Consider the following 113,311-nt stretch of genomic DNA (forward strand, 5'->3'; position numbering starts at 1 on the left):
GAGTTATCGTCGGAAGTGGTGTATGCGGCGTAGGGAGGAGGCAGGAGAAGGCGGTGGCGATTGAAGGAGAATGTTGCTTCTCACGGTAACACTTCCTCAATCGAACTCCACCACCATGGCGAAACATACGCAGGAAACGAGCACCAGTCAAACAGCAGAAACGCAATTTGAGGGCGGCGTGCCCGGCCTGGACGATCTGATCCAGCAAGGGGCGCGGCGAATCATCCAGCAGGCAATCGAGGCGGAACTGGCGGCGATGCTTGAGCAGTATTCGAATGTGAAGACGATGGACGGCCGGCGCGCGGTCGTGCGCAACGGCTACCTGCCAGAGCGCGAGATCGTCACGGCGGTGGGCCCGGTACCGGTGAAGGTTCCGAAGGTTCGCGACCGCTCGGGCTCGGGCATCAAGTTCAATTCATCGGTCGTGCCGCCTTATGTGCGCAAGTCACCGCGCGTGTCGTCGTCGCTGCCGTGGCTTTACCTGCGTGGGGTGTCGACCGGCGACATGGGCGACGCCCTGTCGGAGTTACTGGGCGAACAGGCCAAAGGGCTGTCAGCGAGCGTTGTGAGCCGCCTGAAGGCCGCCTGGGCAGACGAGTTTGAGCAATGGAACAAGCGGGACCTGTCGAGCTCACGCTGGGTCTACTGGTGGGCCGATGGCATCCACACGCAGGCGCGAACGGAGGATTCCGACGGTCAATGCCTGCTGGTGATCATCGGCGTGAAGCCGGACGGCGAGAAGGAGCGCGTTGCGCTCTGCGACGGTTACCGCGAGTCGAAACAATCGTGGATTGAACTGCTGCTCGATCTGAAAGCGCGCGGCCTGCAGGCGCCGCCACTGCTCGCGGTTGGTGACGGCGCGATGGGACTATGGGCGGCACTGGACGAGGTGTTCCCGCAGACGCGACATCAGCGCTGCTGGTTCCATAAGGTCGGAAATATCCTCAACGCGATGCCCAAGTCGCAGCACGGCAAGGCCAAGGCAGCGCTCGCAGAGATCTGGAATGCCGCGACGCGCGCCGATGCGATTGTTGCGTTCAATCAGTTCGTCGACGTGTACGCGGCCAAGTACCCGAAGGCGGTCGAGAAGCTCACGAAGGATCGAGACGCACTGCTGGCGTTCTACGACGTTCCTGCGGAGCACTGGCAGCATGTGCGGACCACGAATCCGATCGAATCGACGTTTGCGACGGTACGCCATCGCACGAGCCGCACGCGCAACTGTCTGTCGCGCTCGACCTTCCTCGCGATGGCGTTCAAGCTGATTGAAGCGGCCGAGCAGACCTGGAGGAGGATTCGTGGTGCCGAGAAAATTGATCAGCTTCTGAAGGGCGTCCCCTTCAAAGACGGAACCCCGGTGATCGACAGCACACCGGCTCCTCAAGCGCTGGCCGCCTGATCATGCCGCCCCGCCCGCGTACACCAGTATTGACGATTGCTCCAACGCCTGGCCTATTGCCCATATGAAGCCTGTCAGTTCGCGTGCGACTGCAGTACATGCCTGTACCTTGAGTTTGCCTTTACCCTCCATTAATCGATAACGCGCACACAGGCGTTTTTGTGCCTTCCAGGCAATATCCTGGACCGCTTCGCTGGTTCGCTCTGCACGGCGTTGCAGATGCGCGGTTTTCCTGGCTGGATGGCGATACGTCCAGGATGCCTCGACCAATACCCGGCGCACGTGAGCGTTGCCGGTTTTGGTGATTGCGCCACGCGATCTGGTGGCGCCGCTGGAGTGCTCGCTGGGCACCAGACCCAGATAGGCCATCAATTGCGGGGCACTGTCGAAGCGCCTCAGATCACCAATCTCGGCGACCACCGTCATCGCAGTCAGCAGGTTGACGCCACGCAGCGCCATCAGGCCTTCGATCACTGGCCAGAACACTGATTCGTTTGCCACGCGCTCAAGTTGCGTGTCCAGCCCATCGATACGCTTGCTGAGCGCCTTGACGGTGTCAACATACTCCTGAAACACAATCTGCTGGACTGGTTGTCCGAATTTCTGTTGCTCCAGCCACCGATAATGCGCCTGGGTCCAGTTGCTCTTGCCGCTGTAGCACTTGCCGTATCGAAGCAGAAAGGCAGACAGGCGTTGCTTGGCCTGACGCTGCAGGTGCTTCATGTCCTCGCGCGCTCGGGTTAGGTCGCGCAACCCTTCCTGCGCATCGTCGGGAACCCAAACAGCTGTGAGCTCTCCGGCCCGGTGCAGGCGCGCCAACATCAGACTATCGCGGCGGTCAGTCTTGACCCGTTCGCCTGCTTTCCGTGGAATCAGGGACGGTGCGACAACCTGGCAATCCCAGCCGAGCTCGCTGAGCTGCCGGTAAATCCCGTATCCACACGGCCCTGCCTCATAGCAGAACGAAAGATGCGCGTCTCCCTTTCTCAACTGCCGAACCAGCTTTTCGATCGTCTCCGGCGTATTCGCAATCTCGCCAACGTAACGAACTTCCCCTCCGTTCGCATCGGCCACAGAAACCGCAATCGTTGCCTTGTGCACATCCAACCCAACGAACTTGCTAAACCGCTTCACGACCTGCTCTCCTCAATTGCGGCTCTGAGCCTTTGGTTTTTTTGGAGCCTCAAGCTTAACCCGCGTCGCTTGAGGTGCAGCAGGTCCAATACATTATGTCTAGCCGCACTGCGACCCTCCAGCCGTCCTCACCTCACGCCGCCCACCTCGCGCGCGAATTCGAGCTGCGCCTCGCGCAGCTGAGCCGCGCAGGGCCCGTAGATCCATCCCGGCCCGTTATCGGTGCTGTACATGCCCCGGCACATTCCCTTCAGACGAATCGTCGTCGTCCCGTCGTCCGCTGTCTCGCGCGCCGCCCAGAAGTACGCCACGCCGAACTCGTGCGGCATGCGCGTTTCGATCGACTCGCTCGTGATGCGCTCGATCGGCGTCGGCGAATGCTGCTGGACGAACGCCCGCGCCCGGTTCCATGCCTGCGCGCAGTCGCCGGGCGTCGTGCATTCGATCAACGCCTGCTCGCGCGCCGCCTCCAGCTCGGTTTCCGTGTGACGGAAGGCGTCATGGCTCGCATCGCTCGCGCAAGCCACGAGCATCGCCGTGGCCAGGACCAGGACCAGGACCCGGAGCCCATTCGATTCATCAGACATCGCAGCGACTCCTACCGGAAGACCGGCCCGCGACAGCGAGCCGCACGCCCCAATGTATGAATCGTCCGGCCCGCCCCGATTGATCTGGCTCAAGCCCAAGCGCCGGCGCGGCAATGCCCAACCATCTGATACAGGTCAATTGCGCAGCGGCAAAGCGCGCTCCAATCCGTATCAGGCGCGCCGTGGGGCGCATGGCGAGGAGAGCATGATGAAGCTGACCTTTCTGGGTGCGGCGCAGACGGTCACCGGTTCGCGCTATCTGCTAGAGGCGCAAGGCAAGCGGGTGCTGATCGACTGCGGCTTGTTCCAGGGCACGAAGAACCTGCGCTTGCGCAACTGGGCGCCGCTGCCCTTTCCCGCCGATTCGCTCGACGCCGTCATCCTCACGCACGCGCACATCGATCACTGCGGCTATCTGCCGGTGCTTGCCCGTAACGGCTATCGCGGCCCCGTCTATTGCACGCCGGGCACGGCCGACCTGTGCGAAGTGATGCTGCGTGACAGCGCCCGGCTGCAGGAAGAGGACGCCGCGTTCGCTAACCGGCACGGCTATTCGAAGCACCATCCGGCGCTGCCGCTCTATACGCTCGAAGACGCCGAAGCGGCCGTGCGGCTCATCGGGCCGCGCGAGTTCGACGCGCCGGTGTCGCTCGGCGAGCACCTGAGCTTCCGGCTGTTGCCGGCCGGCCACATTCTCGGCGCCGCGACCGTCGTGCTGTGCAGCGGGCATACGGTGATCGCCTTCTCGGGCGATCTCGGGCGCCCCGAAGACCCCATCATGCGCGCGCCCGCCCCGCCGGCCCATGCCGACTACCTCGTGGTCGAATCGACCTACGGAGACCGGCTGCACGCCGCCCTCAATCCGGAGGACGAGTTGGCCGAGGTGTTCGCGCGCACGTTCGCGCGCGGCGGCATCGTGGTGATGCCCTGCTTCGCCGTGGGGCGCGCGCAGGAAGTGCTCTACCACATCGCACATCTGAAGGAGGCGGGGCGCATGGCCAATGTCCCGGTCTACCTCGACAGCCCAATGGCGATCAGCGTCACCGACCTCTACCGCCGCCATATGCGCGAGCACCGGCTGACGGTCTCGCAGTTGCACGCCCTCGACCACGCGGCGTTCATGACGCGGACCGTCGACGACTCGAAAGCCATCGCTTCGCGCAACGGGCCGATGGTCATCATCGCCGGCAGCGGCATGGCCACGGGCGGACGCGTGCTCCATCACCTGAGCCTCTATGCACCCGACCCGCGCAACACGATCGCGCTCGTCGGCTACCAGGCGCCGGGCACGCGCGGCGCGGCGCTGGAAGCGCACGCACCGGCCATCAAGCTGCATGGCGACTATGTGCGCGTGTGCGCCGAGGTCGCATCGATCTCCTCACTCTCCGCGCATTCGGACTATCGGGAGACGCTGCGCTGGCTGGCTGGCATGACCTGCGCACCCGTGCGCACGTTCATGACACACGGCGAACCCGCCGCGGCCGACGCGCTGCGCCGGCGCATCGAAGAAACGCTGCACTGGGACTGCAGCGTGCCGGAACAGGGTCAGTCGGTCGAACTGCCTGAGGAGCCGGTCCGCGCCGCCCCATGCCCGCCCTGCGAGGGCGCCGGTGCACAGACATCCTCTGCGTGAGCCGGCCTGCCGGACAGCCGCCCCGGCGGGATGCGCCGGGGCGCTCACACAGCGCGAAAGATTTTCAAGACGGGCGTACGCGCCGAACATAAAATTGGGGCAAGCAGCCCGCGCGACGTCCGGCGCCGGGTTCCCTCCAATGCAGTCGCTACTTCACATGCGAATGGCTTACGCATCCGTTGCGCAGAAACGTTCCGTGCTGGGCCGTTGCCATGAGCACTGGCGCTAATCCACCGGGCAACGCCGCGCGCGGCACGGCGCGCCGGCGCCTCTTGCGCCTCTCCCGCATCGGCCAGCCGGCCATGGCGGCCACGCTCGCGTTCGTCATCGCTTTCGCACTCGCGGGCGTCGTCGCGGCATTCGTCGCGCTGCAATGGCAAACCGCCGCCGAGCAGCGCTTCGCACGCCGCGCGGCGGCGCTGCGCGAGACCGTCGAACAGGCGCTCATCGCCGACGAAGCGCTACTGCGCGGCGCGCGCGGGTGGCTCGCACAAGCGGGCGCCGCCGATCCCGAAGGCTGGCAGCACTATGTCTCGGGGATCGATCTGGAGAACTCGCGCGCCGCAGTCGTCGGCCTCGGCTATTTCGCGCTGCCTTCCGGCGTGCAAAACGCAACGCCCGCGCAACCCGGCACCGCCACGCTTTGGGCCGGACTCACCGCTATGCCCAATACCGCGCCCCGCAGCGCGTTCGGCCAGAGCGCGGCCAGCGAAGCGGCGCGCCGCTACGCCGTGCAAACCGGCAACGCGGGCCTCGCCGCCGAACCGGCCGCGGACAACGCGCCGCCGCAACTGATGCTCTATCTGCCGGCTTATGTGCCACAAACGGTGCCACAAGCAGTGCCATCGGCGGCAGCGGCGCCGGCTGCAAGCCCCGCGCAACGCCCGTTCTCCGGATTCGCCGTCGCTTCGCTCGACCCACAGCGACTTTTCGAGCCGATACTCGCCGCCCAGCCGGATCTCGCGCTTGACGTGCATGCCGGGCAGCCCGCTGTCGAGCTTTACCGCAGCGCCCCCACCGAAGCCGCCGAAGTCACGCCCGGCACACGCTTCGAGCACATCGACAACCTCGCGTTTGGCGGCGCGACCCTCACGCTCGACGCGAGCACGGACGGCAGCCCGCTGCTCACGGGCGCGGCCACCTGCGCGGCAGCCATTCTTCTAGCCGGCGCCGTCATTGCCAGCCTCTGCGCCGTTCTCGCGTATCGGCTCGCGCGCGCACAGGCCGCTTGCGCCCTCGCGCCTGAGCCGGCCGAGGGCGGCGCCGACCTGAACGAAGCGCGCATGATGGGCATCATCCGTTCGTCGATGGAGGCCATCATCACCGTCGACGAAACCCAGCGCATCGTCATCTTCAACCCGGCCGCCGAGTTCGTATTCGGCCTCTCCGCCATGGAAGCGATCGGCTCGCCACTCTCGCGCTTCATTCCCGCGCGCTTTCGCGCGGCTCACGAGCGGCACGTCGAACAGTTCGGCGCCACCGGCGTCACCGAGCGCCAGATGGGCCACCAGCAGCGCGTGCTGTTCGGCCTGCGCGCCAACGGCGAGGAGTTTCCGATCGAGGCGTCGATCTCCCAGATCCGCGACACCTCCGGCAAGCTCTACACGGTCATGCTGCGCGACATCACCGAGCGGCTGCGCGCGGAGAACTCCCTCAAGCGCTCGCGCGAAGAGCTGCGCGAACTCTCGGCCAACTTGCAGAACGTGCGCGAGGCCGAAAAGACGCGCATCGCGCGCGAGCTCCACGACGATCTGGGCCAGCAGCTCACGGCGCTCAAAATCGACGTCTCCGCGCTGGAGAACCGGCTTCGCGGCGCCATCGACAGTGACAGCGCCGAGCGGCTTGCGGGCATGCGCAAGCTGATCGACTCGACCGTCAAGGCGGTGCGGCGCATCGCGGCCGACCTGCGCCCCGTCATGCTCGACGACCTCGGACTCGTACCCGCGATCGAATGGCTCGCGAACGATTTCACGAACCGCTACGGCATCGCGGTCCAGCGGCACATCCACACCGGCAACGCGGCATTTTCGAGCCCCGCGGCCACTGCGCTCTTTCGCATCGTCCAGGAAGCGCTCACCAACGTCGCGCGCCATGCCGAAGCGAGCGTCGTGGTGCTCACGCTCGAAGTGGACGGGCAGCATTGCACGCTGCGCATCGTCGACAACGGCCACGGTGCGCTCGCCAATCCCGGCAACTCGCCCGAGCGCACTCGCCACGACAAGTCGTTCGGATTGCTTGGCATCCGCGAGCGCGTGCATATGTTCAACGGCACAGTCGAGATCGATACGGCGCCCGGGGAGGGTTTCGCCATTGCCATCACCTTCGAGCTCGACGCCCTCCAATCCGAAGAGACCGCTTCATGATCAAGGTGATCCTCGCCGACGACCACACGCTCGTGCGCGATGGTCTGCGCCGTATCCTGCAGGACGCGCACGATTTCGAAATCGTGGGAGAAGGCTGCGACAGCGCCACCACGCTCGCGCTCGTGCGCGAGCGCGATGCCCGCGTACTGGTGCTCGATCTTTCCATGCCGGGGCGCAGCGGCGTGGATCTCATCAAGCAGATCAAGGATGAGAAGCCCGCGCTGCGCATCCTCGTGCTGACCATGCATGCCGAGCAGCAATACGCGGTGCGCGCGTTCAAGGCCGGCGCCTCGGGCTATCTCACCAAGGAGAGCGCCAGCGCCGAGCTGGTGAACGCCGTGACGAAGGTGGCCACGGGCGGTGTCTACGTAAGCATGGCGATGGCCGAGCGCTTTGCGCAGAGCCTGAACGAGCCCGCCGACACCCTGCCGCACCAGCGGCTTTCCGACCGCGAATTCGAGGTGTTCCGGCGCCTCGCCGCGGGGGAGACCATTACCGAAATCGCCAAGGCGCTCTGCGTGAGCGCCAAGACGGTGAGCACCTACAAGGTCCGCATCCTCGAAAAGATGGAGATGCCGCACGAGGCCGCACTCGTGCGTTATGCCCTGCGCCACAAGCTGCTCGACGACCCGGACGAACCCTGAGCCGCCCTGGCAGCGGCGCGTCGTCGCACGACTGTAGGAATTGCCCTACACGTCTTCCGTCGCGCGTACGCCAGTTTCCATCGCCACCGATTTATTTTCGAGATGGCGCCGCCGATACTGGCTACATGGAAACCCATCTGACCACTCCGAAGCTGCACGTCTTCCTCGTCGACGATGCGACACCAGTACGCCGCAAAATCGCCGAGGCATTCTCAGCCATACCGGATGTGGTCGTGGTTGGGGAGGCCGAGGATACGGCCACTGCCCTGACGGAAATTGCAACGAGCGGAGCGGACGTCGCCGTGATCGATCTGCGGCTGACCGCGAGCAGCGGCATCGAACTCATTGCCCAACTCTCGCGCGAGCAACCCGAGGTCGTCACGGTCGTGCTGACGAACCACACCGCCGCGCCGTTCAGGACGGCCTGCCAACGCGCCGGCGCCGGATTTTTCTTCGACAAGACATCCGAATTCGACGCCGCCTGCCACGCCATCGAAGCGCTTGTGAAAGCGCGCGCGAATGCCGCGCGCTGAACTGGAGACAGCCATGTATGCCGAGCCTGCCTGCGATTCCTCCCTGCCTGCGCCCGCCACGCTGCATTGGCCGGTGGTGCCGCTGCGCCCCGTGGAGCAAATGGCCGCGCCCCGCCGCGCCGCATCGCGCTGCTCCACCTGTTCGCTGCGCGCAGTCTGTATGCCGTCGGACCTCACCAGCGCCGAGCTTCAGCAACTCGACACCGTCGTCCTCACGACCCGCCACGTGCGCCGTGGCGAGGCCCTCTTTCGCGCGCACGATGCGTTCCAGAGCTTGTACGCCGTGCGCACCGGGTCGTTCAAAACGCTCGTCATGCACCGCGACGGCCGCGAGCAGGTGACGGGCTTCCAGATCCCGGGCGAGCCGCTCGGACTCGACGGCGTCTGCACAGGCATGCACAACTGCGAAGCGATCGCCCTGGAGGACAGCACGGTCTGCATCATCCCGTTCGGCCAGTTCGAATCGCTATGCCGTGAGAGCCGCCGCATGCAGCGCCATCTCTACCAGTTGATGAGCGGCGAGATCGTGCGCGAATCGAGCCTCATGATGCTGCTGGGCACGATGAGCGCGGAGCAGCGGCTCGCCTCCTTCCTGCTCGACCTCGCAGCGCGCTTTCGCACGCGCGGCTACTCCGGCGCGCAATTCAATCTGAAGATGAGCCGTGAGGAGATTGGCTGCTTTCTCGGCATGAAGCTTGAAACGGTGAGCCGGATGTTCTCCCGGTTCCACCGCGATGGGCTGGTCCAGCCGAGCGGCAAGCAGATCCGCATCGTCGATGCCGAGGGTCTCGCACGCGTGTAACCGGGGACCAACCCGACAAGTCTTCGCAACGGTGTAGGCACAGCGCGCCTCTTTGGTCCGGGCCCGTGTTTTCCGCGGCGCTCCTCGTATAGAGGGCGCCGCTTTTCTGTTTGGCCACCTCCCTCAGGAACATCCCGCGCCGCCCTTTATCGATTGACTCAAGTCAACCGCATGGCGCCAGGCGATGAGAGCATGGGCCAAGGCAGCCGCCCTTCGCGGCCTGTGCGCCGCTCAAGGAGACCACTCATGGCCTGCAAACGCATTCCCCTCGCGCACGGCCGGCTGCATTCACTGCGCCGCCTGCGGGCAAGCGTCGTCTTCGTACGCACGGTCGCGGTTCTGGCTGTCTCCCTGCAGGCCGCCGGCGCGTTCGCCGAGTTGCCGGAACCCACCGATCTGGTCGATCAGCAGCATTGCATGTTCTGCCATACGTCGGACGCGCCGTTTCTCGCGCCGTCGTTCCACCAGATCGCCGAACACTACCGCGATACCCCCAACGCGAGCACGATGCTCGAAGACAAGCTCAGGCACGGCGGCAAGGCGCACTGGGGCGACATGGCGATGCCGCTGCCCGAAGACCGCGGCGGGCCGCTTTCGGCCGGGGACGCGCGCACGCTCGTCCGGTGGGTGCTGAGCCAGTAGATTCGCGATATAGCCAACGGAGCGTCATCATGCGCATTACCCTTCATCTCGACACTTTCGACCGGCTCGCGCCCGGTGCCTATGGCATCGTCTGGATCGACAAGGAGAGCGGCAAATGGTCCCGCGAGGGCCATGCTGGCCTGACGTTGCCGCGATGGGGCCGCTACCGCAGCGTGCAAGGCTGCACGTGGCTCATCGCAGGGGTTGACGGGGCCGAACTCTGCTCCCTCGCAGGACTCGATCTCGCGGGCCTTGACGGCCCCTTCGAGGGCGAGCATGGCCGGGTGCAATGGCATGGCTGCGCCCCGGAAGCGGCCACTGGGGACTGGCACGTGCAGTGCGTCGACGAAACCGCCTGCGATCCCGAGGACGCTTTTTTCGCGGACGAAGCTTGATACTCACAAGACAGGATCAGGATCGCCTGATCCTGATCCTGTCAATGATCTCGCCGCGTACGGCCGTCTTCTGAAAAGGTGATCGTTGCGTCCGCCACCTTCAACTCGCGCTCGGCGGCGTCGAATGCCTCGCGCATCGCGGCGATCGGATCCTCACCGGTGCAATGGAGAATCGGCTTGAGCCCGTCCGACGCCGAGAGGAGGTCGAGGCGCACATCGTAAGCCTGACGCTGCCCCGCAGCGTGCAGTGACTCGATCGCAAGATGGCAGGACTTCAGCAGCCCGCTGAACCGTTCGAGACGCAACAACTGGACGCCGGCCTCCGCCTCGATGGCGGCGGACCCCGCAAAGCCCATATAGACAATCTGCATTCCCAGTCCCATCGCCTCGGCCTCCCTGCCTCGTCTATCTCTTTGCCAGCGCGCACCGACGCGACCGTGGCCAGCCCTACACCTCGAATGCGTGCCGGTTTTTCAGATCGATCCACAACATGCCTTCGCGCAGCCCATCCAGCACGGCAGCGGCCTCGGTGTCGAAGGTCCGATGATGAGCAAACGCATGACCGAACGGCTGTTCCGGCTCGCCCTGCATGATGCTGATCTGGCAAGCAAAGCCGCCTTGTGGCGCGGGCGCCGTAGTCGCTTCGACGATCCACGTGCCGGCGTTGACTGTACCCCTGAGTGTCATGATGCTGATCTCCATCTCGCGCGTCATGGTGCAAGCCATGGCGCAGGCAAAAAGTGCGCGTCATCGGCCATAAATGCGGAACACGCCGCTGTGCAGGACGACCGGCGCGCCACGCGTCGCTTCGATCAGCGTGGCCGTGGCCTCTTCGATGGCGCAGCGATGCCCCCCGAACGCCATGAGGAGATCCGTCTCGCTGATCGAGTGCGCGCCGAAATGATCTTCGAGCGCTTCGGCAGTAATGCCACATTCGATCTGCGTACCATCCACCATGGCGGGGAACACCAAAGTGAAGGACTCCGAGTCGAACTGGGGTGCTATCCGAGGGAACGAAATTTTCATGACCTGAACCTCCTCCCCCGCGCCAGCACAGAACGATGTACTTGGCGATTGAATTCAGGATAAGGTGCCGCGGGTGGTGTCCGTTGACACACGTCAATTCAATGACGACTGCCCGCAGCTGCAAAGACCGGGTGCCGCGAAATCTGCGGCACGAGCAGCAACGGCAGCACGGTAGGTTGCGCGACATCGGCGGCGACGCTGCCGTAGCGCCACCGCCCACCCTCGTGGCCGCCGCGCGTTGCCAGCACCAGCAGGTCGGCACGCCATTGCAGCGCCGCCTCGACGATCGCATGTGAGGCCGCGTCGCCATCGTGCTGCGCTTCGAGGACAACCGCGTCGAAGTCTTCCGGATGCCGCTCGGCCGCCGGGTCGCATGCCAGATAGCCCACCCGGAGCGCTGTGTCCGGCGCCGCGATGCGCGCGGCTTCCCGGATCGCAAGGGCGGACGCGGCGTTCCCGTCGCTCGCGACGAAAATACGCCGCGGCGGCACCCGGCATCTGCGCGCGAAGGGCGTGGGCAGCACCAGCACGGGGCGCTGCGTCGATCCGGCAAGCGCGACCGGGCTGGACGGCGCGCCGATCGTCAGTTCCGCCTGCGAGGCGCACACGGCACGAGTCAGTCTCCGTGCCTGCCCCTCTCCCGCGTCTGTGTCGAGGATCTCCGTATCCGCTTCGAAGCCGCGTCGCACGAGCGTTTCGCGAGCGGCATCGACCGTGGCGGCCAGAACTAGCCTTCTCGTGAAGGCATGCGCGGCCTGAAACCCGGCGTCACCGCTGCAAGGCGCGACTGCAAGACCCACGATGTGAATGTGCGCGTGCCGCTGCGCCCAACCCGCCACGCAGTCGAGCAGCGAAGCGACATGCTCGCGTCCGCTCAGCATGACGACAATGCGCGAGAACGGCGCGACGACTGGCGCATCCAGGGATTTTTTTACCCAACGCTTCATGGTTCACTCCCCCGCGCCACCGCGAGCGCATGATGTGCTTTAGCGATAGCCGTCACGCGCAATGAAAAAAGCGCAGAGTGCTGTCTCTGCGCCGTACCGGCGCACGCCGTGCGGTCCTGCACGGGACGATGCGCCTGCCTCCCCTTCCCGTCTTCAGACTGTCATTCGATCTGCAGGCGCTTTTGCTCCGCCGGCGCCTTCTTCGGCAACGTCAGCGCAAGCACGCCGTCCTGATACTGGGCGCTTGCCTTGCTCTCGTCGATATCGCTCGCGAGCGAGAATGAACGCGCGAACGCGCCGCTATAGCGCTCGCGGCGAATCACGCGCTCGCCTTCCTTCAGCTCGGTGTTGCGCTCGACCTTCGCGTGAATCGACACCACATTGCCGTCGATCTTCACGTCGATGTCCTTCTTGTCCAGACCCGGGAGCTCCGCCTTGACCGTATAGGCCTGGTCGCTCTCGGTCACGTCGAGCTTCATGGCCGCGAGATCGGTGTCCTCCGTGGCAAGCAGGCTGCGCATCGGGCGAAACAGCCCCTGGAACAGATCGGAGACTGGCTCCATCGAAAACGGGTCGTAACGTGTCAGATTGCTCATCGTCTTTCCTCCTTTGAGCTTTGGCGAACCACGCAGCCCACTCATGGGCCGCGCCGGCGCATGGGCCTTCGCCCCTACGTTGCACGCCGCGCCCTGCTGCGTGCGCCGTATTCAATCTAAGAGCGCACCGCCTTTTCCGATTGATCTGCCTCAACGTGCCTGCGTGGCCACACACGTGGACGCCCGTGAGCGGCCCCAACGGACGCTTGATTTAAATCAAGGGTGAAGCGACGCCCGTTCCTAGACTCGAATCACTTCGTGGCCCGCCGGTCGGGCAGCGATCGTTCTTCTCATCTCGCCGGAGCCCTACCATGACCTGCAAGACCTTGACGGTCCATCTGGATACGAGCGCGCGCGCCAACGCGCGGCTAGCGCTCGCCTTGAAACTCGCGCGGACCTGGGGCGCGCATCTGGACGGCCTGTTCGCCACCTTCGAGCCAAGCCCGCGTGAGTTCTACGTCATGGCAGGCACGGCCGACTACTACGACGCGCACCGCAAGCTGCGTGCGGAACAGCGTGGGGCGATCGAGCGGCTGTTCCATGCGGAGCTTGCTCGCGCACAGGTCGAAGGCGCCTGGTTCGCGGGAGAAGGCAGCCCGATCGCCGCCGTCACGCAGCGCAGCCGGACCTCCGACCTGACGATCGTCGGGCAGACCGATCTGGACAACGCGGAGGCTTATGTTGCCGATCATTTCGCCGAGTCAGTCGTGATGGGAGCGGGGGGACCGGTGCTCGTGATGCCGTACACCGGCTACTTCGAAACCGTTGGCGAGCGCGTGCTCATTGGGTGGAACGGCAGCCGCGAAGCGGCACGCGCGGTTCACGACGCGATTGCCTTCATCACGCGCGCAGCGCACGTCACCATCGCGGCCACCTCGAGCACGTTCAAGTCCGGTGCGTCCCAGACGTCGTGCACGGATCTGGCGGCCATGCTAGCCCGTCACGGCGCGACCACCGTCGACATCGCGCGCTTCGACCGGGGCGCCCCTGACACCACGGGCGATGCCTTGCTCAGCTACGCCGCCGACGGCGGTTTCGACCTGCTCGTGATGGGCGCCTATGGTCACGCGCGGCTGCAGGAGCTCGTGCTTGGCGGCGCCACACGCTCGGTCCTGCTCACGATGACGCTGCCGGTGCTCATGTCGCATTGAGCGGCTTTGCATACGCGCTTGCAGTGGCTTTGCACGGTCGGCGCAGCGACTCCATCCCCGTCCCACATCGAGCCCGGAGGCCCACCATGTTTTCCCGTATTCTCGTCGCACTCGACGGCAGCCAGACCGCTTCTGGCGCGCTCGATACCGCGCTGCGGCTCGCGCACGACACGGGCGCGGAGCTGCAGCCGCTCTACGTGATCGACATGCCTGTGCTCGCCTATGACGTGCCGGGCTTCGATCCGTCGATCGTCCGCGATGCGTATGTCGAAGAGGGCAAAATCGTCTGCACCGATGCCCAAGCCCGGATGACGCGGCAAGGCGTGAAAGGCGCGCCGCGCACCGTCGAAGTCGCACTGGGCGTCGAGGACGTCGCGCAGTGCATCGAGCGCGCCGCCGCCGACTGGCACGCGGAGCTCATCGTCATGGGCACGCATGGGCGCCGGGGCGTGCGGCGGTTGATGCTCGGCAGCGTCGCGGAGCGCGTGCTGCGCAGTGCGTGCCGCCCTGTGCTCCTCGTGCCGGCACGGGCGGCGGTGTCGGCCCCAAAGACGCCCGACGATCACCCTTCGAGCATTCCTGCATGACTCACATCGGCGAGTGAACCCAAGGTGTTTGGGTCCTGTTCGTCAGGACCCGTCTCGCGCGCTGTGCTTCTGCGCTTCCCCGTTTGGCCACGCCCCCAATTCGAAATCAGCCTTTCACCCCATCTGTGTCAGGCATTTCTGACACGCGCCGCACACATCGGACGTCAATCTCAGCCCGCGCTGATTGTTGCCACCCTGCCCAAAACCAATACTTAAGGCGTGACGAGAGCGGAAGCAGAGGAGCGAGTCATGAGCCAGCACGAAGGATCCGGATGCGCAGACGTCGTGTTCATGCACGATTTGCCCATCGGTGCTCATCTCGCCACCCGGCGCCCCGGGTATATGCATCATGGCATCTATATCGGGAACGGCCGCGTCATTCACTACGCCGGTCTTTCAGGCCGCTTTGGCCCTGGCCCGGTCGAAACCGTCTCGATCGAACTTTTCTCGGCGGGTGTCGGTTTCCAGGTCGTCCAGCACCCCCACGCGCAATACACGGGCCTCGAGGTCGTGCGCCGCGCGGTCTCGCGTCTCGGCGAACAAAACTACAAGCTGCTTACCAATAATTGCGAACATCTCTGCCTGTGGTGCGTGCTCGGGCAAGGACGAAGCAACCAGGTCGATGCATGCATGCGCAATCCCGCACGCGCCGTGCGCGTCCTGTTCACGTTGTGCGTCTGCAAGCTGCTCCGCGGCTGGATGCTCGAGTCGTACAGCAAGACCGTCGAAATGCGTCTGCCGGCGCTGACCGCCTGATTCGATTTGTTTCGGCCGACTCGATGCATCACGGCCGCCATTTACGCATGACAATAGCCGTTCGAGATTACATGCCGCAGGCTGGCTGCGCCCGGCCGCTTACATGGGCGTGAAATACGTGGGATAGCCGAGATGGTCTTCGATGTCCTTCACGCCCGCGACGCGTTCGGCGCACACGCATATCGCCTTGCGCTCCTCCTCGGAGCCCACCGTGCCCCAAAGGTGCACGACGCCGTCCTTCACGACGACGTTCTCCGCCGCCATCGCCCAGCGATGTCCCTCGAGCGCGTGCACCACCGCCTGGCGTATGGCCTCGTCCGAAGCGAGCGCGTCCGGGCCGACCTGCGCCGCGCGCGCGAGCGCGCCGACCAGGTTCGAGCGGCTGACGATGCCGAGCACTTTTCCATCGGCAACAACGGGCACGCGCTTGATGTGGTGCCGCTCGAGCAAGTCAGCGACTTCGGCCAGCGGCGTGGCGGGCAACACCGAAATTACATTTTCCGTCATGATGTCGCTGACCTTGACGGCATGCTCCTTGAGGTACTCCGCCGCGAGCTTGCGGGTCGAATATAAAAACTCCGCGAGCCACGAACGCTGCGGCTTGCCGGTCCCCGTCTCCACGCGGTGCAGCAGATCGCCTTCGCTCACGAGACCGATGATCTTGCCGGCCTCGTCGACGACCGGCAGCCCACTGATGTGATGCTTCGCCATCAGTTCAGCCGCTTCAAAAACGGTCGCCGTGGCGACGACGGACACGACGTCCGTGGTCATGATGTCCGATGCTTGCATGAGCGTTCTCCTCCATGTAGGCCAGCACTTCGACACCACCCAATGTAGCCTTCGAAGGCTGCCCTCATTTGACGCTGATCAATTGAGGGGAGGACCCGGTGCATTTGCCCCTGGTGCGGGTCCCAATCTGATGGGCGCTCATGGCACTTCATGATGCGACAATTAACCACATGCTCAATTCGGCATTGCGGCTGATCAGGGGCTAGACACGCGTCTTACACTATGCGCTTGACGCTCGCCGCCCGGAACACCGCCGTGCCAATCCACTATCTCCGCAGCTTCACTTCGATCGAACGCACCGAGCGAGCCAACCTCCGGCTCGGGCGCGCCCTGACGCTCATTGCCGGAGCCGCCAATGCAGGGGGCTTCCTGGCGGTCGGTCAATATACGTCGCACATGTCGGGCATCGTCTCGTCATTCGCCGATCACGTCGCGCTGGGCGAATCCGGTCTCGCGCTTGGCGCGGTCAGTTCGGTCCTTGCCTTTGCCAGCGGCGCCGCGACTTCGGCCATCCTGATCAACTGGGGACGCCGCCGCTCGGCGCACAGCGTCTACGCATTGCCTCTGTTGCTCGAAGCGGCCCTGCTCCTGTGCTTTGCCTCGCTCGGCGGGAATCTCGCGCACCATCACGTGTTGGCCGTGCCCGTGACGGTGGCGCTGCTTTGCTACGTCATGGGCGTGCAAAACGCCATGATCACGAAGATTTCGCGAGCCGAGATACGCACGACGCACATGACCGGCATCGTGACCGATCTGGGCATCGAGCTCGGCAAGGCGCTGTACTGGAACCGGGGCGTGCCGGCCGATGCCACGCGGCACGTCGCAGCGGACATGCAGCGGGTTCGCGTGCTGGCTTCGTTGCTCGGGATGTTCCTGCTAGGCGGAACGCTGGGCGCGATGGCATTCCGCCATTTTGGCTTTGCCTCGGCGGTGGCTTTGTCGATGCTGCTCGTCATGCTTGCCGGCGTCCCGCTCACGGACGACCTGCGTGGCCGCCCCGGGCGCGACCTCGTTTGACTACGCGAGCCGGCCGGGCCCGCATTGTCTGGACAAGCTTGGCCAGCCAGGTCTTGGTCCGCTGCCGCGGGACGCTTTCGGAAATCCGGCCCCGGATCTTTGAAAAAGGCACGCTGCGGCCTCCACCCCCCCTGCCAATTCCCTCAGTACCGCCCCGGGGCCGATCCGGATTGCGTGTGCATCGACAAGGCGATAGCGTTGCCCAGTATTGCTGCCCGGTGCTCGACTCATGTGCGCTCGGCGGCCCCTATCAGCAAGGAGATGACGAGCATGACCGAGAATGGCTGGATCGTCGCGAACGGTGCGTCGCCGGCCCGCACATTCAACTTCGATCTCACCACCGCTCCCGGGCGGCCTCGCACCGGCGTACAGGCCTGGTTCGAGATACTCCACGACAATTACTTCCCGCTCGACGTGAAGGTTGGCCGCGACTTTCGCTCTGGCCTGCTCACGCGCGTCGATATCGGCAACATACGCGCGTGCACGCTGAAGACCGATGCAATGCTGACCGAGCGCCGCGCGTCGCGTGCCATGCCGGACGGGCGCGACTTCTACGTCGTGGAAATACCGCGGGAAGCGCCAGTGCGGGTTGCACAGCGCGGCCGCGAAGGCGTCGTGCGTCCGGGTGGCTTTACTGTCGTCAACGGCGCCGAGGCCTACACGTTCGAGACTGCACAGCGCAATGAAGTGCGCACGCTGCGCATCCCGTGCCGCTCGCTGCGCGCACGCCTGCCAAGCCTCGACGACTGGGTCGCGAAAACATGCGAGCCGAGCCAGCCACTCGTGGCGCTCTTTCTCGATTTCGCGGCCTCGTATGGCCAGCATGGTCCTGGGCTTCTGTCGGCGCACCATGACCGCGTGGAGCAGCATCTGCTCGACTTGCTGGTGATGGCGCTCCTTGGCGCCGACGACACCACCAGCGAAACTTCCGTGCGCAGCGCACACCGGCAGCGGGCCTTGCGGGTCATCGAACAGCACTTCTGCGATCCGGCGCTCGAACCGTCCGGCGTCGCGCGCGCGACCGGCGTATCCGAGCGCTATCTGCAGAAGATATTCTCGGAGCGGCGGGAGACTGTCTCGGCGACGATCCGTGAGCGACGCATTCTCGAAGCAAAACGTCTTCTCGCGCGCCGCGCACAACTGCGCCTGAGCGTCACGCAGATCGCGTATGCGGTGGGCTTCTCCGATCCCGCCTGGTTCAGCCGCGTGTTCCGCCAGGCCACGGGTGTCTCGCCCGCCCAGTACGAAGGCGACGCTTCGCAAGCTTCGGCGTAAGCGGCACTGCGCGGCCCGCATTCTCCTGACAAAAGCCTTGGTGGGATCGGACGTCGTTTGCCCACCATCAGGCCGCCCCAGTCCAATCTTTTGGGCGCCACTGTGCAAGTGAGCGCCTTTTCCGCTTTGTAGAGTGCCAATCAACGGGTTCCGTACTGCTGGATTGCGTGCGGCCCCGCGGCACCCTGGAAAAAGAGGAGAGATGCCGTGTATACGACCATGCCCGATACGTCCCGCTCGCTCGTGCAGCGCGTCGTCGATCACTTTCGCACGCTGATCGAAGACGGCAAGCTCCACTCCGGCATGAAGATTCCGTCGATCCGCAGCTTCGCGGAATCGCATGGCGTCAGCGTATCGACCGTGGTCGATGCCTATGACCGGCTCGTCGCTGATGGCCTGCTGGTGCCACGCCAGAATGCCGGATTTTACGTGCGCAGTTTTCAGCACGGCGTACGGCGCCATCACGACGCGCACGGCGACGAAACCACGGGTTTCGACTCGCTTTGGATGCTCAACCGCATCTGGCAAAACCATCATGTCGAAATCAATCCGGGCTGCGGCTGGATTCCACCGCGCTGGCTGGACGACGAAGGCCTGCGCCGTGCAATGCGCAACATGTCCATCCATACGAACGGGACGATGGCCAGCTACGGCATGCCCAAGGGATATCTACCACTGCGCTGGAAAATCTCCGACTGGCTCAACCAGCAAGAGGTCTTCTGCCCGCCGGAGCAGTTGCTGATGACCAGCGGCGCCGCGCACGCGCTCGGCCTCCTGATCCAGTTGCTCATCAAGCCGGGCGACACTGTCTTTGTCGATACGCCCGGTTACAGCCTGCTGTTCCTGCACCTGAAGCGGCTTGGCGCGAATATCGTCGGTGTGCCATGGACGCCGCTTGGCCCGGACATCGCGGCCCTCGAACAGTTGCTGCGCGAGCACAAGCCGCGCGCCTGGTTCACGAACCCGCGCCTGCACAACCCAACGGGCGCGTCGTGCTCGACTGCGACCGCGCACCGGATGCTCCAGCTTGCCACGCGCCACGACTTCCTGATCGTCGAGGACGATGTGTGCGCCGATCTCGACAGTGCGGCACGCCGCCCTCTTGCAAGCATGGACCAACTCGAGCGCGTGATCTATCTCGGCAGCTTTTCGAAAACGGTCTCTCCGGCCATGCGCGTCGGCTATATCGCCGCCCATCCGGACCTCATCGAGGACCTCACGCAGTTCAAGATGATCACAGGCCTCACGAGCTCGGAGATCGCCGAGCGCTTCGTCTATCAACTGCTGACCGACGGCCGCCATCGCAAGCATCTCAAGGGGCTGCGCGATAACCTCTCGCGTGCGCAGGACGAGACGCGGCGCAAGCTCGTTCAGGCCGGCATGGTGTTGTTCAACGACGCGCACGATGGGCTTTTTGTCTGGGCGCGCCATCCGTCCCATGAAGATTCGCGCGACCTCTCGAACCGCGCGCTCGACAAGGACATCTATCTCGCGCCCGGCCACCTGTTCGCGCACGACGAGGCGGCTACGCCCTGGCTGCGATTCAATGTCGGCTATTGCGAGCACGATGGACTGTTCGAGTTCCTCGCGCTCGCGTAGCGTAGCGTGGCGCAAGCGTGCAAAAACCGCCAGCGCCATCTTCGTGCCTCGCCTGCGCCTGTTAGAACTGGTGCGTCACGCCGAGCCGCGCCGCGACCTGCCGGCTCGTGCTCGATGGGTTGAAGCCGGCGATCTGCGCCACAGCCGCCGCGCCCGACGCGTTCTGGAACGCCCCCATCGCATAGACCGAAGTCCGCTTGGAGAGCGCGTATTGCGCGATCAGATTGACCTGCTGATACTTCGGCGTGGTGTCGCTCGCGTGCGCGTGCCCGATCGTATACGTGAAACCCGCCCCAAGGAGCAACGCGCTCGTAACCGAGTACGTGCCCGAGATTTCGTAATTCTGGAACGTCATGTCGCCGCCGCCGAGCGCCGAGCGAAACGCGGTATCGGAGAAGTCCGCCGATACCTTGAGCGAGCCCAACGTGTACGATGCGCCCGCCGCGAGCACACTCTGGCTGCGGGCGCGCGCAAGCGCGTCGCCGTATATCGCGTTGGTGAAGCCGCCGCCCGACGTGTAGCCCGCGACTGCGGTCACCGGATCGTCGACATGCAGATAGCCGACACCCGCGCCAAACGCGCCGCCCGCGTAGGCGATTGCGGCACTCCAGGTCGAATCGGTCGAAAAAGCGCCCGCGTGGCCACCGGGCGAATAATGGCCCTCGAACGTGATGCCCGCCATCGTCGGGCTCGCATACTTGATCGCGTTGGGCACCGAGAAGCCATTGTCGAGGTTGTCCATGTCGTTCGGGTGTGCGAAGTACCAGCCGCCGTATTGCCCATTCAGCGTGAACGATTCCAGCAGATCGACATTCGCATCCCATTGCCGCCCGAGTGTCAGCGTACCGTATTGAACGGACTGGATGCCAACGTAGGCGTTGCGTGAAAACGCAAGCCCGCCCCCCGCCTGACCGTTGGCGGCGTCAAAGCCGCTTTCGAGCCGGTAGATCGCGCTCAAGCCCGCGCCCAGATCCTCGGTGCCCTTCAGGCCCCAGCGGCTGCCAAGCGGCACGCCGCTCTGTATCTGCACGAGCCGCCCGCCGCTGCCCGCCACGGCCTGACCGTTGTTCGCGCTCACCACATTGTTCGCATAGTCGATGCCGAGATCGACCACGCCGTACAGCGTGACCGAACTCTGCGCGTGCGCACCGCCTGCCAGCAGAACCAGCGGCAGCCCCACACTCAGGTATTTTTTCATTGTCTCTTCCATGTTGATTTGATGTTGAATCGGTGTTCATGGCGCGAGGCCATTGCACCTGCAATCGCCCCGCGTGAACCCTTAGAGCGCCACATCGCGCACGAATGCCCCCTTGCCCGCGAGCGACAGGGCCGCGCGATAGACGAACGCCGCGCTCACAGCCGCAGCAGGGGCGGAGAACGTCGCGACAGTGCCGCCGAATTCGAGCAGCGCGATGCCGATCGCCGTTGCTGCGAGCCAGGCCACGAGCCCGCACAAATTGAGCGCGACCACGCGCTCGCGGCGATATTCGATTTGACCGCCAAAAATCTCGTCATAATGCGGCGACACGATATGCGTGAGCGCGATCGCCACCCACGCAACGACGAAGATCCCCTGATACGAGAGCGCCTGCAGGATGAAGCTGAAGACGTTCGTGAGCATGAGCGCGTAGACGAGAGCGCCGGCCACGATCGACCAGACGAATTTCGGCAAATCCAGACCGATCGCACTTTGAAAGAACGCGTGCATGTTCGTCGACGCAAGGTAGAAGTTCGCCGTATTGATGCGCGTCTGCGTAACCCAGACGAACAACAGCCCACCGAAACCCATCAGCTTGAGCAATGCCATCACGACCGACACCTCGCTTAACGCGCCCTGAGTCGCGAGCGTGCCCGCGAGAAAGATGCCCGCCACGCCGTTGCAGAGGAAAGTGAACGTGTAGAAGAGCCAACCGAAGTTGAGGTTCGCGTGATAGCCGGCATCCTGCTTCCTGCCAAAGCGCGCGTAGTCCCACGTGTACATCATGAGAATCCATACGCCCATGAACGCAGTGAAGCAGTTCCACCAGCCATGCGCCGGCGCGCCTCCTGCCGGGCCGAGATGCAACCAGGCACTGTGCTCGCCGCTCGCGGCAAACGCGGCGATCAGCGCGGCAACGAGGCCTATCAGGTAGAACGGCAGCAACACGCCGTTGAACTTGTCGAGCCAGCGCTGCACGCTGCCGAACACGAGCAGCACGCTATAGGTCACGACGATTAGATAGGCCAGATGCAACGAGACGGCCGGAAAGTAAGCGTTGATCGCGATGGCGATCACCGAGCCTTCGAACAGCGCATAGTAAATCGCCGTTGCGAAGAAGATCAGTGTCGCAAGCGGCGCGCCGAAGCTGCCGAACACGACGCGCGAAAAGAGCGCGACCGACAATCCGCTCGAGATCGCGAACCGCACGATCACCCGGTTGATCACGCTGTAGACAGCGACCGACAGCGCGAGCCCGATCAGCGCATTGACGGTACCGAAATGAATCGCGAGCGTGGCGGACACCACGAGCCAGAACATCGCGCTGCAAATTGCCCACCACGCCATCGTCAACGAGCTTCTCGACATGCGCGCATCGTCCGGAACCGGGCTTGCGGCATAGCTGCCATCGTGCTTGTCCGCATTGGCTTTCAGCTCCATAAGTCCTCCGAAATAAATTGAATAAAATGGGCAAGCGCATACACCCACTTGCCCCATCGTCTGGCGAGCCGCGCGACACACGGCCCGCCAGGCCGTTGCGCATCAGACCGCGTCTGAAGCGTCCGTCAGGACATAGACGCCCGTAGCGTCAAGGCACGCACTCCACTGCGGCGGCAACACAATCGAGGTCGTCACCTCCTCGATGACCGCGGGTCCGGCGATCACGTCGCCCGCACCCAGCAACGTGCCGTCGTAGACCGGCGCATGCACGGTTTCGATGTCCTGCCCGCACCCGAAGATCATGCTGCGCCGCGCCTTGATGGCGAGGTCCACGTCACCCGATCCGGTTTCGATGGTTTGCACTGGCGGCTGGTCGAGCACGCCATACACCGTGCTTTCGATGTTCACGATCTCCACCTGGCTTTCCGGCTCCGCGTACGTGAAGAGCTGCTTGTGCCGATCGTCGAACAACTCGCGGATGCGGCCGATGGTCTCATCGCTCACCTCCATGGCGCCGATGTTCACCGAGCACTCGTGCACCTGCCCGCAATAGCGCATGTCGAGCTGGCGCTCGACCTGAATGCGCTCGCGCGGGAAGCCCTCGCTTTCGAGCGCGGCGAGCGCGTCGGCCTCGAGCCGCTCGAACTGCCGCTGCACACGCTCGAACGAAGTGTGCGGCTCGATGCGCATCGGGCACGCCGCCATGTAGTTGTATTTGACGTCGGAAAGCAGTTGCCCGAACGCGCACAGACCCGAGGCCAGCTTGGGGACCAGCACCGTCTTGACGCCGATCTCGCGCGCGAGGCCCGCGATGTGCAGCGAGGTTGCGCCACCAGCGGCGATCAGGACGAAGTCGCGCGGGTCATAGCCGCGCTCGATCGACACCCGCCGGATACCGTTGATCATGTTCACGTTGACGATGTTGTAGATGCCGTATGCCGCCTTGCCAACGCCGATCCCGAGCGGCTTGGCGATCTGCGTTTCGATTGCGGCATGCGAAGCGTTGCCGTCGATCGTCACGCGGCCGCCGAGCAGCGACTCCGGATTCAGATAGCCGAGCACGACGTTCGCGTCGGTTACCGTCGGCTCCACGCCGCCGCGCATGTAGCACGCCGGTCCAGGCACGGCGCCCGCGCTCTGCGGGCCAACCTTCAGCAGCCCCATCGCGTCGATCCACGCAATCGAGCCACCGCCCGCGCCAAGCGTCTCGACTTGAATCATTGGCGTGCCGATGCGGTAGCGCAGAAAATCGATGTCCTTGCTCACGTTCGTCGCGCCGTCCTTCGTCAGCGTGATATCGAACGACGTGCCGCCCATGTCGACAGTGATGAGATTGCGGTAACCAAATGGCCTGGCGACGAACAGCGCCGCGCGCGGCGCGGACGCCGGCCCCGAGTTGATCGCATTGACGGCGCGCGCGGCCATCGCGGCCGGCGACGCCATGCCGCCGTTCGATTGATAGAAGCGCACCGGCGACTGAACGCCGTTATCAAGGTAGAACCGTTCGATACGGCTTACGTAACGCGACAGCACGGGTCCAAGATAGGCGTTCACTACGGTCGTGGAGGTGCGCGTGTACTCACGCATCTGCGGAAACACTTCAAGCCCTGCCGACACGTAGACATCAGGCAACATCTCGCGCACGATCTGTGCGGCGCGCCGCTCGTGAGCACCATTGGCCACCGACCATAAGAACGAGATCGCGACGGCTTCCACGCCTTCGCGGCGGAACAGTTCGCACGCGGCGCGCACGTCGTCCTCGTTCAGCGGCGTGTGCACGGTGCCGTCCGCGAGGACGCGCTCGCGGATCGGTCTGCGCAAGTAGCGCTCGACGAGCATCTTCGCGGCCGGATAGCAGGCGTCGTAGCGGTGGCCCTCCTCCTTGTGCCCAAGGCGGATTTCGAGCGAGTCCTCATGACCGGCCGTGCAGATAAGCCCGGTTTTCACACCCTTGTGCTGGATCAGCGCGTTCAGCGCGACCGTCGTGCCGTTGACGCACAGGTCCAGATTCGAAAGGATTTGCCCGACCGGCTGGCCAAGCGCCTGCGCAATCTGTCCGAGGCCGTCCGCAATGGCGCGGGTGCCGTCCTCGGGCGTCGACGTGGCCTTGAACAGGCGCATCTGACCTGCGCCGTCCGCGAGAACGAAATCCGTAAATGTGCCGCCTGCATCAACGCCCAGGCGATATTGCTTGCTGTTCATGTCATCTCCTTCGTCTTGCGGTTAGCGGCTGCTGGCGCGCAGCACATCGGTGGCCGCGCGGTCCACGCGCAGACTCTCTTCGTCGATCACCACCCTGTACTCGGCGCGCGCCGCGCCAATCGAAACAATCCCGTTGCGCACGTCTGTCGCGACCTGCTCGGGATCGCGCAGCAGCGGCGAGCCCCAGCCGCCGCCACCGGGGTTGTACGTGGCGAGGCAATAACCGTCGCGCACCGTCATCACCGCGTTTTCCTGATGCGATTCGATCACCTTGCCGTGGCGCTTCAGATCGACCCGGCCGAGCTTGGTCTGCGGCAAGGCGCTCGATGCACCGTTGGCGCCGATCGCCGGCAGCTTGCGCCCTTCCCCGAAGCTCACAACCGTCATCTCATGGCCGATCGGCTCGACCTCCCAGACCGTGCCGCTGCCGCCGCGATATTGGCCCGCCCCGGCACTGTCCGTGACCAGCCCGTAACGATGGATCAGGATGGGATACGAGTATTCGAGCGTCTCGATGTCGCCGGAATAAAGCGCGCCGAAACAGGACTGCGGACCGCACGCGTGCCAGCCGTCCATGTAGCCGGTCGCGCCCGCCCCCGACACGAGTGACGCCAACACCATCGTGACGTATTCCTCATCATTTCTTTGATCGTGTCCCGCAATGTTCACCCCACTGGAATGCCCCCAGGAGCCCACAGCGCGTTCGGGCTGCGCCTTTTCCAGCGCAAGGCGCACCGCGTCGGCGAGCGTTTCCATTGGCGTCGTCGTGCAGTTCACGTGCGGCGCGGGCTCGCGTGCGTTGCACAACGTCCCCTTGGGTCCAAGATCGACGCTCACACAGCGGTAGAGCCCCTCGTTGTACGGCGGATCGAGCTGGGCGAACATCATCAGGCCAAGGTAGACGCCCGAGATCGAATTGCCTTCGTAGGAGTTGATGAAATAGGGAATTTGCGGCGGGCTCTCGATGCGGATTCTGCACGTATCCGCGGCGATGTCCACGGTCGCCTTGATCACGATCTCGCCGAAGCCGTGGCCGGAATCCTCGAGAGTCGCGCTCGCCTCATAGGTGCCGTCCGGGACCGCACGAATAATCTGGCGCATATGGCGATCGGCCATGTCCATCAACTCGTCGATACAGGAACGCACCGTCTCGACACCGTATTTGTCGAGCAGCGCGATCAGGTTGCGCGCGCCAACGTTGACCGCGCCAAGCTGTGCCTTCAGATCGCCCTCCTGGTCGCGGCGCGAGCGCATGTTGCTCAGCATGAAATTGACCATGTCGTAGCGCTCGACGCCGCGATCCCACAGCTTGACGGGCGGAATGCGCAGTCCCTCTGCGTAGATCTCCTTCGCGTCCGGGTTGTAGCCCGCTGGCACCGGACCGCCGATGTCGGTCACGTGGCCCTTGCACACCGTCCAGAACACCAGCTCGCCTTTGTAGAACACCGGCTTGTACATGCAGCAATCGACGATGTGGCTGCCTTTGTAGACCGGGTCGTTGTGGTAAATGATGTCGCCATCGTGCAGGTCGTCACCGAAGAAGCGTGCGACCTCCTTCATGGCTGGAATCAGCCCGCCGAGGTGAATCGGAATATCCTGGCCTTGCAGGACCATCTCCGGGCGTTCGTTGAAGATCGCATTGCTGTAATCGTGTGCGACGTTGAACACACTCGAGCGCGCGGTCTTCTCCAGCGTCATGGTCATCTCGCGCTGAGTGGTCTCGAGCACGCCGCGCACGACGGCAAGCGTAATCGGATCGACATCTCGTGCCATTACTGTCTCCATCTGATAAGTGTTTATCCGGGCTACCGATGAGGCGCCCGATCCGTGACGGATGAGAACGAGAGTAGGCAGGCAAAATTGGCCGGACAATGCACAGCGGGCCGCGTGCGCACGCGTGTTGTGCTGCCGCTGCGGGCCATACACGCGGACTGTGCTGCGGGGGAACCCAGTACACGCAGCAAGCCCGTTCAGCCATAGTGGTGCCCGCACGCGCCGAGCCGGCGCGCTACCGCGTCACGGCGCCGGCACGCGCTGCGCGATGTGCCGGCCAATGGCGATCGACGCTGTCGCGGCGGGCGACGGCGCATTGCAGACGTGCAGCGCGCGCGGCGTCTGAACCAGACGAAAGTCGTCGACGAGGCCGCCATCGGCCTGCAATGCCTGCGCGCGCACGCCCGCCGCAGCCGGCACGAGATCATCGCCCCCCGATTTCCGGGATCAGCCGTTGCAGGCTGCGCACGAACGCCCGTTTGCTGAACGAGCGATACATCTCGCGCGCGCCCTCGCGCCAATGCTTGGTGCACAGCCGCCAGAAGCCCGGAAAGGCGATCACCTCGGACAGATCGCGCACGTTGACGTCGCGCTTTGTGTATCCCTCGCGCGCGAACGCGAGCACTGCATTCGGACCGGCCTCCACCCCGCCACCGAGCATCCGCGTGTAGTGCACGCCAAGGAACGGAAACGCGGGATTGGGCACCGGATAGACGAGGTGCCTGACCAGATGCTGCCGCTCGGGTTTGAGCACGTAATACTCGCCGCGGAACGGCACGATCCGCACTTCGGGGTCGACGCCGGCCAGGCGCGCGACACGATCGCTGTGCAGGCCCGCACAGTTGACGAGGTAGCGGGCGAAGTACGTATCGCACGGCGTCTTGACCACTACGCCATCACGCTCGCTCCGGATACCGGTGACAGGCGTCTCGAGCCGAAGCGCCGCACCATGCGCCGCAAGCTGCTCAGCGAAGCTCTCGCAGACGCTCGCGTAATCGACAATCCCTGCGTCCGGCACACGCAGTGCGCCCAAGCCGCGCACGTGTGGCTCGATTTTGCGCAGCGCCTGCGGGCCGATCGCCTCGACGTCCAGGCCATTCTCCCGGCCGCGCGCTACGAGCGCCTCCATGAGCGGCACTTCCTCGGGCTGCGTGGCAACGATCACCTTGCCGCACAACTCGTGTGCGATGCCGCGACGCTCGCAGTAATCGATCAGCGCGCGACGCCCTTCGTGCACGAACCTCGCCTTGAGGCTCCCTGGCCGATAGTAAATGCCGGAGTGAATCACGCCGCTGTTGTGGCCGGTCTGGTGGCGCGCCCATGCCGCTTCTTTTTCGAGCAGCAGAATCGAGGCGTCCGGGAACCGCGCGGCCAGCGCAACGCCCGTTGCCAGCCCGGCGATTCCGCCGCCTGCGATCGCGAAGTCGTATGTCTCGCTCATCGCCGCCCTCCCTCACTGCGAAGAAAAGCGGCCGCGCTGGCGCATCAGTTCCCGCTGCAACTGCGCATCGCGCTCGAACGGCGCGCGGCCGTGTAACCAGAACTGATTGTTCAGCACGATCAGATCCCCCATCGGCAGCGGCAGGGCCGCGGTGCCCGCCGATGCCTCCATCGAATCGGATAGCGCCTGCAGCCACGCGGCGTGCTCGATGCTTTCAGGACATACGAATTGGTCGATATAGCAGATGCACTCGCGGTCGTTGACCTTGAAGAATGTTGGCCGAGCGACGCACTGCGCGACGTTCTTGCTCGCGGGCGAGCGGTAGGTGAACGGATACGCGCCGAGCGGATGCTCGCTGAAACGCTTGAGGTCCGCCCAGTCATCGAGATGCAGCAACCTCGACTCGCCACCGCGTGCGTGGTGCTCGGAGAACTTCATCATCAGCAGCCAATCCGTTGCTTCGTCGACGAACGTGCCGTCGGTATGCAGCGTGAAGAGACGATAGGCCTGGCGCAGGTACGAATCGCTGGCATCGGTGGACTTGACCACGAAGCGTGCATAGAAGGTGCCTGACATCGCATCGTGATTCGCCGGCCCGATGAGGTGGCCGATGGCTGTGCCAAACTTCACGTAGTCCTCAGGATCTGATGTCACGCCCTGAACGCCGATCGTGAAGCCACCGTTGTCGCGCTCATGCAGGATTGCGCGCAGCGTCTGCCTGAAACCGGCGCCCAGACGCTCGTCCAGCGCCTTTGCGAGCACGAAGCGCGCGGTCGGCACATATTCCAGATGCTGGCTGCTCATCTGCCGGTGCGATTCGAAGAAGTCGGCAAGCACGTGCTCGTCGAGCTCGATGTGATAAAGCCGCTGGTGGTGCGCGTGAGCCCGGACGCGAAAGCCGGCATCACCGGCAACATGGCTGGACGCAGGACGCGTGAAAAGCTGCTCTCGTTGCATGGTCTGTCCTTGAGGGAGGGTGCTGGATGAGAGCAGGCGAGATGGCGCCCGTGACGGTGTCCCTGCCGGCCCGCGCCGAACGGCGCGTCGCGACAGCTCGCAGCGGATGGCAATCGGAGAACCTGTGCTGTCGGTGCAGGCGCCAGCCTGCGCGGAGCAAGGTGTAGAGGCGGCGCCGGCCCCCTCACGCGTAGACGCACGCATGCGAGACGATCCGGCGCGGCACAGGCATAAGCCTGGCTAACAGCATTACATCCCTGAGGGCGAAACACTCCCCGGACGCGACTCGGGCGCTTCGGACAGGCTGCGTTCGTACTGGAGGTGCAAGTCCTTGAGCGCAGCAACGAGCGCGAGCCCAGCGCGGCCAATGTAGCATCGCTGGACACGCTCGGCGACCGGCGCTGCGCCGTCGCGCAGGCTGTGGCCGCGCAACAGGTCGCGAATGAAGGTACGCCCGTGCTCCGTAACCAGCGTGCAAGACGCGTCGAGGATGACCGCATATTTCGCGTCGATCTCAACGGTCACGCTCAGCGACTCGAACAAGTGCTGCGCCGCCATGCCCTGGGGCAGCCGCGCATGACCCGCCACGAAGCGTGTCTCGGGCCTGCTCATGATCGGGCATGCCGCGTCGCAGCGGCAAGGCTGAGTGATTGATCGGGCTGCATCGTTCGCTCCTGTTCGATATCTGGAATCAAGTTTAAGAATCGCGATATCGCGCGACAATGTACAACCTGCAGCGAGCGGTTCGGATACTGTTCTGCTTCTGTGGGCAGTACACGCAGCGTTCGGGCGTCGGGGGAGCGCACGCCGGAAGTAGACGTTGCCACTCAATTCGACGTGGTCGTTGAAGTCGTTTCGGTACTTTTCATCTTTCGGAACAGGTCAGACTAAAGCTGTTCCGCGATGCAACAGTGCGAATCTAGAGCTGCGGTTGTCCGAGTTCAAGAAGTCTCGCCATCGCATGCAACCTGTGCCAGCGAATCCAGTGTTACGACCCCGAGGGCCGCTATTCAGACAAATGAAGACACTGGCAGGAACGTGAGCTTGTGAGTGAAATCTGCGCCGTGAACGTCAAATCGCGCTGCGCACAGTATGTACTTAATGATTGCAATTATTGACGCAAATCAATAGGGAATCGTTTCGGCGCGCCACCATGCGCCATGGCACCCTGAAGCACGACGCTGCAATCAGGCGCCATCCCGGCTTACCGTTTGGCCTGTGAGGGTTCGGCACCTCGACCGGATTCGCAGGAGGAGGAGACAATGCTCGACGATCCCGATCGCGGCGATATCGCGCCGGCTTCGATAGAAGCGTGCTGGCTTACGCCATCGATCCAGAAGTCACACGAGCGCTCGCAAACCTACGGGCTGAGCACATCGATGCGCCCGGATTATGACGTCCTTTCTGCGGCCGATCTTGCATTGAAACGCGAACAGAGCCGCATCCTGTGTGTCCACGCGGCACCCGTCATGGAGACGCTTCGCGAGCAGATCACCAACACGCAAAGCATGATCGTCTTGACCGACGCCGAGGGCCTCATCCTGCATTCGATCGGCGACGACGGCTTTCTCAAGCGCGCCGAGAAAGTCGCGCTGCGCCCGGGCGCAAACTGGGCTGAGGCGCGTCAGGGCACCAATGCGATCGGTACCGCTATTGCGGAGTGCCGTCCCACGGTCGTTCACGGCGATCAGCACTATCTCGCCGCAAACCGGTTCCTCACTTGCTCCAGTGTGCCGATATTCAACCCGTACGGCGAGTTGAGCGGCGTACTCGACGTTACCGGCGATCGTCACAGCTACCACCAGCACACCATGGCGCTGGCGAAAATGTCGGTTCAGCTTATCGAGAACCATTTTTTTTCGACGACTTTTCGAACCACCTTGCAGATCGCCTTCCATGAACGTCCGGAGTTTCTCGGCACGTTGATGGAAGGCATTGCGGCGTTCACCTCCGACGGACGTTTCCTGTCGGCAAACCGCAGCGCGCAAATCCAGCTCGGCCTCACACTGGCGGGGCTGCGCGCGCATACGCTCTCGTCGCTGTTCGGACTCTCCGGCTCAGATTTGATCGATAAAGCGCGTACGAGCCAAGGACTGCTTCTCTCGCTCTCGCTGCGAAATGGACAGTGCGTTAGCGCCAATGTCGCGTTCAGGCAACCGGCACTGGCGAACGGCGATGGTTGCGTCGCCGAGCCGGGGATGCCATCGGCGATCCTCCGGCCAGCGACCAAAATACGCGAGGGTCAGTCGCGCCTGTGCCATCTCGAGACGGGTGATCTGCAAATCTCCGCTGTCGTCGCCAAAGTCCGCAAAATCATCGGCAAAGACATCCCGCTTCTCGTGACCGGAGAAACGGGTACCGGCAAGGAGCTACTCGCACAGGCCATACACAACGACTCGCCGCGCCACGCCGAACCGTTCGTTGCGGTCAATTGTGCGTCGATACCGGAGAGCCTCATCGAGTCCGAACTGTTCGGCTATGAAGAAGGCGCATTTACCGGCGCAAAACGCAAAGGCGCGGTTGGCAGGATTTTGCAGGCCAATGGCGGTACGCTCTTTCTCGATGAGATCGGCGACATGCCTTACCCGCTCCAGGTGCGTCTGCTGCGCGTGCTGCAGGAGAGGATCGTGAATCCACTCGGGTCGGCGAAGTCGATCCCCGTCGACATCGCGATCATTTGCGCCACCCATCGGGACCTGCGCGAAATGATTGCACAGGGGCGCTTCCGCGAAGACCTTTACTACCGCCTTAACGGATTGGCGGTGAAACTGCCACCACTGCGCGACAGAACTGACCTTGCGCATGTGATCGAAAGCATGCTGAGAGTGGAGTCGCTGAACCGCACAAGCGGCCGCCCGTTGAGCGTCTCGCAGGAAGTCGTGGCCCTCTTCGAGCGATGTCGTTGGCCCGGCAACTTTCGCCAGCTCGGCAATCTCATGCGCACCGCTGCGGCAATGGTCGATGAAGACGGGGAAATTCGGGTCGAGCATCTGCCGGATGACTTTCTGGAGGACGTTCAAGCCGGGGTAGCCAGGGCCGCCAGCTCTGATCTGACGCCGCCACCTGGCGCACGCCTGCAGGAGGTTGCAGCCCTCGCGATCTCGGCCGCCGTGGCCCAGCACGGCGGCAATGTGTCGGCCGCAGCGCGGGCGCTGGGTGTTTCTCGTAACACGATCTATCGAAAGAGGCTGTCAGCGCCGGATGCCGGCAGCGACGATTGATGTCCTGACTCAGCTGGTGCAGCAACCTCCTCCGCACCTGCTACGGCCCAGCGATCTGGCCGAGTTCTGCCTGGTCACCTGATATCGCAACGCCACACTCCTTAAACGCCATCAATAACGCTGGTGCCGTCTTTGCGCGCCGCCAGTGACCGCTCGTCAAACAGATTTTCTTGCGTGAGCGGCGAGTTCAAGATTTCTTCAAAATTAGGTTCAGCAATCGATCTATTATGATAAGTTTTCATATATCAAGTATCTGAATTAATTGTCAGGATTTGCTCGTCTCGATTGCCACCTCGCCACAGTCATTCTGCATACCTAATTTAATAAATAAGCCGATAGAAATTTTGAACACAGACGGCTATCGTCCTTTTACTTTAAGCAATGAGACAGGCGAGATTCCAGTTGTCGCTGGCTGTTTTTTTGGCGCCTTGCGGGATATTTTTCGGCGAATTTCCCCCGACCTTATACAGGCAAACGTCAGGCGGAAGCGGCCATCCTTATAGGGACGGAGGAACAATAAAAAGCCAGCAGAAAACATGGGGGATGAATAGAATCAACTCACGACACGGGGAGAGCGCAATGCCCAAAGTTCGCGTGCAGCAGTTTCATGAGACGGATGACGAGTTCCACGAACTCGGTGGTCTTCAAGTCATTGATCTGACCGAAGTGGAGCTAACCGCGCTCCAGGACCACGACGGGGAAATCACATGGCTCGAAGGCCGAAGGGGATACTTTGGGCTCGCAGACGAGGAGCACGTGAAGAAGTGAGAGCCGCGCTGCAAGTCCATGCATGCGTACCGTCCCAGGGCAAGGTTACGAGAGCTCGCCCATACCGACACGGCAAAGTCGAGGTCGTGAGTAATTCATGACGCGCGATTGTGCACGCTTTTGTATAGGACACGCACGACCCGGTCAGCGCGTTCCCGGTGGCCAGGTGCGTGTACTGTGCATCAGAAGCTTCGCTCCAGATTGCTTCGGTGGTCCAGCTGCGCCATCGAGGCGACCGCAAGGGCGAGCAAGCTTCATAGCCCTGTAGCGCGCCGCCGGCGTCGTCGAGCGCGTCGTGCAGGGGCGAGAGACGTGCTGTCTATAATGGCAAACTCACGATGCCAACGATTGCATGGAGCACTACTTTATGAGTCAAGCCCGCGGGCGATATGCGGGATCCCGGGACAGCGGCCAACGCCAACCTCGCCACGAAAAGCAATCTCCGCCCAACCGGCAGAGACAACCGTATGTGAAGGCGCCTCCCCGAGACTCCACCCAGACTGCCTCCATTTTCAAAACACGATCGTTTCAGTTTCTGGTCGATGCGGTAGGCGCGGAGAATATCGCGATAGCCCTTGAATCCAGCATGACGCGCGTGGCCGAACTCCTGAACGGCGAGCGGTTCACGCCCGAGACCGCCTTTCATATGGAAACCACGCTTGGGTTACCGCATGGCTTTTTTGACCAGCCCAATCCTGGGCTCTCGGCCGAGACCATCGCGCGTCTGAAGTCACCGCTCGACCTCATTCAATCGGACGACGGAGCAGACGACGTGTCTGAAGCACTGGAGCCAGCTTCTGCCCTGGACGTCGGCCAGCAACCCCTTTTTGAAAATAGTTTGTCCGAGGAAGCGCACATGTCGAAGAAAGCAACTGCCCGATCGCCCAGGGCCGTCAAGAATCGTCGAGGCGAAACGGGCGAACAGACTCAGCCTCATGCACCGCCAAAAGCTTCGCCATCGAAGGACAAGGCGTCGCCTGAAACGACCCAACAGCAACCGCTGGCACTGAACGATGGCGCGGAGGTAGAAAGCATCCGGCGCGCCAACCTTCACGTTCTCACGAGTCGCAACGGATCGAAAGCAAGACTGGGTGTGGTCATGGCGATGAGTGGATCCAACATGGCCCATCGGCTACATGGCAAGAAGCGCATGGACAGTGTCGAAGCCAACCGGTTCACGGAGCGACTTGGTTTGCCAGCTGGCTGGCTGGACACCCCGCGCTCCGAGGCCGAGATTCCAGAGTCGGTCTCGCCTATGCTCGCCCCTGCTCCGCGTGGTCGCGTTTCGGCTCAACAACACGAGCCGCTTGCGCCCGTAACAAACGATGGCGTGCCAGGGAAGTCCGCCGATGCGAAGGCGCACAAGGGACGCGGGCGGACCCGCGCCCTGGGCGATTCGGAAAGCCCCTCACCTGTGTCGGCGGATGTCGCGGAAGAGCAAGACACGATCGTCGTCAGCCCGCAAGTTCATGTAAGTGATCTTCCCGAAGAGCTTGCCGGTCACTCACCTGAAGAAAGTCATGGCAAGACCCCGCCAGCCATACCGGCACCCCTTGAGACGTTCCCCGCCTGCGCAATACCGCCGCGAAACCCGGTAGCTTTCCCCTTCGCTTCCGTGACCAGCCTGGACAACCTTCACGGTATTGAACCGATAGCAGAAGCCTTGCTCAAGACGCTGGCAGGGAAAGCACGCACCGGTCGCCTGGACGAGTTGAAAGCGCTGGAGCTTTTGCAGCAAGCGGTCCTGTTGTGAGTCAGTGGTAGCGTGCCAGGCCCCCTCGCGCGACGAGGCATCAAGCGCATCGAGGTAGCCCGGGGCTCAAGCAGCACGGCCGGTCATGGTTGTCACTCCTTGTTGATGTTTGTCGCTGGATGATTGTCGGCCCCGGTTGTTCTATTTGTCGCTGGCTGTGCGACGACGGCAGCTTTCGACGTCCATCTCGAAGATCGTCGAGTGCTACACGAGCCGGTCGATGGCGGCGAATGGATTTCGCAGCTCGATACCTGGCCCACGCGTACCTCTGCCAACACTTCGCCTACGTCCTTACGGACGCACACGCATGACTCGAGGCCGTTGTGGCTGGCTAGACCTTCAACGTATGACTCTTTCATTCACAACAGCTTGCCGGTTTTGACCGGCGCACGGAGGCGTTCATTTCATTCAATTCGATGCCAGCCAGAAGGATCCGGGCCCAGCGAAAAGTCTTGAATCCCAGCATGGGCCGCTTCCATCGCTTGATCGTCCGATGGTCCGGGTCGGGTAGCGAAAGAGCTGACGCGACCGGAAAGCGCCCGGTGCCGAAGTTCGACTGCAGGTGTCCAATGAAAGCACCGAGCGAGTACGCCGCGCCATATATCAGCGCCAGCAGCACGTGCGCAGCCGATACGACATAACAGCCCGGAAAAATCCGCTTGCTCACAGGTGCCTCCCTTCAATCAACCGATGCCAGAACCGGTGCGGCGCAGACCGGGCGCTCCGGCGTTTAGAACCGGTGCACGATACCGAGTTGCACCCCACGCGCGTCGGCGCCAGGATACGCGAGCGGCAAGCCCGGGTTGGCCGCGCCGGCAAGCGTGTAGCTCGCCTCGTTGCGGTTGCGCAGGAAAGAGAGCGCGCCGTAGAAGTTGGTCCGCTTCGACAGGTCGTACTCGTACATCAGGCCCACCTGGTCGGCGTTGTTGCCCTGCGAGGTCTTGTCGTGGGCGTAGGCATAGCCGACGGACAGGCTGTTGGCCGTGTTGAACTGATACTTCACGGAAAGCCCGTAGACGTCCGTATGGATATCGAGGTCGGTCCACTTGACGCCCGAGTAGCCGCCATAGAGTGTCGCCTTCCCGATCGTGTACGACGCACCGGCCATGATCGTGCGGTCGGTCGTCATGGCGGTCGCATTCTTGAGCCATTGCCCCGCCACGAAGGCGGCGAATGGTCCGTGCTCCCAGGTGAGGTCGACCTGCTGGCTTGAACCCGCCGAGCGAAGCCCCCCGGCGTCGCCGAAGCCCAGATAGATCCCGCCCTGGAAGCCGGCGACTTCGGGACTCATGTACGAGATCGTGTTGCTCGTGCGAAATGCGAAGACCGTCAGGTTGTCCATGCCGGATGCCTGCGTGACCCCGCCGAATGCGTCCTGCCCGCTCTGGTCGTAGAACAGCGGCGAATTCTGGCGGCCCGCTCTCACCTGCCCCCACGCGCCCGAGATGCCGACCCAGGCCTGGCGGTTGAACATCGAGCCCGGGTTGTCGACGCTGCCGTCGGTCGGGTTGAAGCCGTTTTCGAGGTCGAAGACGATCTTCTGGCCGCCGCCGATGTCCTCCGAACCCTTCACCCCGAAGCGACTCGCCCATTGCCCGTTCGAGCCCAGTGCGGCCGTGTAGCCGTTACCCGTGTTCACGTACTGTGCGAACTCGTCGATCAAGCCATACAGCGTCACCCCGTCCTGCGCGAAGGCGCCGTGCGATGCCAGTGCCAGCATGGTCGCACAGCCTGCCTTCAGCCCCGCGGCACGACGTGACGATTCCATGAACTTTTCGATGCGATTCATATATTCGCAGTCCTATTTAACTTTATAGTAAAAAATCGCTTTACTGGTTTTGAATTTCCATCAAAGGAAAAGCCGAACGTCAAGCACCAGAGCTAGAACCGGTGCTCGACGTTCGGTCAACCGGATCGGGCGGGCAAGGCCTGGTGGAGGGGCCTGCCCGATCGGCATGCCGGCGACAGTCAGCGCGCCTGTTTGGGCAGCTCCTGCACGTCGGCCGGGAGAATGAGGCGTTCGGGAATGGTGCGTGCCGAGGCGCGGGCGCAGACGTAATAGAGCACAGCGGGCACCACGAGGCCGAGAATCCACGAGATGTCCGTTCCGCCCAGGTCGTCGACAAGCGGACCGGTATAGAAGCTCGTCGAAATGAAGGGCATCTGGACGACCACGCCGACCACGTACACCGTAATCGCCATGACGTTCCAGCGGCCGTAGCGTCCGCTCGGGTCCGTGAGTGCCGGGACGTCGTAGCGCGATTTCGTGAAGCAGTAGTAGTCGACGAGGTTAATCGCACTCCACGGAGTAAAGAACGCGAGCAGGAAAAGAATGAACGCCGTGAACTCCTTCAGGAACGAATGACGCCCGATCAGCGCGAGCGCGGTCGAAGCGGCCACCATCGCGAGGATGTAGAGCAGGCGATGGCGCGTGGACATGGCGCGTTGGCCGCGAAAGCCGCTCACGATCGTCGCCATCGACATGAAGCTGCCGTAGGCGTTAAGCGTCGTCACCGTCACCTTGCCGAACGCAATGCTGAAGTACAGCAGCGCGGCAATCGCGCCGGACGACCCAAGGCCGACGATGAACGACACCTCGTGATGCGCGAACTGCGATCCCGCCAGTGCCGCGGCGAACACGCCGAACACCATCGATGCCTGCGCGCCGATCACCGAGCCGAGACCCACGGCGAAGAACGTGCCGACCGACGATGTGGAGCGCGGCAGGTAACGCGAGTAGTCGGCCACGTAGGGGCCGAAGGCGATCTGCCACGAGGCCGACAGCGACATCGAGAGCAGGAAGCTCGCGATCGAGAAGTGCCGGTTGGCGAGCAGCGTGCCCACGTCGTGGTGCGCAAAGAGCGTCGAGAACATGAACGCGAACGCAGCAACGCCGATTACGCTCGCAATGCGCCCGATGAAGTGGATGGTGCGATAGCCGAGGATTGTCAGGATCACGATGACGACTGCAAAGATCGAAATACCGGCCGCGTCGTCCACATTGAGCAGCTGTGCAACGGCCTGACCGGCCAGCACGGAGCCGCTGGCCGAGAAGCCGACATACATCAGGCAGACCAGTACGATGGGAATCATCGCGCCATAGACGCCGATTTGCACGCGGCTCGAGATCATCTGCGGCAGTCCAAGCTGCGGTCCCTGCGCGCCATGCAGCGCCATCACCGCCCCGCCGACCATCTGGCCGATCAACAGTGCGATCAGCGACCAGAAGACATCGCCGCCCAGTACGACGGCGAGCGCGCCCGTGACAATCGCCGTGATCTGCAAATTTGCTGACAACCAAAGCGTGAACTGGCTCGCCAGGCTGCCATGACGCTCTGAGTCAGGAATAAAATCAATCGACCGGGACTCGATCAACGCGCCGCCGGCACCACTCTCTCTATCGCTCACCACAGAACTAGCTCCAGAATTTTTCACGGATGACACTCCGATCAAGGACAAACGGACGTCACGAGGTACTTCGCTACCCGTCCAGCCTGCCACCTGGCGCGTAGCGAATTAAAACGGACACCGGCCGCTCCACCGAAACGAGTCGTGAGGCAGGCCACATATTCGTTGTCTTGTATAGACAACTATGGCGATATCGGGAATTACCCCGCAAGGCCTTGTGTAAGGTTGAAGTGGGTGATCAATGCCATGTTTGAGCGCCCACTCACATGATATGTATATATTTAAATACTCATCAGAATGATCACTCACCAAAGTTGAATGGACAACTTTACGGGCTTCGCACTTCGCGTCACGGCTCACCGGAGGCGGGACATTCTCATCTTGTTTGTCGCGCGTCTCTCATCCAGATTGTCGCGCCACACGTGGCGCCGAACTCTGCATCCTGATGCAGAAACGGGGGACAAGGCGGCCGCCGAACGGTTTTTCATCCGCGTGCTTCGTTCATGCCCGCTGCCACGCAAGATCGTCACCGATCAGCTTCACGCGCCTAACGCGGTCTTAACGGAGGTGCTAAGCAAGAGCATCGGGGCACGACCAGCCATCCCACGCTTAGCACTTAACAAGGCGTCAAGTGGCCTGGAAGCGGACAGGGGAGACAGTCCATCGCCGCCCGCACGATTTCCCGGAAAGCCGCGCCAGGTAACGCTATTCGGACCGGTCAGGCCACACCTGAACATCTCCGGAAAGATGATCTTGGCAAATTTTGCCAAAGCCTGATAGACTGGTTCGCATGAGCACGATGAACATTTCCCTCCCCGATTCGCTGAAGGAATACGTCGACGAGCAGGTCGGCGAGTGCGGCTACGGCACGAGCAGCGAATACGTCCGCGAACTTATCCGTAAGGATCAGGATCGCAAGCGCCTGCGCGCAATGATCCTGCAGGGAGCGACTTCGGGCCTCGCGGATCCGGCCGATCCCGACTACTTCGAATCACTGCGCGCCCGCGTGCGTACTTCGCGCAAATGACGGCCAAGCCCGTCATCCCGACCCGGCTGGCCAAGCAGGATGTAGAAGACGAGCTGACCCACTACCTCGTGGACGAGGGCTCGGAACAGGCAGCGCTCGGGTTCATTGCAGAGCTCGAGCAGGCATACGCTCATCTCGCCAAACACCCCAACATCGGCTCTCCCCGTTACGCGTACGAGCTGGACATACCGGGCCTGCGCTCATGGTCTCTCGATCGCTACCCGCATCTGATCTTCTACATTGAGCGCAAGGATCACGTCGAGGTCTGGCGCGTGCTCAACGGCAAGCGTGATATTCCGGCGTGGCTGTTGAGCGATGACAGTGAGTTCCACTGACACCATCTGCACGGCACAAAGCCCGCGAGCCATCCGGCATCGCGGGCTTCATCATTTTCAGACCATGACGAAAGCAACACCGTTTGACGCAGCACGCTCCCTGACCGACGAAGAGGCCATCCTGCGCTACCTCGCACAGTCGTTCGAAGCGGGCGACCCAGCGTCGTGCCAGCAAGCGCTCGGCAATGTTGCGCGGGCATTGGGGGTGAAGGACATCGTGCGCAGCGCAGGGATGACGCGCAAGGCCTTCGAGCGGACATTAACCGACAAGCATGTCGGCTTCGATACCATCGCGCGCATCGTCGGCGCGATGGGTTACAAGTTGACCGTTCAGCGAACCACGCAGCCGAAAGCGTCGGACATCTGGCAGATTGCAGGCGCACGCTACACCAGGAAAGCGGGTAAGCTGCGCGTCGAATTCGCGCTCGGGGTGAGGTATCACATCCCGATCACCCGGTTTCCACAATTCGCAGCGCTTGATCGCCAGCCGACCGCGCGCGACCTGAAAGCGGTCAAAGTATCGCCCAAGGGGCGCAGCGTGCAATTCCCACGGCTCGGTGTAAAGGTCCGCATCGCAGACGTCCGACAAGCAATCAGCGGCGGGAGCATTTGATGGGCCGCGAATATCGTTCGCGGAGACCGGGGCTTCACAAAAGAGTAAAGCCGCCCGACCATTGTCAGATCGTGAGCTCGCCCAAATTGATTAGTTATCCAATTTTATCTGCAAGATCAGGCTGCCATCGAAGGACCGACGTAGCGAAGGCATTTTCATGCGTCACCGCAGGTGCCCATGGCGATTGCAGACCTTGATAACTATGTTGACCCTGCGGCCCCAGGTGCCCCGAAAACTGTTGCTTGGTGGGCCTAGAACAGACCGTTAGTCGCAAATATGGCCCAGACTGTCTTAGACCTGAATTTAACGTATAACGCATTGTCGCATTTTCGACCGCAAAATAGAGCAATCGCTCGCTTATCAGGCAACCATATTTATAATATAAATCAATAGGTTGCATCGTTTATTAATGTAATTCCTCAGGATTAGCCTAAAATCTAGGCGTGCGTGAGGCACCCCGACCCGCGCACACGCTCAAAGCCCGCGCCCCCTGTGCGGGCGTTTTTTCGTCGGCCCGGACAATCGCCAGGCGCGATGGGGTCCCAGCGGTCACGCCTGTCCTGGGCGTTCGCGCGTGCACCCGCCCTGTCACGTTAGTAAGCACTCACCGGGGCGGCGCATTCCACGCATGCCCCCGGGGCCGCCAGTGCGCCGCGGCATACGCCCAGATTGGGGCAAACGGACAGGCGGCCACACCTAAATCGGGGAGTTCCCGTGCGGACCCCGGATGACGTTGAACCTGCAGGTCATACAAGCGACCGGAGAGACGGCAAGGTGCACAGCTATGGTTCTTCAGGGGCCTTGCTGCGCCGTGACCAGGCCGGCGTGCAACAGGTCGCGCATCGCTCGCTCGGCCCACCGCACGGCCCGGCACGCGTGCCGGGCGAGGAAGGACAGCGTGAGGCTCATGAAGCCGCCGTCGCGCTGCGGGATGCCGATACGCTGGCTCGCCAGGTCGAGGTAGCTGAGCATCGCGCGCAGCAGCTGGACGCATGCCATGCGCCGCTCGCGGCGTTGCTGGCGATGACTGCCGTTCACCACGTTGAGCGTCGGCAGATACCGGCCGGGCTCGTCCAGGTACACCTCGAGGCGATCCTGCATTTCCAGCAGGATACGCGGGCGGTCCTCGCGACGAGCAGTGCGATTGGGCGCCTCGTGCATTGCGCCCGCGCGTGACTGTCCCTGCCCGGCATCGGGCGGCTGCGTGGCGCAGGCGGCGGAAACAGGCTGTGGCCGATCGTGCATCAATGGTTCGGCTTGCCGTCGTCGGAGAGTTTCGGCCAGTCCTGTGCCGGGCGACCGGGTTGCGGCTGTGGCCGTGGATCGGCGGACGGGCTGGCACCGGGCGTGCCGAGCACGTCCTGCACCTGCTGGTTGACGCGCGCGTGGCGATACTGATCCATCGCCCGGTTCAGGCGCTCGTCGCTGAACTGCACGCGCAGCCCGGCATCCACCACCACCCTCGCGACCGCCAACTGGTGCGCGTCGTCGCCGGTCAGTTCGAGCGTGCGGCCGAACTTGGCCTGCGCGAGGCGAAGCCCGGTCTCGATGGCGGCCCGGTCAACCTGCAGCACCTGCACGCTCGTGCCGCGATCGCGAACGACGTCGCGGCCATCGTGGCGGTAGGTGACGTGGCCACGCTCGTTGACCGACCACGACAGGCCGGGCGAGCGGAAAATGATCGCGTTGTACTCGTCGTGCCCATGCGGGCGCGGCGTGTTCGGCCGGATCACGTTGAACGCGCCGTCGCCGGCGTCGTCCTCGAGCGCAACGGCCAGCCGCTCCGGTCCCGCGGTGCGGCGCAGCTCCTCGAGCGCCCGGTCATCCCCCTGTTCGGCCCGCGTGCGCAGCCAGCCGGAAAAGCTCGGGCCGCCCGCGGATCCGAATCCGGCCTTGAGTGCCGCCCGCTCGCGCGCGATGGACTCGCGCAGCGCGTCCTCACGGCCAAGGCGATCGGCACGGGCGAGCGACGTCGCCGCACGCCGCCCGGCCGGCTTCAGACCCACGTCCTGCCTGATCGCCGCCCGTCTCGTTTCGAACGCGGCGCGGATCTCACCGCGGCGCTGCTGTTCGCTCGCGCGCTGTGCAAGCCACGCGTCGATGCGGGCCACGACATGCGCTTCGCGCGCGACCGAATACTCACGCCAGAGTGCGGCGCGCGGCAGCTCGCGCGGGGCCGGGACCGGCTCTCCGGCCTGCTGTCGCTGCCAGACCTCGCGCAGCAGCGGAGCCGCTTCCCGCCACGACAGATTCAGTTCCTTCGTGAGGAAGTCCGACACGTTGAGGTTGCGCGAGCCTGCGCGGATGCGATCGGCGCCATCGCGGCCGGTGACAACCTGGTATTTCGCTGGCCTCACCCCGTGCGTGTGGGACATCTCGGCCAGCAGACGGCGGGCGTCGAGACCCTGGCGGACCTCTTTAAATTCGGCATACTGATTAACTGACTCGTCGCGCTGTCGAATCTCGCGCGCCAGTTGCGACAGCACGTTGTCGGACACTCGTCCGGTGTGGCGCGGCGTAGCAAACGCGGCGTCGCCAGCGCGCGAGCGGCGCGACCGGTACGGTGGCGGGTCGTCTGTGAGCCCGGGCGGTGGCAGGTTGAATGGCCGGCCAGCCTCGAAATCGAACGGCACATCGATCGCGTCAAGCCGGTCCGCAAACGGATCGTGTCGCAGACCGGCAAACCAGCCAGGCGGCGACATACCGGCCGGTGCGTCTGTCGCCGGCGAGCGCATCGGCGGCAGCCTGTTGAATGGATCGATGAGTGGATCGCCGAACGCGTAGTGCGCTTCAAGCGCACGGTGGTACGCATCCAGGTGGCCGGGAGGCGGTGCAAATGCAGGGGCAATTGCGGGGCCGCCTATTCGTTGCGCTGCAGGCTCTCCATGGCGATCTGCAGTCCATCGCAGGCGATCCGCGGATACGGCGCCGTCTGGCTCCAGCTGGTGAAGCGCATCACCCGGCAATAGCACTGCAGATCGATGTCCGACGCCGTCCAAAGGGCGGCCGGACAGGTCTCGCAAAGCGTCGAAGGGTTCGGGTGACGGGTACGCCCCACCTGCGACAAGGTCAAACTCGGCATCGAGCCCGCCGTATCCATCGTCGACGTGTCCCGCGGCGTCGAGGTCGGTTTCGCGCGCGCCGGGTCCGTCGACGGCATAGGACGGCTGGGCGCCGAATTCAAATGCGCGTCCGGATCGTTGAAGATGTCCGTCGAGGCCTGGGAGGGAGTCGTCTGCTCGGTCATGATATGCCTTCAGATGTTGCGCGTAAAAACCGCGTTCAAGATCCGCGAGCATCCGCTCGCGGTCGTGGGGAGAGGATTCCTGGTAGCGCTGGTACTGACGGCTGCCGCTGTTGAGATACTTCACCTCGCGCGCGCGCCTCGCGTACCACTCGTTGAGTACGGCGGTGATGTGCCCCGGCGTGCGTCGCGGCGCAACACCCGCTTCGTAACGGTCGACGGCATCGGCCGAGAGCGCCTGCAGCTTTTCGGCGGTCGGCAGTGCGATGAATTCAGGCGTGAACACGTATTCCTTGAGGTTCACGCCCTTGCCGGCGCCGGCGGGCTTCACGTTCGGATAGGCATTGTCGCGGCCGGCGTTGCGCATGCGTACGGCGCCTTTCTCCTGCAGAAGCGCCATGAAGTCGGCGTGGTTCTCGATCTGGCGATCGAGCACCGCGTCGAGGATCTGTTCCTTGAGCTCGCGGCTGCTCGCGCGGAACAGGTCACCGCGGTAGCGGCTGATCATTTCCGACGCATCGGTGAGCAGCGTGCGCCGGTTGTCCTTCGGGCTCGCAAGCCCGTATTGCGCGTTCACGTGCTCCTGGAATGCGTCGATGAAGCTCAGGTTTGAACGCACGTAACCGAGCGGTTCAAGGTGCTTTTCGGCCAGCAGGTTCCAGCGCGGAATGACGATATGGATATGCGGCTTGCGCTCGACCAGTTCACCGCTCGACTGGTCCACATAGCTCTTGATGCGGGGCAGGTGAGCTTCCGCATAGAAGCTGTATTCGTCCGGGCGGCATGCGTGCAGCGCGAACGCTTCGAAGTCGCGCACGATCTGGAACAGCGTCTGGCGATCGACGTGATCCTCCTTGAAGGAGAGCGTGATCGACAGGTAACGCTCGACACCTGGCGAGGCATTGATCGACTGGATCACCGCGTTGGTCAGGTCGAGATCGCCGGCGAGCACCACGCGCTCGTCGAGGTCGTCGCGATCGATGTCGCGGTCGACCTTGCGGCCTTCCTCCAGATACTGCTTCACGCCGTCGTGGCGGCCGGACACCCTAATCAACACGATGGAGATGCGCCTTCAGCAGTTGGGTGATCAACTCCAGCTCGTCGACCAGCGCGACGAAGGTGGATTCGGACAGCCTGCCGGACACGCGCGCGCTGTTCGCCACGTGCGCCAGCTGGTTGAGGTTGTTGCCGGTCCTGTTGATCACGTACATGATCCGCTGCCGCTCGACCGTCGCCGGCGGCCGCGCGACGATCTGCGTGCGGTTCGTGAGGATGCAGTCGCGCAGGAACTCCGACGGGCTCATGCCCGAACGCTCGACCTTCTCATTGAAGATCCGCCACTGCTCGTCCGTCAGGCGCGTGCTGACCGGCTTGCCGAGTGCCGGGTGCGCTTTCCTGCGACCGCGGCGTTTCGGTCCGGTCACGACATGGAGATCGTCAGCGCTCATGGCAGTTGCCGTCCGTGGCTGTCATTGGCGTGGAGTCGATGCCGGCTGCGATCTGCTGCAGCCGGCGCGGGCGGGTTTCAACGTGTCAGCGGATCAGCAGGACACCGGTCAGGGTCCGTTCTGGACAGCGCCATATTTCGAGTTGACCGGCCCCTTCACGTCGCTGCCGACCGACTGGCACTGGTTCAGGAAATCGCCGCGCGCACTGGACGTGCCGCTCAGGTCGAAATGCCCGTTGTGAAATTTCACGATGGAAAAGTACGAGGCCTCGTATTCTGCGCACGTCTTGCCACCATTGCCGCCCAAGATCAGACCGGCCAGACAGAGCACCGCGCCACACGCATCCTGGTTATCCCCGGCGCGTGCCGTCGGCGTGGCGAGTGCACAGGCCAGTGCCGCGCTGCTCAGCGCGGCCGCAATCGATCGTCGTTTCATGGCATGACTCCTGGTTACCTTACGGTCAGTGAATGGGTGTCCCATCGCGGTGCGCCTCGAGACGATGCCCATCCCAGTCTCCCTATCGATGCTCACGGGAATCGTCCGGGACGTTCCCGATGAAGCGCCGGTACGCCGCGATCCAGTCGTGCGCGATCATTGACTGCGCGTCAGCGAGCGGCAGCCTCCCGCGGCAGACCATTTGGTTGAATTCGTTTTCGAGCCGGTCTTTGGCATACGATCCCCATCCACCCATCACGTGATGGGGCTCCGGCCACAGATTGCGCGGATCGGTCGGTGAGCCACCCAGCTCCAGACTCACGAGGTGGTCCTCCTCGTAATCGCGCAGACGGCGATCGTCATAGCCGTAGGCCGCGATCTGCTCGCGCTTGAGCCTTTCGGTATATTGCGCATCGGGCCGGATCGTTCGCGTGTACGCTTTCACGCAGATCGTCGAGTGAATATTGGCCTGCGTCACATCGGGGTTAAGCGCGCCCGGCGTCTTGCGCGGGTCCGGCCCGGCCTGGGCCCGCGGAAACACAATGCCCCAGGCCCCGTCCGCGTTTTCCACGCCGCCTGCGTTGTATGCGGCACCGTGCAGGCCCCCGCTCCAGTCGCCCGCCTGCGCCTGGGCACAGGCACACAGCAATCCGGCCACGAGCATGAGGGTGGAACGGTTTTTCATCATCGGTGTTCTCCAATTGATTCGCTCTCCTTCCGGCCCATCAGCCAGGGTTCACCATGCCGCGACGCAGCTGCCCGACGCGGGCGGCGCGGCGGGCTTTCGCGCGGGCGCGCCACCAGCCCGGCATGTCCGGCTGGCATTCACTGTCCCGGCCGTCCGCCAGGCACGAGAGCGTCTGCGTGCCGGTCGCGGCCACCCCGAGGTACCGGCGCACGCGATCACCGAATGCTTCGCTCGCGACGCTGCGCGTGCCGGATATGCCGCGACCGGTAAAGAACATGGCGACGAACGACAGAACGAGCACAACGACGAGGCCGGACGAGCGAGGCGCGATAGTCACGCTCGCTGCGCAGCAGCACCAGCGTGCTGGTCAAGGACGCCGCACCGCCGATCGGCGCGGCATACAGCGCCTTGCCCGTGCCGTGCGTCAGCGCGGCAAAACACAGCATTGCAATCTCCTTCCAGCGCTCCTGCCTGCGTTTCATGATGTCGTTCTCCATCAACCCTGAAAGATTCCGGTCGCCTGCGACCGGCCGTCCAGTTCGATGCTTTGCTAGATCAGCGTGTGTGCCAGACGCGCGACGATCCAGATGAGCGCGGCGCCGACGCAGAATGCAATGCCCATGCGCGCGGCGATCGGGCCGGTTGCAGGTACCACGGGCTTCGTGTTGACCACGCGATCACGTGATTCAACGGCGACCCGCAGCCGCGCAAGTTCGTCCGCCACGTCCGCGGTCGCGGCGCGACGTGCCTGGTCGGCCGCCTTCGCAGCAATCTCGCCAATGAAGGCCTGACGCGACTGCGTGAGCAGCTTCGTCAGCTGCGCGTTCTCCTCGCGCAGCGCCTGCACCGTCGTGGTCAGTTTCTGGTCGGTGGACTCCATCAGCGCGACAACATGGTGCTGCGCGTCCACCACCTTCATCTGCTCGATCAGGATCTCCGCGAGCACGGCCAGCTCGTTGGACGCCGGCATCGTGGCGATCAGCTGGCCCAGGCGCTCCGACGCCTTGCCCGCGTGATCCGGTTGCGGCGTCGGCTCGTTCATGCATCGACTCCCGCCATCAGCGCGTTGAACGCCTGATCAAGCAGCGGCTCGATGGACAGCGCCTTGCGTTTGAGGCCGACCAGCCGCACTAGACGGTCCTTCTCCGAGGCGGTCGGGGCGTCGATCAGCTGCGCCTTGTAGTCCACCCCGTCTGTCGCGATATCGTGGATCGTGCGACCCGCCGCCGCTGCGAGCGTGAAGACGTCATTCTTCGGCACGAGCGCATCGTGGTTCAGCCAGAAGGAAGCGTCGTGCTCGTGCAGCTCAAACAACTGTCCGAAGAGCCGGCGCAGCGTCACCTCGCGAGCTTCGCTCTTCACCAGCTCGACCTTGTTCAGCAGCACGCGGATTCGTTTGGGATCCACTCCGAGATCCGCGAGCAGGTTGATCGTCTTCATCGTGTCCTTCATCTGCTTGCTCTCCGGTTCGACCGGCACGATGAAGCACGTGTAATCCTCCTGCGCCCCTTCGGACGAGTCGAGGCGATTGAGATATTCCTCGACGTTCGACGCACCGATATCGACCAGCAGCGCCCGGCCGAGCATCAGCTCACCGTGCAGTTCGTCAAAGCGGGCGGCAATCATCACCTCGACCCTGGGGCCCGCCGAGTCATCGGTATTGATCGACTCGACCTGGCGCACCGACATATGCGGCATCCGTGGCGCGAGCAGTTCGCGGGTCACGGTGGTCTTGCCGACGTTGCCGGAGCAGTTCACAATGGCAATATTCATTTCGGAATCCTCATAAACTGGAGTGGGCGACGCTTACATTGCGATCGTCGCCGGGTCACCCGTCTGCTGCTGATCAGGCTTCGGGCTGTTTGACGGTCCCGGCGCCGGCGCGGCCTTCGGCGCCGTCCAGGCTGCGTGCAGTTCGGCCGCGCGCCGGTCGATCTCGGCAGCGCCGGCGTCACGGCTCAACTCGCCCCGGGCAATACGCGCCTCGATCTCGGTGCCCGCCTGGATGCGCGCGTCGAACCGGCGAATCACCTCCGCCCGCATGCGCGCGGGCGCCCGCTCGAGCGACTTTTCGAGAACCTCGCGCAACTGCGCGACGGTCTTCGGTGCTTCGCCTGGCGCCGCCGCTGCGGTCGCCGCTACCGGCGCGGTGCTGGCCGTCGCCTGCGGTTTCGCGTTCGCCTGCGCGGGCGCCGGATTCGCGCTCGCCGGGCGGGCCCTCGTCGCCGGACCAGGAGCCGGCGACGCCCCGGCCCGGATCGTCAGCGCCGCGCGTTCACGCCTGGCCGCCTCGAGCAGGGCCTCGTCGCTTTCGGCCGGTTTGAAGCCCTTCACGTCCACACCCGCGAGGGACGCTTCGATCCACGCATTGCGGCGGAACGTTTCGCTGCCGCGCACGACGATCGTGTCCCAGTTCTTGGCCTTCGCCACCGCGACCATGTCGGCAATCGTTGCGCGATCGTTCTGCCGGGAGTTCAGGTGTGCACCGACGTCCTCGAAGTGCGGCTGCGTGACCGGTATCGCATCCGGCTGCGTATCTGATTGCCGCGCCGGTTTCGCCTCCATGGCGTCGAGCTTCCAGAACCGGCCGTCCTTCACCATGTAGCGCGACGCAACGTGGGCTGGCACGTCGTAGCCGTCTTTCGTCACCACCGGCTTGCGGGAGGCCGGATCGGCGCCGATCTGGTTGTCGCGGGTGTCGGTGCTACGCGCCTGGCCTGCCCTGGGCGCAGCTGCCGGTGCGCCGGCGCCGCCGCCCTCCGGCACTGGCGCGGGCTTGCCCTGCTCGCGCAGCAGCTTCCCGGCGGCTGCACGTTCGCCTTCCCGCACCGTGCGCACACGCTCCAGATCCTGCACCGACACGGTGTCAAACTCCGGCCGCTGCGGGTCGTTCGCCGGACTCCTGGCGTCGGGTTCATTCTGCGCAGGCGTCTGCGCGCGCTGGATCTGTGTGTCGAGCACGCCGGACACCGCCGCAGCCTCCATCGCCGTATCGTTGGCGGCCTGCCCCGGCCGGGCGACGGGCTCATTCGCGACCGCGGCAGTGACGGCCGATGACGCGACGCCCGGGTTGCCCGGTACCGCGCTTTCCGTCAGACCGCGCCGGCGCATCGCATCATCAATCGCCGCATCGTCAATCACCGTATCGCCGACGTCGGCAAACGTCACCGTGTCGCCCCCGGCCTTGACCGTCGGCGCCTCCTGCGGCACGGACGGGACGTCAATCTGCCGGTCAAGCGCTTCGCGAACGTGCGACACGAACGCAGTCCGTGCAGGCGGGGACAGGAACGCAAGCTCCTGACCGAGTGCTGCCGCAACTTCAGGCGCGCTCCTGCCTTTGCCGAACTCATCCCGGATACGCCCGGTCAGCCCGCGGAAGTCGGCAAGGTCCTTTGCCACCATCGACCAGTCGGTGCTGTCTGCCTGGTCACGACCGGCAGCAAATACCGCCTCCCCAGGCGCGAACACTTCGGCGATGTCCGCGAAGGTGGCGAAGCCGTCGTCGCGCTCCGGCTCATGATGGCGATGCGGGTGTTGCGGCCCGATACCGGCCACGTCCACCGGAAGCTCGTCCTCCGGCGGCCCGGAATCCGTCACGTCGCGCGCGGGCGTGCGCCCGTCGACTTCCATCGGGCTCAGCCCCGCCTCATCACGGACCCTGTTCAGCGCCTCGGCCGCGCGCGCCGGCAGCGCCTGCGCCGCAAACCCGGTGCCGGTGCGGATCTGCTCACCGATCGCGCGCTCACCGTCGACCGTGTTACCCGACCTGCGCCACGCGTCGCGATGGATCGTTTCGAGCCGTTGTTCGAGGGCCAGTATCCGGGTGACCTCGGCCCCATGCAGCGTGACCGCCGTCGTGATGGACTGGACCATTTCACGATAGCGGCGGCCAAGCGCTGCATCGTCGAGCTTCGAACGTACCGGTTGCTGGCCAGCCCGCGCGCCCGGTTCCGGCGACCGGGACTCGCCTTGCGCATACAGATGCTGCCGGTCGGCGAAATACCGGTGCCGCGCCTGCAGGCCAGCCTTGCGCACCCCGTCGATCATGTCGAACGCCGACGCGCCCTGCGCACGCAGGCGGTCCCGGGCTTCCAGCCCCGCCTTTTCCGCGGCGGCCTGCACGGAGTCCCGCACGAACGCGCGGGACTCTTCGAGCGGTTGCCCCATCAGTTCGCTCAGCCGCACAGCTTCGCGCTCGATGTCGGCCTCACTCCCGAACCAGGCCCGCGGCTGGTCCCGCGCCGCGTCAGGCGTGCCTGGCGCACCCTGTGCTGCCTGCAGCCCGTCCGCCGTCATCCAGCGTGCAAACGGCGCAACGTCGGCGCCCCCCGGCACGTACCACTTCTTCGAGCGCCGGTCGAATTTCGCGCCCAGCCCGCGTGCCGCCTCTTTCTCCCTGAACGGCACGTCCAGATACGTCCGCCGGCCTTTCGGCCTGTTCCGGTCAGCCATGTGATACCTCCTTTACCTCGTTGTCCGCCGGCGCCACAGACGCGGACGCCGGCCCAATCTGCCCCTGGTCAGCGTCGTCCGCTTCTGCCACGCTGAAATCGATACGGATGCCGGCGAGCATTTCGCGCACGTCGTCGCGCATCACGACGCCGAGTTCGCCCAGATCGGCCTCGAAGCCGGCGAGCGCCATGCCCGTAGCAAGCGGTCCGGGTGTGCGCTGGTCGAGCGCGAGAAGTTCGGCCGCGGTCAGCGGCTTCGCACCGGCCTGCCGTGCAAGACGGATTTCGCCCGCGGCCTTCGCAGACAGCGCCGCGTGGTACGTTTCCGGGTTGTGCGTCGGGATGCCGGTCGCACGCAGCTCGCCGGCCTGCCAGGCGGCCTTGATTTCCTCTTCGGTAGGCAGCCGTTTGTCGATCGCGGCGAGCCTCGGACTGACCGAGCGCATGCGGTCGATAAAGAGGTCATCCTCGTAATAGGTCGCCTTCTCGCACAGGATCGGCCGCTGGAAGCCGAGCACGATTTCCTCGTGCTGCTCCATGCGCTTGAGCTCCTGGTCGAGCATCAGCGCGCGACCCTGATCCGACGTGCTCGTGCCCGTCGACGTGTTGCGGCCGTGATTGCGGCTCTTCGAGGTCGCCTTCTCGGTAAAGGTGCCCAGCGTCTCGGACAGCTCCTTTGCGTCGGCCTGATTGCCCGGCGCGTACGCGACCAGTACCGCGTGATTGGTAATCAGCGTGCGCGCCCCGGCCGGGCCGTACAGCTCGTTCGGCTCCAGCTGCGCCTTCGACTGCAGGATCGTGAGCAGCCGAATCCAGTAGCCCGCGACGAACGCATTGCCCTTGTCGAGCACTTCGATGCGACCGAGCGCCGTAATTTCGTCCCCGACAGCAAGGCACTGATATCTAATCGCCGGATCTTCACCGGGCAGCACGTCGAGGTTGTCCTCGATCAGCTGCGTGTAGAAGAGATTGCCGAGCAGGCTGGCGACAGCGAGCTCCCGCACCGGCAGCACGATATAGATCGACATCAGTTCCCGGCGCACACGGTCCAGCTCGAAGTCGCATGCGCTCGTCGCCTGGTCGACGATCGGGTTGCTGAAGAGGCGCAGCCCCGCATTGAACGTCGCGACGATGTTCAGCATCGTCTCGTCAGGCGAGGCCAGCACGCGCGAGAGCGCACCGAGGCAGTCCCCCGACAGCGGCACGCCCTTCTGCGGCTCGTGCTGCATCAACTCCGACAGGTGCTCACGCACCTTTTTGTCGGGCGTGGTCGCGAGGCGCAGCACCTGGCCGAACGTGCAGTCGCCAGTCATCTCCATCAGATACAGCGCAAGCCCCATGAACAGGTCGGCAGCCTGTTCGTAGAAGAACTTGTTACGCCCGTCGGTGGTGTGATACAGGCGCGCGGCGATCGCCTGCAGGCGACCCACGCGCACGAACGCCGGACTCTTCGCAATCTTGAACAGGGGATTCCAGCGGTGCGTCAACCCCTTCTGGTCGAACGGGGCCCAGCGGACCACCTGCTGGCCGCAGGCCTGCCGGTAACGCGATGTCAGGTCGAAGTTCTCGCCCTTCACGTCGAGACACGCAACCGAGTCCGGAAAGGTGAGCAGATTCGGGATCACGATGGCCACGCCCTTGCGTGAGCGCGTGCGCGCGGCCACCATCACGAACTCCGTTCCACGAAAGGTCAGATACCTGCCCTTGTACCTGCCGACGATGATCGAGGGATCGCGGTCATCGTCCCGGCAGCTCCCCCCGCGGTTTCCCCTGTGGCGCCTGCGGCCGTTCGCCTCGTCGAGCAGGCCGTAGCGTCGAATCTCGTAGCCGTAGGCGAAGCGTGCATCGCCGTGCAGCTCGCGCTTCGGTTTCGTGACCAGCGCCGCGACGATCGCCGCAACCGGCAGCAGCGGCACGATCACCGATACCACGGTGGCCATCTGCAGCGAACGTTTCACCGCCTTCACGTCGCCGTATGCGTGCCAGTAGTCCCGCAGCGTCCAGAGGCCGATCGCGGAGTCCGGCAGCTTTTCCAGCTTCACGAACGCCAGCGCGCCTGCGAACTGACCCGCGACCGCGAGACCGGCCACGACCACGAGCGCAAGCAGGGCAGCAGCGATAATACTGTCAGCGAGCGTCGCGGTTTTCAGCAGCACTGCGCTCGCGCATACGCCCCACAGCAGGCACGCGACGACGACGAGGCCGGCCACTGCGGCGATCTCTACCGGATCGGTGATCGCGTCGAGATGAAGCAGGCGGGCGGCACCGGACACCACTGCGCCGGACAGCACGCCCAGCACGCCGGCTATGAGAAGACGGGCCTTCATGCTGACACCCCCATATATCCCCGGTGGCCGTGCGAACCGCCATCGCGCGGCAGATCCCAGCCGTTCAGGCGTTCAACGCCTTCGTGGGCGGCGACCGGATTGCCGTTACGGATGGCCGCCTCGAGGAGTGCGAGCGCCTGGCGCTCACCGTCGGCCATCTCCGGCGCGCCAGGATCCGGATCCACCGTCTCCCCCAGCGGCGGCACAAGGCACGTCAGCTGCTGCAAGAACTGGTTGGGGCTCGCGGCGAGGATCGCCACGTGCAGTTCGCGACGTGCGGCGGCGTAGCCGGCCAGAGACGTCGATGCCAGCCGCGCAGTGCTGGCCACCATGATCCGCGCGCGTTGCCGCGGGCTCGTATGTCGCGCCACGTCAGCTGCAGCGACCGGCTCAAGCACGCGCAGAATCTCGGCGAGGTCCACCACGAAGGACGGATCCGTTGCGCGGGCGAGGCGCCAGGCCACAACATGCCGGTCGACGATCTGCCACTGCCGCTCATCGAGCACGCGTGAACCCACCCGCGTACGCACATCGACCACGCCGCGCGCGACGAGCTGGTTGACCGCCTCGCGCAGCAGGGTCCGGCTCACGCCCAGTTCCTGGGCGAGTATTCCCTGCGGTGGCAGCGCGCCGTTCGCATCGCACATGGCCGGAATCTGCCGCGCCAAGCGATCCGCCGCGGCGTGCCTCTGCCGCTCCAGGGCTTCGAGGCCGGCGTGTGCGTCGCCGTTCATGATGACGGGATCGTTTGCGAGCGTTTTCATGCATCTCCCCGCAGCAGCTTCATTTTCGTGACCGGATCGAACCAGATTTCCGTCAGGTCCCGGTTCTCCATGAACAGCACGACGTCGACCGTCGTACGGATCTCGCGCATCAGGTAGTCGAACGGCAGGGTCTGTCCGACCGGACTTTGCTTGACCAGCGTGGCGATGCGCGCCAGCGCCGCGATCGAGTCGTTCGCGTGCACCGTCGTCAAGCCGCCCTGGTGGCCGGTGTTGAGCAGGGTCAGGTAATCCCAGGTTTCATCACCGCGCAGCTCGGCCAGCAACACGCGATCGAACTTCATGCGCAGCGTCGCCTTTACAATGCGCCGCGCGGAAATCGCCTCGCTGTAGAACAGATGCACGTGGTTTCGATGCAGCGGCAACGGCAGCTCATGGGTATCCTCGATCGTCGCCAGGCGTGCCTCGTGCGGAATGATCGGGATCAGGTCGGCCAGCGCCTTCATCAGCGTGGTCTTGCCGGAGCCCGTGCCACCGACGAGCACGATGTTCAGCCGGTTCAGCACGGCCAGCGTCAGAAACCGCACCACGTCGCGCTGCGCAAGCGCGTCGAGCATGTCCTGCTGGAACTGCGCGAGTCCATACGCATTCAGCGCGCGGGCCGGATCGAAAACCGCGGTGGCCCGGCCAACATCGATGCCCCCCGAGCCAGCCCGTGCCGTCGCCGCCTCGATGTCCCCCTCCGTCAGTGCCCCACCGCCGTTCAGTCCACCCCGGACCACATCACGGAACCGGTCAAACCGTCCTGCGTCCGCCCATTCCTGCACCGAATAGCGCGTCGAGCTCGGCACACGGATCGTCATCGACACCGTGCCCGGCTCGCACGCGGGCGGAATCACAATCTGGCCGCGCTCGCCCTCGGGCAGGCGCACCGGCTTTTCCGGCTCGGCCGCCGACAGTGCCGGCTTCGCCTTGTTGTAGATCGCCAGTGCCGGCGCGAACTGCATCAGCATTTCCAGCGACGCGTTCGGCAGCTCATAACGTTGCCAGCCGTCGCGCGTTTCGGTCCAGCCTTCATACGGCCGGTTGATCGCCAGCTCCGTCACGCCGGGCGCAGCCAGCAATCCGGCGATGCCCAGTGTCCCGAGATGACTGCGTACGGTGACACTGTCGTCGTATCGCATGTTCATAAGCACTCCGCAGGAAGTTGGATCAGGGCGTCGCCAGCTCGTAGACGCCGGAAAAGTCGACGTCGCGCGCGACGAAAATCGTCGTCAGCGACCCGTATTTCGAATATGCGGTCGGCGGCACGTTGATGGTGTTGCGAAGCGCTTCGGCCGCTACCTCGCCACCTGCATTCGTCGTGTTGTTGAACTGGATGCCGTTGCTGCCGCTGCCCGAGTTCGCTGCAATGGTCGACAGCGCCTGACCGGCGTCGCTGATCAGGCTGACCATCATGGCGCCGCCAAACCGCGTCCAGAAGTGGTTGTCGACGTAGGCCGGCAGGCCACTGCCGCCGAGCACGTCGGCCGCCGGCGAATCGAGTTGCACCATCACACCGTCAGGCGTCGTCAGACGCGTCCAGATCACGAAGATCCGAGCCTGCCCCTGCATCAGCGCCTGGCGCTGCTCGCCCACCACTTCAGATCCCCGCTCGATTAGCAGCACCTTGCCGTTCGCGGAATAAACGTCCTTCGCCACATGGCAGGTGGTCATGCCCGGGTAGTCGGTGATGATCTCAGCGCCCTGCACACACGGAATTGTGGTGCCCGCGATCAGCAGGAAGTCGCGCGACGGCATCAGTTCGGCCTTGACCGTCGCCAGCTTCGATGGCTGCAGCTTGCTGTCCAGGCCATCCTTCGCAAATTCAGGACGCTGGCTGGTCAACCCGGCGAGACCTGGCAAGCCACCCGCGCCCGCGGCACCCGGCGTCTTCTGGTCATTGTTGAGGTTAAGCAGCACGTCCCCGTCAAGCTTGCGCTGCGCGGCCGTCTCGACCGCACTGGCTGCAGTCGCCGCGGCGGCACCGCTTCCGCCCGCTGCCGTCGCCTGCGTCGCGCTCGCCGCATCCGCATGGGCCGGTGTGGCAAGCGCGGAACTCGCAGCAGCCGCCTCCGAGGCCATCGCCGCTTCCAGCGCACGCTGCTTTTCGATCTTCGCCTGGTCACGCGCAAAGTCGTGCCGGTCATCCGAGGGCTTTTCCTTTTGCGCTTCGACCCTGGCGGCCTCGGACGCGGCGTGCTGCTGCGCCGACCAGCGCTTGATCGCGACACCCACCGCAATCGCGCCGAACAGCATGGCCAGCACGATCCCGAGGACAATCGGCAGCATGCGGAACGGGCTTTTGCGCTTCGTGCGGCCAACACCCGGCACGCCGCGCTCGCCGATGCCGGCCGGCTCGACCGGCGACGGGTTCAGGTTGATTTCGTCACTCACTGCCCGCCTCCTTCTGTTTCACGAGCCGCACCGCGCCCGAAATCGTCGTGCCTGTCGGGTTCAGCTGCCCGTCGGGCCGGTATGCGTTGTTGCGGATGCCGAGCACGGCATCGCCCACTCGCAGGTTGAAGCCCGGCGCCGTGTCGTGCACGACGAGCACGGGGCCGCGCACGTCGTCGGGATTCACGAGCGCTTCCTTGCCGTCCGAGAACACGCGGTAGATCTGCGGCAGGTCGCGGCTCGTCCTGAACTCGAAGTAGGTAAAGCGGCCGTCATCCCACAGCGCGGTCGGCGCGAGTGTCGTATCGCCGTGCATGTCGTAGTCGAAGTTGCCCGTGCCCGGCGCGCTGACGGTCTGCGCAAGCAGTGCCCGCGCTTCGGCCGAGCGCACGGCGGCGGCCGCCGACTCCTTCGCACGCGTGTCCGGGTAATCGAAGGTCAGCGACCACACCGCCTGCTCGCGCCTGGTGACCGGGACCAGCTTCAGCACGTAGCGCCGGCGGTTCGTGAGGAGGATCAGGTTGGTAGCGGCCTGCGCGGCTTTCGGCTTGAAGAAGAAGCCGTTGCCAGCCGGCCCCGCGGACCAGGCCTTGCCGTCGCCCATGCCACCGCCGTCGATTTTTTCGCCTTTCTCGAAAATGAGGACCGTCGCCTCGCCCGGCCGGTAGGCGATCCGGTACGTCTCGGTTGGGTCGTACACCGCGCACGCCACATGAGGGTCGCTCCCGCACGGGCCCGGTATCACTTCAGCCGCAGCAGGTCGTGCCAGGGTGGCCAACACGGCCGCGATCGTCAACACACCCGCCTGCGCGCGCAACGTGTTCTGGAACCGGGCTTTCATTGGCTCGCCCCTCCCTGCACATCCGACGGTGCCGACGGTGCCGACGGCGCCGACTGGGACGACGTGGCCGCCGACGGCATCGGCGCCACGCCGTCCGTCGTGCTGCTGCGGGTCCAGTCACGATCGACCGAGTAGCTGGTGACACGAAATCCGGTCGGATTGCGCACCTGTTCATCGCTTCTGGTCGGCAGATCGCCCATCTCATACGTGATCGTCGCGACCCAGTACTCGGTCCTGGGCGGCGTCGGTGTCGAACTCCCCTGCGTCGACAGCGAAACGATCTTCTTCGAGAAGAACACCTGCGCGGTTGAGCCGACAAACGTAATCGCACCGGGTTGTGCCACCACGCGGTATTTGTCGGTCAGCACGTTTTGCGGTGCGTTTTTGCGGCTGTACAGCGCCGCGTACCCCGTCTGCTCGCGCGGGGAGTTCATCAGCGATACGGTGTCGTAGTCGTCCTGGATCGTGTACCAGTCATACCGCTCGCGCAGTTCGACGTACCTGCGCAGTGCTGCGCGCAACTCGAGTTCACCGAAGGTCACGGTCCCGCTGTGCGCGACGTCGATCACCTGCACGTCGCCGGTCGCGGTGTTGTCCTTGATGATCACTGGCGGCGACGGTCTCTTTAGTTGTACTAACGCTGCTGAGCCAAGAATAGAAGCCAGTGCAACAAGCATGGCGCCACCCGCGACACGCCAGGCGATCTTCGTCATGTTCTCCTGCAGCTGCTGCCGGGACCTCTCGAAGGAGAGCGCTTCCCTGAAAAATGTACGCGCCATCTCGCGCGGGTCAGCGTCGGCGAGCTTCGCCGCGAGGTCCTGCAGCGCAGCCGCGGAATTGGCGTCGGTCGCAGTCGCGGCTGGCTCAGCCTGCGCTTTGGCCGTCTTCCCCGGAATCCATTTCATTGCGCGCTCCCCTGAGTCGCATGGTTCACGGGCATCCACGGCCCCTCAGGTTGCGTCGGCTTTGGCGCCGACGAGCAGGCCGCAAGCAGCGCGGCGCTGCAAAGCACGACGATGAATTTCATTTCAATCTCCGGTTGAGTTGTACCGCCCGCCGTCGCCGGCTGCTCCGGCGGGCCGTCGCTCTTTACTTCGCGCGCACGAACTCTGACCCAGGCGTAACGAGATGGCCGGTCGATTTGTCGATCGTCATTGCATATTGAATCGCGGCACTGACAATCATCTTTCCGTCCACAACGGTGGCTGGCTGTTGACGCGTTATCGTTCCGACCTTGCTGCCGTCGTCGTTGTATTGATCCTCCTGGTGCGACACATAGAAATCGTTCCCGCTACCGTTTTTACTAATGACGATTTCGTTGTAGTCCTGCCCATTAACACGCGTCCATTTCCCAAGGTATTGGTCGCCGTCACTCTTGCCGCAGCCGAACTGCGTCAGAGCCACCACAACCGTGATTGCCGCCGTCACGAACCGGATTAACCTCATCGATTCCTCCTGGTAGTAGTCAAAATCACGCGCGACCAAGCGAGTTGCCCGACGCACCCGATGATCCACCGCCGGCTCCGCCCGAGAACTTCATCGCCCTCATGACCATGCTGGCCGCATTGCCGATCTTACCGACCATCGAAGAGATGCCCACGCCACCTGCCAGTTGCGAGGCGAGAGACGGCATGCTCAACGAGACCACGATGAACACCAGCCCCGCACCGATGATCTTTCCTTCAATCGCATAGGTCAGCATTACGTTATGCACGTCGAATGCCTTGGGCAGCACGGAAGTCATGAAACTCACCTCGATTGCACCAACCGCGCCGAACAGCGCGACGAGCAGGCCATAGTTCAGGCACTGCCCGACCCAGTTCTGAAAAAACTGGCGCGTTGCCGGAAACAGCGCAGCAACGACGAAGGCCGGACCGAGCGCGAGCAGCAACCCCAGTGCGAACTTCGCGAGGATGATGTAGGCGGCCGCAATCGCAAGGAACGGCACGCCGACCAGGAGGATGCAGATTGCGAGCACCGAGACCTCGATATAGAGGCCAATGTCGCTCCATGTCAGCCCCGCGTACATTGTCTTTATCGCAGATATATAGAGGTTCAACAGCGTATCCAGCCCGTTGCTCAGACTGTTGCCCCCCATCAATGCCGTACTCAGATCATCGCCAAGTCCGTTGAAGAACGGCACGACGTACTCGCTGTAGTAGCTGATGTTCATCCCGAGTGTGAGCACAGCAGCCCACCCCGCCGTCTTCAGCAAAAAGTCGGATATCGGGCTGTCGTTGTGGCCACGCCAGTACGACAGCAGGACGAGCAGGACGTAGAGGCTGAAGCACGCGGCGACCAGCGGACTGATCAGCGAGATCATCCGGGCCGAGCCGGTGTTGATCGTGTTCAGCACGTTCTGGTCGAACGAGTTGAACATATCGGTGAAGATCGTCAGTTGCGTGGCCATGTTCGCGCTCCGCGTTATTGATCGGCGTTGTCGTCGTTCAGGCGACTCTGCATGTCGTTATGCGCCGCCTGCTGTGCGAGCTCCTTCTCCGCGTCCTGAAGCCGCCCAGCGAGATCCAGCTGCATCTTTTCCGCGTTAATCGACGAAATCTCCGCCGACCACCGGTTCTGCAGATCGGCCTTTGCGGCCGGGTCCTGCGTCAGGTTCGACTGCTGCATCAGCTGCTGGATGTTGGTCAGCCGGTCGATCGACGCCTGATAGGAGCGCATCGCCATCGCCTTGTTGGCAGCCAGCGTATCGTTCAGGCGCTGCTGGCCGGGCGTGTACGCGGTCATCCCCTCCTGGCTCTCGATGGTGCTGGCGAGGCCACTGATGCCGTTCAACTGCCCGCTCTTCACTTCGTCATAAACCGACTGCCATTGATCCGGCAGGAAGTTGCGCAGCGACGCGTCATTGAGAATGTTCCCCAGGCCGCGATTGCCGATCGTCGATGCGTACTGGTTCGAGATCAGGCTGTATTGCTGTTCCAGCTGCTTGACGGTCAGGATCGCCTGCCCGACCGCCTGCAGGTCGAGCACCGGAACGCCCTGCGCGTGCGCGGTCTGCGTGGAGCAGAAAGCCGCGAACACCGCAGCGCCGGTCAGTTTCCGAATGGTTTTCATCGTCATGCTCCGTGGCTGGAGTGATGTTGCTGGCGAACCATCGCCAGTACGTCGAGGTCGTGCGGCACGATTGGGCGGTGCTGATGGTGAATCGCATCGAGATACGCCAGTGCCCCCGGGAAATCCGTGTTCTGCTCCTCCAGATCGGCAGGTGTAAGGTCGATGGGTCGATAGGGGTTAATCGGACGGGAACGAGACAGGGCCATTCGATCCACCGTGGCGGTCGCGAACAGGCCTATCGCCACGCCCTCAACCACCAGAGTGCCGAAATCAACATGGCTTCCGTGCCATGTACCGATGCGGGAGATGTGGAGCCTGTACATGCATGCAGCACCCACAAGGGCCGCAATGGCAAACAGCAGGACTCCGAACCTGATGCGTCGCACACGGTTCTTCCTGTCCCACATCCGGTCGTGCTCATCCGCCCACTGCCTGAGCTGCTCGCGTGTGGCGGGCCCGATAGCCGACGCGAGATGCAGTTCGTCGATCGTCGTCATTCAACCTATATGAACGCGTCCCGTTTGCAACAGTTGTCTTGTGTTTTGATAGACAGGATGGGCTGCAGCTCTATATCCGGCCTTCTTGCAGCCGGTGTTGCCGCTGCTGGCCCCTATGAAATCCGCTGACTCGCGCCTCATTCTCCTCGCGAGCTCGGAGCTCTCGGTTGAATTCAGGTTTAGCAAGTCCCAGGTCCTACCTGCTCGTCATCACACTCGATAGCTGCGCAACCTTTCGACGTTCACCCTGTGTTAAACGTTGATCTTCTACCGCGAATGATCCGCCTAAGCCGGCTTCACGCTCACGTAGCCCTTCTGGTACGGCCGGTCATGGGCGAGCACGGCCCAGATCGTCCGCGCGATCTTGTTGGCCAATGCGACGATCACCACATTCTTCGGCCGCCGTTTCTTCATCTGCTCGACCCATTCACCGGGTTCCTTTGCGTTCTCAATCACGCTACGCGCACCGTGGATCAGCAGTGTGCGGAGATACGTGTCGCCGCGCTTCGATATGCCGTGCAGGTTTACCTTGCCACCCGAGCCTGTCTGCTTCGGTACGATCCCGACCCACGCGGCGAACTCCCGCCCAGAACTGAACGCTTTCGGATCACCCATCATTGCAACTGCCGCCGTTGCCGTCAGTAGGCCGACGCCGGGAATCTCGCCAATGGCTTTCACCGACATGTCTTCCTTCTTCCACTCGCGCATGCGGCGCTCGATCTGCGCTACCTGCTCGTCCAGCTTTGCCAGTCCGTTCCACTGCTCGCGAAGCGTATCAATGACCACCGCGGGCAGGCGCTCAGAGATCCGTTCAAGTACCAACGGTATCTCCTTGTCCAGCTTGGCCCGGCCCTTGCTCATCACCTCGCCGTACTCCATCAGCAGTCCTCGCAGATTATTGATCTGCATCGTTCGGAACTTGATCAATTGCTGCCTCATACGGTGTAGCCCCAGCATCGCTTGCTGCATCTCGGTTTTTATCGCGACCGCCTTGCTTGGCTGCTGCACTGCCAGCCAGATCGCCTTGGCATCCGCCGCATCGTTCTTGTTACGTATGTTGAACGCCTTCACGAACTCTGCCGGCATCAGCTTCACCTCGTGACCCATCTTCATCAGTTGCCGGGCCCAGTGGTGCGCTCCACCGCACGCTTCCATCCCGATCACGCAGGGTGCCCGGTTCGCGAAGTGCTCGAGGAACTTTTCCCGCTTGATCGGCTTGTTCACAAGCTCACCCGTTTCCTGATCGACGTAATGCACCTGGAACACGTTTTTCGCGATGTCCACACCGACTGCTGTACGATTCACCACAGGATCCTCCCGTTCGCCTTGGAAAATTCCATATTTTCCACTTTGGGCACATCGATGCCGTTGGCCTGTGAGGATCCACCTTCCTTCGCTCACTCGGTCACGGGGTGGGACGCGTTCATATCAATTCTCCGCTGTGAGTTCCGTCTCGGGCGTGCGATTGCGCTTGCCCTTGCGGCGCGCCTGGAACAGCTGCATGCGCAGATCCGTATCGCCGTGGGCCTCGCGCGTGCACTCCTCCCAGATCGCCACGTTATCGAGACTGCTGGACAGCACCGCGATTTCGTCGTTCATGCCACCCAGATCCAGCGTTGCAAACGCCGACTGGTTGCTCTGCTTGATCAGGAAGGTGCGCGACTCCTTGGAGAGCCGCTTGAGCGTGTCGAACTCGCGATCGGTCAGGTTCAGGAGCTTGTAGCCGCCGCGCGTCGCATCCGGATTCGGCAGATAGATCTTGGTCGCCGTCAGGTCGCGGATCTCGGCGAATACCGGGCACTGGATCGCATCTTCCGGAGACTGCGAATCCAGGATCATGAATTCGTCGGCCTTGCGGCCCGTCTTCAGCGACTTGCGGATCAGCTCCTGCGTGGTCGGGTAGCTCGCCGGCAGCCAGAATTCGGCGATCACCGTCGCGAGCAGCCCGCCCTTCTTCTGCATCTGGTCCTTGAGGTACAGCAGGTGTGCGAGGACCGGCTCCGTGGCGGCATAGTCCTTCTTCAGGAAGTCCGTGACGTCGAAACCGATGCGGCGCACGTCAGCGATGTTCGTCAGCGTGCTCGGCACGTTGTCCAGCGCCCAGGCGAATCGACCGTTAGTTGCGCCGCACCACTGGCTCAGGCGCAGCCACAGGCTGTTTTCCTCGCCCGTGTCCGGAATCGACTCCAGCAGGCGACTGAAAGTCCTGTGCTCGATGTTCTCCAGCTTCATCACCGTGTCGACGGCATGCTTGATCTGCCGCTGGTCGTCGGCGCTGAGCTTGCCGTTCTCGTCGCGGCAGCATGCGCCCACCAGGTCATACAGGTGCGCGAGGTTGCGCTTCGTCTCGGGCAGGCCGAACGGCGCAAGACCCGTCGGCTCGCCTTCGCGCAGCGTGTAGTAGAGCGCGCCCATCTCCTCGAGGAAGATCCGCAGGCCCTGATCGAGGTCGAGCGCGAAGATCTTCGGGTCGAAACGCTCGAGGAACGCGAGCAGCATCGTTTCGAGCGTTGTCTTGCCCGTTCCCGTCGAACCGAGAATCAGCGTGTGGCCGGCCACCTTCTCGCCGACGCTGTCTTCATCCAGGCGTGAAGCGTGGCAGTTCAGGCTGAACAGGCTCTTCGCGACCGTCTGCACGGGCATGAGTGCCGAGCCATCACCGAGCGGATTGCCGCGCGCCTTGCCGGCCGAATAGGTGTGCATCGAGAACGACGACGCGAGACTGCGGGTCGACTTCGGCATCGGCCGTGGCTTCGTCCTGAATCCCGGCACCTGGCTCATGTACGTGAACGGCGCCGACGCCGTCGCCTTCACGAACTTGAAGCCGCAGTCGTTCAGCGCCCGGCTCGTCACGTACGCGCCGTTACTGATCGCCTTCTCCGGCGTGTCGCCATACACGATGAGCGCACCGTGATAGTCGCCGAAGGCAAGGTCGCGCCCGGCGATCAGCGCGACCGCCTGTTTCAGCTCGTCAATCTGGTGCTTCGCCTTGTCTTCGACCGAATTCAGGTTGTTGATCTGGTCTTCGATCGCCTTCATCGCCTCAGCGGTGCTCAGACAGCCGAAGCTCTGCGTGAGGGTGAATTCGACCGGCAGCGACAGCAGCGGATTCGTCTGCCCCCAGCCTGCCTTCGGAAAATCCTTCAGGTCGTAGCAGACCGCGAAGCGCGTCGAGCGGTCGGTGCGTATCTCGACCGTGTCATAGTGGAAATGCAGGTGCGACGTCGGGATCAGCTCGCGTCCCGTCGCCTGCGTGACCGGCACACGTTCATCGATGCCGTTCACCAGCTCGCCGATGAACTGGTATGGCTCGGAGAACAGGATGCCGTTGTGCCCGTACGTTTCCAGCAGCTGCGGATCATAGGACACGAGGGCCTTCGTCAGCCCTTCGCCTAGTTCCTCGAGCTCGCGCACCGTTTCGTCCAGGTCATCGCCCTGAAGGATCACGGTGATGTAGAAACTGTTCTCGAAGTGGTCGTGCTTGCGGAATCGCTGCAGGTACTTGTCGACGGCCTGCTGGATGAACGGGTTGTAGAAACGGTACTCGTCTCCGAACGACACGCGCCGCCGGCGGAACGTGGTCCACAGCGACAGGCGGTTGCCCTTCTCCAGCGTCATCGCGGCCAGTTGACGGTTCCAGCTGTCGTAGCGGGCCTCGATCTCGCCGCGGCTGACCGATTCGAACGGCACGCCGTTCACGCGCAGCACCATCATGGCGCCGCCGCTGTCGATGCTCGTCGCACTGACCGACACCGGGCGACCGAAGCGCGGCAGCTTGTCCTCTGCGGCCGCGACGAGCCGGTTCAGCTCGTTGCTCACGCGCATGGCTCGTCTCCCGCGCCCGGCGCATCGTCTGCCGGGTTGCCGCTGCCGCGCACAATCCGGAACTCCCGCTCCGTCAGGCGAAGCATGTCGTAAAAGACGTTGAAGGTGGTCTTGCCCGCGCCAGGGCGCACGTGAATTATCGTGTTACCCACCTTGGCCGGCCTTGCACCGTCGGCGGCCGGCATGCAATCGCGGTTACTCATCTTCGTCCTCCTGTGCGTGCGAGAGCAGGCTGTGACGCAGCGCCTCGAAGCGCTCCAGGTCCCGGCCGTGCGCAAACGCGCGGGTGTACACGGCCAGATCGCGCCCGTAGCGCATCGGCGCGAGCGTGCAGGTCTTGCCGAACACCGATACGCGCCGGCGGTCGAGCCAGCAGAGGAATTCAAGCCAGGTCAGGCGCAGCGCCTGATCATCGGTCTCGCAGACATGCCGGAAAAACAGGAAGACCGGCACGCCGGCCGAGCCGATCAGCAGGCCGCCGGGGCCCAGCACAAAGCCGCCGGTCATGCTGGCGATCAGCGATGCACAGCCGATGATCAGCGCCGGGAACATCGGCACGCCGCCGATCATCGCGATCCGGTTCAGGCCCGCGTAGGACGGGTAAAGCGTACGGTCGTCTTCCATGACGATCAGCCGAAGAGGCCGAATGCCCAGCCGGCCAGCACGAGTGCCGAACCCACACCGGCCACCTTCGCAATGCCGCCGCCAAAGTCATGGATCCAGTCCGCCTTGTTGGTCCAGCACTGGATCCCGGTCCACAGCAGATACGAACCGGCGCAGATACCGCAAAAGCTGTAGAACCACGTCGTGAAAGTGTTGGCGGCCTGCGTGCCCGCGGCCAGACCGCCACCCGCGCAGGCGGCGCGAGCGACCATCGACATCACCACGCCAGCCCCAATGCGGCGTGCATGCATGCTGCGCATGCGCAGCAAGGCCACGGCGCGGCCGGCCACGGTTTTGGGAAAGATCTTCTGCATCTGTATGCTCCGTTAAAAATCGCCCAGGGCGTCCCAGGCTGGGTGGTGATAGGCCTGCCGGGCATGGTCTGCCCCGGTGGCGGCACTGGATGAGTCATCGGCCCGGCGCACGCGAGCCGGGTGCGCTGCCGTGCGCGCAACCGGCGCCGCGCCATCCGGCACGACAGCGATCGGTGGGACGACCGTGGCGCTCGCACCGATATCGACCGCATTCGCAGCCACGCGCTGGACGTAACTCGTGCCCCCTTCGTCCGCCCTGAAGCCGCGCGTGAAATTGCCGCTGTAGTAGCAACTGAGCGCTGCACGCACGGCGTCCTGCGGCGCGCGGCCGCCGGCGGCTGCGCGGGTGTAGCAGCCGGAAAGGATGGCGCCGCCGGCGCGCAGGTTCGCACACGGGTCGAACACGGTTTCGCTGGTGAGGCCATAGACGCGCAGGTTCGCGCGGTTGACCTGTGCCAGGCCCATGCTGTAGTTCCAGCCAGCCGCCTCGAGCGCACGCGCGGTGGCGATGGCTTCGTCGCGGGTGCGCGGTTGCCGCACCAGTCGGCCGCCGACCACGCCGATTGCAAAGGGATTGAAGCCCGATTCTGTCTTGACCAGCGCCTGCAGGGTGGTGGGATAGACCGCAGGGGCGCACCGCTGCGCGAGCATCCCGAAGTCGACCGGCATCATGACAACCCCCATGCATGCGGGGACGCGAGGTGCGTTTTCATGCGTCACCTCGTCCGCGCCAGGTCCGCTGCGCGGCGCCCTCTGCGACGGCAACCGCGATCGGGGGCAACTGGAGCGTCACCAGCACTACGGCCGCACCGGCCAGGGCCAGGGCGAGCGCCGCTGGCACCACGGCCAATAGCGATAGCCTCTGCACCCGCTGGGCAGCCCAGGGCACGTAGGACTCCAGAAACCACTGCATGCCACCGCAGCCCCACGCGATGAGCACGCCCAGCTGCATCAGGCCGACTCCGACCGGTTTCGCAAGGGGATGTCTAAATTGGTTGCGCATGGCTCACCAATCCTGGTTATCGCGCGGCCGGCCGCGCTGGTATGCCACATAGCCAATTGCAGCCCAGCCCAGACCCACGAGCGCGACAGCAATCAGATCGCGCAACGACGAGTGCCGCTGGATCACCCAGTACGCGAAGCCAAGGAACGATGTCGACATCAGGAACAACAGCAGCGCGCATACGCCCTTTCGAATCCACCTGAAAACCCTGCCCATAACGGTGTCCTCCGATCTGGTCAGATCCCACCGGCATACAGCCAGCCGGCGGTGCCCCTGCCTGCTACCCATCCTGTCCGGTCTCATACGCGCGGACGAAGCCGCGAGACAGCAACTCATGCTTCGGCTGGTCGAAGAAACAGCGCGTTGCCAACGAATCCGGCGTGTGAAACGCATGCGGGTAGGCGGCGCGCAGGATCTCGATTTGCGCGTCGATCGCAACGACACCCGCAAGCGATACTTTTCGTAGTGCTATCTTTTCCGCGTTACTCAATGACATGGCATTGTCCTCCGGGGAAAATCAATCAGTGACGGCTACCAAAGCCGTACAAGGGGAGCGGCGGGATCGTAGTGGGGTGGCGACGAGGCGACCCCGAAGTATTCAGGGCGGGATTTTGCTTGTTTTTGATGCTCTACCAGACACGCTTATGGGCCTGTCCGCTGAGAGCGTGCGCCGAAGGATCGGACGCGCGGGTAGCGCGGCCGCCACGGCAAGCGTGCGCAGGTTTACCTTGGTCGCACAATGGGACCAATGCGCTACAATCAGCGTAGCCATTCCGGTTTTCCTCAACAGTTGCTGCGTAATGGTCAGGTTGATACCGGTGCGTCAACACTGGTATCAACCGCTTCTACCGCGACTCCAGAACAATCGACCCAATTTCCACGCTGATGCTTTTCGCGTCAGTGCAATACGTCAAGGCAGCCTCGATCGCCTTATCCAGCGCAAGCCATGTGCGCGTTGGGCCTCGCTGCGTTTGAATCTGGTGGATCTGCCGGGAATCGGTAAGCAACTCGATCTCCCATGCTTGGCCACTACCCAAAAAAATCCTGACCCGGTACGGCTCATCAAGCAGGCCACGCGCGATCTCTGCGAGCGTCACTCTCATCTCTGTTTCGGTCTGTTCGATCAAAACAGGCTTTTTGCTGGATCGCGCGGAAGACATCAATCTGAAATTATCAAATTCGAATTTTTTTATCAAAATCCATATTTGATTTTTTACACCTAACAGAGGCCGGCGTCAAGTGTCAGACGAATAGACTTGCCCCATTTGCCGATCCTTCTGACAAACTCCGCAACACCGCGCCAATCATCGACGATTGATCCCGGCCCGAAGAATTGGCGTACGTCTCGGCTTGACTATCGTTCCGATACTTCCATAGTGCCTGAGTTGTCTCCCCCAGGCACCGCGCCTCCACTTCGGCCCTTCGAGCACGCAGCTCGACAATCAACTGTGCATTTTTCGACCTTTCCTCCACTTTCGCGCGCGCTGCTAACCATGCGTCCACATCGCTTGGCAGTCGATATTGCGAACGAACGATTCCATCCATCCCAACCTCCTGATGCGCCTCCAATTAACTAACCAGCCAACATGAAGCTGTCGGACCTCATGATCAACCCGGACTCAACCAACTAGATCGAAGGGCCTTACAACTTTTTCGCGATACCGACAGTCCACGCGAATGGTCTGCGGCCTAGTCCAAAAAACATTAAGTTTGTTGCAAGCAGATTTAAATGTTAAGCGTTGGGCGTGCGTCCTCATCCGGCTCACGTTGAAATAAAGCGCCACGAAGAAGAATTCGCCGTAAAGCCGGTCACGCAAGGCCCGTACTATGCATATGCGATCGAACCAAACACGCATACCCGGCGAGGTGTGCTCGACGCACCCTGAAAAATCGATGGCGAAGTTGCGTTACCTGGACGAAGGAACCCATCGATCGGTACAAAGCTGGGAGATCTACTGACCGGCCACCGAGTCTTGATTCCCGTGAACACTAGCTGAGTGGTAGTTTAATGGCTCATTGATGGCCAAATCGCCACTCGATTTACCCCTTGTCAACACGGGTGATTTACGGTAAGCAGACGATGAAGTCTTCAAATTACCTATTCTAGCAAGCCTTTTTCTGTCGCTATAGCCAGAGATTTGGTAATACTTGCCGATCCTAATTTTTTATCAATCTGGGCATAAATCCGATACACAGTCTTGGAGGATAGACCTAAGCTTGATGCCACATTTGCAGCTGACCCTCCAGCGCTGACAATGCGAAGCACCTCTATCTCCCGGGGTGTCAGCTTATAAATGGAAGCAGCTTCGTTGCGGATGTTTCGTACCTCCCAGCTCAACAGCTCAGTTGCAAGATCTCGCAACAAGAGCCGCTTTGGCGCCTCCAGCATTGTCTCAACTGCTGCCGCATTTGAACCCGCAATCTGGAGAACTCCGATCAGTCCTTTTCTGAGATGTACCGGGAATACTGCGACGTGGCCAAATCCATACTTCGGCGCATCGATCTGACTCCAATGGAGCTCGCTGACCTCGAGTTGTCTATCGGTGGCAGGAGACACACTACGCTTCGCATATTCGAGTACAGGGTCATTCATGTACCAGACGCGATGAATATATTTGTGCATCCATCCCGGATGACAGCCTAACAGACATCTCTGATTGCTAATATCGTCTGTTTTCTCCTCGACGTGAATCCATCTATACAGAAAACTCGTGCCACCAACATCCTGTATAACAGCGGCGACAAACTCATAGAGTTCGCTTTCATTAGCGCAATCCCGCACTCCATCGATATTCTGACGTCTCGTTACTGCACTTCCGGCTTCACCTCGAGTCACATCGGATTGCCCTAGTACGTTAGCCAATGTGTAGTATTGTGAGCGTAAGTGCTCTCCATAAGGATCGGCTGCGCAAAACTCTGCCAGCCGCGTATTTTTTTCAAATGCAAAGAGTTGGCTAAGTGTCATCCCGCCATACTGAGAAATCTCGTGCTCGAGTAACAGCGCGCTGGATCTTTCGCCGCGACCCCATAACCGAAGATTCACCACATCGCGGGCAATTCTTACGTTTGCTTCGTACAAGACGGGGGCACGAGAGTCATTGGCTCGCGTCATCGATCCTGCTCTAGAGCGGCAGCGGTGATCACTGGCACAACTTCACCTTGCGCACTGATCCCTTGGTACTGACGTAACCAGGATAGCTGATCCACCCCGTCAACCCCGTCGACAACTACTGACATTCCGAGGTTAAGCGCGACGTGGACAATTCCTTCAAAGACGATCAAGGTCGGGCGATCCTTTCGCGCGTCGCGCACCAACTTGCGATCGATCTTGATTCCTGCAAACAATTGACTTGACAGCAGAGAAAGCGACGCAGCACGAGCGCCAAATGCTCCGACGATCACTTGGATACCTTCAGCTCGTAGCGCCTTCAGCCTCGTCTTGAGTAGCTCTCCTCCACCGTGGATTTCACCCTCAGCTAGCTCCATATGCAATGCAGTTGGATCGATATCAAAAACTCGCAGCCAACGCAAAGCCAATGAAGCGATATCTCCTTCTATTAATTGGGATAACGATACCTTAATTAAGAGATATTCGGGCGCGCGGCCGCGCGTGCGCCAAACACTGAATTGCCGAAGCGCTGATTCCATCGCGACCGCGCCTATTTGCGGACCGAAGCCTGTACGCTCAGCGAACGGGAGAAATTCCTCTGCAGTCAGCAATCCTCTCTCTGGGTGTTGCCATTTTAAAATAGCCTCCACACCAGCCTCCCGCTGCGTCGCGGCGTCAACGATCACTTGATAATCAAACAAGAACTCCCCTTCACGAATGGCATATTGCAGTTCCTGTTGCCGTTCGATTTCGTGCATTGCACGAGTCGAGAGGTCCATGGTGAAATGCCTGTAAGCACTGATACTGTCAACGCGGCGTGCGGATTTCGCCGAGTACATTGCTAAATCAGCCTGAGTGAGCAGATCAAACTCTGACGTCGCTTCGTCGTGCAGTGTTGCAATTCCCATGCTCAAGCAAACTACGTAACTATCCCCACGCAACCCAAACGCGATTTTGAATTCCTTAACAACTTCTTCAGCAATTTTTTGTGCAGTGTTCTGAGATTCGTCAGAATCCACGACTATAGCGAACTCGTCCCCGCCAATTCTCGCTATGACGTTCGCAGCACCCGCGATTGCGGATAATCGTCTCGCAACACTCTTTAGCAATTCATCGCCGTAGTTGTGCCCTAATAAATCGTTTATTTTTTTAAAATTATCTATATCCACGTAAATCAAAGAAAGCGTACCATATCGGCACAACCTTTCGATACGGGCCTTTAGTAGGGACATTAAGTAGTGTCGATTCGGTAGCCTGGTAAGGACATCAATCTCAGCGAGATATTTCATTTCACGCGCTAACCGACGCATCGTGGCCTCACTGGACACTAGCCTCCCAACTATCGCACTTATTACAAACGCGGAACCTACGAGTACACTAGTCAAGATCGATGCAAAGATTACATAGCGGTACGGGAACTGATGTACAGACTCAGTAGACGCCGAATAGGCGGCCTGAATCTGCACGTAAGCGAGCAACCAGGTTGAAATGGTTATGGCAAGAGTAGTCAACCAAATAGCCAACAACGGGCGAAATTGGGCGCCCCTTTCGACGCTGGCCATCAGTGCAAATTACCTTCTGGTTTCGAGTTTTGCTGCGCATTTAGAACGCGCATCAATTCATCAGGTGCCTCATCGTCCTCGTCTTCCGAATCAATTTTTTTCGTGTAGAGACGATCGATACCCAATTGAGTAAATTCTGCTCTGACTGGTGCGTCCAAACAATTTTCTTCGTCAAAATAGGAAATCACTTGCGCCGCCTCGTGAAACGTTCCACAACAAACTACCTGGCCTCCTCCACGAGAGCAGGTAGTCTTAACTATAGTTACGCTATCCAGTGATTTTTTCTGGAATTTGTATGTAATGCGCGCATTTTCTGTGGTCTCGACTGAAACGCTAATTGGGAATTCCATTTTATGCCTCCCAAAAGGAATTTTTCGCACAAAAGCTTTCAGCGCCGCATCAAGAAATGCGCCCGTTTCAGCTTCACACCTTGTCATCGAGCTTACAAGCTTAGTGGTCCGGGCAACTTGGTCGAGGGTAACTCGCTCGTCGCACAACCCTGCGTCGACTGCTGCCCTATATCCGCTCAGTATATTTACCCAGTTATTCGATAGAGCTTGCAGTTCTAACGGGCTTTGTCCTTCGAATAATTCCGTGCAGGCAATCGAATCATTCGATAATGTTGGCGGTTTAACCAAATCAAAATATGTCAAACTGATCGCCAGCATGCATAGACCAAACGCGACGAAAACAACGCCAGGTGGATATATGGCATAGCCATAGTTGACCGCATAATCGATCACGGCCAAACTGAAGAAGCACACGCCAGCCAGACAAAATCCAAACGCTATTCTGCGATTTCCAGTGGCGTAACGTCTACCGTCCGCAAAAAGCACCATCACCCTGATCGCTGCGACCACCGTTTGCGCAATGTGCAAAAAAAGCAAAGGCCCGGCTTTAGGGTATTCACCAAAGAAATATTTATGTGTCCCGTATATAACGGTATTCGTGACAAGCAGAAGCGCCAATAAACCGAAACTAAACGCATAACAAAGCCAGACCGCTACCCTCTCACGTTTCCGCTCGGTTACCTCAACAGCAAAATGATAAAATGTTGCTGGGATAAATAGAATGAATGCGTAACCTGTTTTTGCAATAAAAACCGATATGTCTAGTGAACCAGAGACGAAGAGAAACACCCATGCGCACTGCCAAGCAAAAGTGGCAAGGCTTAACAGGAGAAATGGAAGACAAATACGCATGGGCTTTCCAACTGCAACAACGTACAGCCCATAGGATAAAAAAATGGAGGAAACAATTGCAGGCAGCGCAGCGTACACGGTTCTCGCTTATGCATATTTGCTGTGATGGCCCTTTAGACTGCCAACGGCGTAATCTCATGTCAATCGATTCGAACAAAATTTAACATTTATTTAACCCATTTTGCATAGGTATTAAATGCCGAAACTTTTTCAGACGAGAAAATATTGCCGCCATTAATAGATGTGGCACCGCGTAGACCAGGTTGGCATTGCTATTTGAATCGGAGCGTTTACACACACATTGCGTGCGGCCTGTTTCATTCGATATTCGTAGACCACAATGAAACTGTCACCGGTGCGACAATAATTGTTCAGTGCGCCATCTCTTACAACGAGGTCTAGCAAACCACGTTGTTCCCGAATCATGGCCTGTCCACGGAACGCGAATAGGACGCGAAGTCACCGGCGCTGGCGAAACGCTCGATGGTCCGGTTTCCAACAAAATGACCGTGGCAAGGGTGTGGCCAATAGGCACAGTCGCCAGCAGGGCGTAATCCGGGTTCGGTGCAACCTTTCCTGAAGACGCATTTCCGCGATCTCGATCTGGAGAGCGAGCGTCGCGGCGACCGCCACGTTTTCACGAATCGCGAGCGCCACGTCGTCTTGCAGATGTGCCTGATCGATGCCGATCTGCGTGACCCGTTCATGGCGCTCTCCTCTACCTTGGACCGAACTACCTGTCGTAGAACGGGCGCTGGGATCGGGCTGGCCATTTCATTGTGTCCCACACCCCAGAATGTCTGTGTCCAGCAAATAACTTCTGGATTGGACCGGAAGCCAATGAAGTGCGCGAACTGCTCCGACGGGGCAAACTCAGCGGCGCCAAGGCCGCGCAGATACTGGGCCTCGGTACCGGGGGCGACGCGGCCATTCCCTATGCGAGCTGGGCCATCCTGTGCGAGGTCGCCAGCCTTGGCCGCATCTGGCAGGCGGCCGGTGGTTCACCGCTCGCCGATGCTCCGCCGTCTTCAAGTGGGCCCCCCTCGCCCGACGAGCTCGCGGATGCATTTGGACGGGCCGAGGAATTCATCGAACGAATCTGGACCGGTCAGGACGCCGCTTCGGTAGCCACCATCGGCAATTGTCGCGATTCACTCGTGCGGATGAAACAGGCCCAGCATGCCATGTCCACACGCGAGCAGACAGCCGGGTTCGATCACGTCCGGTTGCAGTGCGTCGCAATCGTCGGCGGTTGTCGCCAGCGGCTACCTCTGTCTGGAATAACGCGACGACAGCTAATACTGGCCAAGGGGAGATGCATGAACAGGTCTACAAGGTGAAGGCGTAACCGGTGGTCGGCCTCCGCCTCGCTCACTTCGGGTGCGCGTCGATTACCTTCTTCATGCGCGAACACACGTGTGTGCAGAAAGTCTCAGCGAGCTGCCGGTTTGCCGTGAGGATGTTCTCAGTCGTGAGCGACTCACGCGAGACGCCAACCCTGGCCATTTGCCGCTGGTGCAGCAGACCCGTCACAAACGTGTGCAGTAGTTCTTTTCGGATATGGGCGTCCGCCGCCTCATAGAACTCCCTGCCGGCGTCAGCCTCCGAACGGACTTTGGCGGCAGCAATTTCGGCTTGGGCTTTCTCAGCCTCTCGTCGCTGCGACTCTGCGTTTTGACGGGCGCGTGCTTCCTCCTGCGAATGCTGGGACTGTTGCGATTGAACAGCCAACATCTTCTTTTCGGCGCCACCAATGCGGTAGTTCCCTTCGAGCGACTTGAAGAGATAGCCCTTGGGGCTGATGGTGACCTTTCCCTGCGTCAACCTGGTCTGCGTGTATTCGATGGCCTGCACAAGGCGTTCATCCGTCCAGGTGTGCCGATTATTTGCGAGGCGCAGAAAGTCCAGCTCATCAAACGCAAACTCGTTATGAAGCACGAGGTACATTTCATCCGGAATGCCTGCGCGCGCGGCATCAGCGCCCTGTTTCTTCGTGAACCGGAAGCGCAGCTTCATCTTGTCCGCGGACACGCGCGCGGCGTTCGCTTCCCAGCTAACCTCAAAATCCGACTCTTCGTTGAGCTGCTGCACGGCAGGCTCAAGGAAATGCTTACGGAACTCCTTGAAGACCCTACGCGATACGCCGACCTTTCCTGGCCATTCGAGAACGTCTTCGTACGCGAACCACTCGGTTACGCCATGGCCCTCGCATGGAATGAGGCGATCATAGACTGCGCGCGCGAGCGATAGCGTAAACTTCGCAGCATCGCGCAAGCTGAGCCAATGAGCCTTGTACGGGCTAATGAGATATCGAATCACCCGCCCTGAGAGCAGGATGCACACCACGTTTCTCTCGATGTAACAATCGCCAAGCAGACTTATCGTGCCCCACGAGTCCTTCTCGGTCAGTTCCTCGATTGAGGGGGCTGTCATGATTTCAACGCGGGCCTTCGCGGCGGCACGCATCTGGGTGACGAGATGGCTGTGGTTGCGACTGTCGTAGCGCATCAGCCACTTGAAGTAGTTGATGTCCTCGGAAAACGTGTAGACCTTGTCGTCGATGAGTTCGTCAGGCGCCTTCGATGCGACGATGAAGTATGCGGCGTCGAGCACGCGCCGCGCGGCGATACCAAGTCCGCCGACACGGGTGAAGATGTTGTTTCGGAGATACCCAATGTCCCTGTCTGCCTGGTCTATCCGCGCGTCTTTCCCGGACATGTCGTCGTAGATGTCCAAGGCAAGTTGATGCGGCGTGGCGGGAAGCGTCGGGTTTTCCATTCGTTCTTTCGGCTCAATGCCGGCACTCTATCAGCCAAGCAGCGGCTGTCAACACAAAAACCGCCCCTAATATTCGGCACTTTCACGCACAAAAAGCACCCCTTACCTTCTAGCTGACAGCCCAAAAACCGCCCGCCGTTCTCACAATTTCCGCCCATCCAAACCCAATTCCTGCCAGCTACGTCACAAAAAGCGTCCCGGTCTTCACAAAAACCGTCTCTATCCACAGGCTTTTGCTTTGATAAGAAAGGCTTTTCTCGTTCCTGTTTGTAGGTTTGCCGGTTTATGTTTACAAAAAACAGACAGGCATAAGCCCCATCAACGCGAAAATTCTCGCCATAAAATAAAGGTCGCATCACCGCAACCATTTGATTTAAATGAATAAATTAGCCCGATGAACGGCACACACAAAAAACAACTCGGGGGCGGTTTTTGTGCTGACAACTTTCTCGCTCGGTCTTGGCGAAACGTGAATGGGTCATCGCGCGCAGTGGCTTCATCCAAGGTTTCCCGCCAGTGACGCGTGCTACGTCTCATCGCGAACACGCGATTTAGACGTGAAATCAATCAACTGGCGCAGAATCTTGATGTTTCAGCTAAAAAATTAGGCTCAATACAACCCTGTTTACACATAATGATGTATTCTGCGCTTTATCGTCAAAAACACGGAGAAGTGCAGAATGGATGCAGTGGCTACCGCCCTCCCTATTGAAAGCCGTCGCACGACGCTTCGCGAGGTTGCAGAGTTCGCCGAAAAACTCGCACCGTTCGCGGACAACCTGCGCGAACAGATTCTCGCGCCGCGGCCGCGCAAGACTGCTCCCATATTTACTATCAGCGAACTGGCAGACATGTGCAATCTGTCGCGCCAGCAGATTCAGTATCTGGTGACGAAGTCGGACCAGGGGCTTCCGTCGGGCACGCTCAACGGCACCGGTCGCAGCCGGACGTTCACGCTTGCCGAAGTGCGCACGTGGGTGAAGATGGCCTCGGACATCTATCAAACGCGACTTGCCGAACCGGACAGCAATTTTCGAGGGCGGGTGCTGACGACGGCTCAGCTGAAGGGAGGTTCTGCGAAAACCACGACGACCGTCTGTCTCGGACAAGCCTTGTCGCTGCTCGGGCGCAAAGTGCTCATCATCGACCTGGACCCGCAGGCTTCTGCTTCGGAATTGTGCGGGCTGTATGCAGAGAAGGAAATCAGCGGTGAGGACACCGTCCTCCCCTACATCTATGACCAGTCCATCGAAGGCGGGCTGAGTTCGAAGGTGCAAAGCACATATTGGGATGGCCTAGACATCATTCCGGGGCACACGTTTTTGTATGGCGCTGAGTTTCTGTTGCCGGCCCGGCAGAAGACGATGAAGGGTTTTCGGTTCTGGTCGGTGCTTCGTGAAGGCCTCGAGCCGCTGCGTTCGCAATACGACTACATCCTGATGGATACCTCGCCGTCGCTGTCGTATATGAACCTCAACGCATTGCTCGCCGCGGACGCACTCGTGATGCCGATGGTTCCGGAGAACCTGGACTTCATCAGCTCGATGGCGTTCTGGCGTCTCTTTTCAGAAGTCGCGGGAGACTTTCTCGCGTACGAGGAAGACAAGGTCTATGAGTTCATCTCCATCCTTCTTTCCAAGGTGGATTACGGCAAGACTTCATCGGCCCCGGTGGTTCGGCAATGGGCTCAGACAGCTTACGGGAAATGGTTGGACCCGTTCGAAATTCCGGCAAGCTCAGTGATGAGTGGTGGGGCCCTCTCGTTCTCCACGGCACTGGATATCACGAATACGCATTCGACCGCTAAGTCGCTTCAGCGGGTGAAGCAACCATTGATGCTGTACGCGCGTTGGCTTGACGACATGTTCGTCAAGAATTGGAAGGGGGAGGCATGAGCAATATACGCGAGCAGCTATTGGCCAAGACTGCAGGCCTGGCGTCGCCGGCGGAGATGACGCCGGTGAGGAAGGATGCTGATAAGGGTACTCGCAGTCCGCAAACCATGCCGGGACTTACCAGCGCCTTGACGGCCGCGCAGATCCGTATCCAGGAGCTTGAGGATAAAGGAGTAGGGACCGACTTGCGGGTCAACGAGATTTCGCCGAACCCATGGCAACCCCGCCGCGAATTCAATGAGTCGAAGCTGCATGAATTGGCTCGCTCGATTGAAGAGACCGGGCTACTGCAATCGGTGCTAGTGCGTCGAGTGGGCGATGACGCCTACCAACTGGTAGCCGGTGAGAGGCGTTGGCGTGCACATAAGCTCCTGAATCGGGAGACCATCAAGAGTGTGGTCATTGATTGCACTGACCAGGATATGGCCGCGCTCGCGCTCGTCGAGAACGTGACACGGGACGACCTCTCCGATTACGAGATTGCGTTGTCGGTCCGCCGCGCGGAGAGTGAGTTTCCCAATAAGACACGTCTCGCCAAGACGATGGGCATTTCCAGAAATGAACTCTACCGATACCTTGCCTTCGATGAGCTTCCTGACTTCGTTAAGCGTGACTTGGACCTGAGGCCGACGCTCTTGCAATCAAATCAGGCACAGGAGATTGTGAGCGCGTTGAAGAAGACTGGGGATGCCGGCGTGAAGGCGCTAACGGAGTTGTGGCCGCAGGTAGTGGCGGGTGACCTCCTTGAGTCCAAGGTCGCGCCTGCGATTCTCGCTGCAGCGACTCGCGGGGTGTCGACTCGTGACGTGGCGGGCCGGAGCATTCTCAAGATTTTCTCTGGGAATGTTCAAGCGGGCAGCATCACGAAAGATGTCGCGGGGCTGACATTTAAGTTCAAGGCCGGTGTAATTTCCGAAGAGCAGGAGCGCGCGCTCAGAGAGACAGTCGCGAAGATGTTCTCGGTTCAGCCGGAGTAAGGTCTGTAAGACTAAGATAAACAGCCTCGCAATTCGCGGGGCTTTTTTATCGCGGCGCCGATTTCATCATGACCGCGTGAGTGTTCGGACCCGAACACTTTTGTTCGTGGAGAGCGGAGGTGCTCGGAGGCTTTGCTCCTTGTCAACCGGCGGAGGAAATCGGTTGGACGGCAAGGTGTTCGGATCCGAACACTTTTGCGCGACGAGCTGCGTGGAGTGGGTTCCACATCGACTAGCAAGGGGCTCTGGGCGGCAAGGTGTTCGGAGCCGAACACGTCTGCCAAAAAAGTGAACAGCCAGACACGAGGTCTCACTGTTCGGGAGAGACATTCCTATTAATGGACGAAGCGGCGATAGAGCCGCTGAATCTGCTCGAAAGTGAAGGTCCATGACTCCTCCAGTAATCCCGCCATCCTGACTTCAGACCGAGTTTGAGACGGTCCTTCAAGGTCTGCACATCGGTTTGCGTGTTCATGGTTTGGTCCTGAAATATGCGCTCATTGCTCAGATGGGCAAGTCTCCTGACTTGCCGCTTGATGCCTTAGTGACGTTTGATTCCATGGACGAGGTGCCTTAGCGCGACACACGAAGCTGACGCAATCCCTTGAGAATGCCACGTTCTTGAGAACGCTCAGTACCTCAAGCTTCCAGCCTTCCAGCCGGTGGCAATGGACCTGGGTGCATTCATGTGCGAACCCAAGCCCTAAAGCACTGAGCCCAATCACGACGAATAGAACAGTTGAGTAGCCTAAGACGATGAGCCGTCCAGCCGGCTCCATCAATTGTTTCTTGATGTCTCCGTGGGATTCTCCTGCTCCGTTGTTTGAGCGAGCACCGGCCGCTTTTTTATTTGTTTTGGCCATGATTTTTCCTTGCTAGGTAAGACCCCTGTCCGAAGACTGGCTTGCATGACGCGCACTGCTGCGCGAGGTGCCTCCGCACGCCCTTCGCCACACTTGGGCCACGTATGCAGTCGCGCGCAAGATGCCGCAGCATCGAGGAAGTCGCCAAGCTCTTCGGTGACGCCTCCTGATTTTCCCTTTGGGCGCCCCGGACCGTAGCTATACGGTCTTGCAATCAACCTGCTCGAGCTGCAGGCTCTCGTCTTCGGCGAGACGGAGCAGCGTGGACGTCAAAGGCGGGTACAGGGCCGCCGGCGCGAAGTCATCGCCCGTGTGGCTGCCGCCCTTGCTTAGATGCTTGTCCTTCGCGGCGGTCGTCGAAGGCACGACGATGGCTGAGGACAGCGCCATCGCACGATGACGCGTCGAAGTCGTGGTCACGGTCGGTCCAGTGAGCCTGCAAGGCGTCAATCACTCGCTCCGGAAAGACTACCGCGCACTATTTGTTCCCCTTGTCCAGGACAGCCAGCTCCCACAGCTGCGTCTTCCAGCCGCGGCGCTCAACCACCGGTCTGAGCTTGTCGTGTGCGGTGCTTGCCGCTTCCGCCCGGTGCACCCTGTCGGCAGCACGGCCGCGCGCCGCCCATATTGTGCATCGACACCCGAGGGCTCCGGGGCAAAAGCGGTCAACCCAAGGGCGCGGCGGTGTAGCGCGCGCGTACCCGCTCGAAGATTTCTCGTCATTGGACAGCGTTGTTCCGAGATGGCCGGGCCGCGCCTTCTTGATGGCTCCTTTAGCGCGACGACGGGCAACGCTACCGTCAGCCAAGGATTGCCGCCGAGATGGCGAACGGCAGTCAGTCACTCGAACCGGCCACGCAGCACGAGCACAGGATATCGTTGGGTGTCAGCCGGGAGCGGGCCGGCAAACGGGCGCTAGCCTGACGAGACGCGACGTGCTTTGGACATGCCCACCCGGTCAAGCGACGGGGTGGCGAGGAAGTCCTTGTAGCGCTCGCACTCGTCGGCGCTCACGCCAGACGTGGCCTTGCGCTCGATACATACGCACCGCAGGAGGAAGCGTTCCAGTTCCCTCTGATAGCGGCTTTCGGTCCGCTCGAGGTCGCGATAGCGGCGCAGGTAGGCCCGGATGGTATCAAGGTCATGCCAAACGGCAATGGGACAGAAGCCCCGTGCAGTTGGGCCGCTCGCGCCCGTTCAGGTTTCACGATGCCGCACCTGTGTCCTGAGGGCACTCAGATATCTTGCGGACCGAGGCCGACGAGCATCAAGTCTACGCGCGGCCTTCCCGGTTTGACCTTGATCGGGTCCCCAGTGTCGCAGCATTCATCTTCGGCCACTTCTTCTCGATGGCGCCCGCCTCAGAGGCGCCGATGAGTTGCACGGGCACAAACCAGTTTGGTCCGTCCTGCTCGATGTAGGCCTTGAATAGCGACGATGCACCATAACCGGCACTGCTCTGCCACCGTGCCTTGTCCGCCCGGGCAGAATACACCGGTGACAGCGGCCCGCCGGGCACCCCGCCGCCTTCATAACATCGCATGATACGACCCTAATTTTTTGCGCTTTAAGCGATTAACTGCGTCCCAACGCTAGCGCCAGCATCGACGGTATCCGCGCGTGATGACCGTCCGTGGGCGGCTGGGGAACGACGAAGGTTTACGCCCTAAGGTATTTGAGGAGGTTCTGCTCGCTACTGGGAATGAGCTCCGTTTTGCACGAGGTGTAGGCGTGAAACATCAACGAAAGACAATCGATTCGGCTCAATTCCTTATGCAGCGGGACATTCGGAAGAATTTACGGTCAATGTTTCACGAAAAAATACATGCGCAGCGGCGAAAATCGTCGAGACACCTGCCGATCTCCCTCATGTGAATCGCCTGAGCAATATTCGTAATAAACACTACGTAATGCGTAATCTGGTTATTCGTCTGCGGACAAAGCTGCCGAATGATCGCAGTGACCGCAGTCAGCCGTTCACTCGGCAGCCTCAAAGAAGTGAAGTCGCGCCTGGCTCGAAGTTCCGCCTTCCATTCTCCCTCATGTTTTCTTTGGAACGCGCATCCCTGGATGGGGACAATCAGCCTGGCCGGCGCGCTGCCTCACGGGATGCTGTTACTCCCGGTTAGTTGTCACCGTCCGGTTGCTTTGCGATGAATGCTGGCGCCCCAATCCTGTTCACATGGAGCGTCGGCACGCCGATACGCTGATGCTGCTCCGGCAAGGTATGGACATGCTGGGAAAATTGACGCCTGGCGAAGAACCGGGCTGATGCGGTGTTGGTACGCACTTGTCTGGGCTATTTCGGCAAGCCTCTACTGTCGCTGTACTGCAGATCGCGCAGCCGAAAACCGGAAAGCGGCGACAGTCGATACCGGTCAGGTGCAGGCCCGTCGCGCCTACATATCCTTCTCGACTGCCGCGGCCGGTGTCAGCAATCGAAGGGCAGCAGGCCCTGCGTTGGAACGGCGAGTGATTTGCTTTCGATGGCACGTTCGAGGGCGCTGACGCGCACACCGATGAGCCGGATACGACGGTCGAGAAGCACACGCTTCAGGCATGCCCCTGCGGCGCGCCTGATCGAGGCGGCGTCGGCCAGTGCTTCGGGTAACGACAGGTCACGCGTCACGACCTTGAAGTCCGCAAACTTGATCTTCACGCCGACCGTCCGTCCACTATAGCCCTTTCGCGCGAGGTCGCCCGCGAGCCGCTCGCAGAGTGCCGTCAGCGCGGGCGTCAGGACGGCGCGGTCTTTGAGCACGTGCATGTCACGCTCGAACGTCGTTTCGCGGCTCATCGACTTCGGCTCCGACGAGACCACGACGACACGCTCGTCGAGGCCGCGTGCGATCCGTGCAAGCCACGCTGCGTATTTGCGCCCGAAGTGCTCCTGCAACAGCCCCAGGTCTGCCGCGGCGAGATCGCCGACCGTGTAGATGCCGATGCTGTCCAGCCGCTCACTCGCCCGGGGCCCGATACCATTCACCTTTTTCGCGGCAAGTGGCCAGATACGCGACTCCAGATCGGCCATCGCCAGTATCGTGAGCCCGTCGGGCTTGTCGAGCTCCGAGCCGATCTTCGCCAGCAGCTTGTTCGGCGCGATCGCGATGGAGCAGGTGAGGCCCGTCGCCTGCCGCACGGCGGCCTTGATCCGGCTTCCAAGCGCGCGTGACTCTCCCTCCAGATCGGTTAGGTCTACGTAGATTTCGTCAATGCCACGGTCTTCAATGCGATCAGTGAACGTGTGCACCGCGTCCTTGAAAAGGCGCGAATAGTGGCGATATGCGTCGAAATCCGTGGGCAGGAGGAACGCATCGGGTGCCAGCTGTGCTGCCTTCATCATCCCCATCGCAGAAAACACACCGAGCGCGCGCGCCTCGTAGGTGGATGTCGTCACTACGCCGCGGCCGACGTAATCACGAAGCCGCGCAAAACGGCGCGTGCCATCTGGCAGGGTTTCCGGCACGGCATTGCGGCCACCCCCGATCACGACGGGCTGTCCGCGCAGCTCCGGGTAGCGCAGCAACTCGACGGACGCGTAGAACGCGTCCATATCGAGATGGGCAATACGCCGCGGCCGGTCGCCCATCACGTCGTCCTTACCGCAGCATCACCGGGGAAGCCGGTCGGCGTGCGCGCGTTGCGCTGCCCCTGGTCTTCCCGGAACTGGCTCGCGCAGGAACGCCGACGCGCCTCCGCACTGCTGCAGCCCGGCGGATAGAAGCGCCTGCACTTGATCAGCGCAGGTTCGGTCCTCGCACGGCCAGCACGGATGCTCATCGTCGTTCCCTTCAATGAAAATTGCGACTAACAGTCTGCAGCTGCCCCAGCAGACCACTGACATCCACGAGCCGGTTCGCGACGAGGTGCCTGACTTCGCCTTCGCGTTGCCAGACGCCGTAGACGGCCAGCAACGAGGCGCCCAACGCCTCGCGCCGGTATTTTTCGAGGATGGACTCCCAGACGATGATGTTGGTGGTCCCGGTCTCGTCTTCGAGCGTCATGAACATCACGCCGTTGGCGGTACCCGGGCGCTGGCGCACGGTGACGATGCCACAGGCCCGCGCGAGCTGGCCATTACGATAGCGCATGAGGTCTTCCGAAGGCACGAGTCGCATCTTCGCAAGTTTTGGGCGCAGCAGGGCGAGGGGATGCCGGCCCAGTGTGAGGCCTGTCGAGCGGTAATCGCTCACGAGCTCCTGGCCTTCGGTCATTGGCGCGAGCACCGGGGTGGCGTCGTCGTCGGTGGCGCCACGCAGCAGGTCGCGGTCCGGCACTGCCGCGACCGCCTGCCAGAGCGCTGCGCGCCGGTCGCCCGCGAGCGAGCACAGTGCGTTGGCGGCAGCGAGCACTTCGAGATCGCGACGGTCGAGCTGCGCACGGCGCGCCAGGTCCGACACATCGCGAAATGGCCGCACCGCGCGCGCCATCTCGATGCGTGCGGCCGCCTCCTCTTTCATGCCGCGGATCAGCGACATGCCCAGCCGCAGGGGATCGTGCGTCGTCGGACCTTCGATCGTCGAATCCCAGTTGCTTACGGCCACATCCACCGGTAGCACGCGTACGCCGTGGCGCTTTGCATCCTGGACGAGCTGGCTCGGCGAATAGAACCCCATTGGCTGTGAGTTGAGCAGCGCACAGGCGAACACGGTCGGTTCATGGCACTTGAGCCACGCGCTCGCATACACCATCAAGGCAAAGCTCGCGGCATGACTTTCCGGAAAGCCGTACTCACCGAAGCCCTGGATCTGCGCGAAGATCTGCTCGGCGAACTCGCGCTCGTAGCCGCGCTCGAGCATGCCGTTCACAATGCGGTCGTAGTAGACACCGAGTCCGCCCTTGCGGCGCCAGGCGGCCATCGCCCGGCGCAGCTGGTCCGCTTCGCCGGCCGAAAAACCGGCCGCGAGCATCGCGACCTGCATCACCTGCTCCTGGAAGATCGGCACACCGAGGGTGCGCGCGAGCGCCTGCTCCATCTGCGGGCTCGGGAAGGTCACGGGCTCGAGGCCCTGCCTGCGCCTGAGGTACGGATGCACCATGCCGCCTTGTACCGGGCCTGGCCGCACGATCGCCACCTCGATCACGAGGTCGTAAAACTGGCGCGGCTGCAGTCGGGGCAACATGCTCATCTGCGCACGCGATTCGATCTGGAACACGCCCACCGTGTCCGCACGGCAGATCATTGCGTAGGTGTCCGGATCTTCGGCGGGAATGTCCTGCAGCTCGAATACTTCGCCGCGCTTGTCCGAGATCAGGTCGAGCGCACGGCGGACCGCCGACAGCATGCCGAGTGCCAGCACATCTATCTTCAATAATCCCAGAGACTCGAGATCGTCCTTATCCCATTCAATGACAGACCGGTCAACCATCGCCGCATTCTCGATCGGCACAAGTCGCGAAAGCTTGCCGCGGCTGATCACGAACCCGCCGCTGTGCTGCGAGAGGTGTCGGGGAAAACCGAGGAGGAGGGCGGCGAAGTGCGCCCACTGGATGATGAGAGGCGCCTCCGGGTCAAGCCCGGCTTCCGAGAACCGGCTGAGCAGATCCTGTTTCGAATCGAACCAGTGATGGGCCTTCGCCACCCTGTCCACGATCGCGGGATCGACTCCGAGCGCCTTGCCTGCCTCGCGCAGTGCGCTGCGGGGACGATAGGTCGTCACGGCCGCGGCGAGTGCCGCGCGGTCGCGGCCGTACTTTCGATAGATGTACTGGACGACCTCCTCGCGCCGCTGGTGCTCGAAGTCAACATCGATGTCGGGCGGCTCAGCTCTTTCGCGCGAAATAAAGCGTTCGAAGAGCATCGACGAGCGCGCCGGATCCACCTCCGTCACGCCCAGGCAATAACAGACCGCGGAATTCGCGGCCGAGCCGCGTCCCTGACAGAGGATGCCTTCGTTGCGCGCAAAACGGACCAGGTCGTGCACCGTGAGGAAATATTGCTCGTACTTCAGGTCGGCGATCAGCGCGAGCTCGTGCTCGATCTGCGCCTGGACCTTGTGGGGAATGCCCGCCGGCCAGCGGCGGTGCGCGCCGATCCAGGTCTCCTGTCGAAGATACGATTCGGGCGTGAAGCCGTCGGGCACGAGTTCATCCGGGTATTCGTAGCGCAACTCGTCCAGCGAAAAGGTGCAGCGCCGGGCGATCGCCACGGTCTCGGCGAGGGCGCGGGCAGGGTAGAGGTTGGCCAGGCGCAGGCGTGAGCGCAGATGCTGCTCTGCATTCGGCGCGAGGTCGTAGCCGCACTCGGCAACCGGCCGTCCCAGGCGGATGGCGGTCAGCACATCCTGCAGGGGCTTGCGCGAGCGCACGTGCATGACCGGCGCGCCGGTGGCGACGACGGGCACGCCATGACGCGCGGCCACCTGTTCGATCACGCCGCGGTGGATGTCGTCCATCGCCCGCGCATGAAGCGTCAGCGCGACCCACGCACGTTCACCAAATGTGTCCGCGAACCACGCCATCTGGGCATCGAGGCGCGCCTTGTCGGCCGGATAGTCGGGGCTCAGGATCGCGATGCAGTCCGGCAATCCCCTCAGATGCGCCTGCACCGGATCCGGGTGGTCCAGGTCGCGCGCGGCCAGCCGGTAACTGCCCTTGTCCGCCCGCATGCGCCCGAGCGTGATCAGCTCGCTCAGGTTGCCGTAGCCCTCGCGCGTCATCGCCAGCGCAATGAAGCGCAACGCGGGCGAACCGTCGGCATTGGTGAGACCGAATTCCGACCCGACGATCAGGGGTATCTCTGCCTTCTTTGCCTCGACATGCGCGCGAACGACACCGGCCAGCGAGCACTCGTCGGTGATGGCGATCGCGGCATAGCCAAGCTGCGCCGCGCGCGCGGCGAGATCGTCCGCATGGGACGCCCCGCGGAGAAAGGAGAAGTTGGAGGCGCACTGCAGTTCAGCATAGTCCGGCAGTGCCCCGAACGCGGGCAGGGTTGCCATGGCCTAGCCGAACAGCCCATGAAGAAACCACCGGGGTTCGCGTTCATCCCGGCTTCCGACGCGCTCCCGGTATATCCAGTAGTGCAGATGGTTTTCCGCCTCGGCGACGAAGTAGTCACGCGTGACGACAGCCCCGTCCTGCCAGCCGCATTCGATGCGCTCACCCGGCGAGACGATGCGCAGCGGTGTTCCGTAGAACGGCCGGTGCCCACGCATGATGAGCTGGACGGGTGCGTCGAGCAGCCAGGCCGGCCGGGGCAGATCGCGGGGAGGGTCGTGGCGCGCGCGCGGCGTTTCACCCGACGTTGGCACCCATTGCGCAGCGACCTCCGGACGATAGTCCGCCACCGGGCCAGGACGCAGCACGTTCTGTGCACCCAGTCGCGCGACCAGCAGTTCCATCAACCGGGCGTGATCCTGGGGTGAGCCACCCGGCTCCGGAAACAGCGAATCGCTGGGCGCTTCAGCCTCCCGGACATCCTTCGCCTCAAGGCGCAGGGCGATGACCGGTGCCGCGAGCTCGACGCGCGCGAGCCGCTCCTTCAGCAGTCGCACGAGATGCTCTTCGTGCCACGTCGGCTCACCCAGCGCCACCTCGAGCTCCGTCGGGGCAATCGCATCGCGGCCGCGCTCGTGTTCCAGCAGGAGGACAAAGCGGGCGACGGCGAGCTGGCGTGCCGCAAGCCAGCCGGTCATCTGCAGCGTCAGCCGCCGCGCAGCGAACAGTGCGGCCTCCACATGCTCGATCCGGTCCGGCAGCTCGACGCGTGCATCGAACGCGGGCGGCATGGCAAGCCACTCGTGGACCTCGGGCGCCGCGCCCGTCGCGCGGTCGAGCGCGTCCAGGAGGGCCGTGCCGCAGCGCTTTTTGAGCCCCGCGCGTGGCAAACGCATCACGTCCGCCATCGTGGTACAGCCGAGTCCGTCAAACCATTCAGCGTACCGCCTTGCCGCCGGCAGGACGCTCACGGGCACACGGGCGAGCGCGCGACGCTGCGAGCGCTCGCTGAGCGCCACGCCGCCGCCCGTACGTGCGAGCAGCCACGCCGCTTCAGCCGTCGCGGCGATCGATGTCACGCAGGTCACGCCAAAGTCGGCAATTGCGCGGCGAATACGTTGTCGCAGCGAGCGCAGGCCGCCAAACAGCCGCACGCTTGCGGTCACATCGGCCAGTACCACATTTTCGTCTGCCATCACGACGTTGGGGGTGAACTGGAGCAACGCGAAAGCCACCCCCTGCATCGTCGTCTGTTCGCGCGCCGTGTCGCGCTCGCGGATATGCGCGTGCGGCGCGAGCGTGAGCACGCCGCCGCGGCGCATGCCCTCGACCACGCCCAGCGAACGCGCTCCGGCATCCATATCCAGCACACGACCCTTGTCCAGCACAACGGTCCCGGCCTCAGACGCTGGCATGTGCCAGGTCGGGCAAAAACTCTCGATGGGCAGGCGCGGGAGATGAACGCCGATCCAGTGGTGCATTGCGATTCAGAAGGACTGGAGAAGGTGACAGCGGTACAAAGACGGGATCGTCCCGATGAGGGCCACGACGTTTGACGAAGGAAATGTTCACGCCGCCCGGTGTGGGTGCCAGCGCGATCCGTAACGGCGCGGGTGACGTCGCGCTTGCCGCAGCCATCGGACGAAACAGGAAGAAAAGCGTCTCGGCGCGCTGTGCCGCGAGGTGCAGCCGGCGCAGCGCATCGGGGTGGATCTGGGATTGCCAGAAAAGCACGGCGCCCGCTGTGCCAGCACGCAGGATCTGCTCTGCCGCCCAGAGCGCGTCGGCGGTGGAGGCGGGTTTCAGGACATGGATGTTTTCCTGTTTCAGCCCCCACCAGGTCAGCGCCGCCGGCTGAAGCCGGTGCGGTGGCTGCACCGCAAACACAGGCCGTTGGGCGACCGCCGCAAGCGCTGGCTGCAGGAGCCGGAGTTCGCCGCAACCCGGCTGCGGAAGCATCACCTCGGTCAGGGAACCGGTGGGCCAGCCGCGTCCAGGCAGCTCGGAGTCCAGCGGGTCGTGGCCACTGGTGATCGCCCGCCCGCGGGCGACGGCCAGCTGCGAGGCGAACCAGAGGTCCGGGTGAATTGCCTCGGCGCGCACGTTCAGTTGACCCATCACGCCCCCGAAAAATACTGTATGGATATACAGGTATCATACTGGCTCGGTGGCAATCTGTCACGAAGCCATGAGGCGCTTGCGCGGATAAGGGAAAACCCTTAAAATGGTTTTTGTCTCCTCCATGTCTCCACGATATGGATTCAGCCCGCCCATACCGGCGGGCTTTTTCTTTTGGGGCGGCGCAAGCGGTGGCGTGATATCAACGGCGAGACGACGGCTTCCCGGCCATGGTGGTCTGGGTGGGTGTACCCGCGGACGCATCGTGGTGCGGACAGACGTACGGCTGCATGAGCCGCGAGCCGTCGCGGTGAAAACGTTGATTGCCCGGACCAAAAGAAATGGCCAGTGAAACCAGCGTACGCACGGCATCAGCGCGTCAGATTGGCGATAACGTTCGAGCAAACGACTCGCCGGCGCCGGCGTCGGCACTGCGGCCCGCTGGGAAGGGGAGGGTCTATGCGCGGGATCGTGACAGGCAGGGAAGTGTCCCGCCTCGGTGGCGTGAAGGTCCCGTGCCCGGATAGTATTGCCCCGCAACTGGCCACGAAGGCAACCCGTCCGCCGGCGGGCACCGGCTGGATCTGCCAGGTGAAGCTGAAGTAGGCACCGCGTCTCGCGTTGCCTTTCAGAGGCTTGCCTGGCAAGGCTGCCTCAAAGGAGTGTTGCCTTCGGATGTGCCGGGTGTTGCGTTTGCACGATCGTTGCCGATCGCTAGCCGCCCGGCGTACTCGACAGCGACACCAAGGTCGAAAGTCGCGAGCCGACCCCAAGCGGCCATGGCTGTCCACGAAGGGCCCCCGACTGTTCGTGTCATAACGGCCACTGACATACGGTACCTGTCGATGAAAGTGCCCACAGAACTCTCTGCACGGCCACATCTGACAGGCCTGCTTTGCCTGGAGTGCGCCCGTTGCTGGCAGGCCTATTTCCAGTCCTTGCGCAATAAGGCCGCAGCGGCCCGCAAGTGTCGCTCACGCTCCGTCTTAAACCATTTCAGTGTTCTTTCCGGCTCGCCCAAAGCGGCAAGCAACGGGGCGTTGTCGCGCAAAAGCTTTTCGCTCGCCACGACGTCATTCAAGGCGCCGAATCGCTTCTGGATTTTCTTGAGACGCTTCAACGTTTTGCGATGGCCAGCGGACAGTACCGGTCCGAAAAGCTCTAGGAGATAGCGAGCCTTCTTTCCAGCCTTTCTGACATCATGAAAAGCTGAAACGTCTGATCTTTTGGCCTTTGCGGCGCGCCTCGCGCGTTTGCGCAACTGCTTTTCAGACGCTGCGACGCGGCCTTCCGAGAAAACCTGAAGTGGGTGTCGGTTCTCTCTCGCGACCAGCGCTCCCGAGGCCTGCGAGAGTGCCTCAAGCAGTAGCGTCTTCATTTCAGGATTCGAAAACACTTCGCTGCCAGCTTCGAGTGCCGCCTGTCGGGCATCTGTTATTTCAGGCGGAAGCGCATCTCCGCCTTTCTGTTGAAGCTTGAGCAGCGCAATCAGAATGTCATAATCACGCGCCTTGCCAGCTGAATCGGCGAGTGACCTGAAGAGCTCGCGCTGCCGGGTATTCTCCCCCACGTCGAGCAAGGGGCGGTACGACCACCATAACGATCGCAGGCGGCGCATAGTGATGCGTAACTGATGGAGCCCTTCAGCGGAAGGGGCGGTGGCGATTCCCTTCGCCTGCTCGATTGCCTCGTCGACAATGGGCGACGCAATGTCCGAAAACGCCCCCTCGGCGCATGGTTCGTGTCGCTCGCGTTTGTCCATTTTCCCGTTGCCCATCCGCCCTCCCGCACTCTGTCCGACGACTCATAACATGCGTCACGACGCCACGATCGAAATGATCAGCGGAGCGTCCTTCAATATAGCGTGATCATCTGGTTTGCCGACCATTGACGGAATTGCGGTGGTTGGCTACGTTGAGGTTTTTCGTGCAGGACTCCGGCATGAGCCCTCAAGCTTACGAATCCCTAAATCCCGTAGACGCCCTTGTCGACGGGGTCAGGCACAGCGGCACGTATCGGGTGATGACCGGTTCGGTCATTGTCTATTACGAAGGCGAGGTCAAATTCGCCTCGGTAGGGATGGATCGACCTGAACTGGTCGCGAAGTGGCTTCTGAGTGACCTCGTCCGGCGAGCAGAGTCGAGCAGGCGAAAGCGCCCGCTCAATTGAGAGTGTCAGTGCTCTCGTATTGTTCAACAATGCGGCGCGCGTTTTCGACATGCGGGCGACGGATTGCGGTGCGAAGCTGACGCCTGAACGTCCAGATGATTGTCTCCCTTGTGGCAAGTTCCCGGCGTCAGTTCGTGGGTGCGGGTGGTTAAACTTCGCCCAATATTGCCGACCCGAGGAGCGCCCTATTCGTGATTAAGCTGCGGCGGGTCCGCGAGCGTTCGGCGCGATGTCGCGGATGCATCGTTGACGGGGGAGTCGATCGTGTACTGCGATTTTTGCTGGGGATCGGGCGCAGAGCAGGGACACCGCCGGCGATTTCGATCACTCGCCCGGCGGTGCGCATCTCATCGGGACAACGTCGCTGATGGAATCGAATGTATTACGCAGGTTCGAAACTCTGGTTGCTGACCGGGAGCGGGGCAACTGCGCGAGCACGCCGGGGATCATGAGAAGATCCGGTCGATCCATCCGTTTTTACAGAAATCCGCCTGATGCGTGCTTCGCTGGCGCCGGCGCTGCAGATCAGCAAATGGGCTGCAATCCTGTCATCTTCCGGATATTGCTGGGCTTCCAGCGAGAACGACCACTGTCGCCCTGTTGTTCCGGGCGGCATTTCTGCGATCCGCTTGAGGCAAGATTTTCAGGACGGGTTGAATGCTGACACCGGAGATGACACCCATCGCGCGGTTGCCTGTCGACGCCTGGATTCAGTGCATCGGGAAAATTAACTTCGCGGATGCAGTCGCAGACATTCAGTTGCACCGTGAGGCCAGGGAAAAGTGGCCTGCGGTTGCTGCTCAGGATGTCGCCAGGCCTTGCCGGTCAGCGGCGAGGCGGGTGCCGGCAAATGGATCGTTACGCCAGTCGACACCGCTGTGCTTTCCTGGCAGTTCACGGGCGGTCCCGTTGATAGCGAAATGTTCAAGCGACTGACCGGCGCTTGTGGCCTGTTGAAGCCACTGCGGGATTTCGCCCTTGCCGTCCCAGGTTTCTCCCGCGGCGTTGCGGTAACGCGTTTCGCTGTGCCGCCGCTGATCGCGTGCAATTGAGTCAGCGAGATCGTCGGGTTTAATGCCGAATTCGGCCATCCTCCGACGCAGATAGGCCACCATGCTTTCCCGTTTGCGTTCGTCCACGCTTCCTTTCCTTTCAGTATCTGGCTAGACGCTGTGCCGGCGACCTTAATGGAGCGATCACCGTGTCGCAAGGCACTCACGGGAGTCCGAAGCGCCTCGGTACGAATGTCAGCGAGTGTCGCGATTTTATCGGATCATCCGGCGGCCGGCATATCGCGGTGGACCCTGATTTTCAGGCAGTTTACCTCAATGCATCAGCAAAACCGTGCTGCCATGGCAGGCGTCGGAAATCACGCTTTCATGCATGGACAAACGGGCCCATTCCTGGCACCGGAGAACTGTCTGAGGTGCAATCGTTCCGGCGATGTGTGAGGACTTCCGGTCCGGGATTGTCATGATACCTCCAGGGCATCATGTGCCAATCGAAGAAGAGGCCGGAATGAAACGGGTCCGTGCATCGGGGCGTATTAACCGTGTATCGCGTGTGCTGGCGTTCAGGCTCAATACGTGGGCTCGCTGGCTATGTGATATAAGCGCGGAAGACGAAAGTCTCTCGGGAAAAAAGTAACTTCTCCGCAAGTTCAACTTATTTCGAGGCCGCCCTCGAGTGCCAGGGTGAGCTGACGGTTTGCGCGCGTAGATCTTTAAAGCGATAATCTCCACCGCGACGATGGCGTCAATCGTGACGGGCCAGAATGAACTTCGCTGTACCAGGGAAGTTTCAGGATCGCACAAACAGAAAACCCTAAAAGGAGCGAAGACAATGGTTACTTTGGATGCGATCAACCTGAAGATAGCAAAACTCCAGAAGCAGGCGGCAACGGTCGCTCAAAAGCAGTCGTCAACCGGACTGACCAAGATCCGTGACCTGATGAACAAGTACGGACTGAGCGTCGCCGACATCGAGAGCTTTGTCGGGAAAAAGCGCGGCCGCAAGCCATCCGCGCTAGCCGCGACAGGTGCAGCGAAAACTCCCCGAACAGTCGTGCATCACGTTGAACCGAAATACGCCGATCCGAAGACGGGCGCGACGTGGAGTGGCCGCGGACGGGCACCGGCCTGGATCAGCGGCGCGAAGGACCGTTCGAAATTCCTCATCGGCGCAGGCGCGAACACGAAGGCTGCAGATGCGAAATCGGCTCCTGCGGAAAAGGCACCGGCGAAGCGTGCTGCCGCGAAAAAAACCGTAGCGAAAAAGGCTGTCGCGAAAAAAGCCGCCACCAGGACGGCCCGCGCGCGCGGCGCAGCATCGTCGGCCGACGGTGTGCGAGCACGTAAGGCCGCAGCGCCCGCGAAAAAGACGCGTGCACCGCGCAAGGTCGCCACGAAAAAGGCACCGGCAGCGGTCGAGGTCGCTGCTACGCCTGAAGTGGCAGCACAGTAACGCTCAAATCCAGTCGTGGCTGGCGACGCCCGCTCTGGCGACGCCGGCCCGCTGCGACCGATCTATCGGCTGCAGCAGCCGGCACGCGTTCGCTCTGCCGGAGTTTTTCCCCTACACACACAATCTGGCGGCGCGATTCACGACGTGCGCCCTTCGATGCCTGGATCGATTCAGGCAGAGCAACGGGCAGTACCGGCGGCAGCTTTAATCTCCCGGTGCATCGCGTGTCCTCGTTGCGCGGAATCACGCTTTCCGCCAGGATAGACGCGGCGCCGCGCGTGCACGCGGTGGACCGCAAACTCCCGCATTCCCTCGCATGCCTGCTCGCTTCGAACTCGTTGCTCTTGCGCTTCCCGTCGGACACGCTCCCGAGTCACTTCCGCTTCCGGTTGCGCAGTTCATCGCGACATGCTGGCCCGGCATGAGCCGCGCCCAGATGCTCGATCGCGCGCGCCGCCTCGCCTTGCGGGTCTCGCTTCGCGCATTACGCGGAAGCCGGCCGGATGGGGTGGGGCTGTTTCGCTCGTGATGAACGGGGCTGACGGCAACGCCGAGCTCGTGGCCCACGTGCGGCGAATCAAGCGCCGCCGCACCGTCGGCGGCGCGAAGGTCTCGCTGGCTCCACCGCGCGACGTACGGCAGCAGGAGCTGTTCTGAGCAGCGGGCACCGGATGCCAGTCTGCTCCTCCCTGAAGCGGGAACGGAGCGTCATGCGGACTGCAACTTCCGTCGCGCGGTCAAATCCGCTAGTCTGGCCAGACGTGATGTTCACATTCGGGGCGCATGAACCATGCAACAGCTCGATATCTTCGCCGACAGCCGCGACGTCATGTTGCGCAATGACGTGTCGGAGTGCCTGCAGCAGCGCGATACGGCATCCGCGCGTTCGGCACTGAAGGCGCTGGCTGGCGAATACCCGGACGACGATGAGTTGCCGGCGTTAACAGTTCTGGTGCACGCGCTCGAAGCCGAGTCCCGAGTCCTCTTTGCCGACCACGAGGCCCTCGCGGTGGCGCGTCGCGCCCTCGCAAACGAGGTGGTGCCAGCCGCGGCTCGTGTGCTGCCCAGACACGCCGTGCAGCCGTGGGTGGCGTCGCTCTGGCGCTCGCTTGCGTTGCGGGCTGCGGCGCTGCCATTTTCTGCCGCCGCCGAAGACTGCCACGCGGCGCCCCTGTGGCTCAAGGCAGGCGACTGGGAAGCCGCCCGTGAATGTGTAAAAGGCATCGAGTCGTGGTGGCACCTCGCGGCCCCGCTCGCATGGATGACCGAGACGCGCTATCGAGCGGATGGCCTTGATGCCGCGTGGCCGCTGCTCGCAGAACTGGCGTGGCTGGCACCTGCACGGTTCGTGGCGTTATTGCCGGTGCTGGGTGACGCATCGCTTGACGCGTTGCGCCGCCGCTTTGACGCCGAGTTTCCGGGGAACGGCGACAGCGAGGACTTCCGCTTTTTTCCAGCCTGGTTGATCCTGGTCAAACCGGTGCTCGCGGGTCGGCTGGCCGAGGCACGGGTGCGGCGTGAGCACAAGCCTTCCCGCGCGACGGCCCTGCTGGGCGAGATTCTGCGACGCGAGCGCGAAGGCGACCAGCACGAACTTGTCGGCCTGCGCGAACAGCTGTGCCGTCTGCACGGTGGACTCTTCGACATTTACATGGGCGCCCGGAAAGTGCAACACCGGTAAGCGCAGTGCCAGGGCATTCTGTGCCGCTGTCATGTGCGAAGGAGCCCTGATAGAACGAAAAGAGAACGGGGGTTCATGTGGAGAACTCCCTGTCGACCGCAAGCGGAACACGACGCAAATGAGTTTGACCCATGCGCGCGATGCGCGGGCATCCGGAACAACCGATACGGCGAGCGTATCGATGGCTTCTCTCCGATGGTCGATTGGTCTATCCTGCGTCATGCACGGAGATACCGCAATGGACGACCGATTTGACAGACGGGAACTGCTGCTTCACCTCGGGGAGATGCTCGAAGCCTGGAACTGTTTATCCAGAACAGGTCAACCGGACATGACGGTCGCACAGCTTGCCGGACAGGAATCGCTGCAGGCCTTTGAGTTCCTCCGGATGGTCGCACCGGGGATGACTGCGGCCGAGTTCGGCGCACGTGTCGCCAGCGCGTTTTTCCTGTGGCCCAGGGAACTGCTTGAGACAGACCTCAACCGCAGGGTGCTTGCGTCGACCGTTCGACACGACCTGTTTGATCGCAACCCTTCCGGCTGGAAAGCCTATGTCGCCCATATGCAGAAGAAGGTGAAATGGTTTGGAGCCGGGCTCCCCGAGATGAAAAGCGGCGCTTTGGACGAACCGGCGCGCGATGCCGCAGGGTAAACAAGTCCGGTCGAGGCGTCGGTCAGGGTCGAGCCGTCTGTGGAGTGGGATGCGCCCGACGAGAAGAGGGGGTGGCCCTGGCCACAGCCGGGGTCAACGTCCTGACATCCTGTTGATCAGGATGCCTAATTCGGATTAAAAGCGTTCTGGTCCTCATGCCATGCCCGGTGCGGCGGTCTTGAGACTGCCGTGCCGGGCTTCAACCATCGCCGGTACCATCGAAGGACCTGTCGCGTTGACCTCAGAACATGACCGCACGCCCAGCGTACAAGACAACTTTCTGCAGACGCTCGTCAGGGACAAGACCACCGTCAACGTGTTCCTCGTGAACCGCATCAGACTGAGCGGTCAACTGGCCGCCTTTGACCAGTTTGCCGTTCTGCTGGAGTCTGGCCCAAGTGTGCAGCTTGTCTTCAAGCATGCCATTTCGACCGTGCTGCCGGTCAATGGCAGGGCTCAGGCACGTGAGCCGTACGAGGTGCCGTTGAGAGGCGACAAACCGAATCCCTTCCGAGGCCGTGTCCGATGAGAACCACCATGACATGTCGTGGCTTGCGCTTGACCCGCGCAGAGCCAGGCGATGTCCACGTGGAGATGTACGGAAGGCGTTGGTATCCCGACCGTCTCCACCCTGTAATGGAACCTTCGTCGTATTGCACTCCCTGCATCTGTCGACGCCCGGGGAGCACCATCGCGCAGCCAGGCGCTGGGGAAGATGGGGCACGCAACCGCGACTGACACCAACACCCCTGCGCAGGCGGGCTCGAAAAGGTACGTCGACACGGTGACTTCCAGACTGCGCGATTCATCAGCTGGTCACAGGCGCCGGACATGCTGGGCGTAGGACATACATCTTCAGGAGGCGAATATGACTGATTTTCAGGAGCAGGCTGCCCTAGCCCAACGAGCAAATCTTGACTTCTTCTTTGGGCTGGCTGGAAAGATGCTGGAAGGCGAGGAAAAGCTCATCAAATTGAATCTGGATATGGCGAAAACTACGCTTGGCGACTGGTATCTACGCGTTCAGGACGGGCTGGCGAAGAAAGACGGACAGGACCTGCTGGTTTGCAGGACTCGCTGGCGCTGCCTTCGGCGGACAAGGCTCTGACGTACGAACTTCAGGTTGCGGAGATTACGTCGACCATGCAAACGCAGTTGTCAGAAATCATCAATGCCCGGTGCCAGGAGGCCAACCGACAGGTTCAATGGTTCGCCGAGAATGTCGCGCAGCACGCCCCGGGCGGCTCCGGAGTCGCAATTGCATTGATGAAACAGGCGATCACGCTGGCCAACACGGCGCAGGAAAGCGTGCAAAAGGCAACGAAACAGGTCGTCGAAGTCGCGCAAAGTGACCTGGAGGCCACAACAATTGCCACATCGGAGGTGACTGAAGCGACTGACCAGGCGGTCGAGAAGCTGGTGAAGACAGCGACGCAATAAATTGCAAGAAACGTTGAACCAGTGGTTGCACGACGCGGCGCGCTACGCTGTGCTGCAGCTACGGCTGTGCAAGTCCATCCAACTCTCGTGTGCTTTGGTCGTTCATTCCGGCGTCCGTGAGGTCTTCCCACACCTGTTATCCCGCTCACGTCCGAAACAAACCAGCACGTCTGGGAGGCCGTCACAGCGCATAGCTGGAAACGAATGGCTGGTCGGAGAGGACAGTTCTTTTGCACGCAGCGCGTGCACCAGGTTGTCAGGATGACTGAGTGTTTTTCGTCTGGTTTGACCTTCAGCCCTTGCTTGACCTCGACGCGGATCTTTTCCCGTCCTTTCGACGGAAGTCGCGACGGCCAGCGTGATTGTCTGAAGATGGTCGGACAGCCGCCTGATGCGGGCGGCCTGGGGCCATGCCGCGCGACGGGCATGCTGTCGCGCGGAGGCGGCGCCAACTCGTTTTGCAGTTCCAGCTCGAAGACTGAGGGTATGCTAACCTTGGCTGACGCTAACAGCAGCAAAGCCGCGCTCGAGGATGAACGATATATTCGCGGTTTCTCAGGATTTCGAGCCGTTCCCCCGAGACCTGCCGAGAAAGGAGTGGCAGACAAAGTCGCTCGATTGCGCCATGGCCGATTATTGGGTGGCAAGTGATGGACGTGTCGCGCGCCGACAATTTCTGAGCGACGATTACTTTGCCAGCGACACAGCCTCCTTCACGGCTTATTTGTTCCACTTCCGAAAAGGCGTGAGATTCGACCTGAAAGTCGTTGTCGCTCACGGGCGCATCCTGGAACTTCGGCAAGAGCGCGAATCTGAAGCGGGGGAAGCGGTGGATGAGTGGACTATTCCCGTACCTGGTCCCGACGCTGAACGTCACGATTGATGCGAGCCGGTTCGCAGGCGACGGTTTGAAAGAATAGTAGCTATTCCGCGCAAGTGGAGCCTATCCACAGGCCACGATATGCAATTGCGTCTCTGCCCTCACGCAGCGCGCGAAGCGCGAACCAGCCAGTATCCTGGGCACTCGGCTCAAGACGGTAGATGACGCCGCCGCGCTGTTGCAGCCATTCGGGAGCGGAGTCGGACTCCGCCAGCAGATTCCATAGGGCGGTGGCTATCTCGGGCGCAGGTCTTTGCTCCGCGCCAGCTATCGCGATCACCAGCTCGCGAATGGAAACGATTCACTGCGACGACTGGAGAGCCGTCTGGCGTTGCTCATGCTCCCCTCGCATGCCCCGGTTAGGAGCCGCGCCAGCGGGCCGGGGTAGCCCGCTGGCGCCTGGCCGGGCTAGGCGCGACGATCCGATTATGCCGACACGTGATACCGTTTACCAGCCGCGCGAACGTCCACACAAAGGAAAACAGCATGGACAGCATCAGCCACGAAGATATTTGCCCACTTTGTGACGATCCGATCGCCTTGAGTGGAGATTCGAGCGAGCACATCATTCCCAACTCGATCGGTGGCCGTCGAACGATCCGTGGGTTCATATGCAAGGACTGCAACAGTCGCACCGGCAATAGCTGGGACGCCGAGATCTGGCGTCAGTTCTCACATGTTGCGATGATGCACGGAGTGGAGAGGGATCGTGGTGAGCCGCCCAGCATTCAGATTCATACGGTGGACGGCAACCGCTATCTTCTATTGCCGAACGGCAATATGACAATCGAGCATCCGAAGTTTAGCGCCGAGGAAGGGGAGAACGGGACGGACATCAGGATCTCGGCGCGGGATGAAAGAGAAGCGAGACGAATGGTGAAGCAGGTGGTAAGCAAATACCCACAGCTCGACCCGCAGACTATCTTGGGCGCCATGAGCGCTAATGAAACACCGCTTGAATCTCCCGTGTCGTTATCGTCAAGTTTCGGTGGTGAGTTGGCAGGTCGGTCGATGGTCAAGAGCGCAGTTGCACTTGCTGCTACGACGGGCGTCGATGCGCGAGCCTGCGATTCCGCGTTGCGGTACCTCAAGGACTACTCGGTTACGCCATCCTATGCCTTCTTTTACGTGCGGGATCTCGTTGCCAATCGACCGGATTTTCACGCTATCAATTGCGTGAGCGTCGTGGGTGACCCGTCGCGACATACGCTGCTCGGGTATGTCGAGTACTTCTCCATGTCACGGATCGTCGTGATCCTGAGTGAAGCGTATGACGGGCAGCCGCTCAGCGCGACGTATGCGTTCAATCCGGCAACTGGCGATCATATCGACGCTCGTATCGATCTCAATCTGTCGGACGCGGAGCTCGAGCTGGTGCGTACGAACAACGCCACTACAGACGAAAGCTATAGGGCAGCGCTCGACGCAGGTTTCAGCATCGTCTACAACCGCAGCCAATTGCGACACTGGCAGAGAGAAACCGACGAAGCATTCGAGCGCGCCTGCAAGACGATGGGCATTCCAAGGAACGGCGTTGTTCCGAGTGAGCGGGCGCAGGAATTTTCCCGTCTAATGGTCGAGTATCTCGGTCCGATGATCGAGAGATTGGTGCGGCGCTAGTCGAAGAAGTTGTGGTCCTCCGCATGCTCCAATGAGGAGTCTTGCCAGCGGGCCGGGTGAGGCGCGACGATTCGACTAGAGCGGGCTAGTGTTATGGTTTACCGGTTGGCAGTTGCCGTTCGATGTGAGTTCATCCTTATGCCAGACATACATTCCGATGCGCCAACGCCGCCGTCCACAGGAGCGTCAGATGCGCTCCTCGATTTATTGAAAACCACCTACGAAAAGGTCACGAGCTCTCATATCGAGCTCGGGGCTGTCAGCATCTTTGACGCGGTCGACTCCCCGGATCCGGAGGTGTTCCATGAAGCATTTAGTCAGCTCAACGATGCCGCGGCTGGCATTGTCGGCACTCTGATAGCCGACGCGCGCTTCCCGGGGAATACCGTGGTACAGATCTGTCGGGAAGGCGGTGCGAGTGGTTTTTATCCCAACTTCATCGTTATGCCGTTGCTCCGAGCAGCTACCGCAAAGGGCGGAGCACGTGAAGCCGTCTCGTGGCTGGAGAAAGTCTTCGCAACTACGAGTGCGCAGGGCAAGATATTTCACGCGATTTGGGGAGCACCGGTCGACAATGAGATTGCACTCACAGAAGAGATATCGATTGTACCAATAGCGGCACTTCCGGATTCGGCCATTAAAACGTGGCTCACGGAGCATCGCGTTAACTCTCCGGTGTCTTCGATGCTCGATTTCATCAGTCCGCAGTCGGCATTGATCGTCCCTTTTTACGTCCCTCGCGTTCTGCACAAACCTGGTATCGACCCTGATCCCTCAAGCGTTGAATATCTACGTGTAAATGATCTGTTGAACGACGCAACGCTTGCTCTTTCCGCTGTTGGGCCGCGTGTGACCACACTCGCGGTGCAATGGTTCGCGTTTGATGATCCTGACCTCGAGCTTACAGCATTTGGCACCGGGTCGAGAGGCCAGTTGATGGAGATACTGCCCAGCCAGCCACCCCAATACCCCAAGCTGGATGGCGTGGAGGCCGCCGATATTGTTAGGAGATTTTTGAATTTGCCGGCTGACGTCAAGAAAAAAATCCGCGTAACACTGAATCGCCTCCAGCAAGCGCAAAAGCGCCGTACGCTAGGAGATCGCTGCGTGGAGCTGTCGACCGCGTTCGAGACGTTGTTGGGAGACAACAAAGCGACCGAGATGACACACAAAATCAAGGTGCGATCAGTCCGACTGCTTGGTGGATCTCCGGAGATCCGACGTCATAATGCCGCGGTCATGGGCTGGATGTACGACGCAAGAAGCAAACTTGTCCACACCGGCGAGGACGTGACGAAAGGGAAAGCTATCAACGGCGAGGTGCTCAGTCCGGCGGTACTCGTCGAGAGGGCGACGTCGATTTGCACGGAAATAGTCAAGCGCCTCATTCGTGAAGGCGTGATCCCGGATTGGGCAGACTTCGACATTCTGGCGTAGGCGCGTGGCCCGGAGGCTCCAGCGAGGAATCCGGGCGCGGGTCATCCATGCTCGGCGCGATGCTGGGCGGTCTTGTTGTTCGGCGCGGTCAAATCATGCCTTTGCCAGACCTTCCCAGGCGCTATTTGGCGCTTCACTTGTGATGACCGAGCACTTCCCGCAGACGGACTTCGCCGCGGCGGATGCGTGCTTCATCACCTCTGCCGTGGTCAAAGTCGATTCGCCGTAGTACATCGCGCTGGGAAGCTTGTACAGAATGCCGTCACCAGACTTGATGGTGCGGGCGAAGCCCTTAGCTTCCATCGCAGCGTGCAGCTTTTCGTAGTCCTGTGCCGTGGGTTTGTAGGGGTTTTCGTGCAATTCGACCCGTGTCATGTAGCGCGTCATTTCAAGTCCTTTTCGTTGGTGATGCCCGGCCCGGACATCCTTCGCGTAGATGACATTGGCTGCATCGCCTTCAACGTGTCGTAAACCCTGGATCGATAAGGTTTTTCCTCGAAGTGAGCTGTGAGCATGCAGGCAGGCGTCGATTAGAAAAGAAAATTGACAGCCGTCGAATAGCTGGATTAATGTTAGGGTGTTACATGAAATACCAAATTGGGCGGAACATCGCTGGTGGAGGCGAATTGCCAGAAGACAAAGAAGGCTCGCGCGTCACCGCGCAACGAAAGGCCCGCATCAAGGCGGGCTGGACTGAGATCAAGGTCTGGGCGGCGTCTCATGACGACGTCCAGAAAATTCGTGAATTTAGTGAGGAGCTGAGAATGAACACCCTCAGGCACAACATCAGGCAGATCGGGCGCAGCCGAAATACGCCGCCGGAAGTGATCGATCTCGCAGTTAAGGCGATTAGCAACCAGGGTTCCAATGAGTACACTACGCCGTCGGGCGCGACGCTCACTCTCCTGACCGGGCTGGCGCAACAGAACCGCTTGAACGACCTCAATGCAGTGGTCGACATGTTCCGCGTGGCTCATCCGGGCAACGTTCGCTTCGTTTCCGCGAGTGTCCCGGCGAAGGTGATGAGTAGCAACGTGCCGCATCGCCTTGACCTTCGCGCCGCCGAGCGCATCATGCGCTGGCAGTCTGCGCATCCGGACTGGGCGAAGCAGGTCGAGGCCGCGCTGGAAACCTTTACGCTCGAAGAATGGGCGGAAAGGGCCGTCGCGGAGATGCAGGCAATCGATCTCGCCTAAGCACGGGCGCAGCGACATGATTAGGATGGATTTCCGGGCCGACCTTCGTGCGCATATCGACACGCGGCTCCTCGAATTGGGCTACGTTCCCGAGGCCGCCGGCGTCGTACGTGCGGAGGAGGCGCCCTACCTGATGCTGTTATTGCGGGCATTGCGACGCATGCCCGCAGCGACGCCGCGCCAGGCAATCCTCGCTCCGGGATTCGAAGTGCCAAGCGAACACGTTGATGGGTTCGGCGCCCTGATCCGTGCGGTGGAGAATGGGGCGAGCCTGCGGCCGTGGCTGAGCACGCTTGTCCGAAAACTGAAAAAGCGTGACGAACTGCTCGACGACTGGGGCATCCATCATTTTCACCTTGGCGCGGTGCCGTCCGCGAAGAATCGCGATTTCGTAGCGAGAACGGATGAAGTTGCCTTTGCCATGGTGCGTCCAGACGCTGTGTATTTTCTTGTCGCGACGAGCCATAACGCGCAGAAAGCGCCGAACGTCTGGACCTAGACCGAGCTCGTGGAAATCGTGCACGCGAACTGGCCCGAACGGATCGCGACACCGAAACGTCGCTCGAACGGCCCGCGGCTGACGGCGGAAGACCATGCGCGACTTCGCGATAAGAATGTCAACGCCGTCGTAACGATGCGCGACGGGACGTCATACTACCCGCCCGGCGGCGGCATGATGAGCAACGGTGACGCTAGCAGTGACTTCGCCTATCAGATGCAATTGCGCCGAAGACTTGAGTTCATCGAAACAACCATCGCGCAGCATGAGGCCGAGATCCGCGCGAGGATGGGCATTGGAGAGGCTGCCCCGGTTGAACTCAGGGCGCGATTCAGGATCGAGGAGAGCTTCGCGATTGAGATCTACGATCCCGCGCGTCACATTGAGCTGAGGTTCTGATCTGCGGACGGTAGGTATGGACGGGCTGAGCGGACATCGTGTGCCGCAACAGCGTTGACACTTTGACTGCCGCATCTGCGATCGCTTCAATGCACATGACTGAAATACGCGGGCTCCTCGAGTAACCGGGCGCGTAAACAAGAGTGAGAAATTCAAACGATGAGCGATGAACTGGCCGGGGCGGTAGAGCCCGGAAAGCTGGATCTGGACGGCGTGCGAGCCACGTTTCAGGGAGGCGGAGCAAAAGGTGTTGTTCACGTCGGTGCGCTGATGGCCCTCGAGGAACTCGGGCTGCCTGTCGTAGCGGCGGCAGGGACATCGGCCGGCGCGATGGTTGCGGCGCTTGTGGCTGCAGGATATACCGCAGCCGAACTGCTCGATCCCGAGTCGCGGAAGCATATCCTCGACCGCCTTGCTGATCCGCGCTTCAAGAGGGCGACCCACCTGTTCGGCCGGGGAGGCTGGTTAGCCATTGCCTGCCTCCGCCAGGCCGCGAGGTATCGCTACGTCGTTCTAGCGATCGCCCTGCTCATGTGGCTCGCGTTGGGCATGTTCGATGCTCGGCGTCCGCTCTGGGCGATGGGACTCGGCTTTCTTGCCCTAGGGGCGATAGGTGCGGGTTTCGCTCTTGCGTTGCAAGGAATCGCCTCTGTGCGCCATGTGCGTAATTTCATTGACGTCGCGATACGGGACAAGATTGCGCAGCGGCAGGGCATCCCGCGCGACACCATTCCGGAAAACCTCTCGTTCCGCCACCTCGACCAGTACGGGTGCATTGGCCTGAAGATCGTCGCAACGAATGTGACGGACGAGGTCGGCGAGGTGTTCTCGCTGCAACGTACGCCGGATGTGGCCGTTGCCGACGCGGTTGCCGCTTCAATCTGCCTGCCGGTGATCTTCCGGCCATGGCGTTTCAATTGTGTGAGGGGCTCGGGCGTGTCGGCCGACGCCGCGATGCGGAGTTTTCAGGATGGCGGGCTGATATCGAATCTTCCGGTATGGACCCTTGCCGATGAGGTACAGAGCGATCGCGTTGTGACGATCGCATTCGGGATCCGGCAGCCGCTGAAACATCGGGACCGCTTCTGGTTCACGGCGCTCGCATCGTCCGTTGTTTCGGGGACGATGGAGCTCGACACGCACGGCGTCGAGATGGTTCACGTGCCGATCCAGTGTGAAATGGACACGCTTGCGTTCGACGACCGCCTCGACGACCTATGTCAGGTGGTCAAGAACACGAAAGCGAGGGTGGTCAACCGCATCATTGAAGACTGCCAGACATTTCCACGCATACTTGCGGTCGCGTCCGACGATGTGCAGGAAGCCGTCACTGCGGTACTGAAAAGCTACGAAGCCAACTGGCTTGTACACGGAGGTGCGATCGAGGTCGTGGTGGCGCTGGCGATGCAGGAGCGTGGAAACTACAGCGATTACGTTGTCGGTTATCCGAGCAAGTCCAGCCCGCTTCCTGAGGTTCCCTTCGAAACTCTCTCAGAGGCGTGGGAGTCGAACCAGTACTCGCTTGAGAAGTTCACGCAGGCGGGTGGCTCCATCTGGACCGGGCCTTACTGGCGTCTCGTTGTACCGGTCTCAGCGCGAACCGATCCGGATGTCGTGCCGCTGGTCGACGGCCAACGCGAGCGGCCGCTTGTATTCATCATTGAATTCGAGGCGACGCCCAGAACTGATCCGGACACCAGTGCCCAGTTCACGCAAGCGGTTGGCGCAATCGCGCCGGGCGTGATAGCGTATAGTCAGGAACAAGGTCTTTATTCCGTCGTTCAAAGGGTCACATCAACGCCATGGCACTGATTTCCTCCAAGCCTCCGACTGCTTCGAAGCCAGCTTCGGCTGCAAAGAAGCTCGTCGTCCGGCGCGCGAGCAAAAGCGCTGCTCCAGTGCACGGGGTCGTCATGAAGAAGGCGGCCAGCACACCCGTGACGCGCGGCCGATACGCAGGCGATTCTGTGATCGGCGCGTTCAAGGCGGCGATCGATGCGCACGGCAACAGGCTGAAGCAGTTGACCGACGACGCGAATGCTCAAGCTGACGAAGCGGACAGGAAGGCAAGCGCGGGCAACGTTCGCGTGGTCGCCTGACGGATTCGTGCAGCTTCAATAAAAGGGCCGGCCGGCCCTTTTTGTTTTTTGGCGCCAGGCTGCAAACGCCTGCCCATGCACGGATCTCGAGTAGCGAGATGACCTGTTCCGCTTATACCGAAACGTGACGATATCTGATTATTTGAATAACAAAACGATATAATCTGGCCTCTTCGTCTTCGAATAGCCGCCCTTCTGCCGATAACAAAAAACTTTCAACGACAAAAGGGAAGTGCATGGAAACGAAACTAGGCCTTCGCCCGTACTACACCGCGCAGGAAATGGTTTTCCGGATCAAAACAGCTACCGGCCCGGTGTATATGCGAACCGCACGCACGAACTTCTTGAACGAGGAGCGGGCGGTGGTCGAGGTTGATACGCATCGCTTCATCGAATTGTGGAAGCGCGAGCCCTACAGCAGCCCCCGCTCGGAGGCCCATGGCACGCCAGTCTCCTGGAAGGCTGATCGCAAATTCGCGGACGCCGTCAAGGGCTTCGGGCATGGGGACTCGAACCCAGTGCCGCTCGCGAACATCAGCTGCCTGATGGCCAACGAGAAGGTCCCCGTGATCGAGAAGCGGTGGGGTTTATTCAAAAAGTCGGTAGGGTACGCGGAGCACACCTTTCCATACGTGGCCTTCACCGACGGCATCACACGCACGATCTGGCTCGCGGCGCATGGGGCGCCGTGCTTTCCGGTGGAGTGCCATGTTCGCGACGCCGAGCTCTTGCAGAAAGAGGCGGGCACGGAAGGCAGCAAATGGATGACGGTGGACAACCTCATCCCGGTCTCGGCGTAATCCGATCGCGCGAGGCGCAGGCGGTCGATGACGCGCCTGGCGTGGACCGCCGTAGTGCGTGACCCCGGTTACTAGACAGGCGGGAATAGCGTGACCGCGGTGAATGATATGAGCGCCCCCCACCCATCGTTATGTGTCGCGTCGGCAGTGCGCCTGGGGGATGAGGCCGGCCAGGCGAAATCGCGGAACGCTAGGTTTTGCAGCTGACCGTTCTCACCAACGTGTTTCCAGGATGGTCGTCTCCCGTACATGCTCACCCCCGGCTCTGAGCGAACGAGACGCATCTGGTTCGAACTGGCCGGCGACAACGCGGTGTCCGCACTCCCAGGCGAATCGGGCAACGCGGGTCACGCCAGCCCACGACCGGCTGGATGACGGTTACGAGGCGCTATGGCTCATGTCGCCTCGCGATCGGGGAAGTCGACCAAACGGCGCCTCAGTGCTGGGTTCGGTCGAGGAGTCCTCCCGTGATGCCGTGAACCGCTTACAATTCCGCTGGGGAAGCTGCCCGGCGTGCTGCCGCAAGCCGCCGGGCGGATGGACGACCAGCTAGTGGTGCCCATAATATTCAGAGTGCATGAGATCCGATCAGTATATTGATACCGTTGTCGAAAAATGTTCGGCGCTGGTGGCTTCGGGGTTGTGGTGCCGGACGCCGATAGTGCGGCCGGCGGCATGGCTCAACAACTTCGAGAAGGAAGATCAGGTCGCAGCCGCGGTGCTGCTTGACCACTTCACCTACTTCGCCAGCAATGCGGTCGACCAGATGCTCATGTCCTTGTACCGCCAGATGCGCGACGGGCTCATCTCAAGGATGGGCCCGGAAAGAGCGCTGGCGACGCTGGATAATGCCGTTTTCACGAGTGTTGAAGGCGAAGATCCGAACGTCACCGACTCAGGGAATCTCTTTTGTCGAAAGCTGCGTCAGACCGCCAGAATCGCCGACAATCGTTTTATGGATCCGAAGCGCGCCCTTGAGCAAGCGAAGGCTGGGCGCCTCGTGGTTTTCCTTGACGACATACTTGGATCAGGAAGCCAGATCTCGGCAACGTGGAAGCGTGACTATCTGAGCCAGCAACCGTACTCGTTCGCCGACCTCGAGGCCACAGACGGTTTGCACGTGATTTATGCGACGCTGGTTGCGACACGCACAGGCCTGGACCGGCTGCGCGCCGATCTCACGGGACTGCAGGTCGTCGCGGCCCATGTACTCGAATCTCCTGACACGGTCGCGGGTATTCCACGAAGCGCACTGAAGCCAGACCTCGATGACATTCCGGGAGCGATCCAGCGGTTGCTCGAAAAATATGCGCCTCGGCTCGGTGTGCCGCAGTATCTTGAGGCTCCGCGCACTCGCATGTATGGCCACACCGAGGCCGGCTTGCTGCTCGCGTTCGAGCACTCGACGCCCGATTCTACTCTCCCGATATTCTGGGCCGTTGGGCCAGATCAATGGACGCCACTGGTGCGACGCGTATGAGCTCAAACAAGGAAGTTGTTCAGCATCTGTTTGGCGACTACCGCGCCGAATGGTCCCAGCCCGACTTTGCATCGCTGTTTACTCCTCCTCCGTACACAGAAAAGCTGGTTCACCAAAGGCCCAGCTTTCTGGTAGGAGGTCGGGGAACAGGAAAGACTACGGCGTTGCGCTCGCTTCGCTTTGACGCGGCGCATGCGCGTTCCCAGGCCTCGGAATCCGGCGGGAATGGATTGCAGCACTACGGCATCTATGTCCGGATCAACAAGAACCGCGTGCGAGCGTTTTCGGTCACGGAACTCGGTCCGACGGATCGGCAGCGCGCGTTCGCCCATTATTTCAACATTCTCACCTGCATCGAGCTTTGCCAGCTGTCCAGTTGGCTCGAGCGGGATCGCCCGTCCGGCCGGCCGATCGCGGTTGATGCAATAGCGATCACTTTCGGGTTGGACGATGTAAGCGATCTGAGGCACTTTCAGACGGCGCTTACGGCAGGCCTGGCTCAGTTGGAGTTGTACGTGAACAACGGCGGCCGGACAACGTCGCCGACCCTGTCGGCAAGCGATGCACCACTGAAGGCATTTGCGTCGGCCCTCACCGACGCCGGATATCTGGAAAACAAGCTCCTCTTCTGCTGCATTGACGAGTACGAAAACCTCGCGCTTGAACAACAGTCGCTGCTTAACGCGTATATCAAGCATTCAGAGCCGCCAATCTCGTTTAAGGTTGGCATGCGGCGGGGCGGACTCAAGACGCACCACACGCTTGACTCGGGAGATCAACTCTCGACGCCCGATGACTTTGCCATCATCGACATCGCGGAGGAGCGGTTCGACACGTTTGCGGAAACCGTCGCGAATCATCGTTTAGCGAGCGCGAGAAAGCGCGGCGTCCCGATCCCGGAGTCGCTGGCAGAGTTTCTGCCGGAAATGTCGTTCGATGAGGAGGCCAAGTCGTTGGGATGCGCGCGGGTCGCCGCGCTTGCTGAGCAAGGCCTGCAGAATGCACCGGCGAAAGTACGCGAATGGTTTGCTTCGCTGCCGAATTCGAAATCCTATTTCCTTCAGTACTGGCACGAAAGCTCCGGGGAGCCGTTGGCCGAATTGGCGACAAGCTGGATGGAGAGCCCTTCCGAGTGGGATACGAGACTGGGGAACCACGGAGTCTCGAGTCTTTTCTGGCTATCAAAAGGGCGCAAGGGAGCGCGGATCCGGAAATATTACGCGGGAATCGGCACGTATCTCGCGCTCGCGTCTGGAAATATCCGCTTTTTTCTCGAACTCATTGATGAAGCGATCCAACATCAGCTCGAAAACGGGTGGGATGGCGAAGCACCCCTGGTAATTCTCCCACGCTCGCAAACCGAATCAGCGCGGCTCGTCGGGAAGCGTCGACTCGCCCAGCTGGAAGGGCTCAGTGAGCACGGGGTCGAAATCAAGCGTCTTGTCCTTGCGATCGGCAAGACGTTCTTCGAATTCGCCCGTGACCCGATTGGAAGGGCACCGGAACAGAATTCGTTCGTTGTAAGCGGAGAGCCCACTTCTTGCGCAAAAATCCAGCCGATCCTCGACGACGGCGTCGCAAACCTGGCATTCGAGGTGACGGCTAGAACAAAGCCGACGTCCGAACTGGAAATGAAGGACGATGAATATCGTCTCCATCCCATCTTTTGCGCATTCTTCGAATACTCCCATCGACGGAAGCGCCGGGTAACGTTTCGGGCCAGCAGCTTGCTGAAGCTGTCCAGTCATCCCGCAACGGCACTGGCGGAGATGATGAACACCGGGAGCCCGGCGCCAACCGATGAGCTCCCCGCCCAGCTCGCGATGTTTACCGATTTTTACCAAGGCTGATCAATGAATCGTTACATCGCACACGACGGCCATACCGAGACGGTTGCGGCGCTCAGGGAGCAATACCTGGCTGAGGACGCGGCCTACATTTTTGGGGCATTCAGCGAGGAGCACAGGCTCCAGCAGGCCATATGGCGAGAAATGCTTGATAAGCGTCCTGGGCAATGCGTCCAGATCATCGAACAGCTTGAGACAGCCATACGCTACAGGACAGCGGAGACCGAAGCTTTGGTGGGTCTTTCGGACAATGATGGACTCCAAAGGATTCTCAAGTCCCGCACGGTCTATGTCGATATCACGGGGCTTAACCATAGCGTCTGGGCAGCGCTGCTGCGTGTGTCGCTGTCGGCCTGCGAGTCGATCTATTTTGTCTATACGGAGCCTGGCGCCTACAAGGAGCACGAAAGCCCTTCATCATCGAGTCTTTTCGATCTGACCTCAACGTTTGGGGGGGTATCCCCCCTTCCAGGAATGGCGAATCTTGCGGGCCCGGACCGAGACGTGAAAAGTGTACTCGTGCCGTTTCTCGGCTTCGAGAGCGCGCGCGCCAAGCATATCGCACTGGACTTCGATCCGCAGCCGCAGATCATGCCGATCGTTGGTCTCCCCGGGTTCAAGACCGACTATCCGCAGATCACGATATCCACCAATGAGGAATTCCTGAACGACGCGCGGGCCTATGATCACATTCGATTTGCTCGTGCCAGCTGTCCGTTTGAGGCGTATTCGGCGTTGTTTGAAATTCACCGAGACAATCCAGGCAGCTTTCTGCATATCGCTCCGACAGGCACCAAGCCGCATGCGCTCGGTGCAGTTTGGTACGCACTCGATCATCCGAGGGATACCGAAATCATCTATGACCATCCGATTCGCAAGGGAAAGCGAACGACCGGTGTGGGACCCACTCACATTTATTGCATAAAGCCACGCGATGCTCACATCTGATTCGGATGCTTACTACTCGCCGGGACATGTAGCAGACGTGGTTGCGCAAACGGTAGGGCACGCGCGATTGAAGTCGGTCCTTGACAGTCATTGTGGCAGGGGGGCTCTCCTTGACGCCGTAGAGAGATTCTTTCCCAATGTCCATTGCGCGGGAATCGACCTGGACGGAAGCGCGATCTCGCATCTCCGGAAGGCGCGGCCCCATTGGACACTGGTACGTGGTGACTCACTTTCTTGGGCGACGTGGGAGAGGGTGCGCTCGAAATTGAAGGAGAGCGTGGACGTCGCCGTGCTCAACCCGCCTTTTAGCATGGGGCAGGCTAAGGGCGTGGACATTGAGCTTGACGGAAGGACGATCCGCGGAAGCCTCGCGATGGCTCACGTTATCGCCACAATTCACCACTCAAGGCCCAAGCAAATCGTTGCGGTCCTTCCCGAGTCGACCATGTTCGCCGACATGGACAGACAGGGTCGCGCTGAACTGCATTCGCTTTACGACGTCGATGTTGTTTCTCAGTTCAAGAGCTCGACGTTTCGAGGAGCCAGAGCAAATTCGCTGCTGGTTGCAATGACGAAACGTTCAAGGCAGCGTTCCAGAAAGCCGGCCGACCAGACGAAGGGTTCTGTCGTTGAAGGCACAATCGTGCGAGGCGGCCTCGCGTGTTTCGAAGCTGTTTTGGCGCGCGGAGGCTTGCCCTTTATCCATTCCACGGATATCAAGGATCTTGTGCGAGGGGCACCTATATCGTCGCTTCGTAAGGTGCGGCCTTTCACGCGCGGAATTGTCGCTGGCCACGTGATCCTGTTGCCGCGCGTCGGGATCCCCAAAAAAGAAAACATTAGCGCTTGGTATGTCGACACTGACGTGCAGCTGTCCGACTGCGTCCTTGCGTTGCAGTACCCGGGTGCGACCGAGGCGAGGGCTCGTGCCGAGACGATCCAGCGCGACTATGAAGCCCTCGCAGGTCTTTATAGAGGGACCGGTGCGAGATATGTGACCGTCGAACGCCTGAAAGATTGGTTGAGCGCGACTCGACAGACAGATGGGAGCTGAATCGGTAGGGATACCCGTCATCTTCGTACCGCAACACAGGCCGCTTTGTGAGCGCGGATGATGAGACAGAGTACCGAGGTTCGGCTCGGCAGCCGGCTCATCGGCATCGTTCGGTAGCGGATTGACCCCGTAAGTTCACACTGTTCCTATGCCAGGCGCCGCTGCAGAGTTACCGAGCCCAGTGCCAATCGCTTCACCTTCTCATCATGAGTTGCTTTGCCAGGCAGTGCGCAACTTCGCTTTCATTTGCGCACTTGCAGGCAAGTCTTGACCGTCAAGACTGCCCCACCTTTCTGGGTGTATGTCTCCGAGTGCTCGAATCAATTCAGTGTCGGCGTAGAAAGGACAAAGCGTCACAGCGTTCCGCTGAACCCCCGGATGCTCATCGCTCAACGCGAGTTTGAGACCTTCCTGGATATGACGGCGCGACATTCGTAGAACACAATAATTCTGCCAATCCAGATTCCCGCGGAAACTACCGCCGCACAACGAAGGTCATAGGGCGGTCGCGGTGTCGATGGCGGTCAGGAACCGCGCAAATCCGTCGACATGCAGTTGACGTGATCTCGTGATCGCGATAGTGGCAGCGATGGAGATAGTCGTTGACGCTGGGTGCGTCGGAAGGAGCCCGTAGGGCGAGTGCAGACGCGCCCAGCGTCGAGGCAAGCCGGCCTGGGTGCGTGTTAGAAAGGCGGTTCGCCGAAGAAGAAACAACAGATGCGACGCCGATCTGACTTGGCGGTTGGCCGGCGTCGCATCTCCACTCCACCCCTTGCAGCCGACAGGCAGGCAAGGGGCACGCGTGTGTGCCAAGTATGGCATCACGCGCGGATTCCGTCGATTTCCTTGCCTTGCTTCTTCGGCGCGTCACGGGGACCGCCGATGCAGGCTACGGGCCGTATGTTCCTGTGCGCGCGCTGCCGCGCACAGGTCTTTATCTGTCGCCATTGCGATCGCGGTGGGTACGCGCAAGAGAAAAACAATGGACATCAGCCGGAGCCTTGAAAATACTGGGATCTGCAGTCAGCAGGATGTCCATTTGGTGAACCGATAAAGTGGACAGAACGACCGTCGGAGTGTCCATCTTTCGCCGCAGGTTTCGCATGGTTGGAAGCCCGATAAAGCCGGGCTTCCAACCATGCTGGAGCGTGTCAACCCATCGCGCGTCAAGGGTTCACTTCGCCGGGCTGCGCCCGCCCTTGACCCGTTCAGCGGAGTCACAGAACCACGATCGGATTTGATGCGTCACTATGCCGGGTGACCCGTAGTGGGAATCTTCGCGAGCACCTGGTCGACGCAGGCAAAGCAACCCAGGTGCCCGTTTGGAGCGAGGACGCCCGCACCGATCTAGCGCGGCTGCAGGGGCAGGACGCTACCGCCCCGCAGCGCGACCAGTTCCTTGCGCAGGTTGAATACCTGACGCAGCAGTGAGAGTTCACGCGCGAGCGATTCGTCAAGCTGTGCCTGCAGATCCTTTGCATCACCCTTCGCGCGGTTCAGACGCTCACTCAGTTCGAGCTTCGGGCGCCCGGCTACCACGTTGGCCGCGTCAATCGCTTCGATCAGTTCGGAGAACTGCGGGCGCGACTTCTTGATGCTCCCCTTCTTGCGGCCCGCCTCGATCGCCACGGTGTCGTTGTTGATACGTGCACCCTTGCGTTTCTTCAGCCGCTCAAGGGCGGCGTAGTAGTCGGTCATGGCGTCGCTCATGCTGCCTCCGGTTTGATCAGTTTCTTCTGCGCGTCAAGCAGTCGTTGCAGCGTCTGGGCCTCGATACGGTATTCGACGCTCGCCTCATCGACCGCGCGCAGCTTCGCGACCGTAACCTGCTGCGCCTTGATCACGCGCTGAAGCTTTGACGGCATGACGACGAGATTGCGGCAGTTCGATTCAAGGCAATCCAGACGCATCCAGTCGAGTGGCGTCGACTTGCACGGCTCAACGCTGACGCAGCCGCCCAACACTGTCTCTCGGTACGCCAGTTCGCCCTTCCCGAACATCCTCACCGTCTGCTCGCGCGAATAAACCGACACCGGCGAAGCCTGCACGGCACGGCTCTGCACCCACGCTGCGTGCCCGCCGAACAGCCGCTCGTCAGCGAACAGCACCTGCTCGGCGTACGCGAGATATTCGGACAGGCCCTGCGTCTCGGCCCATTCCTTCGCGAAGTGGGTCCTGTCGGTGTCGATGAAGCCCTTCGCGAACGCCGAGCCGCGCGCATAGTAGGTGCTCATCTCCTGCGTGAGGTGCTGCAGTTGACGTTTGAGCGTCGGTAGCGTCACGAGGCCGCTCCGATGGGCGAAGAGGGCCAGGGTCCTGCGAAGCTGGTGCCGAGTGAACGGCCACTGCTGCCCGAGCGCGTACTTCGGCTCGTGTTCCCACGCGCGGTGCATGTCAACACGCTTCAGTTCAGCGATATCCTCCGCCGTGATCGTCGGGAAGACGCGCTCGCGAAAGGCTTCGATTTCGTTATGTACGTTACTCGCCGCCCGGTTTGCCACGTACTTAAGATGCAGACCCATCCGGCAGAACAGCAGGTGCGAACCGTCCGTCGATTCGGCGTAGCCCTGCTCGCCGTGCGCACGGTGTGCCTCGCCCGACAGGCGTTGCGCGAGCCTGACGGCACGGGCGGCAAGCGGGCTGGTCACCCAGCATGCGCGCCTGGGATGCCCTCCCGACAGCTTGGTCGTGACGCCCTCGATGGTGTAGTGGGTCACGCCATCCAGACGGGTCTCGCGCAGGCAGTCGTACGGCAGGGTCGCCGCTTCCATCGCACGCATGCCGGTGAATGACAGGATGACAAGCTGACATAGCGCACCGATCGACGCCACGAGCGACAACACGACGAAAGGGGAGTTCTTGCACGCGAAGTGCCCAGCAGTCCGCACCAGTTCCTCAGGGATGCTCGGAATCTCGCCAGCGTACTTACGTGCGAGGTAGTCCGACAGGATGCCAGCGACACCCTCTGCGACGCCGAGGTCGTGCTCACAGGACGACAGGAAGTGCTGGTAGATCCGCGTCGGGATGACAGGGTATTGTGAACTTCCTGCTCGTTGCGCGTAGCGTTCGAGCAGAGGCTTGTGCAGTTGGGCCAGCGGTACGCGCAGCCCCGTGGCTCCGACGCCCAGACGGTGAAGCTTTACCAGAAGCGAATGAAGAGGATTGGCCTTTCTCTCCCTCCCAGCATGCGCCACATAGTCCAGAACAACGGCAGCGCAGGACAGCCC

109 protein-coding genes and 2 pseudogenes (1 of these 111 cut by a window edge) are annotated in these 113,311 nt (G+C 61.9%); 46 read left to right on the forward strand and 65 right to left on the reverse strand.

The annotated features are described in order from the left end of the window. Window positions 1-115: 115 nt before the first annotated feature. Complete coding sequence (locus L5014_RS23270; protein WP_238466270.1) at window positions 116-1,399, forward strand: IS256 family transposase; 1,284 nt, start codon at window positions 116-118, stop codon at window positions 1,397-1,399. Here the strand turns inward: L5014_RS23270 and L5014_RS23275 are convergent, their stop codons facing one another. Then, window positions 1,400-2,533: an IS110 family RNA-guided transposase gene (locus L5014_RS23275; protein ID WP_238466104.1), complete on the reverse strand. Its 1,134-nt coding sequence runs from the start codon at window positions 2,531-2,533 to the stop codon at window positions 1,400-1,402. Between the two features lie 128 nt (window positions 2,534-2,661). Next, window positions 2,662-3,120, reverse strand: a complete 459-nt coding sequence (locus L5014_RS23280) for a hypothetical protein (RefSeq protein WP_238466106.1) — start codon at window positions 3,118-3,120, stop codon at window positions 2,662-2,664. 208 nt (window positions 3,121-3,328) lie between these two features. Between L5014_RS23280 and L5014_RS23285 the strand changes: the two genes are divergently transcribed. From L5014_RS23285 to L5014_RS23315, 7 genes are all read left to right on the forward strand, one after another. Continuing rightward, window positions 3,329-4,753 (forward strand): MBL fold metallo-hydrolase RNA specificity domain-containing protein, encoded by a 1,425-nt coding sequence (locus L5014_RS23285; RefSeq protein ID WP_238466271.1) that lies wholly within the window; start codon window positions 3,329-3,331, stop codon window positions 4,751-4,753. Window positions 4,754-4,965: 212 nt separating this feature from the next. After that, entirely contained in the window at window positions 4,966-7,116 is a 2,151-nt protein-coding gene (locus tag L5014_RS23290; protein WP_238466107.1) for a PAS domain-containing sensor histidine kinase, read from the forward strand. Further along, window positions 7,113-7,760, forward strand: a complete 648-nt coding sequence (locus tag L5014_RS23295; RefSeq protein WP_238466109.1) for a response regulator — start codon at window positions 7,113-7,115, stop codon at window positions 7,758-7,760. The genes L5014_RS23290 and L5014_RS23295 overlap by 4 nt, the downstream gene beginning before the upstream one ends. Before the next feature lie 125 nt (window positions 7,761-7,885). After that, the gene (locus L5014_RS23300) at window positions 7,886-8,293 is read left to right on the forward strand and encodes a response regulator (protein ID WP_238466110.1); all 408 of its coding nucleotides are present in this window, start codon (window positions 7,886-7,888) and stop codon (window positions 8,291-8,293) included. A 13-nt stretch (window positions 8,294-8,306) separates the two neighbouring features. Next, window positions 8,307-9,095, forward strand: a complete 789-nt coding sequence (locus tag L5014_RS23305; RefSeq protein WP_420800124.1) for a helix-turn-helix domain-containing protein — start codon at window positions 8,307-8,309, stop codon at window positions 9,093-9,095. 246 nt (window positions 9,096-9,341) lie between these two features. Continuing rightward, window positions 9,342-9,737, forward strand: coding sequence for a c-type cytochrome (locus L5014_RS23310; protein ID WP_338019318.1), 396 nt, complete (start codon window positions 9,342-9,344; stop codon window positions 9,735-9,737). Window positions 9,738-9,766: 29 nt separating this feature from the next. Beyond that, a complete protein-coding gene (locus L5014_RS23315) occupies window positions 9,767-10,132 on the forward strand; it encodes a DUF3564 family protein (RefSeq protein WP_238466113.1) in 366 nt (121 codons plus the stop codon). A gap of 41 nt (window positions 10,133-10,173) precedes the next feature. Here L5014_RS23315 and L5014_RS23320 read toward each other — a convergent pair whose 3' ends face one another. The 5 genes from L5014_RS23320 to L5014_RS23340 form a co-directional block, all read right to left on the reverse strand. After that, window positions 10,174-10,503, reverse strand: coding sequence for a hypothetical protein (locus L5014_RS23320; protein ID WP_238466114.1), 330 nt, complete (start codon window positions 10,501-10,503; stop codon window positions 10,174-10,176). Window positions 10,504-10,579: 76 nt separating this feature from the next. Continuing rightward, on the reverse strand, window positions 10,580-10,819 hold the full coding sequence (locus L5014_RS23325) for a UDP-glucose 4-epimerase (RefSeq protein ID WP_238466116.1): 240 nt from the start codon (window positions 10,817-10,819) through the stop codon (window positions 10,580-10,582). Between the two features lie 60 nt (window positions 10,820-10,879). Then, the gene (locus L5014_RS23330) at window positions 10,880-11,158 is read right to left on the reverse strand and encodes a DUF1488 family protein (RefSeq protein WP_238466118.1); all 279 of its coding nucleotides are present in this window, start codon (window positions 11,156-11,158) and stop codon (window positions 10,880-10,882) included. Between the two features lie 98 nt (window positions 11,159-11,256). Beyond that, a complete protein-coding gene (locus L5014_RS23335) occupies window positions 11,257-12,105 on the reverse strand; it encodes a universal stress protein (protein WP_238466120.1) in 849 nt (282 codons plus the stop codon). Window positions 12,106-12,266: 161 nt separating this feature from the next. Continuing rightward, on the reverse strand, window positions 12,267-12,701 hold the full coding sequence (locus tag L5014_RS23340; RefSeq protein ID WP_238466121.1) for an Hsp20/alpha crystallin family protein: 435 nt from the start codon (window positions 12,699-12,701) through the stop codon (window positions 12,267-12,269). 311 nt (window positions 12,702-13,012) lie between these two features. On the opposite strand from L5014_RS23340, the gene L5014_RS23345 reads away from it, so the two are divergent. From L5014_RS23345 to L5014_RS23355, 3 genes are all read left to right on the forward strand, one after another. After that, on the forward strand, window positions 13,013-13,852 hold the full coding sequence (locus L5014_RS23345; RefSeq protein WP_238466123.1) for a universal stress protein: 840 nt from the start codon (window positions 13,013-13,015) through the stop codon (window positions 13,850-13,852). Window positions 13,853-13,938: 86 nt separating this feature from the next. Beyond that, window positions 13,939-14,439, forward strand: a complete 501-nt coding sequence (locus L5014_RS23350) for a universal stress protein (protein WP_238466125.1) — start codon at window positions 13,939-13,941, stop codon at window positions 14,437-14,439. A gap of 249 nt (window positions 14,440-14,688) precedes the next feature. Then, on the forward strand, window positions 14,689-15,195 hold the full coding sequence (locus L5014_RS23355; protein WP_238466127.1) for a lecithin retinol acyltransferase family protein: 507 nt from the start codon (window positions 14,689-14,691) through the stop codon (window positions 15,193-15,195). Window positions 15,196-15,294: 99 nt separating this feature from the next. Here L5014_RS23355 and L5014_RS23360 read toward each other — a convergent pair whose 3' ends face one another. Continuing rightward, on the reverse strand, window positions 15,295-15,984 hold the full coding sequence (locus tag L5014_RS23360; protein ID WP_238466128.1) for a CBS domain-containing protein: 690 nt from the start codon (window positions 15,982-15,984) through the stop codon (window positions 15,295-15,297). A gap of 255 nt (window positions 15,985-16,239) precedes the next feature. Between L5014_RS23360 and L5014_RS23365 the strand changes: the two genes are divergently transcribed. The 3 genes from L5014_RS23365 to L5014_RS23375 all read left to right on the forward strand — a co-directional run bounded on the left by L5014_RS23365 (window position 16,240) and on the right by L5014_RS23375 (window position 19,875). Then, window positions 16,240-17,001: a YoaK family protein gene (locus L5014_RS23365; RefSeq protein ID WP_238466129.1), complete on the forward strand. Its 762-nt coding sequence runs from the start codon at window positions 16,240-16,242 to the stop codon at window positions 16,999-17,001. A gap of 270 nt (window positions 17,002-17,271) precedes the next feature. Next, window positions 17,272-18,276: an AraC family transcriptional regulator gene (locus L5014_RS23370; RefSeq protein WP_238466130.1), complete on the forward strand. Its 1,005-nt coding sequence runs from the start codon at window positions 17,272-17,274 to the stop codon at window positions 18,274-18,276. A 207-nt stretch (window positions 18,277-18,483) separates the two neighbouring features. Next, entirely contained in the window at window positions 18,484-19,875 is a 1,392-nt protein-coding gene (locus L5014_RS23375; protein ID WP_238466131.1) for an aminotransferase-like domain-containing protein, read from the forward strand. A gap of 61 nt (window positions 19,876-19,936) precedes the next feature. Here L5014_RS23375 and L5014_RS23380 read toward each other — a convergent pair whose 3' ends face one another. The 8 genes from L5014_RS23380 to L5014_RS23415 form a co-directional block, all read right to left on the reverse strand. Further along, the gene (locus tag L5014_RS23380; RefSeq protein ID WP_238466133.1) at window positions 19,937-21,073 is read right to left on the reverse strand and encodes a porin; all 1,137 of its coding nucleotides are present in this window, start codon (window positions 21,071-21,073) and stop codon (window positions 19,937-19,939) included. A gap of 81 nt (window positions 21,074-21,154) precedes the next feature. Beyond that, on the reverse strand, window positions 21,155-22,513 hold the full coding sequence (locus L5014_RS23385; protein WP_238466134.1) for a purine-cytosine permease family protein: 1,359 nt from the start codon (window positions 22,511-22,513) through the stop codon (window positions 21,155-21,157). Between the two features lie 102 nt (window positions 22,514-22,615). Then, complete coding sequence (gene capA / locus L5014_RS23390; RefSeq protein ID WP_238466135.1) at window positions 22,616-24,715, reverse strand: caprolactamase subunit alpha; 2,100 nt, start codon at window positions 24,713-24,715, stop codon at window positions 22,616-22,618. 21 nt (window positions 24,716-24,736) lie between these two features. Next, window positions 24,737-26,488: a caprolactamase subunit beta gene (gene capB, locus L5014_RS23395; protein WP_238466137.1), complete on the reverse strand. Its 1,752-nt coding sequence runs from the start codon at window positions 26,486-26,488 to the stop codon at window positions 24,737-24,739. 243 nt (window positions 26,489-26,731) lie between these two features. Continuing rightward, window positions 26,732-26,908: a hypothetical protein gene (locus L5014_RS23400; RefSeq protein ID WP_238466139.1), complete on the reverse strand. Its 177-nt coding sequence runs from the start codon at window positions 26,906-26,908 to the stop codon at window positions 26,732-26,734. A gap of 4 nt (window positions 26,909-26,912) precedes the next feature. Beyond that, entirely contained in the window at window positions 26,913-27,929 is a 1,017-nt protein-coding gene (lhgO, locus tag L5014_RS23405) for an L-2-hydroxyglutarate oxidase (protein WP_238466140.1), read from the reverse strand. Window positions 27,930-27,941: 12 nt separating this feature from the next. Further along, on the reverse strand, window positions 27,942-28,886 hold the full coding sequence (glaH, locus tag L5014_RS23410) for a glutarate dioxygenase GlaH (RefSeq protein WP_238466141.1): 945 nt from the start codon (window positions 28,884-28,886) through the stop codon (window positions 27,942-27,944). A 249-nt stretch (window positions 28,887-29,135) separates the two neighbouring features. Then, window positions 29,136-29,498, reverse strand: coding sequence for a DUF3870 domain-containing protein (locus L5014_RS23415; protein WP_238466142.1), 363 nt, complete (start codon window positions 29,496-29,498; stop codon window positions 29,136-29,138). A 650-nt stretch (window positions 29,499-30,148) separates the two neighbouring features. Between L5014_RS23415 and L5014_RS23420 the strand changes: the two genes are divergently transcribed. Then, on the forward strand, window positions 30,149-32,107 hold the full coding sequence (locus tag L5014_RS23420) for a sigma-54-dependent Fis family transcriptional regulator (RefSeq protein ID WP_238466143.1): 1,959 nt from the start codon (window positions 30,149-30,151) through the stop codon (window positions 32,105-32,107). A 101-nt stretch (window positions 32,108-32,208) separates the two neighbouring features. Here the strand turns inward: L5014_RS23420 and L5014_RS23425 are convergent, their stop codons facing one another. Next, complete coding sequence (locus L5014_RS23425) at window positions 32,209-32,349, reverse strand: hypothetical protein (protein ID WP_238466144.1); 141 nt, start codon at window positions 32,347-32,349, stop codon at window positions 32,209-32,211. Window positions 32,350-32,686: 337 nt separating this feature from the next. On the opposite strand from L5014_RS23425, the gene L5014_RS23430 reads away from it, so the two are divergent. Next, entirely contained in the window at window positions 32,687-32,875 is a 189-nt protein-coding gene (locus tag L5014_RS23430; RefSeq protein ID WP_133197133.1) for a hypothetical protein, read from the forward strand. 367 nt (window positions 32,876-33,242) lie between these two features. Further along, window positions 33,243-34,628 (forward strand): hypothetical protein, encoded by a 1,386-nt coding sequence (locus tag L5014_RS23435; protein ID WP_238466146.1) that lies wholly within the window; start codon window positions 33,243-33,245, stop codon window positions 34,626-34,628. Between the two features lie 400 nt (window positions 34,629-35,028). On the opposite strand, the pseudogene L5014_RS23440 reads toward L5014_RS23435, so the two are convergent. The 3 genes and pseudogenes from L5014_RS23440 to L5014_RS23450 all read right to left on the reverse strand — a co-directional run. Further along, window positions 35,029-35,130: pseudogene (locus L5014_RS23440) on the reverse strand (IS6 family transposase); the annotation flags it as partial. 228 nt (window positions 35,131-35,358) lie between these two features. Then, entirely contained in the window at window positions 35,359-36,348 is a 990-nt protein-coding gene (locus L5014_RS23445) for a porin (protein ID WP_238466275.1), read from the reverse strand. Between the two features lie 248 nt (window positions 36,349-36,596). Then, window positions 36,597-38,003: a purine-cytosine permease family protein gene (locus L5014_RS23450; RefSeq protein WP_238466277.1), complete on the reverse strand. Its 1,407-nt coding sequence runs from the start codon at window positions 38,001-38,003 to the stop codon at window positions 36,597-36,599. Between the two features lie 457 nt (window positions 38,004-38,460). Between L5014_RS23450 and L5014_RS23455 the strand changes: the two are divergent. The 4 genes and pseudogenes from L5014_RS23455 to L5014_RS23470 all read left to right on the forward strand — a co-directional run. Continuing rightward, window positions 38,461-38,583: pseudogene (locus tag L5014_RS23455) on the forward strand (IS6 family transposase); the annotation flags it as partial. A 243-nt stretch (window positions 38,584-38,826) separates the two neighbouring features. Then, window positions 38,827-39,063, forward strand: a complete 237-nt coding sequence (locus L5014_RS23460; RefSeq protein WP_134760263.1) for a type II toxin-antitoxin system ParD family antitoxin — start codon at window positions 38,827-38,829, stop codon at window positions 39,061-39,063. Then, entirely contained in the window at window positions 39,060-39,398 is a 339-nt protein-coding gene (locus tag L5014_RS23465) for a type II toxin-antitoxin system RelE/ParE family toxin (protein ID WP_238466148.1), read from the forward strand. Before L5014_RS23460 ends, L5014_RS23465 begins: the two co-directional genes overlap by 4 nt. After that, window positions 39,385-40,011 carry an addiction module antidote protein gene (locus tag L5014_RS23470; protein WP_238466149.1) on the forward strand — a complete coding sequence of 209 codons (627 nt, stop codon included), beginning with the start codon at window positions 39,385-39,387 and terminating at the stop codon, window positions 40,009-40,011. Before L5014_RS23465 ends, L5014_RS23470 begins: the two co-directional genes overlap by 14 nt. Window positions 40,012-40,803: 792 nt before the next feature. On the opposite strand, the gene L5014_RS23475 is transcribed toward L5014_RS23470, so the two are convergent. The 29 genes from L5014_RS23475 to L5014_RS23610 form a co-directional block, all read right to left on the reverse strand. Beyond that, window positions 40,804-41,172 (reverse strand): hypothetical protein, encoded by a 369-nt coding sequence (locus tag L5014_RS23475; protein ID WP_238466150.1) that lies wholly within the window; start codon window positions 41,170-41,172, stop codon window positions 40,804-40,806. A gap of 83 nt (window positions 41,173-41,255) precedes the next feature. After that, window positions 41,256-44,312 carry an LPD7 domain-containing protein gene (locus L5014_RS23480; protein ID WP_238466152.1) on the reverse strand — a complete coding sequence of 1,019 codons (3,057 nt, stop codon included), beginning with the start codon at window positions 44,310-44,312 and terminating at the stop codon, window positions 41,256-41,258. Further along, complete coding sequence (locus tag L5014_RS23485) at window positions 44,302-44,703, reverse strand: plasmid mobilization protein (protein WP_238466154.1); 402 nt, start codon at window positions 44,701-44,703, stop codon at window positions 44,302-44,304. The genes L5014_RS23480 and L5014_RS23485 overlap by 11 nt, the downstream gene beginning before the upstream one ends. Before the next feature lie 108 nt (window positions 44,704-44,811). Continuing rightward, window positions 44,812-45,138 (reverse strand): TrbM/KikA/MpfK family conjugal transfer protein, encoded by a 327-nt coding sequence (locus L5014_RS23490; protein ID WP_238466155.1) that lies wholly within the window; start codon window positions 45,136-45,138, stop codon window positions 44,812-44,814. Window positions 45,139-45,220: 82 nt separating this feature from the next. Next, window positions 45,221-45,826: a hypothetical protein gene (locus L5014_RS23495; protein WP_238466157.1), complete on the reverse strand. Its 606-nt coding sequence runs from the start codon at window positions 45,824-45,826 to the stop codon at window positions 45,221-45,223. A gap of 215 nt (window positions 45,827-46,041) precedes the next feature. Next, window positions 46,042-46,308, reverse strand: coding sequence for a hypothetical protein (locus tag L5014_RS23500; RefSeq protein ID WP_238466159.1), 267 nt, complete (start codon window positions 46,306-46,308; stop codon window positions 46,042-46,044). Between the two features lie 68 nt (window positions 46,309-46,376). After that, window positions 46,377-46,868, reverse strand: coding sequence for a hypothetical protein (locus L5014_RS23505; protein ID WP_238466161.1), 492 nt, complete (start codon window positions 46,866-46,868; stop codon window positions 46,377-46,379). After that, the gene (gene stbB, locus L5014_RS23510; protein ID WP_238466162.1) at window positions 46,865-47,599 is read right to left on the reverse strand and encodes a StbB family protein; all 735 of its coding nucleotides are present in this window, start codon (window positions 47,597-47,599) and stop codon (window positions 46,865-46,867) included. Before stbB ends, L5014_RS23505 begins: the two co-directional genes overlap by 4 nt. 33 nt (window positions 47,600-47,632) lie before the next feature. After that, the gene (locus L5014_RS23515; protein WP_238466164.1) at window positions 47,633-50,278 is read right to left on the reverse strand and encodes a DUF5710 domain-containing protein; all 2,646 of its coding nucleotides are present in this window, start codon (window positions 50,276-50,278) and stop codon (window positions 47,633-47,635) included. Beyond that, complete coding sequence (locus tag L5014_RS23520) at window positions 50,271-52,604, reverse strand: type IV secretory system conjugative DNA transfer family protein (protein ID WP_238466166.1); 2,334 nt, start codon at window positions 52,602-52,604, stop codon at window positions 50,271-50,273. The genes L5014_RS23515 and L5014_RS23520 overlap by 8 nt, the downstream gene beginning before the upstream one ends. Further along, on the reverse strand, window positions 52,601-53,368 hold the full coding sequence (locus tag L5014_RS23525; protein ID WP_238466167.1) for a FadR/GntR family transcriptional regulator: 768 nt from the start codon (window positions 53,366-53,368) through the stop codon (window positions 52,601-52,603). The genes L5014_RS23520 and L5014_RS23525 overlap by 4 nt, the downstream gene beginning before the upstream one ends. Further along, window positions 53,365-54,516: an ATPase, T2SS/T4P/T4SS family gene (locus L5014_RS23530; protein ID WP_238466169.1), complete on the reverse strand. Its 1,152-nt coding sequence runs from the start codon at window positions 54,514-54,516 to the stop codon at window positions 53,365-53,367. The genes L5014_RS23525 and L5014_RS23530 overlap by 4 nt, the downstream gene beginning before the upstream one ends. 22 nt (window positions 54,517-54,538) lie before the next feature. Beyond that, window positions 54,539-55,762 (reverse strand): type IV secretion system protein VirB10, encoded by a 1,224-nt coding sequence (gene virB10, locus L5014_RS23535; protein ID WP_238466171.1) that lies wholly within the window; start codon window positions 55,760-55,762, stop codon window positions 54,539-54,541. Next, window positions 55,755-56,603, reverse strand: coding sequence for a TrbG/VirB9 family P-type conjugative transfer protein (locus L5014_RS23540; protein WP_238466173.1), 849 nt, complete (start codon window positions 56,601-56,603; stop codon window positions 55,755-55,757). The genes virB10 and L5014_RS23540 overlap by 8 nt, the downstream gene beginning before the upstream one ends. Then, a complete protein-coding gene (locus L5014_RS23545; protein WP_238466174.1) occupies window positions 56,600-57,508 on the reverse strand; it encodes a VirB8 family type IV secretion system protein in 909 nt (302 codons plus the stop codon). The genes L5014_RS23540 and L5014_RS23545 overlap by 4 nt, the downstream gene beginning before the upstream one ends. Continuing rightward, window positions 57,505-57,630 (reverse strand): hypothetical protein, encoded by a 126-nt coding sequence (locus tag L5014_RS38660; protein ID WP_274389479.1) that lies wholly within the window; start codon window positions 57,628-57,630, stop codon window positions 57,505-57,507. The genes L5014_RS23545 and L5014_RS38660 overlap by 4 nt, the downstream gene beginning before the upstream one ends. Window positions 57,631-57,692: 62 nt before the next feature. Beyond that, window positions 57,693-58,118: a hypothetical protein gene (locus L5014_RS23550; protein WP_238466176.1), complete on the reverse strand. Its 426-nt coding sequence runs from the start codon at window positions 58,116-58,118 to the stop codon at window positions 57,693-57,695. After that, window positions 58,075-59,013 (reverse strand): TrbL/VirB6 family protein, encoded by a 939-nt coding sequence (locus tag L5014_RS23555; protein WP_133197118.1) that lies wholly within the window; start codon window positions 59,011-59,013, stop codon window positions 58,075-58,077. Before L5014_RS23555 ends, L5014_RS23550 begins: the two co-directional genes overlap by 44 nt. A gap of 14 nt (window positions 59,014-59,027) precedes the next feature. Next, window positions 59,028-59,681 carry a TrbJ/VirB5 family protein gene (locus tag L5014_RS23560; RefSeq protein WP_238466178.1) on the reverse strand — a complete coding sequence of 218 codons (654 nt, stop codon included), beginning with the start codon at window positions 59,679-59,681 and terminating at the stop codon, window positions 59,028-59,030. Continuing rightward, window positions 59,678-60,172 (reverse strand): hypothetical protein, encoded by a 495-nt coding sequence (locus tag L5014_RS23565; RefSeq protein ID WP_238466179.1) that lies wholly within the window; start codon window positions 60,170-60,172, stop codon window positions 59,678-59,680. Before L5014_RS23565 ends, L5014_RS23560 begins: the two co-directional genes overlap by 4 nt. 285 nt (window positions 60,173-60,457) lie before the next feature. Then, window positions 60,458-61,477, reverse strand: coding sequence for an IS110 family RNA-guided transposase (locus L5014_RS23570; protein WP_238466180.1), 1,020 nt, complete (start codon window positions 61,475-61,477; stop codon window positions 60,458-60,460). 123 nt (window positions 61,478-61,600) lie between these two features. Then, complete coding sequence (locus L5014_RS23575) at window positions 61,601-63,997, reverse strand: VirB4 family type IV secretion/conjugal transfer ATPase (RefSeq protein WP_238466182.1); 2,397 nt, start codon at window positions 63,995-63,997, stop codon at window positions 61,601-61,603. Next, window positions 63,988-64,200, reverse strand: a complete 213-nt coding sequence (locus L5014_RS23580; RefSeq protein WP_238466183.1) for a hypothetical protein — start codon at window positions 64,198-64,200, stop codon at window positions 63,988-63,990. Before L5014_RS23580 ends, L5014_RS23575 begins: the two co-directional genes overlap by 10 nt. Beyond that, window positions 64,193-64,621 (reverse strand): VirB3 family type IV secretion system protein, encoded by a 429-nt coding sequence (locus tag L5014_RS23585; RefSeq protein ID WP_238466185.1) that lies wholly within the window; start codon window positions 64,619-64,621, stop codon window positions 64,193-64,195. The genes L5014_RS23580 and L5014_RS23585 overlap by 8 nt, the downstream gene beginning before the upstream one ends. 5 nt (window positions 64,622-64,626) lie before the next feature. Further along, entirely contained in the window at window positions 64,627-64,974 is a 348-nt protein-coding gene (locus L5014_RS23590) for a hypothetical protein (protein WP_028220687.1), read from the reverse strand. Between the two features lie 12 nt (window positions 64,975-64,986). After that, a complete protein-coding gene (locus L5014_RS23595) occupies window positions 64,987-65,646 on the reverse strand; it encodes a lytic transglycosylase domain-containing protein (protein WP_238466186.1) in 660 nt (219 codons plus the stop codon). Between the two features lie 37 nt (window positions 65,647-65,683). Then, window positions 65,684-65,977, reverse strand: coding sequence for a hypothetical protein (locus L5014_RS23600; RefSeq protein ID WP_238466187.1), 294 nt, complete (start codon window positions 65,975-65,977; stop codon window positions 65,684-65,686). Window positions 65,978-65,980: 3 nt separating this feature from the next. Continuing rightward, window positions 65,981-66,193 (reverse strand): hypothetical protein, encoded by a 213-nt coding sequence (locus L5014_RS23605; protein ID WP_238466188.1) that lies wholly within the window; start codon window positions 66,191-66,193, stop codon window positions 65,981-65,983. 64 nt (window positions 66,194-66,257) lie between these two features. Continuing rightward, window positions 66,258-66,473 carry a hypothetical protein gene (locus L5014_RS23610; RefSeq protein ID WP_238466190.1) on the reverse strand — a complete coding sequence of 72 codons (216 nt, stop codon included), beginning with the start codon at window positions 66,471-66,473 and terminating at the stop codon, window positions 66,258-66,260. Window positions 66,474-66,501: 28 nt separating this feature from the next. Here L5014_RS23610 and L5014_RS23615 point away from each other — a divergent pair, with 28 nt between their 5' ends. Next, window positions 66,502-67,200, forward strand: coding sequence for a hypothetical protein (locus L5014_RS23615; protein ID WP_238466191.1), 699 nt, complete (start codon window positions 66,502-66,504; stop codon window positions 67,198-67,200). 19 nt (window positions 67,201-67,219) lie between these two features. On the opposite strand, the gene L5014_RS23620 is transcribed toward L5014_RS23615, so the two are convergent. The 4 genes from L5014_RS23620 to L5014_RS23635 form a co-directional block, all read right to left on the reverse strand. Beyond that, window positions 67,220-67,522, reverse strand: a complete 303-nt coding sequence (locus L5014_RS23620; protein WP_238466192.1) for a hypothetical protein — start codon at window positions 67,520-67,522, stop codon at window positions 67,220-67,222. A gap of 553 nt (window positions 67,523-68,075) precedes the next feature. Next, the gene (locus L5014_RS23625; RefSeq protein ID WP_238466194.1) at window positions 68,076-69,056 is read right to left on the reverse strand and encodes a helix-turn-helix transcriptional regulator; all 981 of its coding nucleotides are present in this window, start codon (window positions 69,054-69,056) and stop codon (window positions 68,076-68,078) included. Window positions 69,057-69,085: 29 nt separating this feature from the next. Continuing rightward, window positions 69,086-70,648: an EAL domain-containing protein gene (locus tag L5014_RS23630; protein ID WP_338019319.1), complete on the reverse strand. Its 1,563-nt coding sequence runs from the start codon at window positions 70,646-70,648 to the stop codon at window positions 69,086-69,088. Further along, on the reverse strand, window positions 70,648-71,928 hold the full coding sequence (locus L5014_RS23635; protein ID WP_238466197.1) for a histidine kinase N-terminal 7TM domain-containing protein: 1,281 nt from the start codon (window positions 71,926-71,928) through the stop codon (window positions 70,648-70,650). Before L5014_RS23635 ends, L5014_RS23630 begins: the two co-directional genes overlap by 1 nt. Window positions 71,929-72,695: 767 nt before the next feature. Between L5014_RS23635 and L5014_RS39025 the strand changes: the two genes are divergently transcribed. Further along, complete coding sequence (locus tag L5014_RS39025) at window positions 72,696-73,190, forward strand: hypothetical protein (protein ID WP_420800125.1); 495 nt, start codon at window positions 72,696-72,698, stop codon at window positions 73,188-73,190. A 31-nt stretch (window positions 73,191-73,221) separates the two neighbouring features. Here the strand turns inward: L5014_RS39025 and L5014_RS23645 are convergent, their stop codons facing one another. Then, on the reverse strand, window positions 73,222-74,628 hold the full coding sequence (locus tag L5014_RS23645; RefSeq protein WP_133197103.1) for a replication initiation protein: 1,407 nt from the start codon (window positions 74,626-74,628) through the stop codon (window positions 73,222-73,224). 680 nt (window positions 74,629-75,308) lie between these two features. Between L5014_RS23645 and L5014_RS23650 the strand changes: the two genes are divergently transcribed. Then, window positions 75,309-76,523: a ParA family protein gene (locus tag L5014_RS23650; RefSeq protein WP_238466198.1), complete on the forward strand. Its 1,215-nt coding sequence runs from the start codon at window positions 75,309-75,311 to the stop codon at window positions 76,521-76,523. Then, on the forward strand, window positions 76,520-77,500 hold the full coding sequence (locus L5014_RS23655; RefSeq protein ID WP_238466199.1) for a ParB/RepB/Spo0J family partition protein: 981 nt from the start codon (window positions 76,520-76,522) through the stop codon (window positions 77,498-77,500). The genes L5014_RS23650 and L5014_RS23655 overlap by 4 nt, the downstream gene beginning before the upstream one ends. Before the next feature lie 497 nt (window positions 77,501-77,997). On the opposite strand, the gene L5014_RS23660 is transcribed toward L5014_RS23655, so the two are convergent. The 7 genes from L5014_RS23660 to L5014_RS23690 form a co-directional block, all read right to left on the reverse strand. Beyond that, complete coding sequence (locus tag L5014_RS23660) at window positions 77,998-78,363, reverse strand: hypothetical protein (RefSeq protein WP_238466201.1); 366 nt, start codon at window positions 78,361-78,363, stop codon at window positions 77,998-78,000. A 198-nt stretch (window positions 78,364-78,561) separates the two neighbouring features. Beyond that, complete coding sequence (locus L5014_RS23665) at window positions 78,562-78,783, reverse strand: hypothetical protein (RefSeq protein WP_238466202.1); 222 nt, start codon at window positions 78,781-78,783, stop codon at window positions 78,562-78,564. Window positions 78,784-80,794: 2,011 nt separating this feature from the next. Then, entirely contained in the window at window positions 80,795-81,952 is a 1,158-nt protein-coding gene (dinB, locus tag L5014_RS23670; RefSeq protein ID WP_238466204.1) for a DNA polymerase IV, read from the reverse strand. A 202-nt stretch (window positions 81,953-82,154) separates the two neighbouring features. After that, window positions 82,155-85,304 (reverse strand): error-prone DNA polymerase, encoded by a 3,150-nt coding sequence (locus L5014_RS23675; RefSeq protein WP_238466205.1) that lies wholly within the window; start codon window positions 85,302-85,304, stop codon window positions 82,155-82,157. A 3-nt stretch (window positions 85,305-85,307) separates the two neighbouring features. Then, window positions 85,308-86,783 carry a Y-family DNA polymerase gene (locus L5014_RS23680; protein ID WP_238466206.1) on the reverse strand — a complete coding sequence of 492 codons (1,476 nt, stop codon included), beginning with the start codon at window positions 86,781-86,783 and terminating at the stop codon, window positions 85,308-85,310. Further along, window positions 86,704-87,420: a translesion DNA synthesis-associated protein ImuA gene (imuA, locus tag L5014_RS23685; RefSeq protein ID WP_133197095.1), complete on the reverse strand. Its 717-nt coding sequence runs from the start codon at window positions 87,418-87,420 to the stop codon at window positions 86,704-86,706. The genes L5014_RS23680 and imuA overlap by 80 nt, the downstream gene beginning before the upstream one ends. A 925-nt stretch (window positions 87,421-88,345) precedes the next feature. Continuing rightward, window positions 88,346-89,182, reverse strand: a complete 837-nt coding sequence (locus L5014_RS23690; protein WP_238466207.1) for a CHAD domain-containing protein — start codon at window positions 89,180-89,182, stop codon at window positions 88,346-88,348. A 179-nt stretch (window positions 89,183-89,361) separates the two neighbouring features. Here L5014_RS23690 and L5014_RS23695 point away from each other — a divergent pair, with 179 nt between their 5' ends. Then, a complete protein-coding gene (locus L5014_RS23695; protein ID WP_238466209.1) occupies window positions 89,362-89,589 on the forward strand; it encodes a hypothetical protein in 228 nt (75 codons plus the stop codon). 494 nt (window positions 89,590-90,083) lie between these two features. Beyond that, window positions 90,084-90,320, forward strand: coding sequence for a hypothetical protein (locus tag L5014_RS23700; RefSeq protein ID WP_238466211.1), 237 nt, complete (start codon window positions 90,084-90,086; stop codon window positions 90,318-90,320). 69 nt (window positions 90,321-90,389) lie between these two features. Here the strand turns inward: L5014_RS23700 and L5014_RS23705 are convergent, their stop codons facing one another. Continuing rightward, window positions 90,390-90,728 (reverse strand): H-NS histone family protein, encoded by a 339-nt coding sequence (locus tag L5014_RS23705; protein ID WP_238466212.1) that lies wholly within the window; start codon window positions 90,726-90,728, stop codon window positions 90,390-90,392. 610 nt (window positions 90,729-91,338) lie between these two features. Here L5014_RS23705 and L5014_RS23710 point away from each other — a divergent pair. From L5014_RS23710 to L5014_RS23750, 9 genes are all read left to right on the forward strand, one after another. Beyond that, complete coding sequence (locus L5014_RS23710; RefSeq protein WP_238466213.1) at window positions 91,339-92,052, forward strand: H-NS histone family protein; 714 nt, start codon at window positions 91,339-91,341, stop codon at window positions 92,050-92,052. Between the two features lie 790 nt (window positions 92,053-92,842). Next, window positions 92,843-93,733, forward strand: a complete 891-nt coding sequence (locus L5014_RS23715; RefSeq protein ID WP_238466215.1) for a hypothetical protein — start codon at window positions 92,843-92,845, stop codon at window positions 93,731-93,733. A 238-nt stretch (window positions 93,734-93,971) separates the two neighbouring features. Further along, window positions 93,972-94,385, forward strand: coding sequence for a hypothetical protein (locus L5014_RS23720; protein ID WP_338019320.1), 414 nt, complete (start codon window positions 93,972-93,974; stop codon window positions 94,383-94,385). A gap of 235 nt (window positions 94,386-94,620) precedes the next feature. Next, window positions 94,621-94,914: an RNA chaperone Hfq gene (hfq, locus tag L5014_RS23725; RefSeq protein WP_238466216.1), complete on the forward strand. Its 294-nt coding sequence runs from the start codon at window positions 94,621-94,623 to the stop codon at window positions 94,912-94,914. 339 nt (window positions 94,915-95,253) lie between these two features. Next, window positions 95,254-95,493 (forward strand): phasin family protein, encoded by a 240-nt coding sequence (locus tag L5014_RS23730; RefSeq protein WP_238466217.1) that lies wholly within the window; start codon window positions 95,254-95,256, stop codon window positions 95,491-95,493. After that, window positions 95,451-95,825: a hypothetical protein gene (locus L5014_RS23735; RefSeq protein ID WP_238466219.1), complete on the forward strand. Its 375-nt coding sequence runs from the start codon at window positions 95,451-95,453 to the stop codon at window positions 95,823-95,825. Before L5014_RS23730 ends, L5014_RS23735 begins: the two co-directional genes overlap by 43 nt. A gap of 532 nt (window positions 95,826-96,357) precedes the next feature. Further along, window positions 96,358-96,708, forward strand: coding sequence for a hypothetical protein (locus L5014_RS23740; protein ID WP_238466220.1), 351 nt, complete (start codon window positions 96,358-96,360; stop codon window positions 96,706-96,708). 483 nt (window positions 96,709-97,191) lie between these two features. Then, on the forward strand, window positions 97,192-98,325 hold the full coding sequence (locus tag L5014_RS23745) for an HNH endonuclease (RefSeq protein WP_238466221.1): 1,134 nt from the start codon (window positions 97,192-97,194) through the stop codon (window positions 98,323-98,325). 138 nt (window positions 98,326-98,463) lie between these two features. Then, a complete protein-coding gene (locus tag L5014_RS23750; protein WP_238466223.1) occupies window positions 98,464-99,762 on the forward strand; it encodes a HEPN domain-containing protein in 1,299 nt (432 codons plus the stop codon). A 93-nt stretch (window positions 99,763-99,855) separates the two neighbouring features. On the opposite strand, the gene L5014_RS23755 is transcribed toward L5014_RS23750, so the two are convergent. Further along, window positions 99,856-100,149, reverse strand: a complete 294-nt coding sequence (locus tag L5014_RS23755; RefSeq protein WP_238466225.1) for a hypothetical protein — start codon at window positions 100,147-100,149, stop codon at window positions 99,856-99,858. Between the two features lie 197 nt (window positions 100,150-100,346). On the opposite strand from L5014_RS23755, the gene L5014_RS23760 reads away from it, so the two are divergent. From L5014_RS23760 to L5014_RS23805, 10 genes are all read left to right on the forward strand, one after another. Further along, window positions 100,347-100,958: a hypothetical protein gene (locus tag L5014_RS23760; protein WP_238466226.1), complete on the forward strand. Its 612-nt coding sequence runs from the start codon at window positions 100,347-100,349 to the stop codon at window positions 100,956-100,958. A 25-nt stretch (window positions 100,959-100,983) separates the two neighbouring features. Continuing rightward, window positions 100,984-101,457: a hypothetical protein gene (locus L5014_RS23765; protein WP_238466228.1), complete on the forward strand. Its 474-nt coding sequence runs from the start codon at window positions 100,984-100,986 to the stop codon at window positions 101,455-101,457. A 9-nt stretch (window positions 101,458-101,466) separates the two neighbouring features. Next, window positions 101,467-101,856, forward strand: coding sequence for a hypothetical protein (locus L5014_RS23770; RefSeq protein WP_238466229.1), 390 nt, complete (start codon window positions 101,467-101,469; stop codon window positions 101,854-101,856). Between the two features lie 159 nt (window positions 101,857-102,015). Next, entirely contained in the window at window positions 102,016-103,668 is a 1,653-nt protein-coding gene (locus L5014_RS23775) for a patatin-like phospholipase family protein (RefSeq protein WP_238466230.1), read from the forward strand. Window positions 103,669-103,769: 101 nt separating this feature from the next. Next, window positions 103,770-103,955 (forward strand): hypothetical protein, encoded by a 186-nt coding sequence (locus L5014_RS23780; protein ID WP_238466232.1) that lies wholly within the window; start codon window positions 103,770-103,772, stop codon window positions 103,953-103,955. 236 nt (window positions 103,956-104,191) lie between these two features. After that, window positions 104,192-104,755: a plasmid fertility inhibition factor family protein gene (locus L5014_RS23785; protein WP_238466234.1), complete on the forward strand. Its 564-nt coding sequence runs from the start codon at window positions 104,192-104,194 to the stop codon at window positions 104,753-104,755. Window positions 104,756-105,332: 577 nt separating this feature from the next. Continuing rightward, window positions 105,333-106,235 (forward strand): phosphoribosyltransferase-like protein, encoded by a 903-nt coding sequence (locus L5014_RS23790; RefSeq protein ID WP_238466235.1) that lies wholly within the window; start codon window positions 105,333-105,335, stop codon window positions 106,233-106,235. Beyond that, window positions 106,232-108,085, forward strand: coding sequence for an ORC-CDC6 family AAA ATPase (locus L5014_RS23795; RefSeq protein ID WP_238466237.1), 1,854 nt, complete (start codon window positions 106,232-106,234; stop codon window positions 108,083-108,085). Before L5014_RS23790 ends, L5014_RS23795 begins: the two co-directional genes overlap by 4 nt. A 3-nt stretch (window positions 108,086-108,088) precedes the next feature. Continuing rightward, window positions 108,089-109,030 (forward strand): hypothetical protein, encoded by a 942-nt coding sequence (locus tag L5014_RS23800; protein ID WP_238466238.1) that lies wholly within the window; start codon window positions 108,089-108,091, stop codon window positions 109,028-109,030. Next, the gene (locus tag L5014_RS23805) at window positions 109,017-110,084 is read left to right on the forward strand and encodes a methyltransferase (protein ID WP_274389481.1); all 1,068 of its coding nucleotides are present in this window, start codon (window positions 109,017-109,019) and stop codon (window positions 110,082-110,084) included. Before L5014_RS23800 ends, L5014_RS23805 begins: the two co-directional genes overlap by 14 nt. Before the next feature lie 1,347 nt (window positions 110,085-111,431). Here the strand turns inward: L5014_RS23805 and L5014_RS23810 are convergent. Both L5014_RS23810 and L5014_RS23815 read right to left on the reverse strand, forming a co-directional pair. Next, window positions 111,432-111,794, reverse strand: coding sequence for a hypothetical protein (locus tag L5014_RS23810; RefSeq protein ID WP_238466242.1), 363 nt, complete (start codon window positions 111,792-111,794; stop codon window positions 111,432-111,434). After that, on the reverse strand, window positions 111,791-113,311 hold the 3' portion of the coding sequence (locus tag L5014_RS23815; protein ID WP_238466243.1) for an integrase. It continues 360 nt past the right edge of the window; the window shows 1,521 of its 1,881 coding nt (coding positions 361-1,881); its start codon lies beyond the right edge, outside the window; it ends in the stop codon at window positions 111,791-111,793. Before L5014_RS23815 ends, L5014_RS23810 begins: the two co-directional genes overlap by 4 nt.

Source organism: Paraburkholderia tagetis (assembly GCF_022213065.1).
Classification (GTDB): Bacteria; Pseudomonadota; Gammaproteobacteria; order Burkholderiales; family Burkholderiaceae; genus Paraburkholderia; species Paraburkholderia tagetis.

What these genes read in the sequence shown, in the direction of transcription:
- L5014_RS23270 (WP_238466270.1), top strand. Translation starts at nt 116, where the DNA reads ATGGCGAAACATACGCAGGAAACGAGCACCAGTCAAACAGCAGAAACG.
- L5014_RS23280 (WP_238466106.1), bottom strand. Translation starts at nt 3,120, where the DNA reads ATGTCTGATGAATCGAATGGGCTCCGGGTCCTGGTCCTGGTCCTGGCC.
- L5014_RS23285 (WP_238466271.1), top strand. Translation starts at nt 3,329, where the DNA reads ATGAAGCTGACCTTTCTGGGTGCGGCGCAGACGGTCACCGGTTCGCGC.
- L5014_RS23290 (WP_238466107.1), top strand. Translation starts at nt 4,966, where the DNA reads ATGAGCACTGGCGCTAATCCACCGGGCAACGCCGCGCGCGGCACGGCG.
- L5014_RS23295 (WP_238466109.1), top strand. Translation starts at nt 7,113, where the DNA reads ATGATCAAGGTGATCCTCGCCGACGACCACACGCTCGTGCGCGATGGT.
- L5014_RS23300 (WP_238466110.1), top strand. Translation starts at nt 7,886, where the DNA reads ATGGAAACCCATCTGACCACTCCGAAGCTGCACGTCTTCCTCGTCGAC.
- L5014_RS23305 (WP_420800124.1), top strand. Translation starts at nt 8,307, where the DNA reads ATGTATGCCGAGCCTGCCTGCGATTCCTCCCTGCCTGCGCCCGCCACG.
- L5014_RS23310 (WP_338019318.1), top strand. Translation starts at nt 9,342, where the DNA reads ATGGCCTGCAAACGCATTCCCCTCGCGCACGGCCGGCTGCATTCACTG.
- L5014_RS23315 (WP_238466113.1), top strand. Translation starts at nt 9,767, where the DNA reads ATGCGCATTACCCTTCATCTCGACACTTTCGACCGGCTCGCGCCCGGT.
- L5014_RS23320 (WP_238466114.1), bottom strand. Translation starts at nt 10,503, where the DNA reads ATGCAGATTGTCTATATGGGCTTTGCGGGGTCCGCCGCCATCGAGGCG.
- L5014_RS23325 (WP_238466116.1), bottom strand. Translation starts at nt 10,819, where the DNA reads ATGACACTCAGGGGTACAGTCAACGCCGGCACGTGGATCGTCGAAGCG.
- L5014_RS23330 (WP_238466118.1), bottom strand. Translation starts at nt 11,158, where the DNA reads ATGAAAATTTCGTTCCCTCGGATAGCACCCCAGTTCGACTCGGAGTCC.
- L5014_RS23335 (WP_238466120.1), bottom strand. Translation starts at nt 12,105, where the DNA reads ATGAAGCGTTGGGTAAAAAAATCCCTGGATGCGCCAGTCGTCGCGCCG.
- L5014_RS23340 (WP_238466121.1), bottom strand. Translation starts at nt 12,701, where the DNA reads ATGAGCAATCTGACACGTTACGACCCGTTTTCGATGGAGCCAGTCTCC.
- L5014_RS23345 (WP_238466123.1), top strand. Translation starts at nt 13,013, where the DNA reads ATGACCTGCAAGACCTTGACGGTCCATCTGGATACGAGCGCGCGCGCC.
- L5014_RS23350 (WP_238466125.1), top strand. Translation starts at nt 13,939, where the DNA reads ATGTTTTCCCGTATTCTCGTCGCACTCGACGGCAGCCAGACCGCTTCT.
- L5014_RS23355 (WP_238466127.1), top strand. Translation starts at nt 14,689, where the DNA reads ATGAGCCAGCACGAAGGATCCGGATGCGCAGACGTCGTGTTCATGCAC.
- L5014_RS23360 (WP_238466128.1), bottom strand. Translation starts at nt 15,984, where the DNA reads ATGCAAGCATCGGACATCATGACCACGGACGTCGTGTCCGTCGTCGCC.
- L5014_RS23370 (WP_238466130.1), top strand. Translation starts at nt 17,272, where the DNA reads ATGACCGAGAATGGCTGGATCGTCGCGAACGGTGCGTCGCCGGCCCGC.
- L5014_RS23380 (WP_238466133.1), bottom strand. Translation starts at nt 21,073, where the DNA reads ATGAAAAAATACCTGAGTGTGGGGCTGCCGCTGGTTCTGCTGGCAGGC.
- L5014_RS23385 (WP_238466134.1), bottom strand. Translation starts at nt 22,513, where the DNA reads ATGGAGCTGAAAGCCAATGCGGACAAGCACGATGGCAGCTATGCCGCA.
- capA (WP_238466135.1), bottom strand. Translation starts at nt 24,715, where the DNA reads ATGAACAGCAAGCAATATCGCCTGGGCGTTGATGCAGGCGGCACATTT.
- capB (WP_238466137.1), bottom strand. Translation starts at nt 26,488, where the DNA reads ATGGCACGAGATGTCGATCCGATTACGCTTGCCGTCGTGCGCGGCGTG.
- lhgO (WP_238466140.1), bottom strand. Translation starts at nt 27,929, where the DNA reads ATGAGCGAGACATACGACTTCGCGATCGCAGGCGGCGGAATCGCCGGG.
- glaH (WP_238466141.1), bottom strand. Translation starts at nt 28,886, where the DNA reads ATGCAACGAGAGCAGCTTTTCACGCGTCCTGCGTCCAGCCATGTTGCC.
- L5014_RS23415 (WP_238466142.1), bottom strand. Translation starts at nt 29,498, where the DNA reads ATGAGCAGGCCCGAGACACGCTTCGTGGCGGGTCATGCGCGGCTGCCC.
- L5014_RS23420 (WP_238466143.1), top strand. Translation starts at nt 30,149, where the DNA reads ATGCTCGACGATCCCGATCGCGGCGATATCGCGCCGGCTTCGATAGAA.
- L5014_RS23425 (WP_238466144.1), bottom strand. Translation starts at nt 32,349, where the DNA reads ATGAAAACTTATCATAATAGATCGATTGCTGAACCTAATTTTGAAGAA.
- L5014_RS23430 (WP_133197133.1), top strand. Translation starts at nt 32,687, where the DNA reads ATGCCCAAAGTTCGCGTGCAGCAGTTTCATGAGACGGATGACGAGTTC.
- L5014_RS23435 (WP_238466146.1), top strand. Translation starts at nt 33,243, where the DNA reads ATGAGTCAAGCCCGCGGGCGATATGCGGGATCCCGGGACAGCGGCCAA.
- L5014_RS23445 (WP_238466275.1), bottom strand. Translation starts at nt 36,348, where the DNA reads ATGCTGGCACTGGCATCGCACGGCGCCTTCGCGCAGGACGGGGTGACG.
- L5014_RS23460 (WP_134760263.1), top strand. Translation starts at nt 38,827, where the DNA reads ATGAGCACGATGAACATTTCCCTCCCCGATTCGCTGAAGGAATACGTC.
- L5014_RS23465 (WP_238466148.1), top strand. Translation starts at nt 39,060, where the DNA reads ATGACGGCCAAGCCCGTCATCCCGACCCGGCTGGCCAAGCAGGATGTA.
- L5014_RS23475 (WP_238466150.1), bottom strand. Translation starts at nt 41,172, where the DNA reads ATGCACGAGGCGCCCAATCGCACTGCTCGTCGCGAGGACCGCCCGCGT.
- L5014_RS23485 (WP_238466154.1), bottom strand. Translation starts at nt 44,703, where the DNA reads ATGAGCGCTGACGATCTCCATGTCGTGACCGGACCGAAACGCCGCGGT.
- L5014_RS23490 (WP_238466155.1), bottom strand. Translation starts at nt 45,138, where the DNA reads ATGAAACGACGATCGATTGCGGCCGCGCTGAGCAGCGCGGCACTGGCC.
- L5014_RS23495 (WP_238466157.1), bottom strand. Translation starts at nt 45,826, where the DNA reads ATGATGAAAAACCGTTCCACCCTCATGCTCGTGGCCGGATTGCTGTGT.
- L5014_RS23500 (WP_238466159.1), bottom strand. Translation starts at nt 46,308, where the DNA reads ATGAAACGCAGGCAGGAGCGCTGGAAGGAGATTGCAATGCTGTGTTTT.
- L5014_RS23505 (WP_238466161.1), bottom strand. Translation starts at nt 46,868, where the DNA reads ATGAACGAGCCGACGCCGCAACCGGATCACGCGGGCAAGGCGTCGGAG.
- stbB (WP_238466162.1), bottom strand. Translation starts at nt 47,599, where the DNA reads ATGAATATTGCCATTGTGAACTGCTCCGGCAACGTCGGCAAGACCACC.
- L5014_RS23515 (WP_238466164.1), bottom strand. Translation starts at nt 50,278, where the DNA reads ATGGCTGACCGGAACAGGCCGAAAGGCCGGCGGACGTATCTGGACGTG.
- L5014_RS23520 (WP_238466166.1), bottom strand. Translation starts at nt 52,604, where the DNA reads ATGAAGGCCCGTCTTCTCATAGCCGGCGTGCTGGGCGTGCTGTCCGGC.
- L5014_RS23525 (WP_238466167.1), bottom strand. Translation starts at nt 53,368, where the DNA reads ATGAAAACGCTCGCAAACGATCCCGTCATCATGAACGGCGACGCACAC.
- L5014_RS23530 (WP_238466169.1), bottom strand. Translation starts at nt 54,516, where the DNA reads ATGAACATGCGATACGACGACAGTGTCACCGTACGCAGTCATCTCGGG.
- L5014_RS23540 (WP_238466173.1), bottom strand. Translation starts at nt 56,603, where the DNA reads ATGAAAGCCCGGTTCCAGAACACGTTGCGCGCGCAGGCGGGTGTGTTG.
- L5014_RS23545 (WP_238466174.1), bottom strand. Translation starts at nt 57,508, where the DNA reads ATGAAATGGATTCCGGGGAAGACGGCCAAAGCGCAGGCTGAGCCAGCC.
- L5014_RS38660 (WP_274389479.1), bottom strand. Translation starts at nt 57,630, where the DNA reads ATGAAATTCATCGTCGTGCTTTGCAGCGCCGCGCTGCTTGCGGCCTGC.
- L5014_RS23555 (WP_133197118.1), bottom strand. Translation starts at nt 59,013, where the DNA reads ATGGCCACGCAACTGACGATCTTCACCGATATGTTCAACTCGTTCGAC.
- L5014_RS23560 (WP_238466178.1), bottom strand. Translation starts at nt 59,681, where the DNA reads ATGACGATGAAAACCATTCGGAAACTGACCGGCGCTGCGGTGTTCGCG.
- L5014_RS23565 (WP_238466179.1), bottom strand. Translation starts at nt 60,172, where the DNA reads ATGACGACGATCGACGAACTGCATCTCGCGTCGGCTATCGGGCCCGCC.
- L5014_RS23575 (WP_238466182.1), bottom strand. Translation starts at nt 63,997, where the DNA reads ATGCGCGTGAGCAACGAGCTGAACCGGCTCGTCGCGGCCGCAGAGGAC.
- L5014_RS23580 (WP_238466183.1), bottom strand. Translation starts at nt 64,200, where the DNA reads ATGAGTAACCGCGATTGCATGCCGGCCGCCGACGGTGCAAGGCCGGCC.
- L5014_RS23585 (WP_238466185.1), bottom strand. Translation starts at nt 64,621, where the DNA reads ATGGAAGACGACCGTACGCTTTACCCGTCCTACGCGGGCCTGAACCGG.
- L5014_RS23590 (WP_028220687.1), bottom strand. Translation starts at nt 64,974, where the DNA reads ATGCAGAAGATCTTTCCCAAAACCGTGGCCGGCCGCGCCGTGGCCTTG.
- L5014_RS23595 (WP_238466186.1), bottom strand. Translation starts at nt 65,646, where the DNA reads ATGATGCCGGTCGACTTCGGGATGCTCGCGCAGCGGTGCGCCCCTGCG.
- L5014_RS23600 (WP_238466187.1), bottom strand. Translation starts at nt 65,977, where the DNA reads ATGCGCAACCAATTTAGACATCCCCTTGCGAAACCGGTCGGAGTCGGC.
- L5014_RS23605 (WP_238466188.1), bottom strand. Translation starts at nt 66,193, where the DNA reads ATGGGCAGGGTTTTCAGGTGGATTCGAAAGGGCGTATGCGCGCTGCTG.
- L5014_RS23610 (WP_238466190.1), bottom strand. Translation starts at nt 66,473, where the DNA reads ATGTCATTGAGTAACGCGGAAAAGATAGCACTACGAAAAGTATCGCTT.
- L5014_RS23620 (WP_238466192.1), bottom strand. Translation starts at nt 67,522, where the DNA reads ATGGATGGAATCGTTCGTTCGCAATATCGACTGCCAAGCGATGTGGAC.
- L5014_RS23630 (WP_338019319.1), bottom strand. Translation starts at nt 70,648, where the DNA reads ATGGCCAGCGTCGAAAGGGGCGCCCAATTTCGCCCGTTGTTGGCTATT.
- L5014_RS23645 (WP_133197103.1), bottom strand. Translation starts at nt 74,628, where the DNA reads ATGGAAAACCCGACGCTTCCCGCCACGCCGCATCAACTTGCCTTGGAC.
- L5014_RS23650 (WP_238466198.1), top strand. Translation starts at nt 75,309, where the DNA reads ATGGATGCAGTGGCTACCGCCCTCCCTATTGAAAGCCGTCGCACGACG.
- L5014_RS23655 (WP_238466199.1), top strand. Translation starts at nt 76,520, where the DNA reads ATGAGCAATATACGCGAGCAGCTATTGGCCAAGACTGCAGGCCTGGCG.
- L5014_RS23660 (WP_238466201.1), bottom strand. Translation starts at nt 78,363, where the DNA reads ATGGCCAAAACAAATAAAAAAGCGGCCGGTGCTCGCTCAAACAACGGA.
- dinB (WP_238466204.1), bottom strand. Translation starts at nt 81,952, where the DNA reads ATGGGCGACCGGCCGCGGCGTATTGCCCATCTCGATATGGACGCGTTC.
- L5014_RS23675 (WP_238466205.1), bottom strand. Translation starts at nt 85,304, where the DNA reads ATGGCAACCCTGCCCGCGTTCGGGGCACTGCCGGACTATGCTGAACTG.
- L5014_RS23680 (WP_238466206.1), bottom strand. Translation starts at nt 86,783, where the DNA reads ATGCACCACTGGATCGGCGTTCATCTCCCGCGCCTGCCCATCGAGAGT.
- imuA (WP_133197095.1), bottom strand. Translation starts at nt 87,420, where the DNA reads ATGGGTCAACTGAACGTGCGCGCCGAGGCAATTCACCCGGACCTCTGG.
- L5014_RS23690 (WP_238466207.1), bottom strand. Translation starts at nt 89,182, where the DNA reads ATGGACAAACGCGAGCGACACGAACCATGCGCCGAGGGGGCGTTTTCG.
- L5014_RS23695 (WP_238466209.1), top strand. Translation starts at nt 89,362, where the DNA reads ATGAGCCCTCAAGCTTACGAATCCCTAAATCCCGTAGACGCCCTTGTC.
- L5014_RS23700 (WP_238466211.1), top strand. Translation starts at nt 90,084, where the DNA reads ATGCGTGCTTCGCTGGCGCCGGCGCTGCAGATCAGCAAATGGGCTGCA.
- L5014_RS23710 (WP_238466213.1), top strand. Translation starts at nt 91,339, where the DNA reads ATGGCGTCAATCGTGACGGGCCAGAATGAACTTCGCTGTACCAGGGAA.
- L5014_RS23715 (WP_238466215.1), top strand. Translation starts at nt 92,843, where the DNA reads ATGCAACAGCTCGATATCTTCGCCGACAGCCGCGACGTCATGTTGCGC.
- L5014_RS23720 (WP_338019320.1), top strand. Translation starts at nt 93,972, where the DNA reads ATGGACGACCGATTTGACAGACGGGAACTGCTGCTTCACCTCGGGGAG.
- L5014_RS23730 (WP_238466217.1), top strand. Translation starts at nt 95,254, where the DNA reads ATGACTGATTTTCAGGAGCAGGCTGCCCTAGCCCAACGAGCAAATCTT.
- L5014_RS23740 (WP_238466220.1), top strand. Translation starts at nt 96,358, where the DNA reads ATGAACGATATATTCGCGGTTTCTCAGGATTTCGAGCCGTTCCCCCGA.
- L5014_RS23745 (WP_238466221.1), top strand. Translation starts at nt 97,192, where the DNA reads ATGGACAGCATCAGCCACGAAGATATTTGCCCACTTTGTGACGATCCG.
- L5014_RS23750 (WP_238466223.1), top strand. Translation starts at nt 98,464, where the DNA reads ATGCCAGACATACATTCCGATGCGCCAACGCCGCCGTCCACAGGAGCG.
- L5014_RS23755 (WP_238466225.1), bottom strand. Translation starts at nt 100,149, where the DNA reads ATGACGCGCTACATGACACGGGTCGAATTGCACGAAAACCCCTACAAA.
- L5014_RS23760 (WP_238466226.1), top strand. Translation starts at nt 100,347, where the DNA reads ATGAAATACCAAATTGGGCGGAACATCGCTGGTGGAGGCGAATTGCCA.
- L5014_RS23765 (WP_238466228.1), top strand. Translation starts at nt 100,984, where the DNA reads ATGGATTTCCGGGCCGACCTTCGTGCGCATATCGACACGCGGCTCCTC.
- L5014_RS23775 (WP_238466230.1), top strand. Translation starts at nt 102,016, where the DNA reads ATGAGCGATGAACTGGCCGGGGCGGTAGAGCCCGGAAAGCTGGATCTG.
- L5014_RS23780 (WP_238466232.1), top strand. Translation starts at nt 103,770, where the DNA reads ATGAAGAAGGCGGCCAGCACACCCGTGACGCGCGGCCGATACGCAGGC.
- L5014_RS23785 (WP_238466234.1), top strand. Translation starts at nt 104,192, where the DNA reads ATGGAAACGAAACTAGGCCTTCGCCCGTACTACACCGCGCAGGAAATG.
- L5014_RS23790 (WP_238466235.1), top strand. Translation starts at nt 105,333, where the DNA reads ATGAGATCCGATCAGTATATTGATACCGTTGTCGAAAAATGTTCGGCG.
- L5014_RS23795 (WP_238466237.1), top strand. Translation starts at nt 106,232, where the DNA reads ATGAGCTCAAACAAGGAAGTTGTTCAGCATCTGTTTGGCGACTACCGC.
- L5014_RS23800 (WP_238466238.1), top strand. Translation starts at nt 108,089, where the DNA reads ATGAATCGTTACATCGCACACGACGGCCATACCGAGACGGTTGCGGCG.
- L5014_RS23805 (WP_274389481.1), top strand. Translation starts at nt 109,017, where the DNA reads ATGCTCACATCTGATTCGGATGCTTACTACTCGCCGGGACATGTAGCA.
- L5014_RS23810 (WP_238466242.1), bottom strand. Translation starts at nt 111,794, where the DNA reads ATGAGCGACGCCATGACCGACTACTACGCCGCCCTTGAGCGGCTGAAG.